94 protein-coding genes (2 of these 94 cut by a window edge) are annotated in these 115343 nt (G+C 68.7%); 43 read left to right on the top strand and 51 right to left on the bottom strand.

The window, feature by feature from the left end; all coding sequences use genetic code 11:
• The 12 genes from IPG50_23645 to mraZ all read right to left on the bottom strand — a co-directional run.
• Positions 1–1085, bottom strand: the 5' portion of a protein-coding gene (locus IPG50_23645; protein MBK6695179.1) for a UDP-N-acetylmuramate--L-alanine ligase. It extends 328 nt beyond the left edge of the window; only the first 1085 of its 1413 coding nucleotides appear in the window; the start codon lies at positions 1083–1085; its stop codon lies beyond the left edge, outside the window.
• Entirely contained in the window at positions 1067–1645 is a 579-nt protein-coding gene (locus tag IPG50_23640; protein MBK6695178.1) for a hypothetical protein, read from the bottom strand. The genes IPG50_23645 and IPG50_23640 overlap by 19 nt, the downstream gene beginning before the upstream one ends.
• A complete protein-coding gene (locus tag IPG50_23635) occupies positions 1573–2337 on the bottom strand; it encodes a UDP-N-acetylglucosamine--N-acetylmuramyl-(pentapeptide) pyrophosphoryl-undecaprenol N-acetylglucosamine transferase (GenBank protein ID MBK6695177.1) in 765 nt (254 codons plus the stop codon). Before IPG50_23635 ends, IPG50_23640 begins: the two co-directional genes overlap by 73 nt.
• On the bottom strand, positions 2334–3665 hold the full coding sequence (gene ftsW / locus IPG50_23630) for a putative lipid II flippase FtsW (protein ID MBK6695176.1): 1332 nt from the start codon (positions 3663–3665) through the stop codon (positions 2334–2336). The genes IPG50_23635 and ftsW overlap by 4 nt, the downstream gene beginning before the upstream one ends.
• Positions 3665–4993 (bottom strand): UDP-N-acetylmuramoyl-L-alanine--D-glutamate ligase, encoded by a 1329-nt coding sequence (gene murD / locus IPG50_23625; protein ID MBK6695175.1) that lies wholly within the window; start codon positions 4991–4993, stop codon positions 3665–3667. The genes ftsW and murD overlap by 1 nt, the downstream gene beginning before the upstream one ends.
• A gap of 51 nt (positions 4994–5044) precedes the next feature.
• On the bottom strand, positions 5045–6193 hold the full coding sequence (locus tag IPG50_23620) for a phospho-N-acetylmuramoyl-pentapeptide-transferase (GenBank protein MBK6695174.1): 1149 nt from the start codon (positions 6191–6193) through the stop codon (positions 5045–5047).
• On the bottom strand, positions 6190–7653 hold the full coding sequence (locus tag IPG50_23615) for a UDP-N-acetylmuramoyl-tripeptide--D-alanyl-D-alanine ligase (GenBank protein MBK6695173.1): 1464 nt from the start codon (positions 7651–7653) through the stop codon (positions 6190–6192). Before IPG50_23615 ends, IPG50_23620 begins: the two co-directional genes overlap by 4 nt.
• On the bottom strand, positions 7653–9179 hold the full coding sequence (locus IPG50_23610; protein MBK6695172.1) for a UDP-N-acetylmuramoyl-L-alanyl-D-glutamate--2,6-diaminopimelate ligase: 1527 nt from the start codon (positions 9177–9179) through the stop codon (positions 7653–7655). Before IPG50_23610 ends, IPG50_23615 begins: the two co-directional genes overlap by 1 nt.
• The gene (locus IPG50_23605) at positions 9176–11236 is read right to left on the bottom strand and encodes a PASTA domain-containing protein (protein MBK6695171.1); all 2061 of its coding nucleotides are present in this window, start codon (positions 11234–11236) and stop codon (positions 9176–9178) included. Before IPG50_23605 ends, IPG50_23610 begins: the two co-directional genes overlap by 4 nt.
• A complete protein-coding gene (locus tag IPG50_23600; GenBank protein ID MBK6695170.1) occupies positions 11233–11604 on the bottom strand; it encodes a cell division protein FtsL in 372 nt (123 codons plus the stop codon). The genes IPG50_23605 and IPG50_23600 overlap by 4 nt, the downstream gene beginning before the upstream one ends.
• Positions 11601–12536, bottom strand: coding sequence for a 16S rRNA (cytosine(1402)-N(4))-methyltransferase RsmH (gene rsmH / locus IPG50_23595; protein ID MBK6695169.1), 936 nt, complete (start codon positions 12534–12536; stop codon positions 11601–11603). The genes IPG50_23600 and rsmH overlap by 4 nt, the downstream gene beginning before the upstream one ends.
• A gap of 122 nt (positions 12537–12658) precedes the next feature.
• Complete coding sequence (gene mraZ, locus IPG50_23590; protein ID MBK6695168.1) at positions 12659–13102, bottom strand: division/cell wall cluster transcriptional repressor MraZ; 444 nt, start codon at positions 13100–13102, stop codon at positions 12659–12661.
• A 580-nt stretch (positions 13103–13682) separates the two neighbouring features.
• Here mraZ and IPG50_23585 point away from each other — a divergent pair.
• Positions 13683–13871 carry a hypothetical protein gene (locus tag IPG50_23585; protein ID MBK6695167.1) on the top strand — a complete coding sequence of 63 codons (189 nt, stop codon included), beginning with the start codon at positions 13683–13685 and terminating at the stop codon, positions 13869–13871.
• A 34-nt stretch (positions 13872–13905) separates the two neighbouring features.
• On the opposite strand, the gene IPG50_23580 is transcribed toward IPG50_23585, so the two are convergent.
• Positions 13906–15384, bottom strand: a complete 1479-nt coding sequence (locus IPG50_23580) for an NAD(P)/FAD-dependent oxidoreductase (protein ID MBK6695166.1) — start codon at positions 15382–15384, stop codon at positions 13906–13908.
• A 339-nt stretch (positions 15385–15723) separates the two neighbouring features.
• Here IPG50_23580 and IPG50_23575 point away from each other — a divergent pair, with 339 nt between their 5' ends.
• Positions 15724–16203 carry a CBS domain-containing protein gene (locus IPG50_23575; protein ID MBK6695165.1) on the top strand — a complete coding sequence of 160 codons (480 nt, stop codon included), beginning with the start codon at positions 15724–15726 and terminating at the stop codon, positions 16201–16203.
• 44 nt (positions 16204–16247) lie between these two features.
• Here the strand turns inward: IPG50_23575 and IPG50_23570 are convergent, their stop codons facing one another.
• From IPG50_23570 to IPG50_23540, 7 genes are all read right to left on the bottom strand, one after another.
• Complete coding sequence (locus tag IPG50_23570) at positions 16248–16973, bottom strand: M15 family metallopeptidase (GenBank protein MBK6695164.1); 726 nt, start codon at positions 16971–16973, stop codon at positions 16248–16250.
• 67 nt (positions 16974–17040) lie between these two features.
• The gene (locus IPG50_23565) at positions 17041–20160 is read right to left on the bottom strand and encodes an efflux RND transporter permease subunit (protein MBK6695163.1); all 3120 of its coding nucleotides are present in this window, start codon (positions 20158–20160) and stop codon (positions 17041–17043) included.
• 55 nt (positions 20161–20215) lie between these two features.
• On the bottom strand, positions 20216–21373 hold the full coding sequence (locus IPG50_23560) for an acyl-CoA dehydrogenase family protein (protein MBK6695162.1): 1158 nt from the start codon (positions 21371–21373) through the stop codon (positions 20216–20218).
• A 73-nt stretch (positions 21374–21446) separates the two neighbouring features.
• Complete coding sequence (locus IPG50_23555; protein MBK6695161.1) at positions 21447–22430, bottom strand: hypothetical protein; 984 nt, start codon at positions 22428–22430, stop codon at positions 21447–21449.
• A 158-nt stretch (positions 22431–22588) separates the two neighbouring features.
• Positions 22589–23971, bottom strand: coding sequence for a tryptophanase (locus IPG50_23550; GenBank protein ID MBK6695160.1), 1383 nt, complete (start codon positions 23969–23971; stop codon positions 22589–22591).
• Between the two features lie 49 nt (positions 23972–24020).
• A complete protein-coding gene (locus IPG50_23545) occupies positions 24021–24620 on the bottom strand; it encodes a universal stress protein (protein MBK6695159.1) in 600 nt (199 codons plus the stop codon).
• 100 nt (positions 24621–24720) lie between these two features.
• Positions 24721–25893 (bottom strand): HAMP domain-containing protein, encoded by a 1173-nt coding sequence (locus tag IPG50_23540; GenBank protein ID MBK6695158.1) that lies wholly within the window; start codon positions 25891–25893, stop codon positions 24721–24723.
• A 236-nt stretch (positions 25894–26129) separates the two neighbouring features.
• Here IPG50_23540 and IPG50_23535 point away from each other — a divergent pair, with 236 nt between their 5' ends.
• Entirely contained in the window at positions 26130–26897 is a 768-nt protein-coding gene (locus tag IPG50_23535; protein MBK6695157.1) for a hypothetical protein, read from the top strand.
• A 17-nt stretch (positions 26898–26914) separates the two neighbouring features.
• Here the strand turns inward: IPG50_23535 and IPG50_23530 are convergent, their stop codons facing one another.
• On the bottom strand, positions 26915–27445 hold the full coding sequence (locus IPG50_23530; GenBank protein ID MBK6695156.1) for an AgmX/PglI C-terminal domain-containing protein: 531 nt from the start codon (positions 27443–27445) through the stop codon (positions 26915–26917).
• A gap of 136 nt (positions 27446–27581) precedes the next feature.
• The gene (locus IPG50_23525) at positions 27582–27986 is read right to left on the bottom strand and encodes a cobalamin B12-binding domain-containing protein (GenBank protein ID MBK6695155.1); all 405 of its coding nucleotides are present in this window, start codon (positions 27984–27986) and stop codon (positions 27582–27584) included.
• A 175-nt stretch (positions 27987–28161) separates the two neighbouring features.
• Between IPG50_23525 and IPG50_23520 the strand changes: the two genes are divergently transcribed.
• The 3 genes from IPG50_23520 to IPG50_23510 are packed head-to-tail and all read left to right on the top strand — an operon-like array spanning position 28162 to position 32117.
• Positions 28162–29781, top strand: a complete 1620-nt coding sequence (locus tag IPG50_23520; protein ID MBK6695154.1) for a DUF58 domain-containing protein — start codon at positions 28162–28164, stop codon at positions 29779–29781.
• A complete protein-coding gene (rsmA, locus tag IPG50_23515) occupies positions 29778–30611 on the top strand; it encodes a ribosomal RNA small subunit methyltransferase A (protein ID MBK6695153.1) in 834 nt (277 codons plus the stop codon). Before IPG50_23520 ends, rsmA begins: the two co-directional genes overlap by 4 nt.
• A gap of 30 nt (positions 30612–30641) precedes the next feature.
• Positions 30642–32117, top strand: coding sequence for a sensor domain-containing diguanylate cyclase (locus IPG50_23510; protein MBK6695152.1), 1476 nt, complete (start codon positions 30642–30644; stop codon positions 32115–32117).
• A gap of 64 nt (positions 32118–32181) precedes the next feature.
• Here the strand turns inward: IPG50_23510 and IPG50_23505 are convergent, their stop codons facing one another.
• The gene (locus IPG50_23505) at positions 32182–36162 is read right to left on the bottom strand and encodes a zinc-ribbon domain-containing protein (GenBank protein ID MBK6695151.1); all 3981 of its coding nucleotides are present in this window, start codon (positions 36160–36162) and stop codon (positions 32182–32184) included.
• A 271-nt stretch (positions 36163–36433) separates the two neighbouring features.
• Here IPG50_23505 and IPG50_23500 point away from each other — a divergent pair, with 271 nt between their 5' ends.
• From IPG50_23500 to uvrA, 3 genes are all read left to right on the top strand, one after another.
• Entirely contained in the window at positions 36434–37630 is a 1197-nt protein-coding gene (locus IPG50_23500; GenBank protein MBK6695150.1) for a VWA domain-containing protein, read from the top strand.
• Positions 37631–37967: 337 nt separating this feature from the next.
• Positions 37968–38561 (top strand): hypothetical protein, encoded by a 594-nt coding sequence (locus IPG50_23495; GenBank protein MBK6695149.1) that lies wholly within the window; start codon positions 37968–37970, stop codon positions 38559–38561.
• A gap of 127 nt (positions 38562–38688) precedes the next feature.
• Positions 38689–41622, top strand: a complete 2934-nt coding sequence (uvrA, locus tag IPG50_23490) for an excinuclease ABC subunit UvrA (protein MBK6695148.1) — start codon at positions 38689–38691, stop codon at positions 41620–41622.
• A 9-nt stretch (positions 41623–41631) separates the two neighbouring features.
• Here the strand turns inward: uvrA and IPG50_23485 are convergent, their stop codons facing one another.
• The gene (locus IPG50_23485) at positions 41632–42219 is read right to left on the bottom strand and encodes a hemerythrin domain-containing protein (GenBank protein MBK6695147.1); all 588 of its coding nucleotides are present in this window, start codon (positions 42217–42219) and stop codon (positions 41632–41634) included.
• A gap of 183 nt (positions 42220–42402) precedes the next feature.
• Here IPG50_23485 and IPG50_23480 point away from each other — a divergent pair, with 183 nt between their 5' ends.
• On the top strand, positions 42403–43299 hold the full coding sequence (locus tag IPG50_23480) for a bile acid:sodium symporter family protein (GenBank protein MBK6695146.1): 897 nt from the start codon (positions 42403–42405) through the stop codon (positions 43297–43299).
• Between the two features lie 77 nt (positions 43300–43376).
• The gene (locus IPG50_23475; GenBank protein ID MBK6695145.1) at positions 43377–43883 is read left to right on the top strand and encodes an SET domain-containing protein-lysine N-methyltransferase; all 507 of its coding nucleotides are present in this window, start codon (positions 43377–43379) and stop codon (positions 43881–43883) included.
• 11 nt (positions 43884–43894) lie between these two features.
• On the opposite strand, the gene IPG50_23470 is transcribed toward IPG50_23475, so the two are convergent.
• The 3 genes from IPG50_23470 to IPG50_23460 form a co-directional block, all read right to left on the bottom strand.
• The gene (locus tag IPG50_23470; protein MBK6695144.1) at positions 43895–44512 is read right to left on the bottom strand and encodes a hypothetical protein; all 618 of its coding nucleotides are present in this window, start codon (positions 44510–44512) and stop codon (positions 43895–43897) included.
• A 25-nt stretch (positions 44513–44537) separates the two neighbouring features.
• Positions 44538–45170 carry a tRNA (pseudouridine(54)-N(1))-methyltransferase TrmY gene (locus tag IPG50_23465; GenBank protein MBK6695143.1) on the bottom strand — a complete coding sequence of 211 codons (633 nt, stop codon included), beginning with the start codon at positions 45168–45170 and terminating at the stop codon, positions 44538–44540.
• A 74-nt stretch (positions 45171–45244) separates the two neighbouring features.
• Positions 45245–45607, bottom strand: a complete 363-nt coding sequence (locus tag IPG50_23460; GenBank protein MBK6695142.1) for a TraR/DksA C4-type zinc finger protein — start codon at positions 45605–45607, stop codon at positions 45245–45247.
• Positions 45608–45902: 295 nt separating this feature from the next.
• Between IPG50_23460 and IPG50_23455 the strand changes: the two genes are divergently transcribed.
• Positions 45903–46931 (top strand): hypothetical protein, encoded by a 1029-nt coding sequence (locus tag IPG50_23455; protein MBK6695141.1) that lies wholly within the window; start codon positions 45903–45905, stop codon positions 46929–46931.
• A gap of 61 nt (positions 46932–46992) precedes the next feature.
• Here IPG50_23455 and IPG50_23450 read toward each other — a convergent pair whose 3' ends face one another.
• Together IPG50_23450 and IPG50_23445 are read right to left on the bottom strand one after the other, a co-directional pair.
• Positions 46993–47724 (bottom strand): hypothetical protein, encoded by a 732-nt coding sequence (locus IPG50_23450; protein ID MBK6695140.1) that lies wholly within the window; start codon positions 47722–47724, stop codon positions 46993–46995.
• Between the two features lie 95 nt (positions 47725–47819).
• A complete protein-coding gene (locus tag IPG50_23445; protein ID MBK6695139.1) occupies positions 47820–48923 on the bottom strand; it encodes a hypothetical protein in 1104 nt (367 codons plus the stop codon).
• Between IPG50_23445 and IPG50_23440 the strand changes: the two genes are divergently transcribed.
• From IPG50_23440 to IPG50_23415, 6 genes are all read left to right on the top strand, one after another.
• Positions 48916–49914, top strand: coding sequence for a type II secretion system protein (locus IPG50_23440; protein MBK6695138.1), 999 nt, complete (start codon positions 48916–48918; stop codon positions 49912–49914). The two genes, IPG50_23445 and IPG50_23440, sit on opposite strands and share 8 nt — an antisense overlap.
• On the top strand, positions 49911–50561 hold the full coding sequence (locus IPG50_23435; GenBank protein ID MBK6695137.1) for a hypothetical protein: 651 nt from the start codon (positions 49911–49913) through the stop codon (positions 50559–50561). Before IPG50_23440 ends, IPG50_23435 begins: the two co-directional genes overlap by 4 nt.
• Entirely contained in the window at positions 50558–51859 is a 1302-nt protein-coding gene (locus IPG50_23430; GenBank protein MBK6695136.1) for a prepilin-type N-terminal cleavage/methylation domain-containing protein, read from the top strand. Before IPG50_23435 ends, IPG50_23430 begins: the two co-directional genes overlap by 4 nt.
• 53 nt (positions 51860–51912) lie before the next feature.
• Positions 51913–52560, top strand: coding sequence for a hypothetical protein (locus IPG50_23425; protein ID MBK6695135.1), 648 nt, complete (start codon positions 51913–51915; stop codon positions 52558–52560).
• A 79-nt stretch (positions 52561–52639) separates the two neighbouring features.
• Positions 52640–56431: a hypothetical protein gene (locus IPG50_23420; GenBank protein ID MBK6695134.1), complete on the top strand. Its 3792-nt coding sequence runs from the start codon at positions 52640–52642 to the stop codon at positions 56429–56431.
• Entirely contained in the window at positions 56428–56964 is a 537-nt protein-coding gene (locus IPG50_23415; GenBank protein MBK6695133.1) for a hypothetical protein, read from the top strand. The genes IPG50_23420 and IPG50_23415 overlap by 4 nt, the downstream gene beginning before the upstream one ends.
• On the opposite strand, the gene bioD is transcribed toward IPG50_23415, so the two are convergent.
• Positions 56957–57661 carry a dethiobiotin synthase gene (gene bioD, locus IPG50_23410; GenBank protein MBK6695132.1) on the bottom strand — a complete coding sequence of 235 codons (705 nt, stop codon included), beginning with the start codon at positions 57659–57661 and terminating at the stop codon, positions 56957–56959. The genes IPG50_23415 and bioD overlap by 8 nt on opposite strands.
• Before the next feature lie 88 nt (positions 57662–57749).
• Between bioD and IPG50_23405 the strand changes: the two genes are divergently transcribed.
• The 6 genes from IPG50_23405 (at position 57750) to IPG50_23380 (ending at position 65516) form a co-directional block, all read left to right on the top strand.
• Positions 57750–58940 carry a hypothetical protein gene (locus tag IPG50_23405; protein MBK6695131.1) on the top strand — a complete coding sequence of 397 codons (1191 nt, stop codon included), beginning with the start codon at positions 57750–57752 and terminating at the stop codon, positions 58938–58940.
• Complete coding sequence (locus tag IPG50_23400; GenBank protein MBK6695130.1) at positions 58871–60451, top strand: hypothetical protein; 1581 nt, start codon at positions 58871–58873, stop codon at positions 60449–60451. The genes IPG50_23405 and IPG50_23400 overlap by 70 nt, the downstream gene beginning before the upstream one ends.
• Positions 60452–60487: 36 nt before the next feature.
• Positions 60488–61666 (top strand): hypothetical protein, encoded by a 1179-nt coding sequence (locus IPG50_23395; protein ID MBK6695129.1) that lies wholly within the window; start codon positions 60488–60490, stop codon positions 61664–61666.
• Entirely contained in the window at positions 61663–63243 is a 1581-nt protein-coding gene (locus tag IPG50_23390; protein MBK6695128.1) for a lipopolysaccharide biosynthesis protein, read from the top strand. Before IPG50_23395 ends, IPG50_23390 begins: the two co-directional genes overlap by 4 nt.
• A 141-nt stretch (positions 63244–63384) precedes the next feature.
• Positions 63385–64506, top strand: coding sequence for a hypothetical protein (locus IPG50_23385; GenBank protein MBK6695127.1), 1122 nt, complete (start codon positions 63385–63387; stop codon positions 64504–64506).
• A gap of 425 nt (positions 64507–64931) precedes the next feature.
• Complete coding sequence (locus IPG50_23380; protein MBK6695126.1) at positions 64932–65516, top strand: hypothetical protein; 585 nt, start codon at positions 64932–64934, stop codon at positions 65514–65516.
• A 12-nt stretch (positions 65517–65528) separates the two neighbouring features.
• Here the strand turns inward: IPG50_23380 and IPG50_23375 are convergent, their stop codons facing one another.
• The gene (locus IPG50_23375) at positions 65529–66758 is read right to left on the bottom strand and encodes an ABC transporter substrate-binding protein (GenBank protein ID MBK6695125.1); all 1230 of its coding nucleotides are present in this window, start codon (positions 66756–66758) and stop codon (positions 65529–65531) included.
• 379 nt (positions 66759–67137) lie between these two features.
• On the opposite strand from IPG50_23375, the gene IPG50_23370 reads away from it, so the two are divergent.
• Positions 67138–67908: a hypothetical protein gene (locus tag IPG50_23370; GenBank protein MBK6695124.1), complete on the top strand. Its 771-nt coding sequence runs from the start codon at positions 67138–67140 to the stop codon at positions 67906–67908.
• Positions 67909–67925: 17 nt separating this feature from the next.
• Here IPG50_23370 and IPG50_23365 read toward each other — a convergent pair whose 3' ends face one another.
• On the bottom strand, positions 67926–68735 hold the full coding sequence (locus tag IPG50_23365; GenBank protein MBK6695123.1) for a hypothetical protein: 810 nt from the start codon (positions 68733–68735) through the stop codon (positions 67926–67928).
• A 268-nt stretch (positions 68736–69003) separates the two neighbouring features.
• On the opposite strand from IPG50_23365, the gene IPG50_23360 reads away from it, so the two are divergent.
• Positions 69004–69777 carry a hypothetical protein gene (locus IPG50_23360; GenBank protein MBK6695122.1) on the top strand — a complete coding sequence of 258 codons (774 nt, stop codon included), beginning with the start codon at positions 69004–69006 and terminating at the stop codon, positions 69775–69777.
• A gap of 54 nt (positions 69778–69831) precedes the next feature.
• On the opposite strand, the gene IPG50_23355 is transcribed toward IPG50_23360, so the two are convergent.
• Entirely contained in the window at positions 69832–70800 is a 969-nt protein-coding gene (locus IPG50_23355) for a hypothetical protein (GenBank protein MBK6695121.1), read from the bottom strand.
• Between the two features lie 710 nt (positions 70801–71510).
• Here IPG50_23355 and IPG50_23350 point away from each other — a divergent pair.
• On the top strand, positions 71511–72302 hold the full coding sequence (locus tag IPG50_23350) for a trypsin-like serine protease (protein MBK6695120.1): 792 nt from the start codon (positions 71511–71513) through the stop codon (positions 72300–72302).
• Positions 72303–72351: 49 nt separating this feature from the next.
• Here the strand turns inward: IPG50_23350 and IPG50_23345 are convergent, their stop codons facing one another.
• On the bottom strand, positions 72352–74712 hold the full coding sequence (locus IPG50_23345) for a CxxxxCH/CxxCH domain-containing protein (protein ID MBK6695119.1): 2361 nt from the start codon (positions 74710–74712) through the stop codon (positions 72352–72354).
• A gap of 1111 nt (positions 74713–75823) precedes the next feature.
• On the bottom strand, positions 75824–76480 hold the full coding sequence (locus IPG50_23340; GenBank protein MBK6695118.1) for a hypothetical protein: 657 nt from the start codon (positions 76478–76480) through the stop codon (positions 75824–75826).
• 153 nt (positions 76481–76633) lie between these two features.
• On the opposite strand from IPG50_23340, the gene IPG50_23335 reads away from it, so the two are divergent.
• Positions 76634–77785, top strand: a complete 1152-nt coding sequence (locus IPG50_23335; GenBank protein ID MBK6695117.1) for a hypothetical protein — start codon at positions 76634–76636, stop codon at positions 77783–77785.
• A gap of 18 nt (positions 77786–77803) precedes the next feature.
• On the opposite strand, the gene IPG50_23330 is transcribed toward IPG50_23335, so the two are convergent.
• Entirely contained in the window at positions 77804–78799 is a 996-nt protein-coding gene (locus IPG50_23330; protein MBK6695116.1) for an AraC family transcriptional regulator, read from the bottom strand.
• 1027 nt (positions 78800–79826) lie between these two features.
• Here IPG50_23330 and IPG50_23325 point away from each other — a divergent pair.
• Positions 79827–81098 (top strand): fatty acid desaturase, encoded by a 1272-nt coding sequence (locus tag IPG50_23325; GenBank protein ID MBK6695115.1) that lies wholly within the window; start codon positions 79827–79829, stop codon positions 81096–81098.
• 18 nt (positions 81099–81116) lie between these two features.
• Here IPG50_23325 and IPG50_23320 read toward each other — a convergent pair whose 3' ends face one another.
• Entirely contained in the window at positions 81117–82373 is a 1257-nt protein-coding gene (locus tag IPG50_23320; protein MBK6695114.1) for a DEAD/DEAH box helicase, read from the bottom strand.
• A 183-nt stretch (positions 82374–82556) separates the two neighbouring features.
• Here IPG50_23320 and IPG50_23315 point away from each other — a divergent pair, with 183 nt between their 5' ends.
• On the top strand, positions 82557–83048 hold the full coding sequence (locus tag IPG50_23315; protein MBK6695113.1) for a hypothetical protein: 492 nt from the start codon (positions 82557–82559) through the stop codon (positions 83046–83048).
• A 172-nt stretch (positions 83049–83220) separates the two neighbouring features.
• The gene (locus IPG50_23310) at positions 83221–84351 is read left to right on the top strand and encodes a hypothetical protein (GenBank protein MBK6695112.1); all 1131 of its coding nucleotides are present in this window, start codon (positions 83221–83223) and stop codon (positions 84349–84351) included.
• Positions 84352–84459: 108 nt separating this feature from the next.
• On the opposite strand, the gene IPG50_23305 is transcribed toward IPG50_23310, so the two are convergent.
• Both IPG50_23305 and IPG50_23300 read right to left on the bottom strand, forming a co-directional pair.
• Positions 84460–85332, bottom strand: coding sequence for a hypothetical protein (locus tag IPG50_23305; GenBank protein MBK6695111.1), 873 nt, complete (start codon positions 85330–85332; stop codon positions 84460–84462).
• Positions 85333–85474: 142 nt separating this feature from the next.
• Positions 85475–86023, bottom strand: coding sequence for a PilZ domain-containing protein (locus IPG50_23300; protein MBK6695110.1), 549 nt, complete (start codon positions 86021–86023; stop codon positions 85475–85477).
• 469 nt (positions 86024–86492) lie between these two features.
• Here IPG50_23300 and IPG50_23295 point away from each other — a divergent pair, with 469 nt between their 5' ends.
• From IPG50_23295 to IPG50_23285, 3 genes are all read left to right on the top strand, one after another.
• Positions 86493–86648 carry a hypothetical protein gene (locus tag IPG50_23295; protein ID MBK6695109.1) on the top strand — a complete coding sequence of 52 codons (156 nt, stop codon included), beginning with the start codon at positions 86493–86495 and terminating at the stop codon, positions 86646–86648.
• Positions 86649–86715: 67 nt separating this feature from the next.
• Entirely contained in the window at positions 86716–86883 is a 168-nt protein-coding gene (locus IPG50_23290) for a hypothetical protein (protein MBK6695108.1), read from the top strand.
• A 211-nt stretch (positions 86884–87094) separates the two neighbouring features.
• A complete protein-coding gene (locus IPG50_23285) occupies positions 87095–87820 on the top strand; it encodes a hypothetical protein (protein ID MBK6695107.1) in 726 nt (241 codons plus the stop codon).
• A gap of 93 nt (positions 87821–87913) precedes the next feature.
• Here IPG50_23285 and recA read toward each other — a convergent pair whose 3' ends face one another.
• From recA to IPG50_23270, 3 genes are all read right to left on the bottom strand, one after another.
• On the bottom strand, positions 87914–88936 hold the full coding sequence (recA, locus tag IPG50_23280; GenBank protein MBK6695106.1) for a recombinase RecA: 1023 nt from the start codon (positions 88934–88936) through the stop codon (positions 87914–87916).
• Positions 88937–89055: 119 nt separating this feature from the next.
• On the bottom strand, positions 89056–90606 hold the full coding sequence (locus tag IPG50_23275; protein ID MBK6695105.1) for a YifB family Mg chelatase-like AAA ATPase: 1551 nt from the start codon (positions 90604–90606) through the stop codon (positions 89056–89058).
• A 218-nt stretch (positions 90607–90824) separates the two neighbouring features.
• On the bottom strand, positions 90825–91952 hold the full coding sequence (locus IPG50_23270; GenBank protein MBK6695104.1) for a hypothetical protein: 1128 nt from the start codon (positions 91950–91952) through the stop codon (positions 90825–90827).
• 224 nt (positions 91953–92176) lie between these two features.
• Between IPG50_23270 and IPG50_23265 the strand changes: the two genes are divergently transcribed.
• A complete protein-coding gene (locus IPG50_23265; GenBank protein MBK6695103.1) occupies positions 92177–94447 on the top strand; it encodes an ATP-binding cassette domain-containing protein in 2271 nt (756 codons plus the stop codon).
• A 47-nt stretch (positions 94448–94494) separates the two neighbouring features.
• Here the strand turns inward: IPG50_23265 and IPG50_23260 are convergent, their stop codons facing one another.
• On the bottom strand, positions 94495–96321 hold the full coding sequence (locus IPG50_23260; protein MBK6695102.1) for a hypothetical protein: 1827 nt from the start codon (positions 96319–96321) through the stop codon (positions 94495–94497).
• A gap of 93 nt (positions 96322–96414) precedes the next feature.
• Between IPG50_23260 and IPG50_23255 the strand changes: the two genes are divergently transcribed.
• Positions 96415–97569: a hypothetical protein gene (locus IPG50_23255; protein MBK6695101.1), complete on the top strand. Its 1155-nt coding sequence runs from the start codon at positions 96415–96417 to the stop codon at positions 97567–97569.
• Between the two features lie 59 nt (positions 97570–97628).
• On the top strand, positions 97629–98414 hold the full coding sequence (locus IPG50_23250; GenBank protein ID MBK6695100.1) for a hypothetical protein: 786 nt from the start codon (positions 97629–97631) through the stop codon (positions 98412–98414).
• A 20-nt stretch (positions 98415–98434) separates the two neighbouring features.
• On the opposite strand, the gene IPG50_23245 is transcribed toward IPG50_23250, so the two are convergent.
• Positions 98435–98950, bottom strand: a complete 516-nt coding sequence (locus IPG50_23245; GenBank protein MBK6695099.1) for a TerB family tellurite resistance protein — start codon at positions 98948–98950, stop codon at positions 98435–98437.
• A gap of 76 nt (positions 98951–99026) precedes the next feature.
• Positions 99027–99986 carry a sigma-70 family RNA polymerase sigma factor gene (locus tag IPG50_23240; protein MBK6695098.1) on the bottom strand — a complete coding sequence of 320 codons (960 nt, stop codon included), beginning with the start codon at positions 99984–99986 and terminating at the stop codon, positions 99027–99029.
• Positions 99987–100071: 85 nt separating this feature from the next.
• On the opposite strand from IPG50_23240, the gene IPG50_23235 reads away from it, so the two are divergent.
• Together IPG50_23235 and purL are read left to right on the top strand one after the other, a co-directional pair.
• Positions 100072–100809 carry a hypothetical protein gene (locus IPG50_23235; protein ID MBK6695097.1) on the top strand — a complete coding sequence of 246 codons (738 nt, stop codon included), beginning with the start codon at positions 100072–100074 and terminating at the stop codon, positions 100807–100809.
• A gap of 45 nt (positions 100810–100854) precedes the next feature.
• The gene (gene purL / locus IPG50_23230) at positions 100855–104727 is read left to right on the top strand and encodes a phosphoribosylformylglycinamidine synthase (protein MBK6695096.1); all 3873 of its coding nucleotides are present in this window, start codon (positions 100855–100857) and stop codon (positions 104725–104727) included.
• Between the two features lie 27 nt (positions 104728–104754).
• On the opposite strand, the gene IPG50_23225 is transcribed toward purL, so the two are convergent.
• Entirely contained in the window at positions 104755–105753 is a 999-nt protein-coding gene (locus IPG50_23225) for a hypothetical protein (protein ID MBK6695095.1), read from the bottom strand.
• Between the two features lie 236 nt (positions 105754–105989).
• Between IPG50_23225 and IPG50_23220 the strand changes: the two genes are divergently transcribed.
• Complete coding sequence (locus IPG50_23220) at positions 105990–106412, top strand: nuclear transport factor 2 family protein (protein MBK6695094.1); 423 nt, start codon at positions 105990–105992, stop codon at positions 106410–106412.
• Between the two features lie 82 nt (positions 106413–106494).
• A complete protein-coding gene (locus IPG50_23215) occupies positions 106495–108072 on the top strand; it encodes an NAD-binding protein (GenBank protein MBK6695093.1) in 1578 nt (525 codons plus the stop codon).
• A 4-nt stretch (positions 108073–108076) separates the two neighbouring features.
• Here the strand turns inward: IPG50_23215 and IPG50_23210 are convergent, their stop codons facing one another.
• Genes IPG50_23210 through IPG50_23195 form a run of 4 tightly spaced genes read right to left on the bottom strand, consistent with a single transcriptional unit; the run spans position 108077 to position 110705 of the window.
• Positions 108077–108709, bottom strand: a complete 633-nt coding sequence (locus IPG50_23210) for a hypothetical protein (protein ID MBK6695092.1) — start codon at positions 108707–108709, stop codon at positions 108077–108079.
• A 55-nt stretch (positions 108710–108764) separates the two neighbouring features.
• Positions 108765–109430 carry a lysoplasmalogenase gene (locus IPG50_23205; GenBank protein MBK6695091.1) on the bottom strand — a complete coding sequence of 222 codons (666 nt, stop codon included), beginning with the start codon at positions 109428–109430 and terminating at the stop codon, positions 108765–108767.
• 13 nt (positions 109431–109443) lie between these two features.
• Positions 109444–110049: a hypothetical protein gene (locus IPG50_23200; GenBank protein MBK6695090.1), complete on the bottom strand. Its 606-nt coding sequence runs from the start codon at positions 110047–110049 to the stop codon at positions 109444–109446.
• 50 nt (positions 110050–110099) lie between these two features.
• Positions 110100–110705: a TetR family transcriptional regulator C-terminal domain-containing protein gene (locus IPG50_23195; GenBank protein ID MBK6695089.1), complete on the bottom strand. Its 606-nt coding sequence runs from the start codon at positions 110703–110705 to the stop codon at positions 110100–110102.
• 100 nt (positions 110706–110805) lie between these two features.
• On the opposite strand from IPG50_23195, the gene IPG50_23190 reads away from it, so the two are divergent.
• Together IPG50_23190 and IPG50_23185 are read left to right on the top strand one after the other, a co-directional pair.
• Positions 110806–112245, top strand: coding sequence for a 2OG-Fe(II) oxygenase (locus tag IPG50_23190; protein ID MBK6695088.1), 1440 nt, complete (start codon positions 110806–110808; stop codon positions 112243–112245).
• 109 nt (positions 112246–112354) lie between these two features.
• Positions 112355–113812, top strand: coding sequence for a hypothetical protein (locus tag IPG50_23185; GenBank protein MBK6695087.1), 1458 nt, complete (start codon positions 112355–112357; stop codon positions 113810–113812).
• On the opposite strand, the gene IPG50_23180 is transcribed toward IPG50_23185, so the two are convergent.
• Positions 113809–115343 carry the 3' portion of a hypothetical protein gene (locus IPG50_23180; protein MBK6695086.1) on the bottom strand. Its footprint extends 247 nt past the window's final position, so the window shows 1535 of its 1782 coding nt (coding positions 248–1782); the start codon falls outside the window, past its right edge; it ends in the stop codon at positions 113809–113811. The two genes, IPG50_23185 and IPG50_23180, sit on opposite strands and share 4 nt — an antisense overlap.

The following is a 115343-nucleotide window of genomic DNA, read 5'->3' as shown; positions in this document are numbered from 1 at the left end:
GCGACGACGACGCGGCGGTCGAAGCCGGACTGGGCCGCCGCCAAGGTGGCCGCCACCTCCGCCGGATGGTGCCCGTAGTCGTCAACGATCATCACGTCGCCGCGCTTGCCGTCACGCGCGATGGGCACGGTTCCGAGCACCGTAAAGCGCCGCTGGACGCCGTGGAACGACGCGATGGCCTCCCGTGTCACGTTGAGCGGCACCTCCAGCTCGTCGGCGACGGCGATGACGGCGAGGGCGTTCTGAACGTTGTGCGCGCCCGGCATCCGCACAGTGAACTCTCCGAGCGACTCGCCGCGGCGCGTGACCGTGAAGCGCGTCGAGAGGCCTTCGAAGGCGAGATCGCGGGCGCGGTAGTCGGCCTGTCGCGCCATGCCGTAGGTGACGTGACGCCGGTTGATCCGCGGCAGGAGCTCCTGAACGTGAGGGTGATCGTGGCAGAGGACGCAGAGGCCGTAGAACGGGGTCTTGTTGGCGAACTGCACGAACGCTTCTTTTACGGCCTCGTGGGTTCCGTAGTGGTCGAGGTGCTCGGCGTCGATGTTTGTGACAACGGCGATGGTGGGCGTGAGGCGCAAGAACGAGCCGTCGCTCTCGTCGGCTTCGGCCACAAAGAGATCACCGGCGCCGAGGCGCGCGTTGGAGCCGAGGGCGTTGACCTTGCCGCCGACCACGACCGTTGGGTCGAGCCCCGCGGCGCGGAGGACTGTGGACACGAGCGATGTCGTCGTTGTCTTGCCGTGCGAGCCGGCGATGGTCACGCAGTACTTGACCCGCATGAGCTCGGCGAGCATCTCGCCGCGGGAGATGGCGGGGATGTCGAGGGCGCGCGCCTCCACGAGCTCAGGATTGTCGGACTTGATGGCCGTCGAGTAGACGATGACGTCGGCGCCGCGGACGTTCGCGGCGGCGTGGCCCGACTGGAAGGTCACGCCCATGGTCACGAGGCGCCGCGTGATGTCGTTCTCTTTCAGATCGGAGCCAGACACGTCGAAGTCCATCGTGCGAAGGATCTCCGCGAGACCGCTCATGCCGATGCCGCCGATGCCGACGAAGTGAACGTGCCTTACCCGACCTCGAAACATTCCTGACCGCGCCCTTCTATACGGCCATACGAAACAACGCGCCCATCCGGCAAGTCTTCGGCCTCTTCCGCCACGGTTCGGCTTCCGACGCCGGCCTTGCCGGGGCCGGGCCCAAGCGGCCGCGGGACGATACCCGCGAGGCCAAGCAAGTCGGCGGCCACCTGGGCCGCCGCCTGGGGCCGTCCGACGCTTCGGGCCGCCTCTGCCATCGCCGCGCGCCGCTCCGGCTCTTGAAACAAGAGCACCAGCTCGCGTGCCAATCGGACGCCGTCGGCGGCCTCTTGCCGAATGGCGAGCGCACCGCCCGCCGAAACGAGCGCCGCCGCGTTTTTCGCTTGGTGATCGTCGGCGGCAAACGGAAACGGGATGAGGATCGAGGCGCGGCCGACGGCGCTAATCTCCGCGACGGTGCTGGCACCGGCGCGGCCCACGACGACGTCGGCGTCGCGCATGGCGCCGGCCACGTCGTCGAGAAAGGCGGCCACGGTTACGTTCTTCGCGCCCTCGCGCTCGTAAGCGGCTCGAACGTCGGCCTCGCGCTCGCGGCCCGTTTGATGCACGACGCTGAGAGCGGGGTGGACCCGCTGCGCGCGCGGATGGCGTCGGGGAGTCGCTCGTTGATGGCCTGCGCGCCCTGGCTGCCGCCGAGCACCAGCACCCGCACCGAGGCGCCGGCTTGCCCCCGAACCTCGTAGGGCGACGCCTCGAAGCCCTCGCGCAGGGGCACACCAAAGGCGCGCACCGCGCCGCGCGGCGTGGATGCGCCCGCCGCCGAGAGCCAGGCCACGTATGCCCGCCGACAGGCGGGAGCGAGGACGCGGTTCGCAAATCCCATGACCGCGTTCGGCTCGAGCAGCGTGACGGGGATGCGCATCGCGGCGGCGGCCAAGGACACGGGGCCCGCGGCGTAGCCGCCCACGCTGAGGACCACGCGGGGCCGGACCCGGCGCAAGAGGCCCGCCGCGCGCACGGCGGCAGCGCCTGCGACGGCGCCGCCACGAAGAAAGCGGAACGCGCCGCCACCCTTCATGGGCTCCACGTGCAGCGTCTCGAGGGCGTAGCCGCGCTCGGGGATCACGCGGGCTTCGAGGCCGCGCTCGGTGCCGACGAAGACGACGCGAACGTCGGCGATGCGCGTCAGCGCGTCGGCCACGGCGAGGGCTGGAAAGACGTGACCGCCGGTGCCGCCGCCGGCGATAAGGACCGTGGGCCGCTCACTGTCAGCGGCGCGCTCTTTCGCGGCGCCGCTCACAGCGCCTCCAACGTCGGCGTGAGCGACTCGTCGGCGTTCGCTTGGCCCCGCTCGTCGAGCCCGCTGCCGGACTCGGGCTGACGAAGCGCCTCGACGGGGCCCTGCCGCGAGATGTTGAGCAACACGGCGGCCGCCGCCGCGTTCACCAAGAGAGAGGACCCACCGTAGCTCAAGAACGGCAAGGTCAGTCCCTTCGTCGGCAGAACGGCCAACGCGACCGACAGGTTCACGAGGGCCTGCACCGCGAACATCGTGGCGATGCCAAACCCAAGGTACGCGCCGTAGTCGTCCGGTGCGCGAAGCGCGGCGCGCACGCCGCGCACCACGAGCAGCAGGTAGGCGCCGGCGAGGAGCAAGATCCCGATGAAGCCAAGTTCCTCTCCCACGATGGCGGCGACGAAGTCAGTGTGCGCCTCCGGCAAGTACAACGTCTGGAGCCCTTTTCCGATTCCGAGGCCCGTCGTGCCACCGGAGCCGAACGACATCACCGATTGGAACGGCTGGTAGGCGAGGTCGTGCTTGTACTGATCCATGTTCATCCACGCGAGGTACCGGACGTAGCGGTACTGGCTGAATCGAATGGCCGCGACCGCGAACGCGCTCCCGAGGATCGACGCGCCCAAGATGTAGCCGAGCTTGGCGCCTGCCACGAAGAGCATGGTGAACGTCAAGAGGAGGAGCACGACAGCGCTCCCGAAGTCCGGCTGCTTCATGCAAAGGAACATGAAGAGCCCGGCGACCAAGAGGTGCGGCAAGAAGCCGACGGCGAACGTCTTGACGCGTTCGGCCTTCTTCGCGAGCGAATACGCCAGCCACGTCACCAGCGCGAGCTTCGCCATCTCCGCCGGCTGCACGTGGATGGGACCGAGCGCGAGCCAGCGGGTGGCGCCGCCACCGCTCTTACCGAAGCCCACGACGCAGAGCGTGAGCAGCGTGCCGACGCCTACGAGGACCGGGTAGGTCAGCTTGTAGAGCCGGTGGTAGTCGATGCGGCTCACGCCGTACATCATGAGCAGCGACATGGTCGCGTAGACGACCTGCTTCTTGAGGAAGAACTGCGGATCCCGGTGGGTCACCGTCGCGTGGACCGCCGACGCGCTGTAGACCATCACCACGCCGAAGCCGACGAGCGCGATGACAACGGCGGCCATGATGGGGTCGACGGGCCCGGCCGCGCGCCGCTCATTCGGGCGCGCGTCGAGGGGGGCCGCAAGCTCGATGGCGATGCGACGGTTGCCGGCGGCTCTTTCGTCGCGCGACTCGCGCTTCGCGGGCGCCCGCGAGGTTCCCCGCGTTGGCGCTTGCGATTCGCGACGAGTCCAAAACATCATCCACCGAGGCCCTTCACCGCGCGAACAAAGGCGTCGCCGCGGTCCTTGTAGTCACGGAACATGTCGAAACTGGAGCAGGCAGGAGAAAGAAGCACACAATCGCCGGGCTGGGCCAACTCCTGAGCCTTCTTCACCGCGTCGTTCATCGACGCGACCTGGTGGACGGGCACTCGCTGGCCGATGGCCGCCGCCAGAAGCGGCGCCGCCTGCCCCATGAGGACCACCGCCCTGCCCTTCTGCGAGAGCGCCTCGGCGAGGGGCGCGTAACTCCCGCCCTTGTCGACGCCGCCGGCGATGAGGACGGCCTTCGGCTCCGGGACGCCCAAGAGCGCCGTGACCGACGCGCCGACGTTGGTGCCCTTCGAGTCGTCGTAGTAGCGGACGCCGCCGACGGCGCGCACGAAGGCCATGCGGTGCGCGAGCCCTGAAAAAGACGCGAGCACCTGGCGCGCGGCCTTTGAAGAGACGCCCATGTCGAAGGCGACGGCGAGGGCCGCGGCGACGTTCTGCGCGTTGTGCGCGCCCGTCAGGGCAATCTCGTCGGGCGCGAAGGTCTCTGCCGTCGCCCTGACGACGATGGCCTCCGCCGTGACGTCGATGTCGCCGCCGGCTCCGAAGGTGGTGAGACGGGCGCCCCCGCGGCGCGCCTGATGGAGGCATATTTCATCGCCGAAGGGAACGACGGCGAGGTCGGCGGGCCCTTGTCGGCGAAAGGCGTTCCCCTTCGCCGCCGCGTAGCTGTGAAAGCTGTCGTACCGGTCGAGATGATCGGGCGTGACGTTGAGCAAGATCGCCGCGCGCGCGTGGAACGTGTCGACGCGCTCCATCTGGAAGCTCGAGACCTCCAGCACGACCACGTCCCACAGTTCGTCGACGTGGAGCGAGAGCGGCTCACCAAGGTTGCCGCCCACGAAGGTCTTCATTCCGGCAGCGATGAAGAGCTCGCCCAGGAGGCTCGTCGTCGTGCTCTTTCCATTGGTCCCACCGACAGCCACGATGGGAGCAGGCCTCGCGAGCTCGCGCGTGGCCAGCTCGACCTCGCTCCAAATGGCGGCGCCGCGGCGCTCGGCATCACTCAACGCCGCGAACGGCGGAACCCCCGGCGACACGATGACGACGTCGGCCTCATCGACGAGCCGGTCGCGCTCCGAGTCCGCCGCGACTTCGCCCCCGTCGGCCACAAACTGGGCGGCGGCAGCGCCGAGCTCGGCGAGGGCCTTCCGATCGACGCCAACGACGCGGGCGCCGCGCTTCAGGCAGAGACGCCCTGCCGCTACCCCGCTTAGTCCCAAGCCGACGACAACGACACGTTTTCCCTTCAGCACGGCTCGTCGCTCCTCGTTCTCTTTGACTTGGTGTCTTGGGGGCTCTTCTCGTCAGCGAAGCTTCAGGCTGGAGAGCGTCACGAGCGCCAGAAGCACCGACACGATCCAGAAGCGGACGATGATCTTTGGCTCCGGCCACCCCTTCTTCTCGTAGTGGTGATGAATCGGCGCCATCAGGAAGATGCGCTTGCCCGTAAGCTTGAACGATGTGACCTGAACGATGACGCTCACGGCCTCGAGGAAGAAGACGCCACCGAGGATGATCGACAAGAGCTCGTTCTTGGTGAAGACGGCGACCATCCCCAGGCCCCCGCCGAGCGCTAGCGAGCCGACGTCACCCATGAAGACCTGCGCCGGGTACGTGTTGTACCAAAGGAAGCCGATGCCGGCGCCGACGATGGCGCCGCAGTAGATCGACAGCTCACCGACGCCACCGAAGCCGGCGATGTCGAGGTACCGCGCCACCACGAACTTCTGCGCGACGTTCGCGATGCCAAAGGTGGCGCCGGCGAGGTACGCCCAAACGAGGTAGGTGACGCCGTTGATGATCACCGGGCCGATGGCGAGACCGTCTAGCCCATCGGTGAGGTTGACGGCGTTCGACATGGCCATCACCACCAAGATCGCGAACGGCAGGTAGACCCCGATGGGAAGCTCGATGGGGTGCTTGTTGAACGACAAGAAGGGGATGGAGAGGCGCGTGCGGATCTCCCAAAAATCCGCCGGGACGTGCTCCTTCGACAGCAAGACGTACGCGAGGACGCCGCCGGCGATCACGAACTGGCCGAGCAGCTTGTAGCGGCCGGGCACGCCCTTCGAGTTGCGAAAGCGAATCTTCAGGTAGTCGTCGAGGTAGCCGATGACGCCATAGCCAGCGGTCACCGCCGTCGTCGCCCACACGAAGACGTTCTTGATGTCGCACCAGAGGACCGTCGGCAAGAGCACCGACAAGAGGATGAGCGCGCCGCCCATCGTGGGGGTCCCCTGCTTGACCTTGTGCGTCTCGGGGCCGTCGGCGCGCACAACCTGCCCGATCTGCTTCTTCTGTAGCTCGCGTATGAACCAGGGCGACAGAATGAACGAGAGCAACATGGCCGTGATGGTGGCGGCGATGATGCGAAAGGGTACGTAGCGCAGAACGTTGAGCCAGCCGAGCCAGCTCGCAGAGTTGCGCAGCGGATAGAAGAGTTCGGGGATCAACGTGCGTCTCCCATGAGCGCACGAACGACGCGCTCCGTGCCGATGGAGCGAGAGCCCTTGACGAGAACGACGTCGCGCGGCGTCACCTCGCGGAGCGCGAGGGCCGCCGCGGCCTCCACGCTCCCGGCAGCCACGGCGGGGACGCCCTTCTCCTTCGCCCGTGCGACGGCGCGGTCCATGAGCCCGCCGCAGCCGATGAAGAGACCGACGCTGGCGCGCGCAACGGCGTCACCGAGCTCGTCGTGGGCTTCCGCTGCTTGGGGCCCAAGCTCGCGCATCTCACCGAGGACGCAGACGGCGCGCCGACCGTCGGCGCGCGCGGTCTCCGACAAGGAAGCGAGGGCGTTGTCCATACTCTGAGGGCTGGCATTGTACGTGTCATCGACGACAATGGCCCCATCGGTTCGTACGGCCACGGCGGCGCGGCCCGGTATGCTAGAGACCGCCGCGGCGGCAGCGCTCAGCTCTTCGTCCGTGACGGGACGCCCAAGGGCGGCCTCAACCGCGAGCGCGGCGCACGCGAAGTCGACAGCGGCGCCTTCGCCGACGAGCGGAAACGCGACGGAAACGCACCGGCCGCCGCGCCATTCGAGCCGCAGCCGCGCGCCGCGGAAGCCGAGGCTCTCTCGCTCGACGACGGCGAGATCGGACGGAGCGTGCCGGGAGAAGACGCGGAGTGCGCGGCCCGCTTCCAACTGAGCGGCCGCTTGGGCTTCCGCCACCGACAGCGCATCATCGGCGCTCACGATGAGCGTCGCGCCTGTCGCAGCGCCGCGGAGGAGGGCGCCCTTCTCTCGGGCCACGTCCTCCCGGGTACCCCCCAGGTTCTCGGCGTGTGCGAGCCCGATAAGCGTGACGGCGGCCACGTCGGGGCGGACGATCCTCGCGAGCTCGCTCATCTCGCCCGGCAAGCTCATGCCGCATTCGAGCACCGCGAAGCGATGCGCCTCGGTCAGCGTGAAGATCATGGCCGGCACGCCGATGCGGTTGTTGAGGTTGCCGGCGGTAGCCACAACGGCGCTCTCGCCGGCGGCGGCCCGGAGCAGCGCCGCGCACAGCTCCTTCGTGGTCGTCTTGCCCACGCTGCCGGTGACGGCAACGACGCGAACCGCCCTATCGCATTCGCGCCACCGCCGAAGATGAAACGCGGCGAGGTCGCCCCAGGCGCACAGCGTGTCGTCGACCTCGAGGACATCGACGCGGAGCTCATCAAGCTTGGCAGCGCCCCGCTCGACGACGAGGAGCGTCGCACCGGCGCCCTCCGCCGCAGCGAGGAACTGGTGACCGTCGTGGACCTCGCCGCGAAGGGCCACGAAGATCGAGCCGGGGACCACGGCGCGGCTGTCGGTGGTGAGGCCGTGATGCTGCGCGTTCGCGTCGCCGCGCAGTCGACCGGCAGTTGCGAGCGTCGCTTCGCGGCTCGAGATGGGCGCGCGATTCTGCGGGATCGGCGTCGCCACTAGCGCCCCCGCCGGCGCCCAAGCGCGGCTCGCGCGACGACGCGATCGTCGAAGGGAAGTTTCTGGTGCCCGACCACTTGGTAGTCTTCGTGCCCTTTGCCCGCGATCAAGATCGCATCGCCCGGCGCCGCCGCTAGGACGGCGAGGTCGATGGCACGCTCTCGATCGACCTCGACGAGGAGGCCACGCGCGGCCACGCCGAGCTCGCTCGCCGCGAGGTCGGACAGCCCCTCCGCGCGCGCGCCCGCGGCGGCCGCCGCCGCGATGAGCGCCGGATCTTCGGTGCGCGGGTTGTCGCTCGTGACCACAACGATGTCGGCGCCGAGCGCCGCGGCGCGTCCCATCGGCTCGCGCTTCGAGGCATCGCGATCTCCGCCGCAGCCGAACACGCAGAAGAGGCGCCCTTCGCTCGCGGTGCGTGTCGCGGCGAGGGCCCGCACGAGCGCGTCGGGCGTGTGCGCGTAGTCGACGAGCACGGTGACGTCGTCACCGGGCGCGTCGCAGCGCTCGAGCCGCCCGGGGACGCCGGCGTACGCGGAGAGGCCCATCGCGGCGCGCTCGACGTCGAGCTCGAGGGCGCAGACGATGCCGAGGGCCGTCGCGATGTTCTCGAGGTTGTGGCCGCCGACGAGCCGCGACTCGATGTCGACCTTGCCAGAAGGCGTACGGAAGCGTGCCTTGAGCGCGTGCCGGTCGAGGCTCGTGAAGGTTGGGACGACCTCCGCGTCGAAGTCGTCGCGCGCGCTCGTCCGGATCGGGCGCTGGAGACGCTCCGCCAGCGCTCGCCCGAAGGGGTCGTCGACGTTGACGACCGCCCCGCCGGGACCGAAGTCGAGAAACAACCTCGCCTTCGCAGCGCCGTACGCGTCCATCGACTTGTGAAAGTCGAGGTGATCTTGCGTGAGGTTGGTAAAGGCGGCGACGCGAAAGCGGATGGCTTCCACGCGCTTCAACTCAAGGGCGATGCTCGACACCTCCATGACCACGTGCGCCGCTTTGCGCTCGCGCATCGCGAGGAGGACGCGAGAGAGCTCGTCGGCCTCCGGCGTCGTGTGCGCGGCGGGCACGGACCAATCGCCGAAGCTGTGCCCGAGCGTGCCGACGATGCCGCAAGAAGGCTCACCGACGGCGGCGTCGATGGCCGCGCGCACGAGGTGACTCGTGGTGGTCTTTCCGTTGGTGCCGGTGATGCCGACGATCTCGAGGGAGAAAGCGGGGTGCCCGTAGACCGCTTCCGCCGCGAAGGCCATGGCGGTCCGCTCGTCGCCCACGATGATCTGGGGAACGGAGAGGCCCGCGAGCGGCGCCCTCTCCGCGAGGACGGCCACGGCGCCGCGTCGCAGCGCGTCGTCCACGAACTTGGTGCCGTCCTGGCTCCCGCCACGACGCGCGACGAAGAGGTCACCGGCGCTCACGCGGCGCGAATCGTGGTGGACTCCGGTGACGCGCACGCGCGCGTCGCCCACGATGTCGACGCTCCCTCTGAGTTCGCGGCCCAGCTCCGCGAGCGACAGTCCCGTCGTCATGAGGCGGGCTCGAAGAGAAGGCGCACCGGACTCCCCTTCTGAGCCGGAGCCCCGCCCGCCGGAGTCTGCTTGATGAGGCGTCCGAAGCCCTCGACCTGTGGCACGAAGCCGGCCGCCGTGAGGGCGCGAACGGCCTCTCGCGCGGGCATGCCGGCAAGATCCGGCACGCGGACCGCGCCGTCGGTCATGGTCACCGGAGGCACCTCGGCTTCCACGGGGCGCGCCTTCGCGAAGATCGCGCGCGCTTGATCGGCGGGGTCGCCTTCGCGTGAGACCGCGAGCGTGCGCGAAGGCGCCGGCGCGTGAACCCCCAGGGTGCGGAGCGCTGCCTCGGCCACGCGACGAAAGACCGGGCCCGCCAAGTCGCCGCCGTAGTGGCCGATGATGGGCTCGTCGAGGACCACCGCTACCACGACGCGCGGTCGCTCCGCGGGAACGAAGCCCACGAACGACGAGGTGTACTTCTCGTTGGAGTACTTCCCCGTGAGCGGATCGATCTTCTGGGCCGTCGCGGTCTTGCCCGCCACGCGGAAGCCAGGCACGGCCGCCTCAACGCCCGTACCACCGGGCTCGGTGACAGCCGTCAGCATGTCCGCGACGGTGCGCGCCACGCCCGGCGGCACGACCTCACGGCGGACCCGTGGCAGGCCGTCACGAACAACCTCACCGCGCGCGTTGGTGATCTTCTTCACCAAGATGGGCTCGAGCAAGCGACCGCCGTTGGCGAGCGCCGCGAAGGCCGTGGCCAACTGCAGCGTCGTGACGCTGACGCCCTGACCGAACGAAGCGTTGGCCGTCTCGACCTCAAACCATGGGCGGCCGCGGGGCCTGAGGACGCCGGCGGCCTCTCCTGGCAGGGGAACGCCCGTCGGCTCGGCGAAGCCGAACTTGCGGAACGTCCCGTAGAGACCCGCTTCGCCGAGACTGAGGCCGATCTTGAGCGTGCCGATGTTCGAGCTCTTGGCGAGGATCTGGGTGGGCGTCATCCAGCCGTTCTGGTGCGTGTCGTGGATAACGACGGGGCCCAGCTTGTAGTTCCCGTTCTCGCAGAAGATCTGCTCGGTGGCCTTGAGCGTGCCTGACGCGAGAGCGCCGGCGAGCGTGAAGGCTTTCATGACGGAGCCGGGCTCGAAGCGATCGGCGATGGCGCGGTCGCGACGCGCCTCCGTCTCCGACTGACCGTAGTCGTTGGGGTTGTAGCCGGGCACCGACGCCATCGCGAGGATCTCGCCGCTGTTCGGCTCCATGACGACGAGCGAGGCGCTCCGAAGCTCGTAGGTGCCGAAGGCCCCGTCGAGCTCCTTCTCGGCGAAGCGCTGGAGCCCCGCGTCGATGGCGAGCTGCACATCGTGGCCCGCGAAGGCCTCCGGCTGCGCCGAGCCGTTCGAGAAGATGAGCCGACCGCTCCGGTCACGCAAGCCGTTAACCTCTTCGACGCGACCGCGAAGGTCCTCGTCGAGCGAGAGCTCGAGCCCGTCTTTGCCGAGGCCGTCGGGTGCGACGAATCCGAGGAGCGGCCCGGCGAGCTCGCGGCCCGGGTAGTAACGCTGCCCTTCCCCCTCGATGGCGATGCCGCGGAGCGGCCGCTTCTCGCGCCGAACGTCGCCGAGCGCCTTGAGCGCCGCCGTCTCCTCGCCGGTGATGCGACGCTTGAGCCACGCGAAGCGGCGCTTCGCGTTGAGCTTGGTCCGCACGTCGTCGATGGGCAGCGAGAGGATCTGCGAGAGACGCTGCGACGCGTCCCGGAGGAGCTCGTCTTGCGCCTCCGGTTTCTCGACACCGCGGAGCAGCTCCACCACGTCGATGCTGGCGCTGGGGACTTCCACGCTCACGGCGAGCGTGGTGCCGTTGCGATCGAGCAGCGTGCCGCGCTTCGGCTCGATGTGAAGGCGCCGCTGTCGCTGGCGTTCGGCGACCTCGCGCCAAGCGCTTCCGTCTTCGACCTGAACGCGAAAGGCGGTCGCCACGAGCGCGCCCAGGCCGAGGCCCATGAGCCCCAGGAGAGCGCCCATGCGCATGCGGATCCAGCGCGCGCGCTTCGGGTCGAGGTTCCTCACGGCGCGGCCCCGCGCTGTTCTGCCCCCTCCGTCGCTGCCAGCGGCACGCGTCGCGGCTCCGGCGCTCCGGGCATCTGCACGATGCGGTCGGCGGGTGGCGCCTCCATCCCCAAGAGGGACCGGGCGACGATCTCGACGCGCTCGGGGGTCTTGTAGCTCGCCGCTTCCACCTCGAGGACCCGCTTCACTTCGCGGAGCCTCGCCTGCTCGGCGCGAGAGCGCCCCAGCTCGTAGCCCAAGGACACCGTCTTGCCGCGGAGCGCGAGGTGCACGATGAACGCGCAGACGGTGGCCGTGACGACGAGCGTCCAGACGAGGACGAAGGAGCTTCGTGAGCGCCGAGGGAGGCCCGACGAAACGGCGCTCACGTGTGCGCTCCGGGCAGATCGCTCGGCGTGACACGGACGGCGGCGCGCAGCTTCGCGCTTCGCGCACGAGGGTTCATGTTCTGCTCTTCGTCGGCGGCGACGAGGGGCTTCTTCCAGATGGGAGACCAGCTCTCGCGCACCTGGAACGCGTGCTTGACGAGGCGGTCTTCGAGCGAATGAAACGAGAGCACCGCGCCGACGCCGCCGGCCGCGAGGAGCCCGCCCATGGCCTCGAGGAGCCGTGAGAGTTCGTCGAGCTCGCCGTTGACGGCGATGCGAATGGCCTGAAACGTCCGCGTCGCGGGGTCGACGCCGCCGGTACGGACGGGGCCTGTCGCGCGCACGATGGCGCGGCGAAGATCGAGCGTCGTCACGAGGTCGCCATCCTGGATCGCGCGCTTGATGCTGTGGGCGATGCGGCGTGAGCGTCGTTCGTCGCCGAAGCGGTAGATGACGTCGGCGAGATCTTCTTCGCGCATGTTGCGCATCATCTCGAGGGCCGTCTCGCCGCTGGTGGGGTCCATGCGCATGTCGACGGGGCCTTCGCGGCGAAAGCTCATGCCGCGACTGGCGTCGTCGAGCTGCGGCGAGCTCACGCCGAGGTCGGCGCAGAGGCCATCGACGCGCGTGACCCCGAGCTGCGCGAGCTCTTCGCGAATGGAGCCGAAGGGGGCGCGCACGAGCTCGAAGCGTCCTTCAAAGCGCGCGAGGCGCCGCTCCGCGGCGGCGATGGCAGAGGGATCGCGGTCGAAGCCGATGACCCGACAGTTGGGGTTGGCGAGGAGGAGGCCCTCGGTGTGACCGCCACCGCCGAGCGTCGCGTCGACGTAGAGGCCGCCGTCTTTCGGCGCGAGGGCGCTCACCATCTCGCGAAGCATGACGGTCGTGTGCTGGTAGCTCTCCACCACTTCGACCTGCCCTTCTTCTTCCATCCAGACCCATTCGATGGCGCCGCCGTCGAGGCCCGGCAGCGCCAGCTGCGAGCCGACGGGGGCTGCGAGCGCGACGTCGCTGGAGGAGGGCGCATCGGGGACGACGCGCGCTGCTTGTCCGCTCATAGACCCAGCTCCGCGAGGCGCGAGGAGATGTCGCGGCGCTCGTCATCGGTCGTTTCGAAGTGGGTCTTCCAGATCTCTTTGTCCCAAAGCTCGGCGTAGCGACCGCTTCCGGCCCAGAGAACGTCCTTCTTGAGCGACGCGTGTTCGCGCAGCGTGGCGGGCAAGAGGATGCGGCCCGAGTCGTCGACCTCGCACTCGACGGCCCCGGACACGTAGATGCGGCGGAGCTTCTGCACGGCGCGGTCGAACTGGGGGAGCTTCGCGAGGCGCTCTTCGAAGCCGGTCCATTCGGGGAGCGAATAGGCCACGAGGCAGGGATCGAGGCCGCTCGTGATCACGATGTGGCGCTGGCCCAAGGCCGCGAGCGTGTCGCGATAACGCGCCGGCAGGCTGGTCCTGCCTTTCGCGTCAATCGTGTGCTCGTAGCGACCGCGGAACACGAAGGGGGGACCTCACCGCCGGGGGAAGGGCCTTGGGGAGGGGTCGCGTCGGAGCGGAACATCATGCCCCGAGCCGCCGCTACCTGTCACTCCTTGGCACTTCTTCCCACGTGCTGTTCGCACGGTATGGAGGCGACGGATCGGTGTCAATAAATAGGTGGCAACTTAACGAAGCGTGATCGCGCACTTAGGGTGGCAGGACGGCTGTCCATGTGTGCGGGGATGGACGGGTGGTCAGGTGGGGGTGGGAGGGGCGAAGGTTGAGGGGAAAAGGGGCTGAGGGCAAAGATCGGGGGGTCGGGGGGAAAGACGACGGCGAGTCCGCCGCACGGCGCCCCGTTCTCCCCTACCGGCACCGCTAAGCCCGCGGCCGCAATCACTCGCCCGCGGCGCGGCCGTCTCGGGTCGTCGTCCTGGTGGCGATCGCGAAGGCCGACGGGCGAAGGCCCGCCAATCAGTGCCCGTCTGGGTCACCGTGCACGCCGAGTTGTACGGCGCGGTACAAGATGTCCCGCTTCGTAGCTCCATCGACCGGGAGACACGCGCTTAGCTACGGCACGCTCCCTGCTCCGTCCTAGGCATGAACGCCAACCCCTTCGCGATGGTCGAACTCTCCGAAATCGAGCTCACGCAAGTGAGTGGGGGCGACTACGACGACAACTCCAGTTACCGGTCTGGTGAGATTGTTGAGGGCACGGACGGCGAGCTGTGGATGGCGGTAGAAGGCCTGGACGGCAGCTGGTCGATGGAGCGCGTCAACGATTTCTGATCGCTCGATCGGCCGTTCAACCGGAACTCGCCGGTCACCCCTCAGGCACGGTGCGCACGAACGCCTTACCCTCGTCGTGACACAGGAGCTGCACCGCGTGCCTTCCCGAATAGAGCACGGCGAGCACGCCGGCCCCGGCGACGGCCCACTGACCGGCGAGATACAAGCGCTCCACCCCCGGCACGCGGCGTGGGCTCTGCGCCATGAGCGCCTTGGGGGTGGGAAGCCACGCGCTGGTGACGCCGTCGGGGGCCGCGACCGCCTGCTCGTGCACCCTCGGCATCACGACCTCCGTGATGCGTACGGCATCGAGCGCTCGCGGCGCGTGACGCCCCAAGAGCCTTCGGGCGCCCGCGACGAGCGCTGCCTCGTTGAGGTCGCGCTCCTTCACGTCGACGGAGATCTGCACGACCGTTTCATCGGGCCCGGCGCCAGACGTGCCGCGATCAAAGAAGCGCAACGAGGCGAACGTCCCTGTTCCCTGCGCGAGCGGCTCGGTGAGCGCGATCTGTTGAAGCCACGCCTCTTTGGTGAAGTCTCCAGCGACGACGAAGTGAACGAACGCTGCCGGCGACGTGAGCGGCCATCGGTCCATCCGCTCTTGCGTGTGCGCGTCGGCGTGTCCTCCGCCGAGCAATCTTTCATGCAGCTGCCGCGTATCGACGGTGGCCACGACGGCGCTCGCCGCGAGCCGAGAGCCGTCCGCCAGCTCGACACCGGTCGCGCGGCCCTCCTCGACGAGGATCCGCGTGACCTGCGCGCCGAAGCGGAATTGCGCGCCGAGCGACAGCGCTCGCTTCTCGAGACGGCCCACGAAGGCGTCGGCGCCGCTCGTCACGCGCCCGACCTGCCCGCGCGCCAGGAGGCCGAGCAGCATCATGACGAACCAGGGCGCGACGGTGGGGTGCGGAAACACGTTGCCGAGAACGGCGCGGAGCGCCGGGCTCTTTGCGTGCGAGAGCCATTCCGCCATGGTTTGCTCAAGCAGCCGCTTGTTCGAGAAGATCGAGAGCGCGTTGCGCGCGTGCCAACCGAGCGAGAGCTTGTCGATGAAGCCCTGGAGCTCGGGCGGCTTCTCGAACCCTACCTTCACGGGATCGGTTTGCTCGAAGGCGTGCGCTCCCTTGACGAGCTCGTCGATGAGCCTCTCGTCTTCGGGGCCGAGAGCGAGGAGGTCGCGTCGGAGCGCCCCCAGATCACGCGTGACGGACAGCGCAGCGCCGGTGGCCTCGTCGACGATGCGCGCGTAGAGCTCGACGGTCCTCACGTCGTCGGCCGGCAGAACGCCCAGCGCCGAGTAGAGCTCGTAGGCTGCCAGCCCGGGGCCATGCTCGATGAAGAAGTAGACGCCCCCTTCGACGGTGTGACTTGGGTTCCAGCGGGTGAGCGCCACGCCGCCGGCGCGGGGAGCGCCGTCGAGGACCGTGACGGCGTACCCGTTCATTCGCAGAAAGCTCGCCGTCGCGAGCCCCGCGAGCCCTGCCCCAATGACGATGACGTTGCCGCTGTCCACGCTGCTCCTCATCTCCTCATGCCCCCTCCGCGCGCCACGAGACGCGCCGTCAGACCGCTCGGCGAAAGGCGCCGCTCTTCACGCGTTTCGCTCCGGGACGCTGCGAGCATAGTGGGCTGCGCCTGGCGTGTGGACCGATTCGGCGCGCCGGTCCAGGGGTGCGGGAGCCACCGATGCGCCGCGCGTTCCACGCCGACTCGGCCCTTCCCCTCCCCTGCTCGCGTGGTCTAACCTTCCCGCGGTTCAGTCGCTCTCCCCGCTTGCAGTGGGCTTGCGAAGTGGGCCATCGACACCGAAACCGCTGCCGCGCCACCCCTCGGGGCGCGCCACAGGCAAACCATGACGACCACGCTCAACGTCTCCGAAGTCATGACCCGCAACGTCCTCACCGCGGACGCCGAGTGGAGCGTCGATGAGCTCCGCGACTTCCTGCTCGAATACTCGATCAGCGGCGCCCCCGTGACGGACCGGCAAGGAAAGCTCCTCGGCGTCGTGTCGACGACCGATCTCCTCCGCTCAGCGTCGGAGGGGGCCGCCACCACCCTGGACCAGACGCTCTACGCCTACAGCCTCGACCGGCCGCTCCCGCACGAGGATCTGCGCGGACTCGACGTGCGCGCCCTGTCCGCCATGAAGGTTCGCGAGATCATGACCCCCATGGTCTTCGAGGTGCGCGCAAGCGCGCCCGTCCGAGAGGCCGCAGAGACCATGACCCGGGGTCGCATCCATCGCGTCTTCGTCACCGACGGCGGCAAGGTCGTGGGTGTCGTCTCGGCGCTCGATCTCGTGCGCGTGCTCCGCGACATGCTCGAGGGCTGAGCGCCGACGACGAGCGGCCGCGCGGACGGCAGCCGCGACTCTCGCTACTCCGCGAAGACTTTGTCTGGGTCTCCCAAGAACTCGAAGTGCATCGTGTCTTCGAGCACGTCGCGTCCGAGCCAGTGGAAGCCGTAGCGCTCGAAGGTGTCGACCCACTCCTTGGGGATCTTCGCCTTCTGAAAGACCGAAGCGACAGGCTTCTTGCACTGCGGGTGCTCGCGGAGCTTCCCTGCGCAGCCGCAACAAGGGTTTTGGTCCGCGTCGATGTCGAGCGCGATGCCGTAGACGTGGTTCGAGACCTCGCCACCGTGAAAGGTGTTCTTTGTGCGCAAGCCGTTGAGCAGCCTCGGCTTGTAACGAGCCGCCGCGCCGCTCTCCTCGAGGGCGCGCTCCACGCATCGCAGCGCCGGCGCCACCTTCGCGTGCAGCGTCAGCGGCAGCCCGAAGAAGGTCGTCTCCGTCGCGAAGTCCCGCGGGGTCTTCGTGTTCCACTCTCGCTTGCCGAAGCCGTGAAAGTACCCGTACTTCTCCGTGCGGTAGCGGATCGCTTCCTCGTGAAGCTTCGCCCCCTGCGCCTTGTCCTCCGGTGACGTGCCCCGAAACCAGTGGCTACGGATGAGGAACGTTTGCGCCACTTGTTCGGCGCACTTGCGCGCGTCGCGACGCGGGCCGACGCCCGGAGCCGTCGACGCGCGAGGCTTCTCATCGGCCGACGCCGTCGTCGCAAGGAGCGCGAGGGCGCCGATCAAGGCAAAGGGTTTCGTCGCCAACGCGCAAGGATAGCCCGGGTCGTGATCCGCGTCGCGGTCGGGGGCGCGGTGAGGTGGGGGGTCCCCTCTACGGCTGCTCCGGCGCTCGTCGCAAGCTGGGCATCAGCTCCTTCGCCCGGAGCATCCACTGCACACCAATGCGGTATGCGATGGGCAGCACGATGAGCGTCAACAGCGCGGCCGAGATGGTCCCCCCCACGATCACGACGGCCATCGGCCTCTGCATCTCCGCCCCCATGGCGCGGGAGAACGCGGCGGGCACGAGCCCGAGCGCCGCGAGCGCCGCCGTCATGAGCACGGGACGAAGGCGCTCGCTCGCGCCAAGCAAGATCGCTTGGTCGATGGGCAGGCCGTTGATGCGGTGCACCTCGATGGCCGAGAGCACGAGGACGCCGTTGAGGGACGCCTGGCCAATGAGCGCGATGAAGCCAACGGCGGCGGCGATGGAGACGGGCATGTGGAAGATCCACAGCCCCACAGCGCCGCCCACCAGCGCGAAGGGAACGTTCAGAAGAACGAGCACCGCCAGTGCCGCGGACCGGAAGGCGTTGAAGAGCAGGAGGAAGGTGACCACCAGCGAAATGGGGACGACGACGGCGAGACGCTTCAAGGCGCGCTCTTTCGACTCAAACTCCCCGCCCCACGTCACCGTCATGCCTTGCTCGGCGGCGAGCGCTTCGCGCACTGAACGGCGCGCCTCGTCTACGAACGAGCCGAGGTCGCGCCCTCGAACGTTCATGCGAAGACCCACATAGCGCTGCCCGTTCTCGCGGTTGATGGCGGCGCGCCCGTACTCGACCGAGATGTCCGCCACGGAGCTGAGCGGCACGAGCGCGCCGCTCTTCGACGGAAGGCGAAGCGCCGCGAGCTGCTCCGTCGTCTCTCGCGCCCCGCCGGCGAGGCGAACGGTGATCGGAAATACGCGATCCCCTTCCCAAAGCTCACCGACGTCGCGCCCCCCGAGCGCCGTCGCGAGGAAGCTCTGGATGTCCTGCATCGAGAGATCGAAGCGGCCGAGCATCTCGCGCTTGGGGCGCACCAAGAGCTGCGGCGCCTCGCCTGTCTTGACGATGGCGAGGTCAGCCACGCCCCGCACCTTCGCGAGGGCCGTCTGCGCCTTCCCCGCCGCGCTCTGGAGTTGCTCGAGATCGGCCGAGAAGATCTTTAGCGCCACCTGACCGAACTGGCCTGCGATGCTCTCGTTCACGTTGTCGCGAATGGGCTGGGAGAAGTTCACGTCGGTCCCCGGTACGGCCGACAGCGTGTGCTCCATCGACTCCATGAGCATGCCTAGGTTCTTGAACTCGGGACGCCACTGATCTTCGGGCTTCAGCCTGACGAAGAACTCGAGGTTGTTCGGCAACACAGGATCGGTCCCGTCTTCGGGGCGCCCGAGTTGACTGAGCGAAGACTCGACCTCCGGGTATGTGCTGATGACGGCGCTGAGCACGGGCTCAAGGCGCCTCCCTTCGTTGAGCGATGAGTTCCCCGGGAGCGTGAAGGTCAAGTACATCGCGCCTTCGTTCAGCTCCGGCAGAAACTCCGTGCCGAGGCGCGCGAGGAGTCCAAGCGCCAAGGACAGCGAGAGGACGGCCGCCGACAGGACGATCCAGGGCCGTCGCAGCGCGCCACGCAACGTGGGCACGTAGGCGTAAAGCGCGGCGCGGAGCAGCGGCGACTCGCGGTGCTTCTTCGGCTTCCGGTACACGTACGTCGCGAGGACCGGCACGAGCGTGACCGAGAGGAGCAGCGACCCTACGAGCGCCGCCACCACCGTGTGCGCCATGGGCGCGAAGATGCGGCCCTCGACGCGCTCCAAGAGGAAGATCGGCAGGTACGCCGCGATGATGATGAGCAGCGAGAAGACCGTTGGGCGGGCGACCTCGTTGACCGCCGCTGCGACGCGGTCTTGCACGCGGCCCGCGGGCTGTCGGCCCGCCGCGTCGCTCGCCATCTTGAACGCGATGGACTCGATGATGACGACGGCGCCGTCGACGATGATGCCGAAGTCGAGCGAGCCCATCGACAGGAGGTTCGCGCTCATGCCGCGCGCGTAGAGGTAGCCAAAGGCTGCCGCGAGCGAGAGGGGGATGAGCGCCGCGACGACCATGGCGGCGCCGAAATCCATCAAGAAGGCGACGAGCACGAGCACCACCAGCACAGCGCCCTCGACGAGGTTTCGCGTGACGGTGCTGAGCGTCTTGTCGACGAGCTCGGTGCGGTCGTAAAAGACGTTGATCTTGGTCCCCTTGGGGAGGATCTGCCCGTTCAGCTCGGCCACCTTGCTGCGCACCGCCGCGAGGACGCGCGACGGGTTCTCGCCGCGGCGCATGAGGACGATGCCCTCGACGGCGTCGCGGTTCTCGGCGCGGGCCACGATGCCCTCGCGCGGCTGCCATGCGACGCGCACGGAAGCGACGTCGCTCACGTAAATGGGTGTGCCGCCGCGCGTCGCCACGGCCACGCGGCCGATGTCGCCGCGATCGTTGAAGAGACCCTGGCTGCGAATGACGAGCTGCTCCGTGCCTCGCTCGATGACGCCACCCGACGCGTTGACGCTCGAGCCTTCGAGCGCCTGCGCCAAATCGGCCATGGTGAGGCGCTTGGCGGCCATGGCCACGGGGTCGGGGTGAACGGCGATTTCGCGCACGAGGCCGCCCATGACGACGACGTCGGCGACGCCCTCGACCTGCAAGAGGCGGGGCCTAACGAGCCAATCCTGGAGCGTGCGAAGCTCCAAGGGGTCGTCCGTCTCGGACGTGAGCGTGTAGCGGAAGATTTCGCCGATGGGCGTCGACACCGACCCCAGCTCTGGCTTCACCGACTCAGGGAGATTGGCGAGCCGCAGCCGCTCGGTCGTCTGGGCCCGTGCGAAGTAGATGTCGATGCCGTCTTTGAAGGTGAGCGTGACGTACGACAAGCCGAAGATGTTGATGCTTCGAACGCGGGCCAGACCGGGCATGCCGTTCACGACCCGCTCGATGGGGATCGACACCTGACGCTCCATCTCCTCGGCCGGCTGACCCGGGTGGCGCGTGATGACTTGAACCTGCGTGTCGGTGGGGTCGGGAAACGCTTCGATCGTCAGCGCGCTCAGCGCGAAGGTGCCCCACACAAGGAGGCCCAGCGAAACGACGAGCACCGCTAGCCGGCTCTCGACGGCAAAGTCGACGATCTTCTTGACCACGCAGGCGGCAGGCTAGCAGAGCCGTAGCGAGACCAAAAAAATGCGCCGGCGCCCGTCAACCGCGCAGGACGTGTTTCGCGATGACCATGCGCTGAACCTCGCTGGTTCCCTCGCCGATCTCGCAGATCTTCGCGTCGCGCAGGTGGCGCTCGACGTTGAACTCGCGCGTGTAGCCGTAACCGCCGTGCACTTGAAGCGACCGGTTGCAGGCGCGCGTCGACGCCTCGCTGGCGTAGAGCTTCGCCATGGAGGCCTCGCGCGAGTAGGGCAAGCCTTGGTCGGCGAGCCACGCGGCGCGGTACGTGAGCAAGCTCGCGGCGTCGAGCTCGGTCTTGCTGTCGGCGAACATCCACTTGATGGCCTGAAAGTCCGCGATGGGCTTGCCGAACTGCTTTCGTTCCTTCGCGTATGCGACGGCCATGTCGAGGGCGCCGTAGCCGAGGCCGAGCGCCATCGCGGCGATGGAAATGCGGCCGCGGTCGAGGATCTTCATGGTGTCGGTAAAGCCGTGGTCCACCTCGCCGATGCGCGCCGTGTCGGGGACGAACACGTCTTCAAAGGTGAGCTCCACCGTGTCGCTGGAGCGACAACCGAGCTTCTCCAAGTGCTTCGACGCGGAGAAACCCGACGTGCCGCGATCGACGACGAAGGCCGTGATGCCCTTCTGTTTCGGGGCATCGGGGTTGGTGCGCGCGAGGACCACGCAGAACCCACCGACGCTGCCCTGCGTGATGAACATCTTGGTGCCGTTGATGAGCCATCCGTCACCTCGGCCATCGGCGTGGCGGCGCGCGGTGGTCATGAGGCCCGCCGAGTCGCTGCCGCTGCCCGGCTCCGTGAGGGCCCACGCCGCGAGCCACTCGCCGGCGGCGGCCTTCGGCAGGTACTTCTGCTTCTGCGCCTCGTTGCCAAACGCGAGGATGTGCCCGGTGCCGAGCCCGTTGTGCGAAGCGACCGTGAGCGCCAACGAGCCGTCGACCCTGGCAATCTCTTCGACGCAGATGGCGTAGCTCGTCGTGTCCATGCCGGAGCCGCCGTATTCCTCGGGAATGCGGATGCCCAACAGCCCCAACGCCGCGAGCTTGGGCATCACCTCGTGCGGGAAACGCTCTTCGCGGTCCCACGTCTGCGCGTACGGAAGCACCTCGGACTTGGCGAAATCCGAGACGGTCTTTTTGAGGAGCGCGTGGTGCTCAGAGAGGGTGAAGTCCATCGCCTCTTGGCATAGCGCAACGCTCAGCCGTCATGAACCGAGAACGACGCCGGAGGCCCACGGCAGCCTCGCTTCAACGAACGGCGACGCAGGCGCTGAGGGATTCGGCGGGAGGGTGTTGGCAGCGGTAGCCCGCCGGGCACCGATCGCCTCCACCGCAGGGACGGGAGCAGTAGCCAGCCGCGCCTTCGAGGACGCAGACCCCGGCGGCGCACTGCAGGCCCTCGCTGCAATCGCCATGGAGGTCGGTGATGGGTTTCTGGGCCTTGCCGCGGCGCGAGGGACCGCCGGGTCCGACTCCGCCATCGGCGTCCTTCGCCGCAAGGACACCGTGAGCCACGGCGAGATCGCGCAGCGACCTCCAGGCGTCGAGCTGCAAGAAGGCGAACGACGCGCACGTCACGACGGGCGCCGACAGGCCAACGAGCTCGCCGGACCCCTCGTCGATGGCGACGGCGCCGGGAAGCGCGCCGCAGCCTTCGGCGTCGAGCGTCGCGACGGCTCGCTCCGCCTCGCGAAAGGTGACGTGATCGCGGAGCAGTCGGAGATGCGGACGCTCCGCGGTGAACGACACGACGCGCACGTGTTCGCCGGCCTCCGCCGGATGCCCGCGCGGCGCGAACGGCGCCAGGCCGTCGGCTTGGCCGTCCAGTACGATGGCCGCGAGGGCGTCGCGCTCGCAGGGATCGGCGGCGATGATCTCGCGAGCGCCAGGGAGCACCTCCCGCGACGTGTCGCCGCTGCGCAAGACGAGGGCCTCTGGCGCGACGGCGCGACACGCGCTTCGCAGCACGCACGAGGCCGGTACCAAGGCGACATTCGAGGCGATGAGCGCGGCGCCACATGGAGCGGAGCCGCGCACCTCAAGAAGGACGAGCCCCGAGGTCTTCCCGTCATCGGGGACGCCCGGCGGCGGTCTCGCGACGTCAAAGCGCGGCGATGCGCTCTCACCCGCGTCCGGGTCGCGGGCTCGCGGGGCGGGCAACGGCGGCGAGGCGACGGGATCGCCGCACGCGGCCAGCACCACGAGGAGCATCAAGAGGCCGTAAGCCATCATGGCTCTCGCGCATGCGCGCGTCGTGCCGCCTTCGTCTCGGCGAGATCGCTACGTTTTCCTCGTTCGCTCCCCGTCCATGGCCAGAAGCGGACGGCCACGGACAGGGGCAAGCCGCGGCGAGCCACCTCGCGGCGTCGCCCGAATCGCCGCGCCCTCACTCAGAGCGGCGCGAAGCGCGCGGAGAAGTGGCGCAGCGCCGGCGGCTCGTAGGCGATGCGCATCCCCTTGAGTGACGATGCGCGGGCCTTCACGCGCGCCGCCACCTCGATGACGTAGTCGATGTGCGCCTGCGTGTAGGTCCGCCGCGGCAGCGCGAGGCGGACGAGATCCATCGCGCCGGCCTTCTCCGTCCCGTCGGGCGCGCGACCGAACATCACGGTTCCGATCTCGCAGCCGCGGACGCCGCCCTCTAAGTAGAGCGACGCGGCGAGCGCTTGCCCCGGGTATTCGAGCGGCGGGATGTGCGGCAGGAGCCCGCGCGCGTCGAGGTAGACGGCGTGCCCGCCGACGGGGACGACGATGGGGATGCCGGCCCGCTCGAGGCCCAAGCCCAGGTATTCGGTGGAGCGAATCCGGTAGCGAAGGTAGTCCTCGCGAACGACCTCACGGAGCCCTTGCGCGATGGCCTCGAGATCGCGGCCCGCGAGGCCGCCATAGGTGGGAAAGCCCTCCGTAAGAATGAGCACGTTGCGGCACTTTCGCGCGAGCTCGTCGTCGTTCATGGCGAGCCAGCCGCCAATGTTCGCGAGGCCGTCCTTCTTGGCCGACATGGTCATGCCGTCGAAACACGAGGCCATCTCGCGGACGATGGCGACGATGTCCCTGCCCTCTTGCCCAGCCTCTCGTTCGCGAATGAAAAACGCGTTCTCGGCGAAGCGGCATCCGTCGAGGAAGAGCGGTACGCCAAAGCGCTCGGTCACGGCGCGCACCGCGTGAATGTTCGCGAGGCTCACCGGCTGGCCACCTCCCGAGTTGTTCGTCACGGTGAGCATGACGACAGGGACGCTACGACGCTCCGCCTCGACCTCAAGCAGTCGCTCGAGGGCCTCCACGTCCATGTTGCCCTTGAAGGGATGCCGCGACGACGGCACGCGCCCCTCCGCGATGACGAGATCGACGGCGCGGGCGCCGCTCCACTCCACGTTGGCGCGCGTCGTGTCGAAGTGCGTGTTGCTGGGAATGACCTTCCCGGCGCCGCCGACCGTCGAGAAGAGGATCTTCTCGGCGGCGCGCCCTTGATGCGTCGGGATGACATGACGGAAAGGAAAGAGCTCCTTCACGGCTGCATCGAAGCGGTAGAAAGACGGCGATCCGGCGTAGCTCTCGTCGCCGCGCTGGATGGCCGCCCACTGCTCCGCAGACATGGCGCCCGTGCCCGAGTCGGTGAGCAAGTCGATGAGGACGTCGTCGGAATGGAGCGCGAAGAGGTTGTAGCCAGCCTCCGCGAGGCGAGCCGCGCGCTCTTCGCGCGTCGTCATGCGAATGGGCTCAACCGATTTGATGCGGAAGGGTTCGATGACGGTCCTGAAGTCGGCGTCCATAGGCTCGATCTCGTGGACAGCTCTGAGTCGGGCCCCCCGTTGGCCGCCGTCAAGAGCGCTGAAACTGCTGCGAGCCGCCCCCGAAGCCCTTCGGGTACTCGTAGTGGAGACGCCCCCGCGGGTGCGCGTGACTGTGCCGCTCGCACCAGAGCGTCGCGCCCTTGGTCTCGGCCTGGACGGCGACGCACGCCACGCAAGGCGGCTCGATCTCGGGCGCGCCCGAGTAGTCCTTCCGGCGGGCGACGTAGACGGGGCAGCTCGCCTTCTTGACGACCTGCTCGGCGACGGAGCCGAGCACCATGCGCTCGAGCGCGCCGCGATCGTGGGTACCGACGACCACGAGATCGGCGTGCAGATCGGCGGCGAGCTGGATGATCTCGCGCCAGGCGACGCCGACGGCCACGTGAAGGGTGGCGCCGCCGGCGATGCCCGCCGCCGCGGCCGCCTGCCCCAAGAGGGCCTGCGCATCGGCCTTCGCCGACTCGCGTTGCGCCGCCTCGCGAGGGTCGAGAACGTGAACCAAGTGCAGCTCGCTGCCGGGCATGCTCGCAAAGCGCGAAGCGGCGCTCATCGCCTCCTTCGAGGCCTCCGAGCCATCGGTGGCGGCAAGGATGACGACGCGCTGCGCGGGAAAGGTCGAGGTGTTCATGCGGCGCGACCAAGCAACACGCGTGCCGCTCGCGGCGCACGCGGTTTGTCAGCGCTCGGTGGTTGGGTGGCGCAAACGCTGCGCCGGGACGGGGCTCCTCCTAGGAGGCTTTCGCGCCAGACCCCAGGCGAGGCACCACGCTCGAGTTCATCGGCGGACGCGAGGAGCGGTTCGCGGCGGCCCCATCTCGGAGGGACTCAATTTTGGCCATGGCGAGGCGGAGGCTCACGGCCATGCGTTCGATAGCGCGGGCGACATCTCCTAGCTCATCGGTCCGCGTCGACTCGGGAATGGCGATGGACATCTCGCCGAGGCTCATGCGCTCGGCCGCATGGGTCAAACGGCGGATGGGACTGGTGAAGCCACGGGAGAACGCAAACGCCAAGAGGAGTGCAACGACGGCAGAGCCGCCCAGCACGAAGGCCGCATCGGCGTTCGCCTGGCGGCTTGGCTCGTAGGCCTCGTCGACGTCCTGCTGCGCGATGAGCGTCATACCCTCCCGCGTGGTGGTGGCCACCGAAACGACTCTCCGGCCGCCGTCATCCAGGAGAAAAGGCGGCTTCTGGTCGCTGCGAGCCGCAACGATGGCCGCGTGCTGGCTCAGATCCTTCTGGACGCGAGCGAACTCCTTCTCGGGGTGGGCGACGACCCTGCCCTTCGCATCGAGGAGGAAAGCAAAGCCGGTTCGACCGATGCTCGAGTCCACGATCTGCTTGGAGATGTCTTCGATCAAGAGCGCCGCGGAGAGCGCGCCAACGGCCTGCCCGTCCCGGTAGATAGGCACCGCGAGGATGAACGCGGGAAGGCCGCTCGTCTTCCCGACGGCAGCCTCGAGGCCGTAGCCTTTGGCAGGATTGAGCGCGTCCTTGAAGTATTGGCGGTCCCCGTAATAGAGCGAGGACTTGCCGTCGCTCCGCCCCTCGTTCGTCCCATCGGTCGCTCGAATGGTGTGCGCGAGATAGATGTACGGATACTCCTGGTTGATCGCGCGAAGCGTCGGCGCTTGTCGCGCGCCATCCATCGATATGATGTCAGGGTCGAGCGCGGCGAGGCGCAACATGCGGAGGTGCGCGTCGAGCCACTGATCGGTGTAGGTCGAGAGTCGGTCCGCCGTCGCGGACAGGCGAGTGTGGATCGCCGACTCCAGTTGCTTCGACTGAACCCGATAGCTGACATACCAGATGAGGCCGGTCGGCAGCAGTGCCGCAGCCAGCATGATGACGAGCATCTTGCCGAAGATTCCGAGGCCGTTGGTCTTCTTGTCGGTCGTCATGGGAGCGCCTTTCGACGCGCACCCTACTGAGGCGGGACAAGATTTTCGACCCCGTGTGGCGTCACCTCGGAAGATTGCCGCCACTGAAAAAGCACCCCTGCTGAGGGGACTCACCGGTGTCTGGTCCGATACCCCGGCCAACCGACGCCATCGCTGCTCTTCGCGCGGGGATTCGGGCAACACGGCCAGGTGCGCCACCGAAACGACCCGGGCATCGTTCTTGCGAACGGCAGCCCATGCGCTCCTCGGCTCGCTTCGCCCTTGTCCTCCTCACGCTCGCCGCCTGCGCGCCGGCCAACGACGACTCGACCGCCGAATCGGAGGGCGCCCTCGGCGCCACGGGGACCTCCGGCGGCGCGGCGACGCTGCCGAACGCGATCCACTGGGTCCGCAACTCTGCCGAGTACCGCGCCGCCGTGCGCCAAGCGTACCGGCTCGCCGCCGCCAACGTCGCGAGCGAGCTTGCGCGAACGAAGCTCGCGCCAGGCACATGGGGCGTCGTGCTCGACGCCGACGAGACCGTCGTCGACAACTCGGCCTACAACATGGAACGCGCGTTCTCCCCTGAGGGCTCGACCAGCTCGAGCTGGGACACGTACGTCAAGAGCGGCACCGGCAAAGCGATCCCGGCAGCGATGCCCTTCCTCGAAGAGGTCAAGCGCGCCGGCGGCCGCGTGTTCATCGTCACGAACCGCAGTGAAGCCCACTGCGCGGCGACGCAAGACAACCTCCGGCGCATCGGCGTGAGCTTCGACGCCATCTTGTGCAAGGGCACGTTCGAGAGCGACAAGAACGGACGCTTCCGCGCCATCGAAGAGGGCAAGGCGCCGAGCCCGCTGCCGGCGACGAAGGTCCTCGTCTACGTCGGCGACAACGTGATGGACTTCCCGGGGCTCGACCAAGCGGCGCGGGACCGGGAGGAGAGCCTCAAAGAGTTCGGCGGTCGCTTCATCCTCATCCCGAACCCAATGTACGGCTCTTGGGAGAAGAACGAGCGCCGGTAGAGCGTGGTGTCCGGCCGTTACGCGTCCTCGCCAGCAGCGACGCGACGAAGGCTGAAGGGCACGTGAATTCGCAACGTCCCTCCGCCGTGCGGCGGCGCGAAGGTCGACCCCTTCAATCGCTCGGTGATGCATGAGAGGGTCTGAGGCCCGAGGATCGCTCCGCCGGTCGTCTCGACCTTGAGGACGTGGCCGTCGGGTCCGACGATCACATCGACGGTGATGAAGCCGTGGGCGTTCGGTTGCACGGCAACGCGGGCCTTGTAGCAAGCGAGGAGCTCGGGTCGAACGCGCTCGAGGACGCGGTTGGCATCCTCGGTGGCCTTCGCGTGATAGTCGGGATCGTCGTCGGCGCGCTTGACGACACGAGCTTGCTCGCAGACGAGATCACACACCTGCGACTTGCCGCTCTCGTCGGCCGACCCGACGGCCCCCGCGGTGGTGGACGAAGGCGCCGACGGCGGCCCCGCCACAGCGGGAGGGGTCGCGGCGCAGGCGGCGAAGAGAGGCGAGGTTAGCGCGGCGAAGAGCCATCGAGGGATGGTGTGCATGGGCGCCGGCCGGTGCATGCCCCATACCGACCGGGGCCACGCCCGGGCGCCGCCATTTGCTGGCCTTTGCGGCGCGGCGACCGCAGGCCTTGCTCTCCGCGCGCAAGGACTGCGCTGCGCGGGTCTTGCGCGCGGCTCAGGCGCGCGAGCGGACGTTGTCCTTCACCCACTGCACGATCGCCTCGAGCGACGTGCCGGGCGTGAAGACACCTTTGACGCCCGCGTCGAGGAGGCGCTGCATGTCGGCCTCGGGAATGATGCCGCCGCCGAAGAGGACCACGTCGGTGGCACCCTGCTTCTTGAGCGCGTCCATCACGGCCGGGAAGAGCGTGTTGTGAGCCCCGCTCATGATGGAGAGCCCCACGGCGTCGACGTCTTCTTGCACCGCGGCTGCGGCGATCATCTCGGGCGTCTGGTGGAGCCCCGTGTAGACGACCTCGAAGCCCGCGTCGCGGAGGGCCCGGGCTACGACCTTAGCGCCCCGATCGTGGCCATCGAGCCCCGGTTTGGCGACGAGAATGCGGAGCTTGCCTTCGGTCATGGTCCAGCCTCGCGGTTTCTTAGCCAAATCGGACGGGCGATTCAACCAGTTCCGCGAAGCCGCGCATGGGCTGAGCGGCCGGCGCCCCCTCCCCTTGGGCTCGCTCGCGAGCGTCGCCTGGCGCGATTTCGGCGGTCGCGTAGTTGCGAAATACCCTCTAGTGTTCGAGCCCAACGTGCGACTTCACCCAACGCGCGCCACCTTCCACGTCGCCCTCGCGGGCGCCCTGCTCCTGGCGCTGTCCGTAGCCACCCGGTCGCCGTCGGTGGCGGCCTTTGGCGGCGCGATGATCCTCGCCGTCGCCCTCGGGCGAGCCACCGCCATGACGTCCGTGACGCGCCTTCGCGCGGCCGGCTTCGAGATGGTGTGGACCTCCTCCCGGCGGGTCCTTCGGGCGGCGCGCGGCGAGGTCGTCACCCTGGAAGCGGAGCTACGCAACCGGAGCGACGAGCCGATGCGCGGCGTCAGCCTGCGCGCCGTCGCGTCGAGCTACCTGCCAACGGAAGTCCAGCCACCGACGGTCGACCTGCCGGCGCACTCGCGTGTCCGCGTCAACGTCGAGATCACGCCGCATCGGGTGGGTCGGTGGGGTGTCCACGGCATGGCCCTCGAAGTGCGCGGGACGCCCGTCGGCGGCGAGGGCCTCTACGAAGTCCCCCTGATGTTCGCCAACCCGTTCGGCATCGAGGTCTTCCCTCGGTCGCTCCACGTGATGCTGCAGTCGCCCCGCGGCGGCCGCTCTCGGCGAAGCGCCGACGCGGGCCGCAGCGCGCCGGTAGCCGGTGACGGCGAAGAGCTGCGCGAGCTCCGCGATCACCAGCACGGCGACGCCTTCAAGCGCATCGCGTGGAAGGCGAGCGCCAAGCGCGGTCGCCTCATCGTGCGCGAGATGGAGCGCGAAGAGCGCGAGGTGCTCTGGCTCGTGCTCGACGCGTCGGTGGAGCTGTGGGCGGGCGCCGTTGGCAAGGCGCCACTCGACGACGCCGTCGACGAGGTGGCGGCACTCGCCACAAGGCACTTGGCCCGCGGCGACCGCGTGGGCCTCGTCGTCTTCGCCTCGCGCATGCGCTCGTGGCTCGTGCCGGCCGCGGGGCCGCCGCACGCGAGCAAGATCGCGGCCGCCCTCGCCAGCGCCGCCAGCACCGTCGACGCCGACCGCTGCGAGCTTGAAGAACACGAGCTCGCGGCCCGCGTCGCCGAGCACGCGAGGCCGCTCGACGCCAAGGGCCTCGCCGACTTGCCCCGCGGCAACCTCGATCTCTTGGCCGCGCGGGCCGAGATGTTACGCGGTCGCGCGCCCTTCGCGCCGCGCGTACCGCTCTCGCGCGACAAGCGCGAGCAGGCCTTCCGGCACTACCTCGCGGCCTTCGGCATTGAGCTACCTCCGCGCACAGAGGGCGAGCGCGACCGCGCCCACGCGACGCTGGCCACAGCCCTCGACAAGATTCACCGCGACAAGATCCGGCCGTCGGTCGTGCATATCTTCTCGCCCGCGCCGCCGCCCACGAGCGAGGTCTTCGCGTCGCTGAGGCGCCTCAAGGCCCGCCGCGTCGAGGTGCGCTGGTCTGTGCCGGCCTTCGAACAGGGAACTTCGCCCTCCGGCGCGGACCTCCGCGGCGTCGTCGAGGAGGCAGTTCGTATTCGAGCGCGCGCTTCGCGCGAGCGCGCCGAGCGGATCTTGCGGCGCCTCGGCGTACGCGCGCGTTCCTTCGAGAGGCACACGCTGAGCGGCGCGAGCCAAGAACTGCCGCTCGACAAGACCATCGTCGACGCGCCTCCCATCGAGGAAGCGTGAGCGATCCGCGCGCCCTCCTCGCCGCTCGAGGTCTCTCCGCAAAGAAGAGCTTCGGGCAAAACTTCCTGCTCGATCAGGAGGTCCTCGCCTCCATCGCGGTGGCGTGCGTCCCCGACGACGAGCGGGGCCGCGCCGACGTCGTCGAGCTGGGCGCCGGCACCGGCGCGCTCACGAGGCTGCTCGCGGCGCGCGCGAAGCGCGTGTCGGCTGTCGAACGCGATCGCGATCTGGTGCCGCTCTTGGAAGAAGACCTGCGGGGGGACATCCTCGAGGGCCGGCTCGCCGTCGTCGAGGCCGACGCGAAGACCGTGGATCTCGCGATGCTCTTTGAGCCGCGCGACGCGACCGTGCCTCGCGTCCTCTGCGGCAACCTGCCCTACCAGCTGACGGGGCCGCTCTTGACGCGCGCCACGGCGGAGGCCGACCTCATCGACCGCGCAGTCTTCCTGATCCAACGCGAAGTGGCCGACCGGCTCACCGCGTCGCCGGGCAGCAAGACCTACGGCGCGCTGACCGTCTTCACGCAGGCCGCGTTCACGGCGAAGCGCCTCAGGCTCGTCGGCCCCCACGCGTTTCATCCCGCGCCATCGGTCACGAGCGCCGTCGTCGTGCTAACGCCTCGCCGGCCGCGCGTCGCCGACGAGAGTCCGCTCTTTCGTGACCTCGTAAAGGCGGCCTTCGGCGCGCGGCGCAAGACGCTGAAGAATGCCTGGGGCCGCCTCGGCCCGCACGTGCTGGCGGCGGCCACGGCCTCGGGAATCTCCCTCGACGCGCGCGGCGAGACGCTCTCCGTCGATGACTTCGCCCGCCTCGAACGCGCGCTCCGATAGGCGCCGCGGAATCGGCTATCCTCCGGGCCCGTGTCGCAGGACTCCGAAGGCCCCAGCCCGCCGCCCAGCAGCGTCGAGGACATGCTCCGGCCGCAGCGCAAAGCGCTCGCGGCGTTGGCGCGTTCGTCGGCGATCTCCGAAGGCGATGTCGCGACGGCGCTGGCCCAGCTCACGGAGGTCGCGGCGAGCGTCTTGGGCGTCGAGCGCGCGAGCGTCTGGCGGTTCGACCAAGAGCACAGCCGCATCGAGTGCGTGAACCTCTTCGAACGCAGCAAGCGCCGCCACTCGCGCGGTCTCGTCATCGAGCGAAGCGCGGCTCCGCGCTATTTTGCCGCCCTCGATTCGGAAAGGAACATCTCCGCTGCGAACGCACTCACCGACGCCCGCACGAGCGAGTTCGCCGACGGCTACCTCGCGCCGCTCGGCATCGGCGCGATGCTCGACGCGCCGGTCTTCGAAGGCGCGGCGCTCGTGGGGGTTGTGTGCCACGAACACGTAGGCGCCCCTCGCGCCTGGAGGCTCTGGGAAGAGCTCGTGGCCGCGACCATGGCCGACCTCGTGGCCATCGCGCTCCTCACAGCGGAGCGGCTCGCCGCGGGCCGCGCCCTCGCCGCCCATCAGCGCGCCTTGGAACGCCTCGTCGAAGAGCGCACCTTGAAGCTGCAACAGACGGAGCGCGACTTGGGGCGACTCTTCGAAGCGTCGCCGGTGCCACTCTTCCTCGTCCGCGCAGCAGACCTGCGCGTCCTCTTGTCGAACCAGCGCGCCGCCGAGCTGCTGGGCGCAGCGCAGTCCTTGGGCGCCATCTGCGCCCGCGAGGGTGACGCGGCGCGACTCGTCGACGCGGCCATGGGTCCGGCGCCGCACGAGCCCATCAAGGCCGAGCTCGTGGGCACCAACGGGCCGCTCTTCGCCGAGCTCGCCGTCGAGCGCATCACTCACGACGGCGACGACGCGCTCCTTGTGGGCGTTCACGACGTGACGCGGCAGCGAGCGGCGGAGGCCGCGCTGCTCGAGCTCGCCGTCCGCGACGGCCTCACCGGCGTCTTCAACCGGCGCCACTTCTACAGCCTCGCCCGCGAGGAGTGCGAGCGCGCCGACCGTTACAAGCGCCCCGTCAGCTTCGCCTTGCTCGACGTCGACCACTTCAAGCGCATCAACGACGAGCACGGCCACGCGACGGGCGACTCCGTGCTCCGCATCCTTGCGTCGCGACTCTTGGCGAGCATGCGCAAGGCCGACATCGTCGCACGCTTCGGCGGCGAAGAGTTCGTCATGATGCTCCCCGAGACGAACCTCTCAGCCGCCGAGCAGGTGACGCGGCGAATCCACGCGGCCGCCCACGAACGATCCTACGAGTCGCCGGCGGGACCGCGCACCTTCACGGTGAGCATCGGCGTCGTGGAGCGCGCCCCGGGCGAGGCGCTCGAGGCTGCGGTGGAGCGCGCCGACCGAGCCATGTACGCGGCAAAAGAGGCGGGCCGCGACCGCGTCGTCGTCGCCTGAGTGAGCCGGGTCCGTCGAGGAGCCGATCGTCGCGGCAGCGGCACCGCGCGACGCCTCCAGCGGCTCAGCGCTTCGGCGGAACCCCGAGCTCCGTGAGCGCTTGCGTGGCTTCCTTGCGCTCCGGCGAGTTGGTCGGCGCGATCTCCATGAACTTCTTGTAGCGCTCGATGGCCTCGGCCTTCTTGCCGGACTTCTTGAGCACCTCGCCGGCGAGGAACTCCGCCGAGGCGAGCCAGCCGGGCCGCGGCTCCGCCTTTTCGCCTTCGTCGGCCGCAAAGAGCAGGTGCTTCGAGGCCTCGCCCATGTTGTTTCGTTCGAAGAGGAGCTTGCCGAAGCGGTAACGCCACGCGGGCTTGGTAGCGTCGGCGGCAATGGCCTTCTGCCAGTTCGCGAAGGCTTGCGCGGTGTCGTTCTTGTCTTCGTAACACTCGGCGAGCGCCGCGTAAGCGTCGATGCGCGAGGGCTTTAGCTCGATGGCGCGTTTGAGATCGGCGATGGCGTCGTCGAGAACACCTTGCTTGCGACCGACGACGCCCCGTTGCCAGTAGGCGTCGGCGAGGAGCTTGTCGATGGCGAGGGCCTTCTCGACCGACTCGCGCGCCACGTCGAGCTTGGCGGGGATGGCGTTGTTCGCGGCCCAACCCACGTAGAGGTGATATTCGGCGCGGTTGCCGTCGAGCTCGACGGCGCGCTTCAAGAAGCGCATCGCCTCGACCTGCGCAGGGCCCGACGGCTGAAGGAAGAGGGCTCGGCCGAGGTAGTGGTTCGCCTCCGCCGAGAGACCGCGCTTCTCGAGCACCTTGCGCAGGATCGGCACAGCATCGCCGGGCCGGCCGATGGCCGCGTAGGTGGCGCCCACGCGAAGCATGAGGTCGAGATCGTCGGGGGCTTTGGCGAGCGCTCCTTGAAACTGCTCGAGAGCCTTATCCATGTCGCCCGACTCTTCGTACAGAAGGCCGCGCTCGAGCGCGAGGCCCGGGTAGTCCTTGTCGACAGCGACGATCTTGTCGAACTCGGCGCTGGCGTCGGCCATCTTGCGCATGCGGCGCAACGTGACCGCCAACCGGAAGCGCGTGCTGAGGTCGGCCCCATCTTTTTCCAGCGCGGCGCGGAAGTGCGCGACGGCGCCGTCGTAGTCGCCCTGTTGCGCCGCCATGTCGCCGAGGGCGCGGCGCAGCGTCGCCGTGTCGGGCAGCTTGCTCTTGGCCTCGGCGAGCCGCAGGTTGGCTTCCTTCGCCTTGCCCTGCCCGCCGTAGAGCATCGCCAAGCTCACGTACGGCTGCACGGCGTCCGCGTCTTCCCGGTCCACGAGATCGACTGCGCTGATGAACTCCTTCTCGGCGACGGCCTTGTTGCCGAGGGCCAGCTCGGCGCGACCGAGCCAATAGGCCACGCGCCAATCCTTTGGGAACTTGGCGCGCGCCGCGGCGACCTGCGTCTTTGCATCCTGCAAGCGTTCCAGCGGAAGCTTCGCCTTGGCGGCGCTCACGATGGCGAGCACGCTGTTCGGATCGGTCTGCACCGCGGTCTCGAAGCGCGTAAGCGCCTCGGTGTAGCGACCGTCGCTGTAGAGCACTTCGCCTTGCCCCACCAGCGCCGAGACGTTGCGGCTATCGAGCTTCAGCGCCGCCTCGAAGGACGCGCGCGCTTCCGCCGAGCGACCACGCCCGACGTGGATCCATCCGCGGAGGGCGTGAGCCGACGCGTTCGCGCGAGGCGACCCGGCGTCCTTGGCCTCTCCCTCAAGCACCGCGGCGAGATCCGCCAAGGCCGGCGCTTCGTTCTTCTGCGCCCACGCCAACGAGGCCCGCAAGATGCGCGCGTCGGCGTGTTTCGGCGAAAGCTTCAGCGTCTCTTCGATGGACTTCTTGGCCGCATCAAGCTCGCGTGACACCGCGAAGGCGCGCGCGCGCCCGAACTCCACGCGAGCGGTCTTCGAGAACGTCTGCGCCTTGTTGAAGGCCTCGAGGGCGGCCTTTCCGTCGCTCGCCAAGAGCGCGAGCTCGCCGCGCAAGACGGCGATGTCCTCTTGCACCGGATCGGTGGCCTCGCGCTTGCTGACGGCTTCGAGGGCCTTGCTCGCCTTGTCGATGTCTGCGCCGAGGGCCTGCTGCGCCGCCAAGGCAGCGGGGAGGTATTTCGTATCGGGCGTGGCCGCGAGCTCCGCGAGCCACTGCTTTACGCGAGGCACGCGGTCGGCGGATGCGCCGAAGCGGAGCTGGTACTCGCACTCCACGATGGCGGCGTAGGCGGTGAGCGCGCGAGCGCGAGGCATCTCTTGATGCGCGGCGGCGGCGCGGTCGGCGGCGCTGCGCGCGTCGGCGTAGAGGTCGCTGCCGAGGCCACGACGCGAAGCGACGCCGACCTCCTGCACGCGACGCTCGTAGTCGCCAGCCTTCAGCGTGTCGGTGATGACGTTGCGGCCAAAGGCACCGAAGTTCGTGAGCTCCAGGGCCCCACCGCCTGCGACCGCGAGCGCAAAGAGTCCGAGGGCGATCTTTCGGCCGGGGCCGCGCTTGACCGGTTGCGGCCGCTCCTTTGGCGGCGCAACGGCCGCCGCCGTCGGAATGACCTGTTCGTCTGACGACGCGCCCGGTAGCGCCTCCTCGCCGGCTTCAGCACCGTCCCCTGCAACGCCAAACGCAGCCTCCTCCGTTTCGATGGGCTCGGCGCTTGGCGCCGTCGCGAGCTCGACCTCGCCGAAGCCGAGCCCGCCACCGTCGTCGGGCGGGAGCGAGCCCATGCGCGGCGGCGGAGCGGCGGCGGGCGGGACGCTGATCATTTCGAGCGGCGGAGGCGGAGGCAGGTCGAGATCGCCGAAAGAGAGATCCCCGAACGCGGGGGCTTTCCCGTCATCGCCCTTGGCCGGCGGAAGGTCGAGCTCGCCGAAGTCTTCTTCCGGCGGCGCGTCCATGGGGTCCGGCGGAACGGAGATGAACTCTTCCTTCTCGGCGGGCGCGGGAGGCTTCGGGGCGGCGCTCTGCGCGGCCGCGGCGGCCATCGGAGCCGGCGTCTTCTTCGAAGTGGGGAGGCTCTGCGCGGGCGATGGCAGCGCGTTTGCGGCCGAGGGAAGCTCAATGGCGGCAGCCGGGAGCGCGTCGGCGACGGTAGGCAAGGTCGCAGCGACCGCGGGCAGGTTCGCGGCCACTTGAGGGAGGTTTCCCGCGGGCGCGGTCGGCGCGGGAAGATCGCCCCCGAGCGAGGGCAGATCGATCTCGCCAAAGTCGGCCTCGTTCGCCTTGGGCGGCGGAAGGTCTTTGACCTGGCGGACCGGCAGTTCGGTCGGCTTCTTGATGGCGGGGAGCTGGCTGCCTGGCTTCGCGGCGGGAAGATCGTTGGCGACCTTCGGAGCGGGCAGGTCGTTGGCCTTGACCGCCGGAAGGTCGGCCTTGGGCTTCGCGGTCGCCGGCAGATCGTCCTTTGGCTTCGCCGCCGGAAGGTCGAGCGCGAGGCCGACGGGCGTGATCTTCGGAACGGGAAAGTCGAGGCCGAGCTCGCCGAATGAAACGGGCGCCTCGGCAGACGCGGGCGCTTTGGCGGCCGACCGCGGCAACGCCGGCGCGGTCACCTTTGGCGCGGGCGGCGGCCCGACACGTGGCGACGGCAAGGGCGGCGCGGCCTTCTTCGCGGCAGGAAGGCTGGCCGATTCCGGCTCGCGCGTGGCAGGGAGGCCAACGTCGTCGGACGCCTTGGCACCGAGGCCCTTTGCGATAGGCAGACCGATCTCCGAGTCGCGCGGGGCATCGCCGCGTGGCGGCGGCTCAGCCTTCTTCGCGGGCGGCGGCTTCGAGATGCCACTGCCGACGCCGAGCATCGTCGCCTGCATCTTGCGATTCTGAGCCGCGGCGGCCGCTGGTGCGGGGACGGGACTGTTGGGCGAAGGCCGGGCATGCGGATCGGGCGGCGGCACGGGCTCGCCGGAGCCAGCCATCACCACGAACGTGTGGGTACACTTCGGGCAGCGCATCTTGAGGCCTGTCGCCGGAATACGGCGCTCGTCCACTTGATACGGCGCCTTGCACGACTCGCACTCGACCCTAAGCATCAGCCTCCGAAAGCGTGCCTGAGGTGGGCGCGGAAGGCCAAACCCTCGACCTTTCCAAAGGCCTTGGCGAAAGGCCTCCGGGAACGTCCGAACCACGGAACGCAGCCATCTGGCGGCGAGGCTACCACACGTCCCACGTTCGCCCGCGGCCATGGATCGGGGAGTCACCAGTCCCGCAAACGGAGCAAATTCGCAGGGCAAAAAGGCGGGAAAAACTCCTGGTTCGGTCGCGTCCCCGTGGGTCGGGTTCTTGCACGGCAGGTGGCACCCCATGTTTTCCGCCCTTCGGAGTGCCCGCTTCGGGTTCTGTGCGCTCGCGGCGTCGCTGGTGTTCGCGACGGCCGCCTGCAGCGAGTCCATCGCCAAGAACGCCCGCGACGACCGCACGAACAGCGCGGGCCCCGCGGGCTCGTCGGAGACGGCGGGCACGCCGACCGGCACGGGCGGCCCGGCGCGCTGCACCGAGGCGGCCGCCACGACGCAGCTCGAGCCCGTCTACATCATGTTCGTCGTCGACGGGTCGGCGACCATGAACGAGTACGGCAAGTGGAGCGCCGTCACCGACAGCGTGAAGCTCATCGTCGATCAGGTAGCGGGGAACCAGGACGCATCGGTGGGCATCGGCATGATCGGCTTCGCCGACTCCATCGACCCGACAGAGGCGCCGACGAACCAAGGCATGTACGGCCCGTACCCAACAAGTTCCGACGTTCCCATCCGCTACGTCGATGCGACGCAGGCGGAAGCGCTACGAGCGCGCCTCGGGGGAACGCCCAAGGGTCTCACGCCGACCTTCAACGCGCTCGACGGCGCCTACAAGGCGCTTCGTAGCTTCACGCCGCCGGCGCCGCTTCAAGGAGGCGGTCGCAAGATCGTCGTGCTTATCACCGACGGCCTGCCCTACTCGGCGAGCGCGCCCGGCGTACCGTTCACCGCGGAAGAGCAAATGGCCTATTCGGTCAAAGCTGCGGAGGACAACGCGCGAGCCGCCGATCCGATCCTGACCTTCGCCGTCGGCGTGGGCTCGTTCCCCGGAGACTCCGACACCTACGATCCGCGCTTCCTCGGACGTATCGCGGCGGCCGGCGGAACGCGGCGCGCCGCCACGTGCGACCCCTTCGAGAACACGACGGCGACGAACGTCTGCCACTTCCAGGTCACCCCCGGCGTCGGCTCGCTCCAAGACCTGCGCGAGGCGGCCATCGACGCCATCAACTCGATTCGGCAGCAAACGGTGTCGTGCAACCTGAAGGTGAACCCACCGCCGGCAGGCTTCGAGCTCGATTCGCACACGATCTCGGTGCGGACGAAGAGCGCCGGCAAGACGTCCACGATCCTCCCAAGCGCCACGAACGGCTGGTCCGTCGACAACGCGGAGAAGCCGACCGTGGTGACGCTGAACGGCGAGGCCTGCCAAAATTTCCGGAAGGCCGGAGGGCAGATCGAGGTCCTCCTCGCTTGCAAGTAGCCGCGAAACGCCGCCCGCGAGCCCTCGGCGACGGGCGGGGGGCGCGGGCCGCCGAGACCGACCGTTAGCATGCGAAGTGTCGACCCCGGCGGGCACCATCCCGCCGGTGCCGTCGGAGGCGGTTGCTGCTGGATGCCACTCCCTTCCGCGAGCGATTGAGACCCGATCGTCTCACCGCACTTGAGGACAAAAGGGCTCAACGTGGGGGTTTACGCCCCCGTGGTAAGGGCCTCCGAGCGGTCTCGCGAAGCCCGTTCTTGGGTATTTTTTCGAGGATATTGGAATGAATGGGTAGGAAGAGGAGCGGCGGCGCGTTCCATGCACCAAGGTGCCACCCATGACCGCCCGAGACCGCCTGAAGAGCCGCAAGCCCGAGCCGCCGCAGCGTCCGTTGTCCCAGCTCCGCGTGCGCGCTCAAGGCTCCGGGGCCCGCATCTCGACGTTGCCGCCCCCGCCCTTCGAGCGTGAGATCGACGTGGCGGGCCTCGAGTGGTGGCTTGAAGCTCACATGAGCCTGGCGGGAAGCCTGCTCTGCGTGGAGCAGATCTTGGAGCCTGCGAGCGACAATTTCGAGCGCGCGCTCGCGGCCAGCCTGGAGCGGATTCGCGACGCCCTCTACGAACTGTATTGCGACGCGGCCGACCCGCGCCTTCACAACGTTGCCACGACGGGTGGCGCGCTCGCCGAGCAACTTCGCCCCATCTACCGAGCCTGCGAGGAGCTGGCGGCGCTGACGCTCGATCGCGACGCTGCGGTCGCGCGCGAACGTGTCGCGGGCCTCGAAGGCGCCTCCGTCACGGACGACTGGCTCAGCGCCCTCGCTATCGACGAGGCGAACCCGCTGGAGCCGCTGCGACGCCTTCGACGCGACCTCGCGGCGTTGCGCTCCGCGCTGGACTTGTGCGTGCGAATTTTGCGCCTCACGCCGTAGAAGAAAGCGCCGCGGCGCGACAGCCGCCTTTCGCGGCAGGCGGCGCGAACCGTTTTCGAGCCCGCTTGTGCCCGTGCTAGGACGCAAGGCGACCTTGCGCGCCTCGCCTCCCAACGCCAACACGTCCATGAAACGGGGCACCGTCACCGCGGCCTCCGCCGACCGCTTGGTCGTCGTGGGCGCGCGGCAGCACAACCTGAAGAACGTGTCCTTGTCGCTTCCCCGCGGCAAGCTCGTCGTGTTCACCGGCGCGAGCGGGTCGGGCAAGTCGTCGTTGGCCTTCGACACGATCTACGCCGAGGGGCAAAGGCGGTACGTCGAGTCGCTGAGCGCCTACGCGCGGCAGTTCCTCGAGCAGCTCGCCAAGCCCGACGTCGACCGCATCGAAGGCCTCTCGCCGGCCATCGCCATCGAGCAGCGCCCACTGTCCAAGTCGCCGCGCTCCACCGTCGGCACCGTCACCGAGATCGCCGACTACCTGCGGCTCCTGTTTGCGCGCGTCGGCGTGCCGCACTGCCCCAACTGCGGCAAGCGCATCGAGGCGCAGACGGTGCCTGAGATCGTCGATCGCATCACGCTGCTCGCGCCGGGCTCGCGCATTTCGCTCTTGGCGCCCATCGCGCAAGGCCGCAAGGGCGAGCTGAAGCTTGAGCTCGAGAAGCTGCGGCGCGACGGCTTCGTCCGCGCCCGCGTCGACGGTCAACTCGTCGACCTCGGCGACGACATCGAGCTCGATCGCACCCGCGCCCACGATCTGGACGTGGTCGTCGACCGCATCGTCATGAAGGACGGCGTCCGCGGGCGCCTCAGCGACAGCGTCGAGCTTGCGCTCAAGCTCGGCGAAGGCCGCGTGCTCGTCTTGAGCGAGGGAGAAGAGCCCTTGTGGCTCTCGGAACGTTTCGCGTGCGTCGACTGCGGCATCTCGCTCCCGCCCATCGAGCCGCGCATGTTCTCGTTCAACGGGCCGCACGGCGCGTGCCCCGCGTGTGACGGACTCGGTGCGCGGGTCGTCGTCGACGCCGAACGCATCGTGCCAGACCCGACGAAGACGCTGCGCGAAGGGGCCGTCGCCGCGTGGGGGCGCCGCGGCACCGTCGCGCTCGCGACCGAGGTGGCGCGCGCCGTCGACGCGCTGCGCATCAGCCCCGACGTCGCGTGGTCGAAGCTACCGGCCGACGCGCGACGACTCGTGCTCTTCGGTACGCGCGAAGGCGAAGGCGATGGCGCGGACGCCAAAGCCGCTCGAGGCTCACCGAAGAACCCGAAAAAGAAGGCTGCGCGGAAGAAGCCCACCTACTTGGGCATCGTGCACCGGCTCGAAGCGCGCGTTGCAAGCGCCGACGAGGACTCGGCCGACGGCGACGATCCCGACGCGAGCGAAGGCGCCCTCGCCGACGACGAGCTCGGACGCTTTCTCGTGTCGCGGGAGTGCAACGCGTGCGGCGGCCGGCGCCTGCGGCCCGAGGCCCTCGCCGTCAAGATCGACGGCCGCGACATCGCCGAGCTCGGGAAGACGGCGCTCCGCACGCTGCGAGGCTTCGTCGACGAGCTCAGCGGCGCGCCGTCGCGTTTCTCGCCTCGCGATCGGGCCATCGCCGAGCCGCTGCTCAAGGCCGTGGCGTCGCGCCTCGGGTTTCTCATCGACGTTGGCCTCGACTACCTGACGCTCGACCGAAGCGCACAGACGCTCTCCAGCGGCGAGGGCCAGCGCATTCGCCTCGCGACGCAGATCGGCGCGGCCCTCGTCGGCGTCCTCTATGTACTCGACGAACCGTCGGTGGGCTTGCACGCCCGCGACAACGCGCGGCTCATCGAGGCGCAGCTCCGGCTGCGAGATCTCGGAAACACGGTCATCGTCGTCGAGCACGATCGGGAGGCGATCCTCGCCGCCGACCACGTCGTCGACATGGGGCCCGGCGCCGGCGCGCACGGCGGGACCATCGTGGCCGAGGGCACGCCGCAAGAGATCCTGGAGAACCCAAACTCCATCACCGGGCCGTGGCTCTCGGGGGCGCGGCGCCTCGCCATCCCAAAGACGCGGAAGGCGCCGACCAAGGAGCGCGTCGCTGTGGTCAACGCGCGCGCGCACAACCTACGGGGCGTCCGTGGCGAGTTTCCCGTGGGCCTCCTGACCTGCGTCACCGGCGTCTCCGGCAGCGGCAAGTCCAGCCTCGTCGTCGATACGTTGCTGCCCGCCGCGAGGAGCCAGCTCTACTTTGCGTCGACCCCCGTCGGCGACTGCGACGCCGTCACGGGCCTCGACTTCATCGACAAGGTCGTCTCCATCGATCAGGCGCCCATCGGCCGAACGCCTCGCTCAAACCCCGCCACGTACACGGGCGTCTTCGCGCTCCTTCGCGACCTGTACGCGAGCCTGCCGGAGGCCCGCGCCCGCGGGTACAAGCCGGGCCGCTTCTCCTTCAACGTCAAAGGCGGGCGCTGCGAGTCGTGCAAGGGCGACGGCGTCCTTCGCGTCGAGATGCACTTTCTCCCCGACGTTTTTGTCGCCTGCGACGCCTGCGGCGGCCGGCGCTACAGCCGCGAGACGCTCGAAATCAAGTACCGCGGACTCTCCATCGCCGACGCGCTCGACCTCACCGTCGAGCAAGCGTCGGAGATCTTCCAGCCGATCCCGGGCATCCGTGAGCGCCTTCATGCCCTGGCGAGCGTCGGCCTCGACTACGTGACCTTGGGACAACCGGCGACGACGTTGTCAGGCGGCGAAGCGCAGCGCGTGAAGCTCGCCCGCGAGCTCGCACGACGAGCCACTGGGCGAACCCTCTACGTGCTCGACGAACCGACCACCGGGCTCCACTTCGCGGACATCGAGGTGCTCCTCCGCGCCATCATGGATCTTCGCGATCAGGGCAACACGGTGGTGGTCATCGAGCACAACCTCGACGTGGTGGCTTGCGCCGATTGGGTCATTGATTTGGGACCCGAGGGCGGCGACGGCGGCGGCGAAATCGTCGCCGTCGGCACCCCCGAGCAGGTGGCCGAGAGCGAGCGCTCGCACACTGCGCGGTACCTCCGAGAGGTGCTCGCCCGGGCGCAGCGCTGACGACGACGATCAGGATTTGGCGGTGGGCGCCGCCGGCTCCGGTGACGCACCGTAGATCGTCACGAGCTCGCCGACCAAGCGCTCGAGCCACGCACGGCGACCGTACGCGTCCTGCTCCGCGTCGAAGCGCGTGTCTTCGGCGAGGAGCAGGCCCTTCTCATCCTTAAGCTGCGTCTTCGCCGCCGGATAAAGGTACTGCGCCTCCTTCGACACGTGGCCGCGCTGGAACGCGATGAAGGCGCGGGCGAGCCGCTGAAGCTCTTCGTCGTCGGGAGAGCATCCACCCTGGCGGAAGCCGTGACGCCACAGCTCATGGAGCAGCTGTCGCTCGTGCTCGTGTTGCTCCTTGATGTGAGCCAAGGGGCCCGTGCCGGCGGCGAAGCCGTGCCGAGTGAGCGCTGGCAGGAGGACGCGCTCTTCTCGCTCGTGGTGCACCAGGTCGACGTATTCGCGAAAGAACACCAAGAACCGCGGCAGGTCGGCCGCCGGCGCTTTCGCGACGTCCCCCTTGGCTAGATCCAGGTAGCGCGCGAAGGCGTCCATCACATCGACGATGGTCCGATGCTCGTGCTCAAGGTGGGCGAAGAGTGCGTCCATTCGGCAAGCCTACCCAAAATCCCCTCGTTCACGATAGCGAGGACAAATCCGTCTTAACGCCCCTTCGCCTTGCACGGCCCCCCCCCGCGCGATAGCCGTCACGCCGAAGGGGGAGGCATCGGCGCGCGTTCGGCGTGCACTCGGGCGCGCGTCGGGCGCCCTGGCCGCCCCGAGGAGAATCCTGTGCAAGCAAACGTCCTCACCGCCGTCTTCCTCCCCTTGGCGCTCGGCATCATCATGCTGGGGCTCGGCCTCAGCCTGACGTTGGCGGACTTCAAGCGCGTCGCGCAGGTGCCACGCGCGGTGCTCGTGGGCTTGGTCTGCCAGATGGTGATCCTCCCCGTCGTCTGTTTCGGCATCGCCCGCGCCTTCGCGCTGCCGCCGGAGCTCGCCGTGGGCCTCATGCTCCTCTCGGCGTCGCCCGGCGGCGCTACGGCCAACCTCTTCAGTCACCTCGCCAAGGGCGACGTCGCGCTAAACATCACGCTTACGGCGGTCAACTCGGTCCTGAGCCTCTTCACGCTCCCGTTTATCGTCAATTTCGCGCTCCAGCAGTTCATGGGGGAGGGCAAGGTCCTCCCGCTGCAGTTCGACAAGGTCATCCAGGTCTTCGCCATCGTCCTCGTGCCCGTCACCATCGGCATGGCCGTTCGCGCGTGGCGCAGCGACTTCGCGAAGCGCCTCGACCGCCCCGTGCGCACCCTCTCGGCGCTCTTTCTCTTCCTCATCATCACCCTCACCATCGCGAAGGAGCGGGCCAACCTCGGCGACTTCTTCCGGCAGGTCGGCCTTGCCGCGTTGGTCTTCAACCTCGCCAGCATGGCCGTTGGGTTCTTCGTGCCCCGCGCCGTCCGCCTCTCGGGGCGCCAGTCGATCGCCATCGCCATGGAGATCGGCATCCACAACGGCACGCTCGCCATCGCCATCGCGTCGAGCCCGCTGCTCCTCGGAAACTCCAAGATGGCCATTCCCGCGGCCATCTACAGCCTGATCATGTTCTTCACGGCGGCGGCCTTCGGCTACGTGGTGCAGAAGCGCCGCGTGGCTGCCGAGCCGGAGGCCGTGGTCGCGGAGGCCTGAGTCCGCACCGGAGACGCAGCCTCCCACGAAGAAGCGACTTCCCTTCCGTTGGCCGGCCACGGTAAACGGGGTGTCGCGTGAAAACTGCTCAACTTCGAAACCCCTGTTTCCGTCTCCGAAAATCTCGCATCCAGGGTCGCGGCGCCTTCGCGACGCGGCTCATCCGTGAGGGCACGTGCATCGTCGAATACACCGGCGAGCGCATCAGTGACGACGAGGCCGAACGCCGCTACGACGACGACGCCTCAGACCGGCACCACACGTTCCTCTTCGCGCTGGAGAGCAACGTCAACATCGATGGTGCTGTCGGTGGCAACGAGGCGGCCTTCATCAACCACTCCTGCGACCCAAACTGCGAAGCCGTCGCCACGGACAAGCGCATCTACATCCACGCGCTCCGCACGATTCAGCCCGGCACCGAGCTGACATACGACTACCGATACGCTCGCCAGGGAACGACGGAGGCGGAAGCGCGGCGCATCTACCCGTGCCGTTGCGGGACGGCCGCGTGCCGCGGGACCATCTTGGCGCCGCTGAAGAAGAAGAAGAAGTCGGCGAAAAAGGCGCGCCGCGCCGCCCGCTGACGGTGTGGCCCTCAGCGTGAGGCGGAGCGCTTGTTCTTCTTCCTCTTCGCGAAGGAGAGCCAACGGGCCGACGGCAGCTCCGGCGCCCGGGCCTTGGCAAAGAGCGAATCGGTCGCGACGAGGTCGGCCTCGACGCCAGGGACCAAGAGCGCTGCGACCTCCATCCAGTCGCCTGCGACGTTCTCGAGATCTTCGCGGACTGGCAAGAGGTGAAAGCCCGGGTCGAAGTGGTGCTTCTTCTTGATGGTCTCCGCGTGGTAGCGACGACTGGCTGTTGCCGCCTCGCCACCGGAGACGCAAACGCGTCCCGTCTTCGAGGCCTCGACAAGCGTCATGCTGTCGCCGTCGAAGACGGAGACTTGGAAAGCATGGCGCGCCAGCACCACGGCGAGCTCCGAGATGCGCGGGCGGTCCTGCCCCGCTCGGCGTCGGACCATGAACTCGGAGTCGCTGAACTTCACGGCGGTCCACCCGCCGCGCGCGCCGAGGATGACGGCACGGAGCGACGGCGCGTCGTCTTTGTCTTTCACGCGTCCATACCCCTCGCGCTCGACCAACCTCGCGACCGTCTCTTCGAGGTGATCACGACGACACGTGTGCACGTACGTAACGCTTCCCCAATCACCCATGCGCGTCACCCATGCGTGCAGGCTATCAATCAGGGGCCCGCACTTCACCGTCGATGTTGACGCGATCGCGCTCGTTGTGGACGAGCGCAACCACGTCCTCGGCGTGAAGGCTCTCCGGCCCCACACTGAGGGGCGTTGCGCCACACGAGGCCAGGCGCTCGCGTGAAGCGTCGTCGACGCCGAGGTGGTCGCCGATGAAGAACGCGCGCTCGCACGAGGCGTCGAGCCGCTCGGCGCGAATGTCTTGTGCGCCTTGCTCGAGCACGTAGAGGCGCGGCGAAGAGGCCGCGAGATCCTCGAGCACGCACTCGAGGCCGCCGTTGGCAACCGCGACGCCGAGGTACTCGGAGGTGGCGAAGGTGCCGTCGACCACGGGCCAGTCGAGCGACTTCCGCAACCGCACCACCGCGCTTCGCTCGTCGGGGCGTAGGTACTTGGCGGACCGACCGTCGATGCGCACGGTGCGAGGCCCAACGGGCCCGCCGCCACCGAGCACGAGGTAGAGCATCACGTCACGTCGCACGCCGTGGGACGTCAGCATCGCCGCGCGAATGCAGCGCGCGAGGACGTCAAGGCGACCGCTCGTGCCGGGCACGTCGTCGAGGCCGAAGGCGCTCGAAGCGACGGCCGTGCGACCGAGGATGATGAAGCGATGCACGACCCGCGAGGCTCAACGTGGACGGTGCGTGAGCGAGCGCGGGGGGACCGAGCGCGGTCAGGCTCAGCCGAATCTCAGCCGTACTCTTTTTCGCGGTGCTCTTGGTCTTCTTTGCAACGGATGCAGAGCGTTGCCTCGGGCCGCGCTTCGAGGCGCTTGACCGAGATCTCTTCTCCGCACTCTTCGCAGGTGCCGAAGGTGCCCTCCTCGATCTTCTGGAGGGCCTTCGAGATCTTGTCGAGGAACGTCTTTTCGCGGCCTCGGAGCCGGAACGTGAAGGACTGGAGGTATTCGCTGGAGGCGAGGTCCATTTCGTCGGGCAAGTCGTTCGAATCGAGGGTCATGTCCTCTTCGAGCGTCTGCTTCGCCTTCTTGACGATCTCGTCACGCTTCTCGGTGAGCAGCGTCTTGAACTTCTTCATCTGCAGTTTGTTCACGGGATCGCTCCGGGCTTTTCGGGGCTGAGGGCTCTCGCGGCGGACCGCGAAAGGGCGATGGTACCTGAAGTGGATCTCATTTCCACGGACTCCTTAGAGGCAGAAGCATTGAGAATGAGACCGGTTTCCGCGGATGCGGCGACGGCACCCTCGCGAGGCACGCCTCGATGAGGGCCAAAGACGGTATGCATCCGAACTCGATCCGTCAACGGGGGTGTGCGCGCAGGCGTGGCTGACGCGGCTTGCATGCGCCGGTGCAAGGTGCGCCGGCTCTCTCGGGCGGGAGGTCGCGGCGATGGGGTATCGTCGCCTCATGACCTTGGTCATCGGTGTGGACGAAAACGGCCTCGGACCACGCCTGGGCCCGCTCATCGTCACGGCGGTGGCCATCGAAGCCGACCCCGCTGTCGCCGGCTCCGCCAAGGCGGCGCTCTCGAAGCCGCCGAGCAGCCTTCGGGGCCGGCTCGCCGACTCGAAGGAGCTCGTGAGCTACGGCGAGTCATGGCTCGGTGAGGCGTGGGCTCGCGCCATCGCGGAGCGCGCCGGTCTCTCCGTCACCAGTCCCGAGGCGCTCTTGCGCGGGATTTCGCTCCGGAGCGACCGCGACCTTCGTGCCCCCTGCCCTCCCCAGCACGAGACGCAATGTTGGAACACCCACGCGGAAGCCTTCGCGGCCGACGACGCCGCCGTGGCGCGGGCAAAGAAGGACCTCGCTCGCCTTGAACGTCGCGGCCTCAACGTGCGCAAGGTGCGCACAGAGATCCTTTGCACGCGGCGCCTCAATGACGCGGCGCGAGCCGGCACCTCGCGTTTCGCCGTTGACCTCCACGCGATGGAACGGCTCGTCCTGTCGCTTCGCGAAGAGCTGGGCCGCGACGTCACGGCGGTCTGCGGCAAGGTCGGCGGCTACGATCGCTACGGCGACGCTTTTGGGCCGCTCGCCGGCCGCCTCCACGTGGCCCTCGAGGAAGGTCGCGCGCGCAGCGAGTATCGGTTTCCCGGGCTTGGAACCATGGCCTTCGAGCGTGACGCCGACGAGAGTCACCTCTCCGTGTCGCTCGCTTCGCTCGTGGGCAAGTGGGCTCGCGATCTCTTGATGGGACGCATCGTGCGCCACTACCAGGGCCTCGCGGAGGGGGTGCCCGACGCCAGCGGCTACCACGATCCGGTGACGGCGCGATTCGTCCTCAGCACCGCGCTCGTTCGCAAGGACCGCGGCATCGATGGCGCATGTTTCGAACGAGAGGCTCGTGCCGGCGCGCCGCCGGCGGGCGCGAAACGAAAGGCCGCATCGCGTCGCGCCGAGAAGGCGTCGCCGTCGTAGCGCGCGCGACGCAAGGCCTCGCGAAGGAGCGACGCGCCCTCCGCGTCGACGTCGACGCGGCTTATCGAAAGTCCTGGATCGCCCACCAGGAGCCGTCGGCGGCGACGGCGAAGCCGCACGCCACGTAGCGGTACGACGGCGAGGACATCGTGTCGTAGTGGCCGCCGCCGGGACCCTCGCGCCACATCGCGTCGAGACAACCAGGGAGCGCTTGCGAGAGCGCGCCGGGCCAGCCGGGACACTCGTTCTGCGCGCCTTCGTTGCACTGGCCGAAGGCGCCGTGCGCGGTCTTCGACTGGCCGTCGCTAGCGGCTTGCTGGTCAACGCAGGCTTCCGCCGTGGGCGCGCGCATGAGCGCCGCGAGACCCAACGTGGCCCGGTACTGATTGATGCGCTGTACACAATAGTCGCGTGCCGCTGCGAGCGGGTCGTTGCTCACGGGTTGGCTGCCGGGAGCGCCCGGGCTCCCGGGCGCGCCGGGATAGTTGGGCGGATAGCTCGGATACGCCGGACCGCCAGGCACACCGGGCGGCGGCAGCGCGGAGCTGGGGGTGGTGGGGTAAACGATCCCGCCGTCGCTACCGAGCGACGCGAGGCCCGGCGACGGGACGCCGAAGGCGCCAGCGGCGGGCGCCGAACCGGCCCGCGCTTTGGGCGGCGTCGGCAACGGGGCCGACGCGATTTCACCTTCACTATCGGCCTCATGGCCGATGCTGGGGCTGCACGCCGCGAGGAGCACGCTGGCGGTGCTCGCGACGGCGACACCTGTCACTCGGCGGAAACGTGCGGCCATGCGGATCCATCGAGCAGGAAGCGTTCCCGCAAAGACTTCGCGTCGCACGCGCGCGCCGCGTCACGGCAGGAGCCGACGCGGACGCTCGGCGACCGCTATTTGAGCTGCGCCTTGAGGCGCGCGACCTTTTCGTCCTTCACGAGGCGCACGGTCTTCTGCGCGTCGAGGGGCTCGCCCGCGTTGATGGCGAACTCTTCGTCGCCGACGCCGAGAATGCGCGCGCCCTTGCGTCCGAAGAGCCACTCGATCTTCGGTGAGCCCTTCCCCTCTTGGATGACGACGTGGAGCGCCTCGTCACCGACGTCGGCGACGGGCAGCGCGCCGCCCTTGCCGCGGAGCGCCTTCATGCCCTCCTTCGCGGCGGCTTCGTCGGCCGGCGCGATGGCCACGAAGCGGTACCGCTTCTCGCCGTCCTTGTAGAAGCCCGTGGCCGACGGTCCCTTGACGCCGAAGGCCTCCTTTGGCGCGAAGCTCACGCCCAGCGGCAAGAGGTTCGCTTCCGGGAGGTTCTTCGCCGGCGCCGGCTTCTCAGGGCTACCGGGGAGCTTCTCGTTGATGGCCTTGAGCAGCGGCGGCAAGATCGCCTCGCTCGACTTGACCATCGCCGCCGGCGCCTCTTGCTCGTTCATGTAGACGAGCTCCACGAGGTGCGCGCCGCGCCACGACGACGCGCGCCCACCGCCGATGGCGGCGGCTCCGACCGTCGGCACGGCCTTCTGAGCTTCCGGCGACGCCGGATCGGCGTCGGCGACGACGCGCTTGGTGAACATGCCGTAGGCGCCGGCCTCGCTGTCGAATTGCGAGAGGACGACCTCGACGACGCCTCCCTTGCCGCTGCCATCAACGTAACGCAGCGTGACGACGCGCTTGAGGCCGTAGCGCTTGTAGACCTCGCACTCGCCGTCGAACGCGGTCGTGCAGACTGCATCCATCGTGAGCTTGGCTTGTGCACCGTAGGCCTTGGTGCTGCCGGGCGCCGTGTCGACACAGAAGTTGGGCGACGCGATCGACTTCGGGAAGAAGCCGGCGCTCACCGCGTCGTCGACGGCGCCGGGGCTCTGGCAGGCGCCGGCCTTGGCGACGAGCGCCGACGGCGGTGGCGGCGGAACGTCACCGCCTCGCGCGGGCTCTTCCTTCTTGGTGCACGATGCGAAAAGACCGGCCACGACGACGAGGGCGAGATTCGGAGCGATGCGCATGGGACTCCTCTATGGCGAGCCCCGAGGGGCCAACGTCCGGATATCACACCTGGACCGACGGGGGCGGCAACCGCCTACCCAACGCACGGAAACGGTCCGCACGTTTTTCACAGCGCCCGCAAATGGTTGCTTGGGAGGCGAGGTCGGGGGAGCGCGGGGCAGGGCAATTCGCGGCAAAGTCGGTTCCGTTGAAAAGAGGTACGGCGCTTGCTGCGGTGGCCCTTTGGTTTTCTCGCTCCGGCTTTGCTGCGAACTTGACCGCGTCCGAGGAGCCTACCGACCCACCATGGCACCCGAGAACAACGAGATCCCGCGGAGCGCCGCGCCGGCCGCCAAACGGCGACGAGCCTGGTCGTTGGCGTCGTTGCGATCGCGGGCGCGCGCGCGCGGGTTCACCCTCATCGAGCTCATGGTCGTCGTGATCCTCATCGGCATCTTGGCCTTCATGGCGGTGCCCACGATGAGCGCCGCCGGCCTCGACCGACGCGTGTACGAAGACGCGGCGAACATCCAAGACTTGATCCGCGAAGCGCGCGCGAGGGCCGTAGGCCGCGGAGGCGCGGTCATCGTGTCGTTCGACACCAAGGGCAAGCCGGGCCACTTCAAGACCTACGAGATCCGCTCCGACGTGGACGGAGGCCAGAACCTGCCGCTGACGAGCTGCCGCGCCCCAACCTCGTGGGCCGACGTGGCGTCGCTGAAGGAGGTCGGGCAAGCCGACCTCGGCACGTACGAGAAGTCGAACAACATCACGGCGACCATCTACGGCCCCGACGGCAAGGCCGTCGATGAGGCGAACCTCTGTTTTACGTCGTTCGGTCGGACGTATTACTCGAAGGACCGCGTCTTCGACGGCGAGGCGGTCATGCAGAGCGCGATTCGCGTCGAGATGAAGCGGCGCAACGCCGACGACACCGGCAATGTCGGCATCGTGCGCAACGTGCTCATCCCGCCCACCGGCGCGGCCCGCGTCGTTTCCGGTGCGCCATGAGCAGCAAGAAGCCTTCCGCCTCGAGCAGCCCTGCGCGCAATCCCGTGGTCGCGAAGACCAGGCGACGCGGCTACACGGCCACCGAGGTGCTCGTGTCGCTGTCGATCGTGCTCATCGGCGGCGCCGGCGTCATCAGCATGCAGCGCGCGACGATCCAGGGGAACATCGACGCGCGACGCATGGACATGGCCAACGCCATCGCGCGCCAATGGGTCGAGCGCCTGCGCGCCGACTCGATGTTGTGGACGACGCCGGCGGCGCGAAACCCGAACTCCAATTTTACGAACGCGACGCTCCTTCAGCGCGTGACGCTGAACGACGGCCTCTGGTACCAGCCTGATCAGCGGCTCGCCGCGGCGCCATTTTGGAGTCCGGGTCTTGACGCGCTCGGGGCGGACGTGGCCACCGGCGATCTCGCCGACGACAAGAACCGCTACGCGCTCTTCTGCACCAACGTCCGCCTCACGTGGCTCATCACCGATCAGATGATGCGCGCTGACGTGCGCGTGTATTGGCCGCGGGGCGTCGGGGCAGCACCCGACGAGCACTTCTGCGGTCAGGCGCCGCCGGCCGACCTCGAGACGCAAACAAGCAAGTACCACTTCGTCTACGCCGTCACGGCGCTCCGAAGGAACGCGCTCCAATGAACCGGTCGACTCGCTCCCGCTTGTCTGGGTCTGCGTCCGCTCGGCGCGCACGAGGCTTCACGCTTGTCGAGCTCCTCGTGGCGATGGTCGCGGGCTTGCTCGTGGCGATGGCGGTGGTGGCCCTCTCCAAAGAAGCGACCTTCTCGTTCCACGAGGAGATGCGCACGGCGACCGCCGAGATGTCGGTGCGCACGGCGCTCGATCGCCTGAAGAGCGACGTCCAGCGCGCGGGCTACATGGCCACGGGCAACGTTCTCCGCGACACGCGAGCGCCGCTCGACCCGAAGAGCGCCGACAAGGTCCCGGCCGGTGCGCCGGCAGGGCTCCTGGCGCTCGCGGGCGTGAACTACCACCCGAAAGGGTCGAAAGCCGAAACGCCGCTCTCCAGCGCCGGCGCCAACGCCTTCGAGCCAGATTCGATCGATCTGTCGGGCAACTTCACGTCGTCGGAGCAATACGTCGTGTCACGTCTCGGCGTGGGCGGCTGCGCCGGCCCCCGGCTCTTTCTCTCGCTGGACTCGGCGGCGACGTACCGCGTCCTCGCCTCCACCAACCCCGACGCGACGCTCAAGGAGATGTTTCAGCCGGTCGCCGGTCAGGCCTTCCTGGTGCGTATCGCCGACGACTTGGGCCGCCAGCAGTTCGTCTACGGCTGCGGAACGCAGACCGCGGGCTGGAGCGCCGGGACTGGTGCGTGGGTCGACCTCCAGGACTCGTTCCCCTACCTGGACACGGCTTACGGCTTCGTTGACGGCCGCATCACGGTGAACCCGGTGCAGACGATTCGTTGGGAGATTCGGCCGCTCAAGAGCACCGACACGACCTACAACGCCATCGCAACCGATCCAGCCGCCGGCGATGGCGGTGTATCCAAGAAGTACAACCTCATTCGCTCGTACGTCGACAGCGACGGCAAGGCGCTGCTCCCGGGCGAGGTCGTTGCCGAATACGCCGTCGACCTCAAGTTCGCGTTCACGGTCGACATCGGCGACTACACGGGCGGCACGCCCGTGGCCGACTTCAAGTCCTACGCGTTTGGCGTGGACGAGAACGCGACGATCGCCGACGGCAACGGCGCCGGCCGCTCACCGCAGCGCATTCGTGCCGTGCGGATCCGCCTCGCGACGCGGGGGGCTGTACCCGATCGCACCACCGATCAGCGGCTCGAGAAGAACAACTACACCATTCGCTATTGCTTGGAAGAAACCGGCTGCACCAGCGGGAGCCGCCAGTGGGCGCGCGTTCGCACCGTGACCACCGAGGTCGCTCTCCCCAACCAGGCGAGGCTCTTCTATTGATGCGGCCCACCCCGTCTTCAACCGTTTTGTCGACGCCTACGCACCGAGGGTCTGTGCGCCGTCGCGGGCGCCGCGAACAAGGCGCGATCATCTTCATCGTCGCGATGACGCTCGCGGTGTTGGCCGCCATGGGCATCTATGCGCTCCGGTCGGCGTCCCTCGAGATCCGCGCCAGCGGCTACAACCGCCAGGCTGCGCAGGCCCACTACCTCTCCGAATACGGCGTCATCGCGGCCGCCGAGACCATCAACGCGGAGACGGCGGATCTGCACCTCGGGCTCATGCTCAACACGAGCCGCCGCGACACGAACTGCATCTCGCTGCCCAACGTGAACCTCAGCGATCCGAACATCGCCGTGACCTCGAAGGCGTGTCGGCGCATGGGCTCGGGCGAGATCGCGAAGCAATTCCTCGCGTCGAGCCAAGCGGCGTTCTCTGCGAATCCCTTTGGTCCCTTTCCTTTGAACGGTGACTTCTTCATCGAGGTCACGGACCCCTTCCAGGCCCAGCCGCCGGAGGGCTACGGCCTCGACCTTGGGATGTGCTTCACGTCGCTCACCGTTGGCGCCTACGGCATCGCTCAACCGCAGGCGCCCCCCGGCGGTGACGCCGGCCCGCCCGGCGCCGCTTATTACTCGAACGTTGGCCTCGAGGTGGCGCGCTCGCGCATCACCGCGGGCCCCATCCGTCGTTGTCGCTGAATCGGAGACGAACATGACGAGTCAGCCAAGGCATCCACACTCTGCGTCCCCAGGAGCCCCGGCGCGCGCGTTGAACCGCGTGGGAAGGCGCTGTCGCGCGTACACCGTCCTCGGCGGCGCGCTCCTCACGCTCTTGGGCGTCGCGGCCCCTCGGGGAGTCTCGGCTCAACAGATCGACGTCGCGCCGCCGCTGCCCAACGTCATGCTGCTGCTCGACAACTCCGGCTCTATGGAGAAGATGATCGACGGCTCGGCGGCCAAGTGCGAAGCGCTCGGCACCGCGTCTTCGCCGAACCGCTGGGGTCAGGCCGTCCAATCGCTGACGGGCGGCATCGCGCCGCACTACTCGTGCGTCAGCATGCCGCGCACGACCGGCAGCGCCTTCGAAGACGAGTACACGATCAACGGCTCGGCGCCCTACGACGTGGGCTACTACCTCCCCTACTCGCGTCCCGCGGCGCTCACGGCGACCAACGAAGCGTGTGTCGTGACGCCGCTCGGCTTGCCGGGCGTGACGGCGCCGCAGGGCGTCGGCAAGCTCTCGCCCAAGGCGCTCGGAGGCTCCGTGTTGGACTTCGATGGCGCGCTCGGCGCGCGCGTCCTCGGTGTTTCCGCCGGCGTTCCGACCGGCGTGACGGCCGCGTCGTGTCAGTTCACGCAGCTCAACAACGGCGCCCTCGACGGCGCAAAAGATCTCGTCCGCTTCGGCCTCATGACGTTCGACTCCGACGTGACGCCGCCGACGGGGGTCTCGCCGGGCAGCCCGCCAACGATCACCGCCGGTAACCCGTTCAACGGGATGTGGAGCTATTTTGCCGACTGGAACCTCGCGAGCGGCGCGAGCTCGGCCTTCGGTCGGCCCGTCAACTGCGCGACGCCGCAGCTCTTCGAGGTCGGAGCCAGAAACCCCGCCGCGCCGCCGTGGGAAGGGCGCCTCATCGGCGTGCCCGCGAGCTCCAACGCCACCATCGACGACATTCGGCTGCACAACGACCGCATCCAGCTCGCCATCAACGCGATGCGACCCTACGGCGCCACGCCCATCGCCGGCCTCTTGGACGACGTGAAGTATTACTACTGGGGCGATCCCGTTGGCCCGCAGAAGACCGACGTCTACGTGCAAGGCGGCTGTCGCGAGAACTTCGTCATCCTCGTGTCCGACGGCGCGCCTAACCTCGACGCGCGGCCTCAGTGCCTGCCGGAAGGCCCCGCCGCGCCCGACGGCAAGTGCCCGTTCAAGTTGCCGGAAGAGATCGCCGACCAGATGCTCAAGGGAACCGACGGCACCTTGAGCGGCAACAAGGTCACGACCTATGTCATCGGCTTCGCCGTGAGCAAGATCGAGGACGACACCCCGATCGAGTGCGAAGACCTTGCCCGCGACCCGGTGGCCTTCAACAACGTCTGCAGCGATCCCACCAAGAAGGCGCTCTACGGCGCGTGCTGCACGCTCGAGAAGATCGCCATCTCCGGCGGCACCGAGAAGGCCTACTTCGTCAAGACGCAGCAAGACCTGAGCGCCGCCCTCGCCGACATCATCGGCCGCATCGGACGCCGCATGACGACCCGCACGGTCCCGGCCTACTCGCCCCAGGTGGCCGAGGTCTCGAACGATCCTGCGAATCCCATCACGAACGCGTCGATCTTCCTCTCCGCCTTCAAGCCGTCGCCGGGCGAGGCGTGGCGCGGGACCGTGCAACGCACGCGCTACGTTTGCGGTTCGAACTTCCAACTTCAGACGCCTACCCTCGACCTCACCAAGGGCGACGATTTCGCCGAGAATCTCAACAACGGCAGCGGCGGAAAGAATGCCGAGCGTCGCTTCGTGGTCGTGGAACCGGCCGCCAAGATCGACGGAAGCAAGGACCCGAGCGGCACCATCCGGCCGTACATCTCCGTGACCGCCGACGGCCTGCCGCTCTACTCGGCGACCATGACGGGCCCCTCTGTGGCCGCCGACGCCATCGCGGCGCTGTCCGACAAGGCGCTCAAAATTCAGACGAGCGACTGCCCCAACCTGCTCAACAACCAGTTTCTCTCGACCGACGACTGCAAGAAGGTCGCGCTCGATTTCGCCATGGGCTCGGCCAGCAGCGTAACGATGCCCAGCGGCTACGCGGCGTTCCGCTCGCGCGAGAAGAACGCCTTTGGCGACATCTTCCACGCGACACCGATGGTCGTTGGGCCGCCCAACGCGCTCATTCGCGACGAGACGTACCAGAAGTTCCGTGCAATCTACAAAGATCGTCCGACGGTGCTCTACGCGGCCACCAACGACGGCCTGCTCCACGCCTTCGACACGAGCGTCTCAGCGCTGGAGCGAAACGAGCTTTGGGCGCTCTTGCCGCCGGCGGTGCTCCCGAAGCTCATCGGCGTCTATCCGAGCGGCCACACGTTGATGCTCGACGGCACGCCGGTCGTGAAGGACACCGTCTGGGACCGCAAGTCGTCGGAGCTGACCGACGAGACCAAGTGGCACACCACGCTCGTCGCCGGCTTCGGCGGCGCCGGGCGAGGCTACTTCGGTGTCGACATCACCGACCCGCGGCGCCCCGACGCAGAGCCTCCGGGCCTCGGACCGAAGTTCCGCTGGCAGCTAACCGACATGCCGCCCGACCCCCTCAGCGGCGTCACGAAGCACATCTTCGGCGCGCGCTCCGGGACGCCCGCCATCACGACGGTCTTTGCCGATCTCGGCGGCGGCCAAGGCGCCCGCGAGATTGGCGTCGCCATCCTTCCCGGCGGCATCGAGACGGGCCCCTTTGGCGTGGCGGCCTGCGATCGTGCGAACACGGACCGCTCCAAAGACGGCGGGCCGCAGCTCGACGTGGGCTACGCGCCGCGCGCTCAGGTGCGCTGCTGGGCGGCGCCGGGCCAACACGTGGTGGGTCGCTCGCTGTCCGTGGTTCGCCTCGACACCGGCGAGATCCTCCGCACCTTCATGCGCGCCGCCGACGCGCCGAAGGTCCTTACGGACCAGTCACGGGTCACCGACACGCCGCTCGATTCGCCCATGACGGGCCTGCCCGTCGTCTACCCGCCCCAAGTGGGCGCCGTCGCCCAGAAGGTCTTCATCGGCGACGCCGACGGCACGGTCTGGCGCTTCGACTTCACCTCCAAGGACCCGGCGCAGTGGAAGGGTGAGCTCTTCTTCGACACGGTGAACGGCAAGGTCGACTCGTCCCCGACGGCCTGGAACAAGGGCCAGCCGATCGTGGTGCCGCCGGTCGTCTCGCTCGACCGTTTCGGACAGCTCGTGGTGCACGTGGCGACCGGCGACCAGGACGTCTACACGGCCACGGGAAACAACTACCTCTACTCGCTCTCCGAGAAGCTCTCGACGGACGGCTCGCCGAAGCTCCGATCGTTTCCCAACTGGTACCTCTCGTACGTCAACGGCGAGCGCGTGTCGGGGCCCATGGCCGTTTACGACGGCATCCTCTACTTCGCGACGTTCGCCGCGGCGGAGCAGACCTCCATCTGCACCGGCGGCATTCCCAAGGTGTGGGGCCGCGACTTCATCACGCCCGAGGATCTGTCGGACCTCTCCAAGGGCGGCCTCAAGCGCCTCAACCCCGCCGCCGCAAGCCCCGTTCCTGACTACATCGACCCTGGCTTCACGGGGAAGATCATCCCCGGTGTCTCCATCAACGTGACGCCGACATGCGCCGACACGTCCGTGTCGACGCAAGACCCGTACGTGCCCGGGGCCTCGCACTACGCCGTCTCGAACGTCAACTCGGGCAGCCCGTCGTTGCTCGCGCAAGTCGGCGGCCAAGACGCCAACGGTCGTCCTCTCAAGCTCGAGGTCTCGTTGCCGAAGCCGCGCACGCCGACCTCCGTCGACTCGTGGGCCGCGGTCGTCGAGTGACGCGGCTCTACCGGCATCGCGGCCCGGCGCTGGCGCTGGCCATCGCCGCCCTCGGAGGCTGCGCCCGCAAGGAGGTGCCTCCGCCCGTGGCCGTGGCGGTCGACGCGGGACCGCCGCTAGCCAAGAAGCCCGCCGATCACCTCGCTCCCGGTGAGCTAGTGGAGGGGACCGAGAAGGTCTTCGGGCTCACGATTCCCAAGCTGATGCACGTGGATCGGCGCTTCGACGACCTCGTGTTCGTGTCGGGCCCCGTCGATCCGAACCTCGTCACGAAGTACGTCGAGGCGCGCGTGCGCAACGGTTCCGTCAAGCAAGTCGGCAACGACCAGGTCTTCGAGAAGGTCAACGCCATCGGCGAGACGAGGCCCCTCAAGATCACCGTGGCGAAGGGCACCACGGGCACGGGGACGAGCATGCAGCTTCGCGACGTCACGCCGCCGCCGCAGGTGGCCCTGCCCGACGAAGAGGCGCGCTGGCGGGCTGTCGGTCTCAAGCCCAACGGCGAGCCGCTCGACAAGACGAAGCTTAGGTAGGGGCCGCGAGGCAGCGCGCGAGGAGCGCCTCGGCAACTGCGTCCGTCGCGTCGCCATCGGCGAGGCTCGGACATGTGAGCGCTACGTCAACGATGCCGAGCCCGAGGAGCTCGTCCGCGTTCCGCCCCGTTGACGCGTCGGCGACGGCCGCGCTTGGCGCGAACAGCACCACGATAGGCGGGGGCAACCCCATGGCGGCGGCCGCGCGCGTCGCGCTCACGACGTCGTGCAAGACACCGAGACGGTCCGAGCCGACGAGCAGCCAAACGCTCGGCTCGAGCGAGCGCACGAGATCCGCGTTGCAAAGGCCGGGCGCGAGCGGCGTGAAGAGACCGCCCGCACCTTCCACCACCAGAAGGTCCTCGCCGCGCGCCAGTTCGCCGGCCCGCTGCGCGATGGCCGCCCCCTCGATGAGCACGCCGGCGCGCGCCGCGGCGAGGTGCGGAGACACGGGCGGCTCAAAGCAATACGGCGTCGGCGTGGGTCCGCGTCCGCAAGCGCGCGCGTGACGCCGCGCATCTTCATTGATCTCGCCGCGCGCTACCCCCGTGGCGACCGGCTTCCACCCGACGGCGCGGAGCCCGCGCCGCCGCGCCGCTGCCAGCAGCAAGCAGCTTATGTACGTCTTCCCGACGTCGGTGCCGGTGCCCATCACGACGACGGTTCGCGCGCGGGACGAATCGCTGCGTGGCTCCACCGGTCTCCGCTACCAACGCGAGGCGTCGGCCACAAGTGCCGGCACGGATTCTCGAAGGACCGCTCGTCGCCGTTGATAAGCTTCCGTCGTGACCGCTCCCCTCGTCGGCCGTGACGGCGAACTCGCGCTCTTTCGACGCGCCATCGAAGAGCGCGTCCGCACCGTCTCAGTGTCGGGCCCCGCCGGCGTGGGCAAGAGCGTCCTGGTTCGAGCGGGACTCATCGGCACAAGCCATGCCCTCTGCGTCATCGAGGACGCGTCGCTCGCGCTCTTGGAGCACGTGGCCATCGCCCTCGACGTGCCGCTGCTCGTCGAAGACGAAGCTCGCCGTGAGGCCCGCGTCCTTTCGGCGCTCGCGGCGCGGGCTCCCTTCGCCCTTGTGCTCGATGGCGTCTCCCTCGAGGGCTCCGCGCTCTTGCCTGTGCTCGAGCGATGGGCCTCTGCGACGGGCGACGACGTGACGTTCGTCGTCACGTCGCAGCGGCGGCTCCCTCTCGCGCGCGAGCTCGCGCTCGCGCCGCTCGCCACGGCGCCGACGGGAGCGTCGCTGGCCGACGCGCAGGCACGGCCCGCCGTAGCGCTCTTCGTCGAGCACGCTCGTCGACGGAGCGGCTTCGCCCTCGACGAGGAGAACGTCTCCGACGTCGTCGCCATCGTGCAGGCCCTCGACGGTCTGCCGCTCGCGCTCCTGTTGGCGGCGGCGCGGGTCGGGATCCTTGGCGCGAGGCGGACCCGGGAGCTCCTTGAGCAGCGCTTCGAGCTCCTTGTCTCCCGCGAAGAAACGCTCCCCCGTCACAGGTCGCTCGAGGCGGCCCTCGCGTGGTCGTGGGATCTGCTCACCGAGACGGAGCAGCACGACCTGACGGCGCTCGTGACGTTTCGCGAGGGCTTCACGCTTGCCGCCGCCGACGCGGTCCTGGGCGCCGGCGGCGAGCTCTCGGCGTTGGCCCGCGTCGAAGCCTTGCTCGACACGTCCATGGTGCAACTCGTCGTCACCGCGACAAGTTCGGTCGCGGCCCGGTTTGCGCTCTACGAATCGGTTCGAGCTACGCGAGCGTGCGCCACGACGGCGCCGCTCTGCGCGAGGCGACGGCGCGCCACGCCGCGTATTTCGTGGACGCCGCGGAGGCGCAAGCGGAGCGCGTGGCCAAGAGCGGGGACCTCGCCGCGCGCAGGTGGTTGTCAGCGGAAGCCGCCAACGTTCGTGCCGTGGCGCAAGGAGCCGCGTCCGCGGCGGACCGGCTGCGCGCAGCGCTCGCTCTCGAGTCGATCTTTCTAGCGCGAGGGCCCCTCGAAGAGCACACGAAGCTCGTCGAGGCGAGCCTCAAGGAGCTCGGCAACGCGGACTCGCACGACAGACTTCGCCTTCGCGCTCGCTTTTCGCTAGGGCTCACGGACATTTTTCGCGGGCGGCGCGTCGAGGCCGGTCATGCGCTCCGAGCCGTGCACGCCGAGGCGCAGACGCTCGGGCACTTTGACCTCGCGGCTCGCGCGGCCTCGAAGGCGGGCCTCGTGCTTGGACTCATGGGCGACGCCGCTGCCGAACCACTCTTCGCGGCGGCCGCTGCGCATCTCACGCGGCATCGCTCCGCCTCCACCGAACCGTGCGACTCGCTGGTGGGCATGCTGGCGAAGGATCGGGGGATGGTGCTCTCCGAGCAGGGCGAGAACGCCGAGGCCATCGCCGCCTTTGGCGAGGCCCTCGAAGCCTTTCGCGCGGCCGGCGACCTCCGCGAACAGGGCTTCGTTCTCGCGGCCATCGCCGCGCGCCACCTCGACGCCGGCTCGCTCGCCACGGCACGGAACGTCGCCGCCCGCGCCCTGCACGACCTTGAAGAGGCTGGCGACCGGCGCACGCTCGCCTGGACGCGGCACTTGCTCGCCATCGTGGCCCTCGAGGAAGGCGAGCACGCCACCGCAACGGAGCACGCGGCTGCGGCGCGCGCCCTCGCTCGCGGCGTTGGTGACGCGTGGACGGAGGGCATGATCACGGGCGTCTTGGGCCACATCGCGCTCGACACCGGCGAGTCCGCCGCCGCCGACGCGCGGTACCGCGAGGCGGAGCCGCTGTTGCTCCGTGCGGAAGACGGCCGCTCGCTCGGCATCGTGAAGGCAGCCTGGGCCGTGGCGCTCGATCGCCTTGGCGAAACGCTCGAGGCGACGCGCCGCCTCGCCGAGGCGCGCGAACTCACGAGCGCGCGCGGCCGTCCCGGCGACCAGGAGGCTGTTGCTCTCTTTGGCGCCGTCTTGGAGCTCGCGCGAGCCGGACACCTCCACGCTCGAGGCGACGCGCAGGCAGCGCGAGCGATGCTCGACGATGTCCAACGTCTCGTTCTCCGCATCGCCGATCCGGCCGGTGGCGTCTTCCGCTCCGACGAGGTGCGCTTTGCGGAGCGCCTCGCGAAGCGTCAGCTCGACGCGACCCTCGGTCGCCTCGGTCCCGCGGCGGCCGGTCCCTCGGAGCTCGTCGTGGCGCCCGATGGTCATTGGTTCCGACTGCCCAGCGGCGAGAAGACCACGATTCGAGGACGGCCCGTCGCGGGCCGCCTCCTCTTGCTCCTCGCCAAACACGCCGTCACCGAGCCGGGAAAGCCGGTCCTAGCGGCGGAGCTCATCGCCGCCGGGTGGCCCGGAGAGAAGATCATGCCGGCGGCGGCACAAAACCGCCTCTACGTCGCCATGGCACGCCTTCGGCAACTCGGCTTGAACGAGCTCATTCGAAACGAGGGCGACGGCTATTTCGTCGCCGCGACGACGCGCGTGCGCTGGGCGGAGCTCGGCGAGACATAGCTTGAGCCTTCGTCGGCCCGCGGCTAAGAACACGACATGTTGCGCCTAGCGACGCTCGCTCGGCGGCTCTTGCCGCCCACCGCGGCCGCGCTGGTTCTTTCCTGCGAGGGTAGCCCCAGCGGCGACGAGAATCGGTGCCGGAGCGCGAGCGCCTGCGGCGCCACCGACGCGCTCGTCGTGATGAGCGATCAATCCTCGGGGGGGGTGTCGGCCATCTCCGCGGCAGCAGGCTCGGCGACGACGGGCTTCTTCGGCGTTGATCTTGGCGCCGACCCGCAGCTCTCGGTCTCGCGGGGCCGAAGTTTCTACGTGGCGCGCGACCTCGATGCCATCTTCGAGCTTTCGCCGCGATGCGGCGAGCCCCTCTGTCGCTTCAGCACCAAGCAAGACGGTCTCTCCGGCAGCTCCAACCCGCAAGGCGTCGGCGCCGCCCCCGACGGCTCGCTCTGGGTGCCGCGCTTCGCGTCGGCCACGCTCGCGCTCCTCGAAGGGGGCGGCGTTCGACAGACGCTGCCGCTCCCCGACCTCGACGGTGACGGGAACCCGAACGCGAGCGGCATCGCGATCGTCGACGTGGACGGTGTGAGCAAGGCCATCGTCACGCTGGGCCTCCTAGACGACAAGAACGCGACGCCCTTCCGGGCGGTGAGGCCTGGCGCGCTCGCCATCTTCGACGTCGCCACGCGAACGCTCGAGCGCACGACGCCGCTCGCGGGAAGAAACCCCTTCAACGCCGTCGTGTTTCACGGAGGGGCACTCTTCGTCACCGACGCGGGGAACTTTGACGCCGACGACGAAAGGGACGCGGGCATAGAGCGGGTGGATCCGCACCATCCGGAAGACGCACGCCTGCTCATCACGGAGGCGACGCTCGGCGGAAGCGCCTCAGCGGTGGCGATCGCCGATGGATGCGGCGCCGCCATCATCGCGGACCGGTCGAAGACGAACGCGACGAGCGTCGTCACCTTCGATCCGGAAACGGGAGCACCGCTGCGAACGGCCACCCAGGGCGGCGTGCTCTTCGGCCCATCCCTCGACTATCACTTCTGGGCCATCGCCTTCGTGGGCGACAAGCTGCTCGTTGGCGATCGCAGGCGCAGCGCCAGTGGCTATCCGATCCACGTCTGGAACAAAACGGGCCGCTGCGAGCTCGCGCCGCGCGAAAGCCCCATCTACGTGGCGCAGAAGCCCGTGGCGCTGAGGGCGATGCCTTGAGCCAGGGCGCCGAAGGAGAAGCGCGTAACGCGGGCCGCGGCGGCGTCCTGGTGCTCGGCGCCAAGGTCTTCTTCATCGTCATCGGCTTCATTCAGCAGGCGCTGCTCAAGCACGCCCTCGGGCTTTCCGAGTACGGCGCTCTCTCGCGCGTGTTGGCGCACGCCAACATCTTGAACAACGTCGTCGTGCAGGGCTCCATTCAAGGCGTCAGCCGGCGCGTGGCGCCGGTGCGCGAGCACTTCGAAGGAGAGCTGCGCGCTTGCCTTCGCGTGCACGTTCCCTTGGCCTTCGCGCTCGCGGCGGCGTTTTTTCTCCTGGCCGAGCCCATCGCCGCCTTTCAGAAGGCGGCGCACATCGCGTCGCCGCTGCGCGTGATGGCCCTCGTCATCCTCGCATACGGCATCTACGCGCCGCTCGTGGGCGCCCTCAACGGGCGCGCCCGTTTCGACCGGCAGGCAGCCCTCGACGTCATTTTCGCAACGCTCCGCACGATCGGCCTCGTGGGCCTCGGCTGGCTCTTCGTGCGCCGGGACCTCGGCGGCGCCGTCGGAGCCTCCGTCGGCTTCGCGAGCGCGGCGCTCCTCGTCGTGCCCCTGGCCGCGAGGTGGGCGCAGCAGCGGGACCGTGCGAGCGCGGGACGAGCCGATGCGGAGGCCCATCCAACGAAGCTCTCCGCGGGCACTTACCTCGCGGCGCTCTCGCAGGTGGCCATCGCGCAGCTCTTGGTCAACGCGCTCATGCAGATCGACATCACGCTGGCCGGACGTTTCTTGTCGGAGGCGGCGCTTCTGGCCAACAGCGACGCAGGCGTCGCAGCCAAGCGCGCCGACGAATGGGTGGGCGTGTATCGAGCGTGCCAGCTCTTCGCGTTCTTGCCGTATCAGCTCGTATTGAGCGTCGCGCAGGTGCTGTTCCCGATGGTCGCGCGCGCTCACGCACAGGGAAACGACAAGCTCGTCGCCGAGACGGTCGAGCGCGGCCTTCGCATCGCGACGTTGCTCGCGGGGGCCATCGTCGCCATCGTGGCGGCCAATCCCGGCACGTTGCTACGTTTCGCGTACGGCCAAGAGGTCGCCGACCGCGGCGCCGACACGTTGCGCATCCTGGCCCTTGGACAAGGCGCCTTCGCGCTCTTCGGCGTGGCTTCCACCGTCCTCGTGAGCTTGGGACGCGAGCGCACGAGCGCCATCTTGAGCGGCGCCGCCCTGTCGGTGGTAGCCGCGACCTGCTGGGCGTTCGTCTCGGGCGCCACCTTTGGTGAAGAGCAGTTGCGGCGAACGGCGCTCGCGACCTCTCTTGGTTTGGCCATTGCCGTGGTCCTCGCGGGCGTCGCCGTCAAGCGAGCGGCCGGCGCGTTCGCGCCGCTCTTGACGCTGCTGCGTGTCGCGCTGGCGATCGCGACCGCTGCGGCGTCGGGCCTCGCCATGGCGAGCCTCCCGAAGCTGCCTTCACTCGTGGTAGCCGCGCTCGGCGCGACGACGGCGGTCCTGGCGTACGGCGCCGTCCTTTGGCTAACGCGCGAGCTCACCTCGGACGACGGTCGGAGCGTGGTCCGGCTCGTTCGCAAACCGCGCTGACAGGCTTACCCGCCAGACCTGGGCCGACGGCCTGTTCAGGCGCGGCCGCACGACGCTGGCACAGGGTGACACTTGCTGGGCTGGCGAAGGCCGCGGGGATCGACCCCGCCGCTCTGGCATGACACGTGCTCGATGCCGCCCATGCGTTCGCGTCAGCTTCACCAGCTCTTCCGTCGAATCATTCCCCTCGCGCTCGCGCCCTCCGCGGCGATCGCGGCTTGCGGGGGCACGATCGAGTCTTCCGGCAGCGGTCCGGAGGCAACGGCGACCCCGGAGCCCGTCCCCACGGCGGCGCGCGGTACGGCGCCGGCCTCCGAGTCCTCCGAAGCCGGTGCCGCCCCCGACGCCGGACGACGCGATGCAAGCCTCGACGCGCACGTCGCCGACGCTCCGTGCACGACGCCGGTGCCAAGCCCGTCGCCGTCGCCACTGGATGGCAGCGTCAACTCGTGCGCGTGGAGCGTTCCGCTCCCTTGCGACTACGATCTCGACGCGGCAGCGCCGTCACCAGAGGACTGCTCGACATTGTGCGGCGCCATCGCATTCGGGTGCTACGTAGGCTCCGCATCGACCGGCGGAGGAGAGCCGACGCCGGTGCTCAACTGCTACTCGTGCGTGGCGGGCCGCCGGCCCGAGGGGTTCCTTGCCTCGCCGTGCGCCGGCGCGGACGTCGGCGCGTACCTCGCCGCGAGCGCCGAGCTCGAGGCGGCTAGCGTGTTCGCGTTTCAACGCCTCGCCGACGAGCTGGCGCATCACGGCGCCCCAAGTGCGCTCGCTCGCCGCGCGCATCGCGCGGCCCGCGACGAGGTGCGGCACACGAAGACGACGCTCGCGCTGGCGGCTCGGCACGGGCGCACACCGCAATTGCCATCGAGCGCGCCCATGGTCCTGCGCGGGCGCCTTGAGGTCGCCGTCGAGAACGCCGTCGAAGGCTGTGTGCGCGAGACCTACGGCGCCCTCGTGGCGCATGTTCAGGCGGAGCGCGCGGCCGACGAGACGGTGCGCGCGGCGATGCGCGCAATCGCCAATGACGAGACGGACCACGCGGCGCTCTCGTGGGCCATCGCGAGTTGGCTCGAGGCGCAGCTCGACGCCGATGCGCGCGCCCAGGTGAGAAGCGCCTTCGAGGCCGCCATCGACGCACTGGCCACGGCGGCCGCCGTCGACCCGCCGCGAGAGCTCCAAGAGGAGCTGGGGCTGCCCTCCGCTCCCGAGGCCGCGGCGCTCGTTGATGGGCTGCGCGAACTCTTGTGGGCCGCGTGACGGGCGCCCGCGACGAGCCCCTCGCGAGGGCCGGGAGCGAACGCTCCGGCTCACCCGCGTGATAGAGTGCGGCCCATGCGCCAGATCGGGAGACGCGGCCTCGCCGCTTTCACGCTCGTGTGCGTTCTCTTCAGCTGCGTCACCGCACCGGCCCGCGCCAACGACGCGGCGGCGGGCCATTTTGCACGAGCCGTCGAGCTCTACGACGAAGGGGACTCTGCAACGGCGCTCGTTGAGTTTCGGCGCGCCTATCAGATGCAGCCGCACCACCGCGTCCTTTACAGCATCGGCCAGACCGAGTTTCAGCTCCAGAACTACACGGGCGCGCTGCAAGCCCTTCGCCGCTACCTCACGGAGGGCCGCGACGGATCGCACCGAACCGGCGCATCGAGGTGGAGCGCGACATCGTTCGGCTGCAAGCCCGCGTGGGGACCGTTCACGTGCGGGCCAACGAAGCGAACGTGGACCTCTTCGTCGACGACCGAAAGGTGGGCGTGTTGCCCATCGCCGACGGCGTCGCGCTCAACGCCGGGCGCCGGCGCCTGCGGGCGCAGAAGGCTGGCTTTTCGCCTGACACGCGCGAGATCGAGCTCGCCGGCGGCGACGACGTGGCCGTCCAGTTTCAGCTGCGGGGCGCCCCCTCCTCCGAGGCGCCGCGCGACGCTAGCGCGGAACGCAAGGCGCCCGGCCAACTCGCGAGGACGCTCGGCTATGTCGGCGTTGGTGTGGGCGGCGCCGCGCTCGTCACGGGCCTCGTGATCGATCTGGGCCCCCTCGGGAGCACCGTGGACGAGTTCAAGAAGGCGTCAGACACGGGCGACGACCGGGCGGGAGCGCTCAAGTCGCGCGCCGAGCGCGAGCGGACGCTGGCCCTGGTCGGCTACATCGGCGGAGGCGTCCTCTTGGCCGGCGGCGTCACGCTACTCGTCTTGGCTCCGCCGTCGCAGCCTGTGACCGCGACGGTTCGAGCGGACCTGACGGGACGCCTCGTCCTCGATGGCCGGTTCTGAGCGAATGCGGACTCAGTCGCACGTGCCGGTGAGCGGCACCTCGGCGGTCTTCGCCATGGTCGCCTCGTCGTAGCGCGTCTGAGTGACGAAGGCGCCCTTGTCGACCTTCCACATGAGGGTCCCGTTGGTGACGACGCCTCGCGTATCGAACTGAATGCGGCTTGAGGCGCCTTGATAGTTGACGCGCTCGCCGCGGCGAATCGCGTCGCGCATGAGGCGAAACTCCGTGGGCCCGTAGGTCGTCTTTCCTGCGTCGTCGTTGGCGATCTCGAAGAGGCCGTCGCGGATCTTCGCGCGGCTCGCAGTCCCGCCGGCGCGCTCGATGGCGAGCGCCGAAAGCATGATCGCGTCGAACGCGTTGGGCACCGCCACCGGCACGGGCGCGTCCACGTCCACCTGGCGAAATCGATTGTAGACCTCACGAAACTTCTTGAACTCGGGCGTCGCCGGCTCGTAGTCCACGTCGGCGCCTAGGACGCCCTCCGCCGGGTTCGTCGCGTAGAGCTTCGATTCGGTGAGGAAGGCCGGCGTCCGGAGCGAACTCGTCCCCACCCAAACGAAAGAGGCCCACTCGGCCTTCTTGGCTGTTGTCCGCCGGAACTCGTCGAGGAAACGCGCCGCCGTCGTCGGCAGGGACACGAGCACGCCGCAGTTAGGTCGCGGCGAAGAGGTGAGGATGGCGTCGATCTCGACCGCGTACTCCTCCTTGGGTGCCGGCGGGATCGACACGCGCTGTCGCACGCATCCCTTGCCGTGCGTGGGCAAGAGGTCGGAGACGGCGTCAGCGTAGTCCTGTCCCGTGGTGTCGCTCGAGTGAACGATGACCATGTTCTTGCACACCGTCGCGCTCCCCTCGCCGGCCCACATGGCGATGGTCTGCGCCGATCCGCGCCGGATCGAGGTGATGGTCTGGAACAAGTACCGATCCCTCTCCGGTTGCGACGCAGCCAGCGACGAGGCACCGGCGTAGGGCGTGATCTGCAGGAGGCCAGCCGCGAACGACACGGGAGCGGCGGCCAAGACTTGCGCGCTTCTTAGCGGACCGATGACCACGGCGACTCGGTCGTCGACGAAGCGGCGGACTAGCGAAAGAGCGACTTGCTCGCTGCTTTGATCGTCTTCCGTTCGCAGCTCGATGCGGCGTCCGGCGACGCCGCCCTCGGCGTTGATGGCGTCGACGGCGAACTGCATCCCGTCAACCACCGGCTGACCGATGGTGAGCGCGCCGGAGAGGGGCATCATCGCGCCCAGCTTGATGGGTCCACGGTCAACTTCGCAATAGCCCCGCTCGGAATTGCAGCGCAGGCCCAGCGCGCAATCGCGGTCTGCAGAGCAGTTCTCCAGGGAGGTAAAGACGTGACACGAAGGAAGCACCAAGGCGGCTCCCGTGGCGACGGCGAACGCAGCGAGTCCGTGCTTGCGCCAGCGTCCACCTCGATTCGTCACGCCTAGCCTCATGTGCCGACGATTATTCACTAGGACGGGAGCCTCGCGGCGGACAATCGCCGCCGGAGCTTGGCGCCTCGCCGCGTGCCCGCGACGCTTCGCGCGGGGAACCTCGCGAGCCAGACCGAGCGTGATTTCTGTTGCGGCGTGGCCTCCGGCCCCGTCTTCTTCTCGCATGAACCGCGCCGCCATTGCTCTCACGTTCGGTCTCTCGTTTGCGCTGTGTGCGTGCGCGGCGGCGGCGCCGACGTCTACCGCCGAAGCCGTCGCAGCCCCAAGCGCGAACGCTAGCGGCGCCGCACCGACAGCGACCCCGAGCGAGGCTCCCGCACCCAAGCGCGGAGCCCCCGAGCCGCAGAAGGAGCCCGAATCGACGATGGCGTCGCAGCGCGCGCCCTTCGTCGCAAACTGCATGCAGCGCGCTCGCTCGAAAGCCTATTGCGAATGCGGCTGGGACCAGTTTCAGCAGATCTTCAAGGAGGCGGACCTCAAGGTCGTCCCGGGCCCCAACGATCCCAGGATCGCGGCACTCATGGAGCGAACAAAGGGCCAATGCGCCAGCAAGCTCACCGACGAGCAGATTCAGGAGAACTTCCAGGAAGGGTGCCTCGCGGGCGAGCCCAAGAAGGAGAAGTACTGCGGCTGCGCGTTTCGCTCGCTTCGCAAGCGGCTGCCGCGCGAGGAGTTCATCAGCGGCGCGCCCATGGCGTCACCGGCCTTCAGTGAAGCCCAGGGCGCCATGCTCAAAGAGTGCGGCCCGCTCCTGTCGGAGCCCCTCATCAAGGCCGATTTCATGATCGGCTGCGGTGCCACCGAGGACCCCAGCCGCGTGCGTTCGTGCGAGTGCCTCTGGAAGAAATTTCGGGCCAAGCTCTCGGCGCAAGCGCTGCTCTCGGCGAAACCGGAAGACCTCAAGAAGGTGCCAGGCCTCGAGGCGTGCAAGTAACGAGGGCTCGCTTCCGGTCAGCCCGCCTTGCGCGGCCATCGGTCCGTTGGCGCCGAGGGCTCGAACTTGCGCCGCGACCGCCGCACAAAGAACACGTCCGAGACGCTGGCAGGGATGGGCGACGGTTGGCTCTCGCTGGAAGCGTCGTGGAGCACGAGCATGGCCTCGCCCGTCGTGGCTTCCTCGAGCGCACCAGCGACGACGTACGATCGTGCGGGGTGAAGTCCATAGGCCGCTAGGGCTCGCGTCGCGCCCTCGCATGCGGAGACGAAGTCGCCCACCTTCCACGCGAAGCCCAGGGCATCACTCGGCGCGAGCGCCGCGTCGGCCAGTCCGAGTTGCGCCATCACAGCCCTCGGCAGGCCCGCGATAGGAACGCCCGCGTAGGGCTCGGTCGCATCCCCGTTGGCGACGCGAATCGCTCGTTCAACAATTCGCAGCGTCGGATGGCCTTGGGCGCCGCTCCCCTCTTGTGATTTGCGCGGCGGGTCGAGCAAAGGAAGGATGACCGCTACGCGAGAGCCATCGGGTTCCAGGAGCGCGACCTCGGCGAGCCCTTCGTCGAAGTTCGACACGAGCGCGCCGAGGCGGGCCAGCCCGCCGGGCGCCGCGGCGATGCCGTTGAGCGTCGCGACGACGTAGCAGTCTCCCACGTCGAGCCTGGCGTCCACCATCAAGGCGGCACCACGACACTGAATGTCGTTGTAGAGCGCGACGCGCTCCTCGGGCGTGGCGACAACGACGCACGCCGCCCGAACGAAGCCGCTCCGGAGAGGCGGTTCCGGAGGGCGGACACGATACGGCGCGCGGCCCGGTCGTGGGTTCATGCGACGGGTCACGCACTGCGCGTGCCAAAGGGAGGGGGGTGCAGGCGCCACGCAACCCCGCGAAAACCGCGGGCGCTCTTTGGCCGTCCGATGCAGGAGGGCTCTCGTGAGCCATGGCGATGCACTCGATGTGCACAGCGGCTCGCCCGACACTCGCCGACGCGCGCGACGGGACGGACCACGACCGGCAGAAGGTCCGTGACGCCTGCCGGCAAGCTCACTATGACCTCGCGTCGGCCGCCAAAGCATGCCGGTCGCAAGGGGCACCATGAAGAACTTCGGAACCGTCGCCATCTCGCTGGTAAGCCTCTCGCTCGGGCTCGCGGCCCACGCCGCGCCAACGGTTGCGCCGACGCCGACCGTCAGGCCGGGCGTCGCGCCTCAAGCTCGCTCCATCTTTCGCATCGAAGGCGAGGTCATCGCCGTAGCCAACAAGTGCGGCGAGCCGATCACGGCACGCGTCAAGTTGACGAACAAGACGACCAAGCCTTGGAGCGGTGTCGTGAACCTCAGCGCCATCACGATGAAGTCGGTGAGCGTGAGCCTTGCGAGCGAAGGAGCCGATGCGACGAAGACCGTCGACCTCTCCCTCACGACGACGCTCGACTGCAAGAAGCCGCTCGGCAATCACAACATCCGTGTCTGGGGAGCCGGCGGGCCTGCGGACGTGGTCTACAGCAAGGCGCTCCGAGCCACGAAGGTCACGGCCGAGCGTCCCTACACGGCGCCGTCGGGGGCGAACACGCAACCGTGGTTGCGTCGCGTCGTCTTGAATGGCGCCTGCGGCGGCGCCATTTCACCGACCGTCTACCTCCAAAGTTCGGGGAACCAGCCGCAGTCGGCCAACGTGAAGTTGACGTTCGGCGCCGCCACGACGGAAAAAGCGGTCAGCGTCCTTAATGCCACGCCCGTAACGCTCGACGTCCCGGGGACGCTCGACTGCCAAGCCGCGACGGGCATCCCGGCGTTCGAATACGCGCTCCTCACGGGCAACGCGGTCGCCGGCAAGCTCGACGCCGTCGAGATCATGTTCGAGCCGTGACGCGAAGCGCCGGCCTCGCGACCGGCGCTCTCCCTGCATCGTCTACTGCGTCGTCTAAAGGAACGACCCCTTGTAGCTCGGGGGCATCGCCTTCGGCTCTTTGGCATCGAACCTGACGAACGAGGTCGTGTTCGACGGCACGAGGTAGACGTAGCGCCCGTCAAACGCCGCGCCGGCGAAGCTCGTCGCGCTGACGCCGGCGCCGTTCAGGTCGAAGGTCGTCATGGAGCCCGAGCCCTGGCCGCCATCGGGCAAGTAGACGAGCGATGGATCGATGCGCGCCGCGAGGCTGCCGCCGCTGGGCGCAAAGAACAAATACTTGCCGTCGGTGACGCCGCCGAAGACGTTCACGGTGCCTAGGCCTGTTATGTATGACCGTGCCGTCGGGAAGACCGCGCCGTCGGGATCGAACTGGAAGCCGATGCCACCGCTGGCCGGTCCGCCCGTCCAAATGTGGCGGCCGTCGTAGACGCCGTAGGCGCCGGCGCCGGAGCCGTTGGTCTGCCATGCGGCGGCGCTCGTGAAGGTGCCGCCGGTCGGGAAGCGGAGCGACGCACCTCCGAAGTAGTTGACGTTCGTGCCATCGAAGACGAGGCCCGGGAAGTTCGAGCACGCAGCGTGAATCGTGGTTCCGTCGATGAAGCTCCACGACGCGGCGTTCGTGAAGGCGCCCTGCGTGTCGTAGCGGAGAAGGTGGGAGTTGAACGGGCCGTAATAGACGTACCGACCGTCGAAGGCCGTCGACTGCCAGAAGCTCGTGAGCGAGGCGTCGATGGTGGTCGGGTTCATGAACTCCCAGGAGCCCGCCGCGGTGAAGCTCGCCTGCGTGTCGTAGCGAGCCATTCGGCCGCCCGGATGACCTTGCGTCAGGTAGACGTAGCGACCGTCGAAGGCGCCGGTCCGGAAGCCGGTGGCTTGCGCGTTCACGGTGGCCAGGTCGAAGAGCACGTACGAGTTCGCGTCGGTGAAGGACGCGGTCGTGTCGAAGCGAACGACCTTGCCGTGGAAGGATCCCTTGGGCACGAGGTAGATGTAGCGGCCGTCGAAGACGGCGCCGAAGAAGTCCGAGATCGCCGACGGCTGGCCGGCGGGCTGGAGGACAAACCTTCTCCCAATTCGCCGCCGTCGTGAAGGTCTTGTAGGTCGCCGCTCCGTCGCTGCCCGCGTCCGAGCTGGCGTCGGTGCCGGCGTCGACGACGCTCGTCTCACCGACGTTGGAGTCCGAAGCGTTCGCATCCACCACGCTCCCATCGGTAGCACTGGAGTCCGACGTGCTCGCGTCGCTGGTCGCGTCCGGCGTGGTCGCATCGGAGGTGCTCGTGTCGGCAGAGCCGGTGTCGGTCGTCGCGCCGTCGGCAGCGACGGCGTCGGTCTGCGCGCCGGCGTCGGCCACCGCCGAATCGGTCGATGTGCCGTCGGCGCCGGCGTCTTCGGACGACGCGGCTTCGTCGGAAGAGCACCCAGGCCCCACGCCCACGCCCACAGAAGCGGTCAAGAGAGAGAGCGCCACGAGGCGCGCTTGGGTTCGGTTCATTGGCGCACGCTATCACCGCCGGGTTTGCCCGCGCATCGCATGCATGGGTCGTCGGTCTCGGGGGATCGACCAGACGGGGTGCTCCCGACGATCGCGGATCAGGAGCGCCGTGCTGGCGCCGGCGCGAAGCCACCGAACCGCCCGGAATCCTAGAGGAACGGGCCGACGACGTCGGCACGGGCCGTGCTCAACATGGGCTATGCGAAGGTGGCTGTTCCGAGTCCTGCTCTTGGCCGCGCTAAGCGCCGCATGCGCGCCCCCTCCCGAAGCGGAAGAGAGCGACGACGCCCTCGTTGGGGGCTCGCGCGAGGCGGGCTGGCTCGCGGCAGGGTATTTGGCCTCGAGCGACACGCCTTCACGTGTCGTGTGCGGCGCGACGCTCATCGCGCCCAAGGTAGTGGTGACCGCCGCCCATTGCGTGCACCGCCACCGAACGGCGCCGCTGGTTTTCGGCGTGGGCTCGGTGCGCGAGCGGCGCCACGTCGCCGTGCGCTCGATCCACTACCACGCGGAGGCTCACCCCGAAGGCGAAGGCGCTGTCGATGTGGCGCACACGCTGAGGCTGAACGACCTCGCATACCTGCAGCTCGTGCAACCCGTCACCGACGTGGCGCCCGCCGCGATCCCTACGGCGAGTCCCAAGTGGGCAGGCTGCGACGTCCAACTCGTGGCCTACGGCGGTCGCGCCGAGGGCGAGAGCGCCCGCGTGAGCGCGACCGGCTGCGTCGTGCTGAAGCCGGAGATCGCGGGCGACGCGATCCTCGAAATTCGGCCGCGCGGTGGCGCCGCCGTGTGCCACGTGGACGGAGACGAAGGGCACGCGGCGATGGCGCGCGATGAAGCGGGTCGCGAAGCGCTCGTCGGCATCTACGTCGGCAGCGTCACGCAATCGATGAGCGACTGCCGGGCGCACCTCCAGCTCCTCAATGGCTACGAAGACGTCGCCGGCCACGCGGACTTCTTCGCGGAGGCGCTCGCAAGCGTTCGGTAGGCGCAGCGACCGCGCGGGCGGCGGCCCTCACCGCAGGAGCCACCCTTGCTCACCACGTCTCGGCTCCGTGGCACGACGTGCTGCACCGCCTCGTCGCCTTGTCGTAGTTCGTGATCTTGCTCCCCGCGACGTCCTTCACACCGTTCATGTGCGTCACCTTGTTCACGGTCTTGCTGGCCGCGCTGAACACGTAGCCGCTGCCGTGGCAATCGGCGCAGGTGGCGCGGTTATTCGGGTGCCGGCCGTGGTCGCCGGTCTGCGGCGGCGTGCCGTGGCACGAGCCGCAGGTCACGGTGCCGCCGGCCCACGCCGGCTGGAAGAGCGTGGCACCGCCGGTGAAGGAGCCATGGCAGTAAACATTGGAACATGTCGTTCCGTTCCACGTGGGCGCGGCGCCCCCCGTCTTCGCGAGGGGTCCGAAGGCGACCTGCGCGGTACCGTCGCTGTGACCGTTGCTCGTCGGCACCGCGTGACACTCGTTGCAGGCGATCGGCGTGTCCGCGAAGGTCGCCTTGTTCAAGTGCGCCTGGTGCGCGCCGACGGCGCGGGTCGTCGTGGCTGTCTCGCCCTTCGAGCCGAGTGGGGGCGATGACGCGAGTCGCGAGTCCGCGCCCGCAATCCCGACCCGCGTCGTGTCGCCGTGGCACGAGTTGCAGTTCATCGCTGAGAGATCGACGTTCACGACGCCGTTGACGTGTGTCGCCTTGTTCACCGTTTGCGCAGTCGCCGAGTAGCCCGGCCCGTGGCAGCCGGAACAAGCGAGCGCGGGATTGCTGTGAGCCGGCGTCGCCGGCGGGAGACCATGGCACGCGTTGCATGCCATGACGCCGCCGGTCCAGGATGGCGCCGCCGTCGTGGTTCCTCCGGGGAAGTTGCCGTGGCAATAACTACTCGCGCAGGTCGCGCCGTTCCATGCCGGCACGGCGTTCTTGCTCTTGGCCAAGGTCCCGAAGGCGATCTGGACCACCCCGTCGCTGTGGGCGCCGCTGATGGGAACCACGTGGCACTCGTTGCACGCGATCGGATCCGCGAGGACGCCCTTGTTGACGTGGCCCTGATGCGCGCCGACGGCGCGCGTCGACGCCGCGGTCTCGCCCTTGCTGCCAAGCGGCGGAGCAGACTTCACCTGCAGATCGGCGCCCGAAACGCCCACCCTGCCACTATCGCCGTGGCACGAGCTGCACGAGAGAGAGGACTCGTTCACGTTCACGACACCGTCGACGTGGGTCGCTTTGACGACCGTCTTGGCGGTGGCCGAATAGCCAGCGCCGTGGCAGGTCGAGCACTCGAGCAGAGGATTGCTGTGCGCGGGCGTGGTCGGCGGCAGGCCGTGGCAGGAGTTGCACGCCATCGCGCCACCGGTCCACAGAGGCGCGGCGGTCGTGGTCCCTCCGGGGAAATTGCCGTGGCAATAGCTGCTCGCGCAGGTCGTTCCGTTCCAGGCGGGGGCCACATTCCCGGTCTTCGCCAGCGCCCCGAAGGCCACTTGAACGACGTTGTCGCTGTGGCTGTTGCTGATGGGTACGACGTGGCATTCGTTGCACGCCACTGGGTCGGCGAGGACGCCCTTGTTGACGTGCGCCACGTGGGCGCCCACGGCGCGCGTGGAGATCGCCGTTTCGCCCTTCGTGCCGAGCGGCGGCGCCGACTTTGCTTGCGGATCGGCTCCCGCGACCGCCACACGGGCCCCGTCACCGTGACACGAGCTGCACGTAAGCGAGCTCGAGCTCACGTTCACGACGCCGTCGATGTGCGTCGCCTTGGCCACCGTCTTCGCAGTCGCGGAGTAGCCGGCGCCATGGCAGGTGGAGCACTCGAGCGAAGGATTGCTATGCGCTGGCGTTGCCGGCGGCGTGCCGTGACACGAGTTGCACGCCATCGCCCCGCCGGTCCACGCCGGCGCGGCCGTTGTGGCTCCGCCGGGGAAGTTGCCGTGGCAGTAGCTGCTCGCGCACGTCGTGCCGTTCCACGACGGGGCCGCGCCCATGCTCTTCGCCATGGCACCGAAGGTCACCCCGACGACGCCGTCGCTGTGTGCCATCGACGTCGGCACGACGTGGCAATCCTTGCACGCGAGCGGAGCGCCCGTGATGTCGGACTTGTTGACGTGCGCCTGGTGGGCACCGACCGCGCGCGCCGTCGTCGCCGTTTCGCCCTTGGTGCTAAGCGGCGGTGAAGACTTGAGCTGCGCGTCGGCCTTTGCGATGCCAGCGCGCGCGACGTCGCCGTGGCACGACGTGCACGTGAGCCCGCCCTGATCCGTGTTGACGACACCGTTAATGTGCAGTGCCTTGTTGACGGTCTTCGCCGCCGCCGAGTAGCCCGGGCCGTGGCAGGTGGAACATTCGAGCGCAGGATTGCTGTGCGCCGGCGTCGCTGGCGGCGCGCCGTGACAGGAGCCACACGTCATCGCGCCGCCGGTCCACGCAGGCGCGAAGGCGGTCCTGCCGCCGGGAGTTGCCGTGGCAATAGGTGCTCGCGCAGGTCGCGCCGTTCCAGGCGGGCACGGCCCCGGCGTTCTTCGCCATGGCGCCAAACACCATCTCGACGGTGCCGTTGCTGTGCGTCATCGAGGCGGGCACCACGTGACAGTCCTTGCACGCGAGCGGACCGCTCATGAGGTTGGCCTTGTTGACGTGCGCTTGGTGAGCGCCCACAGCACGCGTTGTCGTCGCCGTTTCGCCTTTGGTGCCGATAGGCGGTGACGAGAGGACTTGCACGTCAGCCTTCGCGATGCCGACGCGCGTCTTGTCGCCGTGGCAGGTGGTGCAGGTCGCCACGGGCGGAGTCGACCCGCCGCAGGTGCCTTGGTAGTTGCCGTCGACCCACGCCTGGAACGCCGCGATCTCGGAAGCGGTCGCCGGGTTGTTGAAGAACGCCGGCGGCATCGGCGCGATCGCGTCCTGAATCTTCTGCAAGACCGACTCGGCGACCAGCTTCGACGGGTCCAGCTTCGACCACTCGAAGAGCTGAGCCACCGTCATGAGCGACACTTGCGCTCCACCTTGCGGAGGGTCCGCGTGACAGCCCTGACACTTCGTCGCGAGGAAGGCCTGCACCTGGCAGGTGAACCCTGCCCCGAGCGGCGGCTCCTGCGGCGGTTTGGAGCCGCCGTCGGCACGCCCGCCGTCGGCAACGCTCGCGGGGGACACAACGCCCGGCGTCTCCGGCGAGGAGGGCGCCATGGCATCCACGGTCCCAACGTCGGTCGCCTCGGAAGCAGCGTTGTCGCAAGCGAGGAGCGCAGCAGCTCCGATGACCACGGCCCCAAGGACCGTTGCCGGGCTCCTGCGCTCTGTTCGCTGCGTTCGCATCGGAACTTTCTCCCAGACGTTGGCCCCGCGTTCGACTCGAGACGGCGCCTGCTTGGGTCCCGTGCCCTTGCCCTCGTCGCAGCAGGCAACACGGCCGCGCACGTCCACCCGCGCGCGGGCCTCGCTGTCATGTTTCCGCCGACTTCGCGGTCTTCACGCGCGCGTCTCGACAGCGCCACGGGCGTCGCGGCGCCATTCGATCGTCGTTCAACTGCCGAAGGGGCGTTGGATCTTTCCCGTGAGAACAAAGTTTCCACTCACGTCCTGGGCGCGCTGGCCCTGCGCCGTCTTCTCGATGCTGCACTCGAGCCCGTAGCGGTCGAAGACGAGGGTCGCGTCGCTGAAGCGGACACGAAAACCTTTGGGCTCCACGACGTAGGTCACCTTCGCCGCGGCGATGCCGTCGACGAAGTCGCTCTGCACGCCGCCGTTTCCCTGCGGCGTGTACGTCACGAGTGGAGCGTTCTCCGTGCCAAGGAGGACGGAGCACGCCCACGAGTACACCGACGGCGGCGGAGGCCAGGCCCCGAAGAACGCGACGCGCACCCATGGCTCGCCGTTGTCGAAGAAGAGCTGCGAGCCGGCGATATCAAGCGCGGGGTCGCCTTCGGCGGCGAGGTCCATCGGATCGGGGTTGAGAGTCGGATCGACTAGGTCCGCGTCGGCCCCGCTCTCAGCGCTCACCGCCGCGTTCGCCGCGGCGTCGGCGAGCACCGCCGCGGCGGGCGGCGACGACGAACCAACCGATGATGGCGGGTCCTCGGCGTCGTTGCAGCCGGTCTGGGTCAACGTCGCTCCCACCAACCAAGGAAAGGCTACGACGGCGAGCGCAAAGGGAGCGGAGCGCGAGCGCGTTGTCTGCATGGGGTCGACCTCTCGGTCGTGATCGTGTCCGAACGGGACGAAAACCAGGCAGTCTTTGCCCAACGAGCGACGTCAACCTCCGACCGTTGTTTTGACGAGCCGCCTGATCCCGACGCCCAAGGGGTACGGATGCTTCGGCGAGCGCTTGGCGACATGCACCAATCCACCACGACCCTCCTTGGACGCGTGTACGTGGGTCTCATCACGGCCCTTTGCGTGGCTGCGCTCGCTTCGGCTTCCGCTTGTGGCCGCGGCGCGACGAACGTTCACGAGACCGAGGCGGTCAAGGGGAGCGCGTGCATCTCGTGCCACTCGGGCGCCTATCAATCGGCGTCCAATCCGCTGCATGCCAATAAGATCCAGGACACGTGCCAGGAGTGCCACACGACGAAGCAGTGGAGTCCCGCCCAGGTTCAGAACCACAAGTGGTGGCCGATCCAGAACAAGCACGTCGATGTGAAGTGCGCGGCCTGCCACACGACCGGCTTTCGCGAGGGTGAAACGTCCAAAGAGTGCCAGAGCTGCCACCGCCAGAACTACGACGACGCCAAGAACCCAAAACACACCGGCCTGCCCCTCGACTGCGCGATGTGTCACGCCGACGTGGGCTTCCGTCCTTCCTCGTTCGCGCATCCGTGGCCACTCGAAGGCGCGCACGCGGCGACGCCGTGCGCCCCGTGCCACGCGGGCGAGCCGCCGGCGTACAAGGGGACACCGAAGGGCTGCCAAGACTGCCACCGGAAGGACTACGACAGCGCGAAGAACCCGCTTCACGCTGGGCTCTCAACGGCCTGCACGGATTGTCACACGACGAGGGCGTGGAAGCCGACGTCGTACGTTCACGTGTGGCCCCTTCAAGGCAAACACGTCGTGGTGCCGTGCAACAGCTGCCACACGGGCAATCCGCCGAAGTACAAGGGCACGACGACCGACTGCTACGGCTGCCATCAAGCGGCCTCCGATGCGAGCACGTTCCCGAACCACAAGGCATTCCCGCACACGTGCCTCGACTGCCACGCGATGTCGGGCTGGAAGCCTGCCCTCGCAGGGCTCCACCCGGAGGCCAAGTTTCCGCTCGCCACCGGCGCTCACGCGGACGCGCGCATTCGGTGCCAGGACTGTCACATCCTCGCCAAGGGCGCGTCGACGGCCGGCCAGAACACGGACTGCATCAACTGCCATATGGGCTCGCACTTGGGGGCGCCCATGGACGTCAAGCACGCGGACCTCAAGGTACCGGCCTACCCGCTCGCCCCCACGACGACGAACTACTGCCTCGCGTGTCACCTGACGGGGAAGAAATAGCGGCAGTTCGCTCCGCGATCACGGCCCCCTTCTTCGGTTGGCGTGCCTCTCGCGATACCTCGTCGGCGGCATCGACTCCCAACGCTTGAACGCTCTCCGAAAGTTTGCGAAGTCCGTATACCCGAGGGTGAACGCTATTTCCTCGAGGCGGAGCCCGTCGACCTTGAGGTGCTCGAGCGCCAAACGATGCCGGACGTCGTCGAGGATCTCGCGAAAGGAGGTCTCTTCTTCGACGAGACGGCGGTGCAGCGTTCGAGGTGTGAGGCGCATCAGGCGCGCGGCGACCTCAAGCGACGGGAACCCGTGCCGACGCTCCAGGAGCAGACGTCTAACGCGTCCCGCAAAGGTTGCGTTGGCCGAGAGTCGTTCGAGTTCTCGCTCGCAAATTTTGACGGCCTCCTGAAAGGCCAGCGGATCGGCCTCGCGCAAGGGCGTATCGAGGACGTCTCGTGGCAGGGTGAGGCCAGACCAGGTCGCGCCGTAGCGAACGGTGCAGCCGAACAGCTGACTCGCCAAGGCCGCGTAGGTCGGCGGAGCGAAGGCGAACGCGACGGTGTCGATGCGGGCCGCGCCCATCGAAATGGCGTCGAGGATGTTCTTCGTGGCCATGACCACGGCTTCGAGCACCGGTCGTTGGGCCGCGCCTAGGTCCACGATCTCGGCGAATCTCACGCGCACGCGTTCGCGCTCCTCCGTGACGCTCAAGCCGATCAGCGCGAAGCGCGTTTGCATGAAGGTCTCGAAGAGACCCAGCGCTTGGCGAACAGAGCCGCTGCTCTGCGCCGCGTACCCGAGGACGCCGTGTGTCTGAACCTCAAGACGCTGGCCCACGAAGAGTCCAAGGGCTGGCTCGCGCGCCATGGCGTCCGCGATCAGCTTCTCGAACGTAGCGAACGGGACCTCGGCAGCGGCGTCGTCAAGCGCGGCCGCCGTGAGCCCATGTCGCGCGAGCCAGAGCGCGACGTCGCCTCCCATCGCCCGAACTTGTTCCCCGATCTGGCGCAGGTACGGCATCGGAACCGCCACGGGCGCTTGTTCGCGTCGACGCACGGCCCATCCTGTCAATCAATGACCTCCGCTTGTCAACAAATGACCTGTCGCCCCCGCTTCCCGTTCGTATCCTCGAACGGTCAGAGGACCGATGGCCCCGAAGACCGCGCGCATCAACGACGAGCTCATCACGCTCCTGCCGAAGGAGACGCTGCTCCACGCGGCGTTGCGAAACGGCATCGCCTTTCCCAACAGCTGCCGCGTGGGTGGGTGCGGGACGTGCAAGTGCCGCCTCCTCGAGGGTGACGTAAAGGAATTGACCGAGACTGGCTACCTGCTCTCGGCGGAAGAGCTCCAGGAGGGGACCATCCTCGCGTGTCAGAGCGTCCCGAAGTCGAACGTCACGATCGAGGTGAAGCTCGCGGCGAGCCGCGGCATCGGTACGCGGGGCCACGTCGTCGGGCAGGAGAAGGTCACGCACGACATCACACGGCTCCGGGTGCAGCTCGATGAGAGGTTGAACTATCGCCCGGGCCAGTTTGCTGACGTCACGTTCGCCGACCTTACGGGCGTTGTCAGGTCGTACTCCTTTGGCACTCCGCCAACAGACAGCGGCCAGGTGACCTTCTACATCCGCAGGGTCCCTGACGGACGGCTCTCTTCCTTCGTCGATGAGAACGCGCTTGAGAGCAAGTCCGTGGTCGTTGGCGATCCATCGGGAGACTTCTGGCTACGCGAGGGCCGTGCGCCGCTCCTGATGGTTGCGGGCGGGAGCGGGCTTCCGCCCATCCTCGCGATGTTGCAGCGCGCCGCAGCGCTTGGCAGCACTCGGCCCGTGACGTTGCTCTTCGGGGCGCGCGAGGAGCGCGACCTCTATGCCCTCGCCGAGATCGAAGCGCTGCGGCGAACCTACCCGGGAGACTTTCGATTCATTCCCGTGCTCTCTCTGGCCCAAGACACCGATTGGCAGGGAGAGCGCGGGCTCGTCACCGACAAGCTCCCCGCGCTGCTCGAGCACGGCGCGCACGCCTACCTTTGTGGGCCGCCGGCGATGGTCGACCGCGCGACGCTCGTGCTTGAGGCGCACGGCGTTGCGCGAGAACACATCCACTCCGACCGCTTCACCACCCGAGCCGACGTGGATTCGCCGCAGCTCGCTGGCACTGCCTCTCCCGTCGCAGGCGCCTTCCACTACCTGAAGTTCGCGCTCTTCTACGCCATCGGGCTGTTCTCCGCCGCATCGTTGCTCGCCGGCGGCGGTCTCATCACGGCGGGACTGCTCCTTGTGCTCGTCCTCTACATCGTGGGCGACGCCATCGGCGGCGACGACACGTCCACGCCAACGTATTCTTATCCGCGCGTCTTGACGGCGCAGCTCTGGCTCGCGCTGCCGCTCCTGACGCTCATCGTCTTTGTCTCCGTATGGAGCGTGTGCGCCGGCGACCCGTTGGGCTTCGGTGGATGGGTCGGCCGATGGGCCGGCTACGACGTGCTCGCCGCACGGGCCACCACAAGCACGGGCCATCATGTCTCGGCGTGGCTCTTGACCGGGCTCATGATCGGAATGATCGGCACCATACCGGCCCACGAACTCACGCATCGCACGTGGGATCGAACGTCGATGTTCATCGGCCGGTGGCTACTGGCGTTCAGCCTCGACACGACCTTCGCCATTGAGCACGTCTACGGCCACCATCGGTACGTCTCCACGGCGGAGGATCCCGCGACGGCACCGCGCGGACGCAACGTGTACATGCACATCCTCGCTTCGACCCTCAAGGGCAACGTGAGCGCATGGACGATCGAGGCGCAGCGCCTCGATAAGAAGCAACGCAGGCATTGGTCCTTCGCCAACGCGCTACTCCGAGGCCAGTTGATGAGCGTCGCGCTCGTCGCGTTGGCGTACGCGATGGGCGGAGTTCGAGCAGCAGGCTTCTTTGTCGCCTGCGCCCTTTGGGGCAAGGCGCTGCTCGAGATCGTGAACTACATGGAGCACTACGGGATGGTCAGAAGTCCCGAGGCTCCGGTAGAGCCACGCCACTCGTGGAACACGAATAGGCGCGTCAGCTCGTGGGCACTCTTCAACTTGACGCGGCATTCGCATCACCACGCCCACGGTGAGGTCCCGTTCCAAGACCTCCGCCCCTACCCTGACGCTCCGGTCATGATCAGCGGCTATTTGACCACGATCGTCGTCGCTCTGATTCCCCCACTTTGGCACCGACTGATGACCCCTCGCGTCGTCGCGTGGGACACGCGCCATGCGAGCCCCGAGGAGCGCATCTTGACGGCCCGAGCTAACGCGAACTGGCACGACAGGTGATCACGCAGCGAGTCGCGATTACGCCAGCTCGCGGCGCTTGTCCTTCTTGCTCTTGCGCTTGCCCTTCACGCCGCCGTGCGCGTCGCGCGTCGGTGCGGCAGCCACGAGGCGCTCGAAGCCGCTGATCTTCTCGCGAGGCACGGTGACGCGGTGGCGCCGCTCGATGAGGCGAAAGTGCGGTTCCGCGTCGGCCGTCACGAAGCTGATCGCCACGCCCACGTCTCCGGCGCGACCCGTGCGCCCGATGCGATGCACGTAGTCGGTGGGCGACCGAGGCAGGTCGTAGTTTACGACGGCAGGAAGGTGCGCGATGTCGAGGCCGCGCGCGGCGACGTCGGTCGCGACGAGCACCCGCACTCGCTGAGCCTTGAACTCGGCCAGCGCCCCTGTCCGCGCGCCCTGGCTAAGGTCGCCGTGGAGTGCCGCCGCCGCGACGCCGGCGCGCTTGAGCTTCATGACGACGTGATCCGCGCGATGGCGACTCTCCACGAAGACCAGAACGTGCGACCAGCCGTGCGCATCGAGGAGGTGACGCAGCAGCGTCGTGCGCTTTCCCGCATCGACCTCGATGGCCCGCTGCGCGATGGTCGTGAGATCGGGCGCCTTGCCGCCGTCGATGTTGATGCGCGTCGGCTTGTTCAGGTGCTCATCAGCTAGCGCACGCACGGCGTGAGGAAAGGTCGCGGAGAAGAGGAGCGTCTGCCTTCGCTCCGGCAACTTCGCGACGATGCCCGCGAGCTCGTCGGCAAAACCCAGCGACAACATGCGATCGGCTTCGTCGAGCACCAGCGTAGCGACGGCGTCGAGCGTCAACGCGTTGTGCGCCACCAGGTCCAGCAGGCGACCCGGCGTGGCGACGACCACGTCGGCACCGCCACGGAGGGCCATCATCTGCGGGTTGATCGACACGCCGCCCACAGCGACGCAGGCCTTTGGTGGCGTCGGCAGGAACGCGCCGAAGGCGCGTATCGCGTCGGCGACCTGGAGGGCGAGCTCGCGCGTCGGGACCAGGACGACCACGGGCACGGCGCGCGAACCGCGAGGCGAGCCATCGCTGAGTCGTTGGAGGAGGGGCAAGACGAAGGCGGCCGTCTTTCCCGAGCCCGTTTGCGACGAGGCCCAGACGTCTTCGCCGCGTAGGATGGCGGGGATGGCCGCCGCCTGCACGGGCGTCGGCGCCTCGAATTCGGCCGTCGCCCGAAGCAGCGGTCCGGCGAGACCTAGCGCAGCGAAAGTCGTCGCGAGGGGCCTTTGGTCTGCGTCCCTCTCTGTCATTCGTCGTTCATTCGCGGCGGCGGATGATACCGCAGAACGACGAGCGCCGGCGCGTCCCTCGCAGGCGCAGTGGCGAGCGGACCTCCGCGCGGTTGGGCTTCAGCCTCGAAGGACTCCGCGGCGCGAGTCGGCCCCAGTCACCTTCGCGCCGCCCGTCGCCTGCGGACGCGCTAGACTCGCCCGGTGAGCTTCGACCTCGTTGTCCAGCCGTGCCGCTACGACGGCACGATGGAGCGGCGCGTTAACCCGTTCACCAAGGCGCCCGTCGAGGTCCCGCGCAACGCGCCCCTCTCCGCGACCGAGGCGAAGGCGGTGCGAGCGATCCTCGATGAGGCCGCCGGCGCCGGGCCCGACGAGCACGGCCGCTACGTGATCCGCTTGGTCGACGGCACCCGCGTGGACGCGTTCGCGCGAGAGCTTGCCGCTGGGTGCACGTTTATGGTGCGGGCCGCTGGCGTCTCGGCGCCTCTCGCCGCGCTGCTTCATGCCGTGCTCGTGGCGGGCAACTGGGTCCTGCTCGACGAAGACCACGTGGTCGCTCCTCATCCGCGGTGCGTGGAGACGGTCTTGCCCCAGATGGGCGAGGTGGTGGTCGTCCGCTCGTCGGCGGAGCTTGAAGCCGTGCTCACCGGCGGCACGCCCGCCCACCGAAAGCTCGCGGCCCGCGCGTCGTAAGCCCCGCGGGCATTTCCGTGCGCCGGAGATTCAGCCCGGTCGGCGGCTCGCAACGCCTGCCCACGCCCCTCGCCCATGCATGCGATCCCGCCCAGACGACTGGCGTGGTAGTCGTGCGAGATACTGGACACGAGTGTCCGCCGCGTTCTTGCGGGGAGGAGATGATTTGAGCATGAGATCGACCATTCGCTTTGGCATGTTGGCATCGTTGGCCTGCGCGGCGGCGGGCGCGCTTTTCGTGGAGGCCTGCGACGACTCCGTGGAGGCCGACAAGGTGGCGGCCGACAGCGGCGCCGCCGATTCCACGGCGGACACGGCCACGACGCCGACCGCCGATACCGGCTCGCCGGCCTCCGATGCGGGCGCCGATGCGCCGGCCGTCGGAGCCATCAACTTTACGGTTCCCGCTGGCGGCGGAAACGTGGACGTGAACGCGGGAGGCGTGAAGCTCACGTTCACCTTCCCGGCGAGCGCCGCAGGCAAGAACATCGTCCTCACGCCCACCGACGCGGCAGGCGTCGGTTGGACCGGCGCGCCGTTCTTGGGGGTCGTGAAGCTCGAACCCGCCGGTGAACGTTTCGCGAACCCCATCGTGATCAAGCCTGGCACCAAGGGTGCTGTGGGCACCATGCTCGCGTTCCCCAACAGCACCGCGCAGGGCCCAGCGTCGCCGCTCAAGATCACGTCAACGGGTGACGGCTTCGAGCTCACGCACTTCACGGCGCTGGCGCTCCTTCCGCCGGACAAGGTCTGCGACTCGCAGGGCCACCAAGACACGCCCTGCTCGTCGCGATGCTCCAGCGATACCCTCGCGCTCGACGACGCGGGCGTCTGCCGCGGCAGCGACGGTGGCGTCGCGGCCGCTGGCTCGACGACGTTCCGGCAAGTGACCTGCAAGGGCTACACGTATTGCGTCATCGTCAACGGCAGCTGCTGCGTCGACCCGAGCGTCGACAGCGGAACCGCTTGCACGCTCGAGAACCAGAAGTACGGAATCTCGTACACGCCCAGCGGCAACAACGGCAGCATCAACTACTGCGAAGGCAGCGTCACCAGCCTGTGGGACGGCGGCGATGCGGGCTGCGGGCAGGCCAAGCCCAACTACTCGTTCGGCGCGAACGGCGCGTGCAGCGCAATTCTGGACTGCGGGCCTATCTATCGGCTCGACTGCGACGGAGCGAACTGCACTTGCAAGTGGCAGAACGCGGACGGCGGCACGACGACGTTCCAACAGGCTGACACGTGCGACACCACGGCGACCATGAAGAAGGCGTACGCGGAGAAGTGCGCGTACCCGCTCTGAGGCGCTGAACGGGGAACGCGTCCGACGCTGTCGCCCAGCGCCGGGCGCGTTCGCTCGTTGACCGAAGCCACGACGCCTCGCACACGACGCGGTGAGCGCCGCTCCGCTTCAGTGAAGGCAAAATGGCTGATCCCGTGGTCCTTCGACGCAGCGAGCCGTACTCAGCACGCGCGAGACGATCTCCGAAGGCGAGGCGAACGCGTTGGGTGCGCCCTCGACGATGATCTTGTCGGCGTGCGCGCTGTAAGCGTTCGCGAACACGACGGCCTGCGTGGCGCGTTCGGCAAAGTTCGGATGCGCCGCGATGCGCGTCACCTCGTGCTCCTCGATCTGGCGGGTTCGAAACGCTGAGATCGTGGCCTTCTTCGTGAGTACCTCGCGCAGAGCCGGCAACAGAGCCTCCGTGAATGCGATGGCATCCGCAAAAGGGTCGGTGGCATGACGCGCTTCCGTGAGGAGGATGCCGCCCTTGCGAGCGCGGTTGCTTTCGGCCGGGGCCGCTTCGCCGGAGAGGATCGCGTAGGTCTTCTGCATGGAGGCGACCATCGCGTTTGGGTTGCTGGAGTTGTCGCACGAGGCATCCATCTCGAAGGTGTTCGCGCCCTTTCGTTCGACCGTCACCTCGCACCAGTCGTAGCCAGCGCGGAGATCCTCGGTGCACGTGATGCCGACCTGCTCGGGCGTGAAGTCGCGCTCCTCAAGGTTGATGAAGCTGGAGCACTTGAGCGTTCGACTCTTGCCGGCCCGCACGACTTTGGCGATGGGCGTCTTGTCGGCGGCGACGCCGAACGACACCTCGACCTTGGCGGCCGGGTCGTCGCTCACGAGGAGTGTCCCTTCGAGGCTTCCCGTTGCGAGGGCGCCTTCGTCGGCGCCATTGGCGAGCCCATCACCGCGATCTCCGGGTGCCCCAGCGCAGGCCACGAGGGGCAAGAAGGCCAAGGGGCGGAGCGACCGTAAAGCGCCGGGGACGGGAGGCATGCGGACGCGAACTGCACCGCCCGTGCCGCCGGTCGCGCGAGCCAAGCGTCGGGAAACACCGATCGGCTTCCTGGGTCGCCCCACGCCGATGGATCGCTCGGGTCACCTCAATCCGTTTTGCGCTGGCGCCGCGGCGTGCGCCTCACGAGTAGCGGTCGACCCTCGCGTCGCAGAACGCGGTCAGGTAGGCCTCCTGGATCGCCGTCAGGCCCGAGAAGCGGAAGCCGATGCCCGCCTCCACGTCCTCGTGAGGCGCGCGCGAGTGGATCGCGACAGCGTCGACCTCCATGAGCCCGCAGGGCAGCGGGAAGCTTAGCGCGACGATAGCGCCAGCCTCGAGCAGCCACGGGGTCCGCAGGAAGATGCCCCGAGCCGACAGGTCTTCCGATGAACACGTGACCGTGTCGGCACCGCGACGAAGCTGGACGAGAACCTCGAATCGGAGGCGTTGCGCGCGCCGACGCTCTTGGGACGCAGGAGGCTCGGTTGGAAACTCCGCTTCGTGGGCGCCGGCGAATGGATGGGTCTCGCGGCCCGCGCTTGCGTCACGTCGACCCCCATTCCAAATCGTCGCACTCTCGAAGACCTCGCCGAGATCGCAGCCGCCCGTTGCCTCGACACGGCTGGCTTTACGCATGCGCCCCGACTCGGCGCTCGCCTTCGGCGGCTTCGTGCTGTTGTGAGGGGTCACCGTGATTTCCACCTTTCGTGAGTGAGCGGCCGCAGGCGTCTCGTGCGCGATCGGCCAGTCTCCATCGATACGCGGGGTCGATCATCCCGTCTTGTCAGGAAAATTCCCTACGTTCCTCGCGGCTCCAGCAGGTGACGTCGACTCGTGTGCGATGGCGTAGCGCGGACGCCCACGCACGCCGGCCCAGCGTGCGCCTTCCGCGCCCCGTTCGGCGTCGGGTCCGTCATCGGTCGCCACGAGCCGGCGCGCCCTTCCCTGCTATTCAACGCGAAGTCGTCAAATCGTCGCGTCGAGCAATAATTCCCAAGCGATCGCGGCAAGTTGGACCGGCACGGCCGAATCGGCCCCCAACGTCCATCGAGTCATCGCGCTGACGAGCGCGCGGCCACCTTCGAACGCGCCTCCCGCGTGGTCTCGCGCAAAACCTTGAAAAGGCGCCGCGGGCACAGGGGTTGCTCTGCAGGCTCCCATGACGACGACCAACGAGACGCTCACGCTCCTTTGCGATGAATCGCTTACCGCCGTGGTGGGAGGAACGTCCGCGGATGACGGCCCCGGCTGTGGCGGCTTCGGCGACGGCACGCCGTACCCCACCGAGCCACCGACCGTCGACGCGGCGTTCTGAGCTCGGTCTCGGCCCCCGCAAACCAATCGCTTGAAACACCTTGAACCCTCGACGAAAGCACCACGCCATGAACAGCACCCCCTCGAATCAGGTCGCGCAGCTCGAAGTTCTTGATGAAGAGACGCTCGAATCGATCGCCGGCGGCGACCGTTGGGGCGGCAACCCCGGCGGTGTCCAGTGCGTCGACAAGCTCAACGCCGATGGCTCCTTCACAGAGATCTGCAGCGTCACGTGAGCACCTGATCGATCGGCGGCCCGTTGCGCACGACCGGCCACGTGGCCGAAACGGCCGGGTGAAGCTGGCCGTGCTCGAATGGCAGAGGCACCGGGAGGTCAATCTCGACGACGGCCCCCGCCGGGCCTAGCGAAAGGAAGGCCGGCGCCGTGGCAGCGTATCACCGCGAGTGAGTCGCACCGCCCGTCTCCGTTCGCTTCTCGGTGCGACCGTGCTGCTCTCCGCGTGTAGCGCGTCGCCATCGATCTTCGTCGTCACGGCCGACGGTGGCGCACCGCCTTCATCGGAGTCGTCGTCATCGTCGTCGACCGGCGGGAGGTCGTCGTCCGACGCTTCCGTCGATGCGCGAGGGAACGATGGCACCGCGACCGCCAACGTTGAGTGCCACGACATCACGAGCAGCTGTCCTGCGACGGGTGGCGTGGCCGAGGTTTGCACAACGCTCGGCGCGTCGGGTCAGTGCATCAGCCGCCTTTGGCGCATCGGCGCGCAGACTTGGCCCTGCCCCAGTTGCGACAGCTGCGAGGACTCCGCCAACAAGGCCCTTGGCACCTGTTCCAACGGATCCGGTGGCGGCGGCGGTGGCGGTGGCGGCGGAACCGAGACGTGCACCGTCGCGACCGCGGGCTGCACCGTCGGCGGCGAAGTGAAGCTCTGCACAAGACCAGGAGCATCCTGCGCGCAGCGTTACGTGCACGCGGGCGTATCGTTCCCGTGCCCCGCCTGCGGAGTGTGCCAGGCGCAATACGACGAGGCCCTCGTGGCTTGCATGGGTGCCGAAGGAAGCTGCGACGCGCTCCTCGCCTGTTGTGGGGCGCTCGCGCCCCCGAAGGATGCACAATGCACCTCTAGCGTCGCCACCTACCGAGCCAGTCGCGCCAGTGACGTGCAGTGCCAGCGAGCGATCGCGGGCATGCCCGCCGGCACGTGCCCGTAGCAGCCACGCGACACGCTGCGGCCGCGTGCGGGCGCGCACGGCGAGTCCAAGTTCCAGCTCGGGCCCGCCGTGCTCGCGTTGCCGACGCCAGCGCTACGCCTCCGCTCGCCGCCCCGGCTTCGGCGGGCCCGCCGCCACGATGGCCTGCTTCAACGTCGCCTGAAGCTCTGGCTGCTCGAGCAGCGCCTCGCGCGTGCGCTCGCGGCCGTTGCCGAGCGCCGTGCCGCAGAAGCCGAGGTGGTTGCCGCTCTTGTCGAGCAGGCCGCGCGCGAGGCCCAGGTCGATGAGTTCGGCGACGGGGTCGACGCCCGCGCCCCAGCGAATGTCGAACTCCGCCTCCGTGAACGGCGGCGCGCACTTGTTCTTCGCGAGCTTCACCCGCGTGCGGCCGCCGACCTTGTCTTCGCCGACCTTCACGGACCCGATGCGGCGCACATCGAGGCGCATCGAGGCGTAGAACTTCAACGCGTTGCCGCCGGTCGTGGTCTCCCCCGAGCCGAACGTGACCCCGATCTTCTGGCGCAATTGGTTGATGAACAGCAGCGTCGTTCCAGAGCGGTGCGCCACCGCCGTGAGCTTGCGGAGCGCTTGGCTCATGAGGCGCGCCTGAAGCCCCATGTGCGAATCGCCCATGTCGCCCTCGAGCTCGGCCCGAGGCACCAGCGCCGCGACCGAGTCGACGACGACAAGGTCGACGACGCCGGAGCGGACGAGCATCTCGGTGATCTCGAGCGCCTGCTCGCCGCTGTCGGGCTGCGAGACGAGCAAGTGCTCGGTGTCCACGCCGAGGTTCTTCGCGTAGACGACGTCGAGCGCGTGCTCGGCGTCGATGAACGCACAGACGCCGCCGGCCTTCTGCGCCTCCGCGATCGCGTGAAGAGCGAGCGTGGTTTTGCCGCTGGACTCGGGGCCGTAGACCTCCACGACGCGACCGCGGGGATAGCCTCCGATGCCGGTCGCCAAATCGAGGGCCAGTGAGCCAGTGCCGATGGTGGCCACGGGCTCCGCGTCCGACTGATCGCCAAGCGCCATGATGGCTCCCTTGCCGAACTGCTTCTCGACGGACACGAGGACGCCTTTGAGTGACTTCATCTTTTCTGCAATTTCGCTGAGCATGATCGCTTCTCCTCGGGAGCCGAAAGAAGTGAGCGAGCGCGCGCGGCTCCCAACGCGCGACCGCCTTCGGCGAGGACGCTCGCCAAACTCTGATGACCACCCCGCCGGTGACGGCGGAGCTATGGCGTCGCTTCGAGCGTCGGTGGTCCCGCCGTCCGATCGAGGACGCGCAGTGCGATGGCCTCGGCCAGGTGGTGCGTGCGCACGGCCGCGTCGCCATCGAGATCCGCGATGGTTCGCGCGACCCGAATGACCTTGACGTAGGCGCGCGCCGACAGCGACAGGCGCGTCGCCGCCGTGGCGAGGAGGCGCTCCCCTTCACCGCCGAGCGGCGCCGCGACCTCCAGATCTCGCCCCGTGAGGCGCGCGTTGAGCTCGCCCCCAACGAGGCCTGACGCGAAGCGCTCCGCCTGCCGCGCCCGAGCGGCGATGACGCGCGCGCGCACATAGGCGGAAGACTCTCCGGCGGCCCCCGACGAGATGCTCGAGAGCTGAACCGGCGGCAGCGTCACGTGGACGTCGAGGCGATCGAGCAGCGGACCGCTGAGCCGTGCCCGATAGCTGCGAACGCGTTCGAGGCCGCATTGGCACCGGGCATCGCCGGCGAAGCCGCAGGGACACGGGTTCATCGCCGCGACCACGACCGCGCGCGCAGGGTACGTCGCCTTGGCGAGCGCCCGCGAGATCGTGACGACGCCGTCTTCGAGCGGTTGGCGCAGCGACTCGAGGCACCCTCGCCGGAACTCAGGGAGCTCATCGAGAAACAGAACGCCGTGGTGCGCGAGGCTCACCTCACCGGGTCGCGCACCGTCGCCTCCGCCCACGAGGCCCGCATCACTGACGGTGTGGTGCGGCGCTCGAAATGGCCGCTCTGCGATCACCGACTCGCCGCGCGCCAAGAGCCCCGCGACGCTATGAATGGCCGTGACGGATACCGCTTCGTCGAGCGACATTGGGGGCAGAATCCCGGGAAGGCGACGCGCGAGCATGGTCTTACCGGCGCCCGGCGGTCCCACCATGAGGAGGTTGTGCCCGCCGGCGGCTGCGATCTCGAGCGCGCGGCGCGCGGCGTGTTGACCTCGAACGTCGGCGAGATCATCCTGCGCATGAGCGCGCGGGGAAGCGACCGGGAGTGAGACGGTCCGAGCCTCGCGCTTTCCCGAGAGGACGGCCGTCAGCTCAGCGAGCGTCGCGACAGCGCCGACGGTGATGCGTTCGTTTTGCAAGAGCGCAGCCTCCCCGGCGTTGTCGAACGGGACGATGGCCCGCGCGACGCCTCGCTCGCGGGCGCCGAGCAATCGCGGCAACACCCCGCGAACGCCGTGGACATGGCCCGCGAGGGAGAGCTCGCCGACGAAGAGCGTGCCCGCGAGCGAATCCTTCGGCGCGACGCCCAACGCGACGAGCGTCGCGGCGGCGATGGCCAAGTCGAAGCCGCTGCCGGCCTTTCGAAAGTCCGCCGGCGCGAGGTTGACGATGGTCCGATGTTCGGAGAGGTCGACCCCGACATGCGCGAGCGCGCTCTTCACGCGCACGCGGCTCTCGCGCACGGCCGCCTCGGCGAGGCCCACGAGATCGAAGCTTGGGACGCCCCGCGAGATCTCGACCTCCACGCGGACGAGCTGGAGATCGAGGCCTACGAGGGCGGCGGCGAGCGCGGTGGCGAGCATGACCCGTAGGTAGCGAGCCGCGTGCCGAGGAGCGGGGCGCGAAACGATTCGCTTTTCGAAGGCCCAACCCCGTCCATGGCCGTTTTCCCCTGGCCACGGACAGTCGTCGCAGCCTGCGTGACCACAACCTTCTGCGTGTCGCTGAGCCCTTCGAGCCTGTGCTCGCGTCCGGGGCGCGCGGCAGCGACGTGCTCACTCGAGGCGGGGTCCGCCGTCGCTCACGCCGTCTCCTCGCCGCTCTCAGCAACCGGTGCATCGACCTGGGTCTCGCCCTCGTCGACGCTTGCGGCGGTCACACCGGACGTCGACGCGCTCGCGCCGTCGTCGAAGGAAAGGTTATCCGGGTTGTCGTAGGCGGCGTCATTCGCGGGGCCCGGGTCCGTCGTCGGCGCGACCGTATCGGGCGCGTCGAACGGCGCCCCCGGACCACCTTCCGGCGAGACGAACGGTATTTGCGCTGGCACCTCCGGCTCCGGCTTGATGGTGATGGGCGGGGGGGAGGGCGTCACCGCTTCATCGACGCGCGGCACCTCGCCGGCGAAGTTCAGACGCAGCGACTCGTCGGCCACGCGCATCGGCACCGCCAGGGTGCCCTCGTTTCCGTGGGGGTTCGCCAGGTAGAGCATGGGCTCCCCCGTGATCCCATCGGTACCTTTGCCGACGACCGCGTATTGATGATTCTGAATCAGCCCGTAGCCCACGTCGCGGTCGGCTGGCGTGGCGGCTACGGCAACGACCCCATCGGGCGGTGCGTCGCCACGAAAGCCAAAGTCGCTTTGCCGCGAGACGTTCGTGAGCCCCAAGTTGACCATGATCCGGCCGCTGTTGCCGCCGTTGGCGATGGGTCCGTAGGCGTCGGTCTCCAGCGCCGTCGCGTTCACCGTCCCAATCGCCTTTTCGAGCGCCTGGTAGCGCGGCTCACCGCTCGCGCCTTCACCCGGCAACGAGACTTGCACCGTCCGCTCGCTCCGATCGTCGAAGTCCCGGAGCTTCACCTCGTACTGATTCGGCCCCACCTCGCGCACCAGCGAGTCCGCGTACGCTCGCCCCGAAGGCGTGGCGAGCAGCGCGTTGAGCGGCGCCACGACGAAGCAGTCTCCGATGCGCCCCTGCGCAAGGCGGCCATCGAAGGCGGGCACGGCGTGCGTGCGCAAGTCACCGTCTACAACTGCCGTGGTCAAGCTGCTGCCATCGTCGTACCGATAGGTCGTTCCGATCGCGCGCTCCGTCGTCGACAAGCCGCCGCCGCTGACCGCCTCGAGCGCGCCCCCGGAGAGCGCAGCGAAGGCGCGCGGCGCCGACGGGCCGGGTGCGGCGACGGTTGAAGATCGAACGGTTCGTGCCATGGCTCCGGGGAAGCAATGTGGATGCCCGCGAGGCGCCTCAAATTCGGTTCACAAAACCGGCTGCCGCGGCCAAGGTGGCCTCCGAGGCCACAGTGCCGAGCGCGGGGCGCGAGAGCGTCCGATCCGGCGTTGATGTCGCACAGGGCGAGCAGCTCGAAGGCGCTCTCGCGCGGCCAGACGTTCCACGCGCGACGGAAGCGCGCCCCGGCTACTCTGCCGCCGGCATGAGCTCGCCGCCTCCCACCCCACCGTCGCCGGAGCTAGCTGGCGCGCCGTCGGGCCACACGCCGATGGGCATGTTGGGGTTCTTGCGGGCCGTCGCGCCCTATTTTGCTCCGCACAAGCCGACCGCCGTCTTGATCGTGCTGACCATGCTGGTCGACCTCGCCTACGCGACCGTCGTGCCGCTCTTGTTTCAAGCGATCATCGACGATGCCATCGTGCCGCACAGCGTGGAGCGGCTCACGACGTTGCTCGGGGCGCTCGCCGGCGGCGCCGTCGTCGCGACGACCTCCGGCTTCGTACAAGACGTGGCGTACGCGCGCGCCGGGGTCGCGGTCATGAACGCCATGCGACTACGGCTCTTTTCGCACCTCCAAGACCTCTCCGCCGAGTACCACGCGCGCACGCAGATCGGCGACATCATGTCGCGCTTCTCATCGGACATCGCCGCCGTCGAAAACGCCCTCGTTTGGTACCTGCCCGCGGTCCTGCTCGGCGCCGGAGGCATCGCCATCAGCTGCCTCTTGCTCTTTCGCATCGAGTGGCGCCTCGCCGTTCTGTCCATCGTCGGGCTCTTCGTCGCCTTTGCCATCAGTCACGGCATCGAGCCGCGCGCCAACAAGCTCACCTACCAGCTCAAAGAGGAGCTCGGCTCACTCTCGGTGGTCGTCGAGGAAAACTTGCACGCCCACGCCGTTGTGCGCGGCTTCGGCTTGCAGGCGCAGCAGCGCGGCCACTTCCAGGAGCGCCTCGACACCCTCCTTCACCTGTCGCGGCGCGCGAGCTTCATTGGATTCTTCATGGCCCGGATCCCCAACGTGGGCGCGCTCCTCGTTGGCTTTGCGACCCTTGGCATCGGCGCCTACCTCGTCTTCGCGGGCACCATGAAGCTCGGCGAGCTCGTTGCTTTCTACACGTTGTTCAACCACGTCTCGCTCTCGGTCACGCAGCTCACCTACTCGATGCCGTCACTCATCGAGGGGGCCGCTGGCATGGAGCGCGTCGAAGAGCTCCTCCGCGAGAGGCCCACCGTGAAAGACGGCCCCGACGCAAAGCCCCTCTCGCCCCTGGCCCACGCCATCGAGCTCGACGCCGTGACCTTCGGCTACACGGAGGGCGCCCGCAACCTCGACGGCGTCTCGCTCGCTATCAAGAAGGGTCACTCGGTCGCCTTTGTTGGCGCGAGCGGCTCGGGCAAGAGCACCGTCTTGAACCTGGTGCAGCGCTCGTACGATCCGCAGCAAGGTGCGGTCCGCTACGACGGCCGCGACATCCGCGAGATCACCCTGGGCGCGCTCCGGAGCCAGCTTGGGATCGTGTTTCAAGACTGCATCCTCTTCGACACGACCGTTCGCGAGAACATCGCCCTCGGTCGGCCCGGCGGCGCGAGCGACCAAGAGGTCATCGCGGCGGCCAAACAGGCCGAGATCCACGACTTCATCGAGAGCTTGCCCGACGGCTACGACACCGCCGTCGGCGACGGCGGCAGCCGGTTGTCGGGTGGGCAACGGCAACGCGTCGCCATCGCGCGGGCCCTTGTCCGGTCGCCGTCGGTCCTCGTCCTCGACGAGGCTACCTCGGCGCTCGACGCCCACACCGAGTCGCTCGTCGACCGGACCATCCAGAAGCTCGCAGGCCAGCTCACGGTCCTCGCCGTGACCCATCGGCTCGCCTCCGTCATTCACTACGATCGCATCTTTGTCATGGAGCACGGCAAGCTCGTCGAGGAGGGCAAACACGATGAGCTCTTGGCGCGAGGCGGCGTTTACGCGCGGCTCTTCGCGAAGCAACAGGGGTTCGCCATCGACGATGGCGACCGCGCCAGCGTCTCCGCGGAGCGGCTCGCCAAGGTGCCGCTCTTCGCGAAGCTCGACGGGGCGACGCTCGGGCGCATCGCCGCGCAGATGGCCTCGGCGAGCGCCGCCGCTGGCTCGGTGCTCGTGCGCGAGGGCGACAAGGGGAGCGAATTTTTCATCGTGGCGCGAGGTCGCCTCGAGGTCACCAAGCGTGGCCCCGAAGGGCGCGAGGAGCGCGTCGACATCTTCGAGGAGGGAGACACCTTCGGTGAAATCTCCCTGCTTCGAGACGTCCCGCGCACCGCGACCGTCAAGACGCTCACGCCGACCACGTACCTCACCATGCAGCGAGAGCACTTCTTGCACCTCGTCGATGGCGCTGGCGCGCAGGAGATGCGCGAGGCGCTCGACCTCGAGATCGAGGCGCGCCTCCGCGAAAACGCGAGCGTCGCCGCCGGCGGGCGCGGGGTTGTCTAGCGGGGCTTGTCTAGGTCGGCTTGTCTAGCGCTTGTCGGCGTCTGCGCTCAAAGGTCGAGTGCGGGCACGACGATCGGGCCCTCGCCCAACCGCGTCACGTTGTCCGTGAACCGCACGCCGGGGGCAATCTGCACGTCCAGGGGGCCACCGGAGACGCGCTTGGGATCTTCCTCGACGAGCCGCGAGCCTTCTTGCACCGCGACGGCCACGCCGTTTCGCGAGAGCGCTCCCGAGACGAAGGAGACACCGCCCCCCGCGACAAGGAGGCCCACGGCCGACGCGCGGTCGAGCGTCGTTCCTTCGAGGCGCGCGCGCGCACCGTCTTGAACGAAGAGCGAGGCGCCGAGCAAGCCGGCCTCCGCGTCGATGCGGCGGACCAGCGCCCCGTCGAGCACCACGTTCGTTCCAGCGCGCGACGCAACGACGGCCATCACGCGACTGTCGTCGACGGTGGATGTTGTGAGCTTGAGCGTCCCGCCGCGTGTCGCGCCGAGGGCGAAGAGGCTCGTCGCAAAGGGCCGAGACGCCGAGACAAGGGAGCGAGACAGCTCGAGCCTCGAACCCTCGCCCGCCACGAGGCCTGCGAGGCCGCTCACCCCGACAATGACCGACTCCGACAGCTCCGCGACGCCACCTTCGCCGACGGCGATGCCTCGCGTGGGGCTACCGTCCTGACGCATCGCCACGAAGGCCGAGCGAAGCAAGGTTGCTCGACTGCCTGGCGTCTCGACGGACAAGCCGACACCGGCCGAATCGGCGAGGGTGAAGTCCTCCCCGTTGAGGGAGGACTTGTCGAGGGAGAGCGCGTAACCCGGATCGTTCGCGCCGCCGTGAACCACGCCGGCGAGCGTGGAGCGCGTCAACGACACGGTCGCGTTCTTCTCGAGCAAGACGCCGTGACGGAGCGGTCCCAAGATGGCGCTCTCGATCACCTCGAGGCGCGCGCCGTCTTCGATGCCGAAGCCGTCGTGCACCACGCCGTGCGGACGCGTGTCGCGTACGAGGGTCCGCCTTAGCCGCACGACGGTCTTTGGCTCGTGCGCCACGACGGCTACGCCAAGGACGGAAGCGATCTCGGCCTCGTCGAGCTCGACGGTAGCTCCCGTCACCGCGAAGAGACCGAACGCGGGTGCGGCTTTCGAGTCCTTGACGTTGCGAATGACGCTCCGCGAAAGGCGCACGTGCCCCTTCGAGGCGCCAAGCGCGTATTCGCGGGCGTCCGTCACGAGGACGTCTTCGGCGATGAGCACGCTCTCGGCGCCAGCGCTCGTCAGCCCAAGCCCTCCACGAAGCGTGAGGCCGCGCACCGTGAGATCACCCCCGTTCGCTAGCACGAAGGTTGTGGATGACGCGGCCTCGAGCGTCGCTTTCTCCGCGCATCGTCCCACCACCGTCACCTTCACGGCGCGGTCAAAGACGACGTTCTCTCGGTAAGTGCCGTCGGCTAGCGCAATGACGGCGCCGCTCGGGGCGGCGTCGAGCGCGGCTTGCAGGGTGCCGAAGCGGCCGGGCCCCGACGCGCCCGCTTCGACGAAGAGCGTGGCATCGGGTGGCGGGAATGCCGCGTTGCAGTCCCCAAGCGGGACGCAGCCGGTCTCACCGAGCGCGTCGCGAGTCGCGCCTTTGCACGCGACGCCGGAGTGGAGCGGCACACACCCGTGACCGGACGCGTGACGCTCGAAGCCCGCCGCGCATCGCGGACCAATGGGGGTACACCGGTCCGAGTCGGGAAGCGGCGCCTCGCCGGCGGGGCACGAGTCCGGCACCGCGCCGCTCCCGACGGACGGACCGCCGTCGCCCGCACCGCCGCCGCCGGCTGGCGACGATGCGTCGCAAGCCACGGCCATCATCAGGAGGAGCCCTAGCCGCCGCATCGCTCGGCAGCATAGTGGACCTCGGCCGGTGCGCTACGGCACGAGGTGGAATCACCCCGAGCCCCTGGGCGTTCCGTGGTGGAATTGTCGGCCATGAATCGCGCTGTCTATTGGGGCGCCGGCGGCGCGGCCCTTTTTACGGGCCTGGTCGTCCTGCTTTTGCGACGCGAGGCCCCGGCGCCCACGGCGGTCACAAGTCCCAGGGCGGAGGCGACCGATGCCGCCTCCCGAGACGCGGGGCCCCTCGGAAACGCTGGCGACGCGCTCGCCGCAGCCGACGGCAACACCGACGGCCCCGACGTGCGTGGTGACGCCGGCGACGAGATCCCACCGTCGGCCTGGTGCGCGTCGCTTCGTGCCGCAAACGCCAAGACGGTCGCCGGGCTCGTCAAGCGCACGCCCACCTGCGCCCAGACGCTCGCGCCTTTGGCGCTCGAGTGCACCGACGCGCCGGGCGGCGGTTGGGGACTGCGAATCGATACCGTGTCGACCGACGCGCCCTACGACAGCGCGAACGACGGCGGGTGCGAGCCCATCGGGTTCCACGTGACGCTTGTCCACCGAGACAAGGCCAACGCTGAGCTTACTCACTTCGCTGGCGTCGTTGAGCGTTGGAGCGATGGTGGCGTCGCGGTCAACGTCTCGTACCTCAACTTTTGGGGCGCCCTCTCGCTGCGCCTCCGCGTCTACGACCTCGACGGTGACGGCGATCCGGAGGCGTGGCTCACCGGCGACGGCGCCGACGAAGGACCGAACCGCAGCTCATCGGAGATCGTCTCCGTACGGGCGGGAGCCATCGCCACCTTCGCGCCCCTCGCGAAGGTCGACGTGCACGAGATCGTGGACGAAGACGCTGACGGTGCCTGGGACGTGCGCACCAGCGGCGTCTACGCGGGCTTGGAGGCGGAGTCGGCAATCGGCGGCAGCTACCCTGTCTCGCCGCCTCTCTTCTTGCTCCACGCAAAAGGCGATGGCGGATACCTCGGCGATGACGCCGTTGCGCTAGCGGCCGCGCGAAAGAGTTGCCCGACCAACATGCCAGCCTTGGCCGATGACGTTTCAAACATCGAGGCCACCGTCGCGCGCGTCGCGTGTGCGCGGGTTCGTGGGGCCGCGGAAGCCGCCGTCGTCGAGGCGCTTCGCAAAGGCGGCTGCAAAGAGTTCACCGACGACTACCGCGTCAGCGGTGGTTGCAGCCCCGTCTACCTGAGGGCCGCCGCGGTCACGCCTCCGTTCGTGCTTCGCTGAAGCGCCCATCACCGGCTGCCCCTCGTCCTTCGCCCAAGAGCTGAGTATCTTCGGGAGCCGTGGCTCGCCGCATCCCGCGCATCGTCACGGCTGCGCTCTGCGCAACGGCAACGCTCGCGGCGCCCGACGCGGCGACGGAACCGCGCTTCGCCGCCGGTGAGTGGCTCGTTTACGTGGCGCCCCGAGCCGCGCGCGTCACGGTCTTCGTGGCCTCGCGACCGCCGCGTGAAGGCGAAGAGCTTCCCCCCGTTGGCAAGCCCAGCGAGCGGCGATGCGCGGCCGGCTGGCAAATCAAGAAGCCGGAACGTTCGGCGGTGACGGCGCGCGGCGGCTGGGCTCCGAGCCCGAGTGGCGACGGCCGCTGGGCGTTTTTCCCCAACAAGCCACCGAAAGGCAAATCCAAGGTGGAGGGCTTCCCCGATCGGGACGTCGACTACGGAAGCGAGATCTTCTTCTGCGCGAAGGAGCGGGGCGAAGCGCCCTGGGTGAAACCGCCCACGGGCAAGACGTTGCCCGGCAGTTGGGTCACGCTCGCGGACGGAAAGAAGGCGACGCTGCTGTTCGTAGCGAACACGTCGGCCGCCGACGGAGACATCGTTCCTGACATCCCAGAGAAGGTGCGGCGAGTTCGTTGCGACGCCGCCAGCCATCCCAAAGGGCCCCCACGCCACCGAAACGCAGCGGCGCGACCCTCCGTTGGCCGCTGGGTCCCCGATCCCTTTGGCTCGAAGAGGTGGGCGTGGCTTCCCTACGACACGTCGCCGCTTTCGATGCGACCGCCGGCGAGCCCCGCCGACGAGCCGCGGCTGGCGAAGAAGTCATGCAGTTGGTTTGCCGACGAGTGATCGAGCGCGGGAGCGAGCCTTCAGACAGCGCCTGACAGGAGCGCCGTCTTCTTGAGATCGAGCTCATCCAAGAGCCCCTCGTAGGCCTTCGCGTCCATCGAACCGCTCTTCGACAAGTTCTGGACGGCTCGCAAGAACTCCGCCTGCGCCTCGGCGAGCTTGACCGTCAAGAGGCCCATGCGAGCGCGATGCACCGCCGCGACGAGACCGCTCTCTGGCTCACCGACGAGGCCAAGCGCCGCGTGAATCTGCGCGAGCAGAGCCGTCTCGTGCGGCGAGCGCTCCTCGTCGACGTCGGCGATGACCATGGCCGCCGAAAACGTCAGCCGCTTGGCGCGGTCGCTCACAAGGCGCTTGCATTCGAGCTCCACGTCGACGTCGCGTTCGATGTCGGCGGACTCACCGCCGAACGCGCTCTCCGCAAGGACCCGCAGCGCGTCGCCTTCGCGAGGGTGCACGTGCCCGTCGGCCTTCACCATCGCACAGAGAATTCGCAGGCTCGCTCGGCACTCTTCGTTGGTCATGGGATCGGCCACGACGGAAGGGTAACGCCAAGCGCCGGCGCGAAACCATCGCTTCCGCACGACCGCATTTCACGTTGCGAAATGCGCTCTACAGCGAACCCGAGACCGGTCCTGGCTTCGAGAGAGGCTTGGTGTGCGAGCCCTTGCTTGGAGCGAAGTCAGGCGCTTTTGATGTTTTGGGCGCGCTCGTGGGCACAGCCGGTGGCGGACGGCGTTCGGACGCTGGCGGCGCCGGGGAAAGCTCCGGGTTTGGCACATCCACCACCGGCGGTGGCCGCGAGCGTTCGCGACCGGAGGCGATATCGGCGCGGAGCTTCTGGGCCAAAGGCCCGCGCTCCCCGGCCCCGTCGAGCTCCATCGCGCGGTCGAGTTCGCGCTCGCATTGCGCCCAGTCGGCGGACGCGCACGCGCGCTCGGCGGCGCTTCGAAGGACGCGCCCCCTTGCGACGTGTTCGGGCACGGGGTCGAACGCTGCTGGCTCGCGCGACGGGCGCGTGACCCAAATGGCTCCGATCAGGGAGAGCAGCGCCGCCACCACGAGCTCCTCTCGCCAGCGCGCCCGAAAGAAGGCGCGGAGACGATGCACGCGCTTTCGAACGCGGGTCGCCGGGACGCGTTCGCGTTCGGCGATGTGCTCGAGCTTCTCGCCATCGGCTTCGTCGAGCATCCACCCGAGAGTCCGCGTCGCGTCGACTGCGCCATCGGGCAACTGGCGAGTTGCCCAGCGGAGGAGATCACGCTCCTCGTGATTCGGCACATGCCCCACGTCGGGAGCCGAGTCGAGCGCCTCCTCGCGGTGCCTGCGCCGATGAAAGTCGGCGACCTTGTGCCTGACGATGCCGGCGAGCCACCGGCGAAACGCGGTCTCGTCTTCGGGCGCTTCTTTGGAAGCCACCGCGTCGACGAAAGCCGACTGAACGATGTCATCGACCTCCGAGGAGGGAACGCGCCGTCGCACGCTGCGGCGAATCGCGCCTTCGAGGTCGCGAAAGGTGTCGCCCACGGAAGCGTCACGAAGTCCCATCTCCTCTTCGTCGGCGAGCCCCACCGGAGTGTGACGAGCGACGCGTCGATTTCTTTGAACGGTCACGATCGGGGCCCTCGCCGCGACAAGCCTTCCGGAGGGAATCCCCATGAAGATCAAGGCTTGCGGCGTCGCCGCGGCGACGGCACTCTTTTGTCTCACGCTCGGCGGCGGGGCCGATGCGGGCGGTAAGGAGGACGCGCTCCGCGCTACCCGAGGGGCCCAACTGAGACCGCTACCGGCGCGACTCGGACTGCAACTCGCCCGGCACGGCGAGAGCCCACCTCCGGTGTCGGCATCCGCAACAAAGATGGTGCTCTTGCACGGCATCTGCGGCGAACCGTCAAACTCGTGCGCGGTCTTCGCGCCGCTTACGAGCGGAAGCCTCGTTTGCGCTCGCGCCGACCTCGAATGCCCAGCCGGCGGTGCCATGTGGTCCGGCGGCAGGGGTGCCCTCGAGCGGATCGAGCGGGCCATGGAAAACGCAGAGGGCGACGGTGCCGGGCCGCGCATGCTCATCGGCTTTTCGCAGGGGGCCTACGTCGCGCTGCGCGCCGCCAAGGCTTCCCCCCAGCGATTCGTCTCGCTCCTCCTCATCGGCGCCTTCGTGGCGCCCACGCGCGCCGAGCTCGAGACCGCCGGTGTGGTGCGCTTGGGCCTCGCTGCCGGCGACCACGACGCCGCCGCCGCGACCATGCGGGAGACCGCAAAGACACTCCAAGCGGCCGGCTACGCCGCGACCTTCACGTCGCTCGGTCGCGTGGGTCACAGCTACGTGGGCGACGACCCTCAAAAGCTCGCGCGCGCCGTTCGCTGGACTCGGGACGGCACGCTCGAAGGGAGCTGACGGTCCCCCTTTTTTCCCCACCGCAATAGGGGCATGCTCGCGCCCATGCCCGTTCTGGTTCACGACGGCTCCGCCGCGCTCTCGAAGACGCGCCTCGCCAAACGTCTCGAGCGGGTGCGCAGCTCGCACCAAGACGTCGTGAGCCTCTCGGCGCGGTTCGTGCACATCGTCGACATTGCAGGCGAGCTGACGCCGCTGGAGCGACGGGTCCTCGAGAAGTTGCTCACCTACGGACCGCGTCAACCCTTCGAGGCCGCCCAGGGAAACACGTTCTGGGTCGTTCCGCGCAAAGGCACGCTCTCGCCGTGGTCATCGAAGGCGACGGACATCGTTCACACGTCGGGTCTCGCCTCGATCCGCCGCATCGAGCGGGGCATCGAGTGGACGGTCGTTGGGGGAGCTCCCGCCGACGCACAAAGGGTCGCGGCGCTGCTGCACGATCGGATGACCGAGAGCGTGGTCTCCGAGCGCGATGAGCTCATGCGCCTGTTCGAGGAGCACGCGCCCGAGCCGTTGCGTACGGTGCCGCTCGTCGCGGAGGGCCGGGCGGCCCTCGAAGCGGCCAACTCGAGCTTGGGCCTCGCCCTCGCCGAAGACGAGATCGACTACCTTTTGGCGGCCTTCCAGAAGCTCGAGCGCGATCCCACAGACGTGGAGCTCATGATGTTCGCCCAGGCCAACAGCGAACATTGCCGACACAAAATCTTCAACGCCGACTTTATCGTCGACGGCGACCGGCAGCCGGGGTCGCTCTTCGGGATGATCCGCAACACCACCGACAAGAGCCCGAAGGGCGTTCTCTCCGCGTACAAGGACAACGCAGCGGTGATGTCGGGCCCCACCGGCGCTCGGTTCTTCGCGACGGACAAGACGGGCGTCTACGCGCCGCACCGGGAGCCGGTGCACGTGCTCATGAAGGTCGAGACGCACAACCACCCGATAGCCATCTCGCCCTTCGCGGGCGCGTCGACGGGCTCGGGCGGCGAGATCCGCGACGAAGGCGCGACGGGACGTGGCGCGCGACCGAAGGCGGGGCTCGTGGGCTTTGCGACATCGAACCTGCACATTCCCGGTGCCGAGCGCCCGTGGGAGCGCGCCTATGGCAAGCCCGAGCGCATCGCCTCGGCTCTCGACATCATGACCGATGGCCCACTCGGTGCCGCGGCCTTCAACAACGAGTTCGGCCGGCCCGCCATCCTTGGCTACTTCCGCACGCTGGAGCTCGAAGTCACAACGCCGCGCGGTCCCGAGGTGCGCGGCTATCACAAGCCCATCATGCTCGCGGGCGGTCTTGGCAACGTCCGCGAAGCGCACGTCACCAAGGGCGAGATCCCGCCCGGCGCAGCCATCGTCGTGCTCGGCGGTCCCGCCATGCGCATCGGCCTCGGCGGCGGCGCCGCCAGCTCCATGACGCAGGGCGCGTCGACGGCGGACTTGGATTTCGCCAGCGTGCAGCGCGACAACGCGGAGATGCAGCGCCGCTGCCAGGAGGTCTTGGACCGCGCCTGGGCCAAGGACGACACGCCCATCATCAGCGTTCATGACGTTGGCGCCGGCGGATTGTCGAACGCGCTCCCGGAGCTCGTCCACGAGAGTCGACGTGGTGCCACGTTCGACCTCCGCGCCATCCCCAGCGCCGAGCGGGGCATGTCGCCGCTCGAGATCTGGTGCAACGAAGCCCAGGAGCGCTACGTGCTCGCCGTCTTCGCCGACCGGGTTGCCGAGCTCCAAGCGATCTGCGAACGCGAGCGAGCGCCGATGGCCGTCGTTGGCCACGCCACCGCCGATGGGCAACTGCGTCTCGTCGACGCGTCCGCGAGCCGCGCGCCGATCGACATCCCCTTGTCGGTCATCCTGGGCAAGGCGCCCAAGATGACCCGCGACGTTCGGCGCGAGGTGCCGGCCAGCGCTCCGCTCGTGCAGTCGCCCACCATCGCCGAAGCCCTCGACCGTGTGCTCCTCCTGCCCGCCGTGGCCGACAAGTCGTTTCTCGTCACCATCGGCGACCGCACCGTGACGGGCCTCGTGGCGCGCGATCCGATGGTGGGACCGTTTCAGGTGCCCGTCGCCGATTGCGGCGTGACGCTCACGGACTACGAAGGCTACACCGGCGAGGCGATGGCTATCGGCGAGCGCCCGACACTGGCGCTGCTCGACGCCGCCGCGTCGGTCCGCATGGCCGTCGGCGAGGCCGTCACGAACATCGCTGCGGCGCGCATCGACGCTCTGACGAGCGTTCGGCTCTCCGCCAACTGGATGGCCGCAGCCGGGCACCCGGGCGAAGACGCGCGACTATGGGACGCGGTCCGCGCCGTCGGCCTCGAGCTTTGCCCGGCCCTCGGCATCGCCGTCCCCGTCGGCAAAGACTCCATGTCGATGCGCAGCGTCTGGAAGGACGACGGCGGCGCCGCGCGCAGCGTAACGGCACCGGTGTCGCTGGTGGTGACGGCCTTCGCGCCGGTCGTCGACGCGAGGCGGACACTTACGCCGGAGCTCCAAACGGAAGTCGGTATGAGCACGCAGCTCGTCCTCGTCGATCTTGGCGGGAGCAAGCATCGCCTCGGCGGAAGCGCGCTGATGCAGGTGCATGCTGCCCTCGGCGGCGCCCCGCCAGACCTCGACACCCCAGCTCAATTGGTCGCGCTCTTCAGTGCCGTGCAGGAGCTGAACGACCGCGCGCTGGTCCTCGCGTACCACGATCGCTCCGACGGAGGTCTGATCGTCACGCTGCTCGAGATGGCCTTCGCCGGTGGCACCGGCCTCGACATCGACCTTCCCGCCTCCCTCGGCGATGACGAGCTCGCGCTTATGTTCTCGGAAGAACTGGGCGCGGTCCTGCAGATTCGCGAAGACGCTCGCGGAGAGGTCTCCGAAGTCCTGGAGCGGCACGGCCTCGGCGCGTGCGCTCACGTCCTGGGGAGCCCCAAAGTCGGCGACCGCGTCACGATTCGTCGTGGCGAGCGCGTCGTCTTTGAAGACTCGCGGACGCGTCTCCGCAACCAGTGGTCGGACACGACGTGGCGCATGCAGCGCCAGCGCGATGACGCGAGCGCCGCCGACGAGGAGCACGCCGCTCGCTCCGACGCGAAGGGACTTTCGGCGAAGCTCACCTTCGACAAGGCTGCCGCCGCGAGTTTCGCGGCGAGGCCGCGCGTCGCGATCCTGCGCGAGGAGGGCGTCAATGGGCACGTCGAGATGGCGGCGGCGATGCACTATGCGGGCTTCGAAGCCGTCGACGTGCACATGACCGACCTCCTCGCTGAGCGCGTGGACCTCGGCACCTTCCGGGGCCTCGTCGCCTGCGGCGGGTTTAGCTACGGCGATGTCCTTGGTGCCGGCGAAGGCTGGGCGAAGTCGATCCTCTTCCACGAAAGGGTACGGGCAAGTCTCACGCAGTTCTTCGCGCGCCCCGATACCTTCACGCTCGGCGTCTGCAACGGGTGCCAAGCCCTGTCCAACTTGCGCGACCTCATCCCAGGTGCGGCCCGCTGGCCGCGCTTCGTGAGGAACCGTTCGGAGCAATTCGAGGCGCGCCTGTCGATGGTCCGCATCGAACCGTCGCCGTCGGTGTTCTTCAAGGGCATGGCCGGCTCCGTGTTGCCCATCGCCGTCGCCCACGGCGAGGGTCGCGTCGAACCGCTCGCCGCTGGTGACCTCGAGCGCCTCGCGAAAGACGGCCTCGTCGCGGCGCGCTTCGTAGACGCGGACCTTCGCCCGACGGAGCGTTACCCGGCCAATCCGAACGGCTCGGCCGACGGGTTGACGGCCCTGACGACACCTGACGGGCGGGCCACGATCCTCATGCCCCACCCGGAGCGGGTCTTCAGGACCGTTCAGCTCTCGTGGAGGCCTCGCGACTGGGAAGGCGAGAGCCCCTGGATGACGATGTTCCGAAACGCGCGCGCGTGGGTTGGCTAGCGGCTATCCCTCGCCGCCGGCGGGCGGCTACTGCGTGCCCGCGTCGACGGGGCACGCGCCGCAGTTGAGGATGCAGCCGCAGCCGTTGGCGATCATGCCGCACTGGCTGCCACACACCATCGGCGTGCAGGCGTCAGCGTCCGCATCGACATCGGCGTCTGCATCGGCGTCCGCCGCGTCGCCGTCCGCATCCGCGCTGGCGTCTAGATCACCGGCGTCGACGGGGCAGGCACCGCAATCGATGGATACCCCGCAGCCGTCGGAGCGCGGTCCGCAAGTACCGGGGCCGTACGACCCACACGTGAGGGCAACGCAGGCGTCCATCGATCCGTCGACGACGCCCGCATCACCGTCGGCGCCCGCGTCCGCCGCACCGCCGTCGGTGAAGCAAGGGCCGCAGTCCAGCTTGCCGCCACACTTGTCGTCTTGTTCGCCGCACGCGGGCGCAAGCGAGGCGCAGGAAGTCGGGAAGCACACCCCCGGTGGCGGGATAACTGGAACGAGCACGCTGAAGTGAATCGTCTGGGCGCTCACGTGCGTCGCATCCACGACCGTGGTTGGCAGCGGCTCGAAGTTCGTCGTGCCATCGGGCGCCGTGAAGACGACGATCCGACTGGCGTCGATCCCGGGAGGCAGCTTCGCGGGATCGAACGTCAAGACTACCGTCACCGGCTTCGCGAACTGGAGCCCCGACGGCCCAAAGGTGGTCGGCGTCCCAACGGCGTCGGCCTTCGGCGGAGGCAGCGCGTCGGGCGTCGACGTGACGGTGAGCGTCACGTCTTCGGGCAACGCACCGGGCGGCACCGTGACGCCCACGCCTTCCGCATTGAGAACGCTCCCGCCCTGGTTCCCCACGGTGGCCATAACGGGCGCTGTCGTCTTGGCGACGGGGCCTGGTGTGGCCGAGGACGCTGGCTCCCCAAGGGGGATGGAGACCTCTTCGGCATCGCCGCCGCAAGCGCCAATGGTCAGCGCCAGCGTCAGCGCGGTGCAACCGGAAAACGCGCCCAAGCGACTGCTCTTCATCGGCGGACGACTCCTCTGCGCGCCGGTGTTCCCGTAAGAACCGTGCGCGCGACGCTCCAGCATGCGTCGAATCTCCTATGAAGATCCATGGGGGATCGGGCGTCGTCGTCGCTTTGGTGAGCGACCGCCCTCCCCTCGCGCACATCGACTCGCACGCCGCTGTGGCGAGGCGGCGACGGCGCCCTACACCGTTCAAAGGCTGGCGGCGCGGCGCCCTTTGCCCTACCGAAGAAGGCATGGCGACGCTCGACGAAATGATTCCGTGGTTCGAGTCTTTGTCGAAGGAGAAGGTCGACCGCGTTCGTGAGTTCTACGCGGACGACGCCTCCTTTCGCGATCCCTTCAACGACGTGCGCGGTCGAGACGCCATCACCCGCGTCTTCGCGCACATGTTCGAGCAAGCGAGCGACATTCGCATCGAGGTGCACGAACGCTTCGAGAAGCCCGACGCGGCCGTCATCACGTGGACCTTCTGGCTCCGCCCCCGGGGCATGGCGCTCCTCCAGATACCAGGCGCGACACACCTTCGTTTCAACGAGCGCGGCCTCGTCATCGCGCATCGCGACTACTGGGATGTCGCCGAAGAGCTCTACGCCAGAGTCCCCGGCTTCGGCGCGGTGATGCGGTGGCTCCAGCGGCGCCTGCGAACGCCGCTGTAATCCAAAGCACGCCAGCGACCTGCCCTCCGCGCGTGTGCGAGAATGGAGCCGCCGAAGGCGCGGCCCGTCATAGGATGCCGCCATGGAGCCGGAAGCGCAGGGGCACATCGTGGTCTGCGGCTTTGGTCATCTGGGCCAGAGCGTGGTCCAGCTTCTCTCCAGGCTAGGCGAGCGCGTCGTCGTCATCAGCGATCAGACGCGCCGAGCCACCGGTGTGCGCCTCGACGACCCGAAGGTCCGTTTCATACGCGGCGACGCGCGCGACGCGTCGGTGCTCGAGAAGGCCGACCTCGCCGGAGCCCGCGCCGTCATCGCGGCGACGGATCACGATCTGACGAATGTCGAAATCGCCCTCGACGTTCGGCGGGCGAACGCCGACACGCCGGTCGTGGTCCGCCTCTTCGACCAGAACCTCGCACGGGTGCTCGAGCAGTCCTTCGACGTACGCCGAGCCTTCGCCATGTCGGCGCTGGCTGCGCCGATCTTTGCGTCGGCCGCCCTCGACGACCCGCTCCTCGCGCGCTTCGACTTTGGCGACGACGCCTTCGTCATCGCCGAGACCCGCGAGCTGGCCGAGAGCAATGGCTCCCCGCTCGCGGCGCATGGCCTCACGTTGGCGCCCGAGACCGCGTGGAAGACGCTTCTGGGCGAGCCCGAGGCCACCCCTATCAAGTCGGCGACCATCCTCGCGGCGGCGTTGCGATGGCCCGCCGCCGTGTGGCGCCACGCGCCGCTGTCGATGCGCATCACCTTCATGCTCCTCGTCGGCCTGACGATGATTAGCGTCTTCGTCTTCTCCGCGGGCATGCAGTTGGGCCTCGTCGACGCCTTCTACTTCATGATCACGACCATCACGACGACCGGTTATGGCGACATCACGCCAAAGGACTCGGCGACGGTCATCAAGCTCTACACGTGCTTCGTGATGCTCCTGGGTTCGGCCACAACGGCGCTCTTCTACTCGTTCTTCACCGACTTCATTGTCGCCGAGCGATTTCGTCGCGTCGCGCAGAACCCCGATGTGACGCTCGAAGGCCATGTCGTGGTCATTGGCCTCGGCAACGTCGGCTACCGCATCGTGGAGAACTTGCGCCGCTTCGGGGTCCCCGTCGTCGGCGTGGACGTGGACGCGGCGGCGCCTTTCGCCAGCGAGCTTCGCTCGCAGCTGCCGGTGCTTGCGGGCGACGGTCGCCTCTCGGGCACGCTCGATCGGGCCGGTGTTGCGAGGGCGCGCGCGCTTATCGCGGCCACCGGCAACGATGCCACGAACTTGGAGATCGCCCTCGCCGTCAAGCACAAGGCTCGAAACGTCCGCGTCGTATCGCGCCTCTTCGACCCCGCTTTCGCGACCAAAGTTCAGGGCGTCCTGCCCATCGAGCGCGCTCTCAGCGCCTCGCGCGTGGCGTCACCGTCGTTCGTGGCGGCCGCCCTCTTCACCGACGTCGTAGCGGCCTTAGTGCGCAACAGCACGTTCGTGGTCGTCACGCGTGAAGCGGCGCCAGCGACCTGGGCCGGCCGCACCGCCGCCGACCTCCAACGCGCCGAGGGCGTCGCGCTCGTGCTTCAGAGCGACGACGGCACACACACGCCGGTCAGTGCCGAGGCGCGCGTCGTCGCCGGCGCACGCTACGTGCTCGTTCGCCAAAGGCCGCTCGGCTGACCGATCAACCGCAGAAGCTCCCGTTGGCTCGCGCGTCGCAGCTCTTGCTGCAACAGTCGCTGCTTCGAGAGCACCGGCCACCGGAGGACACGCAGCTGCCGCCCCCGCCCCCGCCGCCGGTGCCCGGCGAAGAGCAGATCGACCCGCCGCCTGTCGGCGAGGAGAAACACACGCCGTTGCAACAGTCGGCCGACGCGCTGCAGGCGTTGCCGCCAGGAGCGCACGCCCCTCCGCCGTCGGGCCGCGAGGCGGCAGGAGCGGCGAGGCACTTCCCCGAGCTACAGCGCGAGCTGCAGCAGCTGTCGTCGCTCGCGCAGCTCCCGCCGTTGGGTTGGCACGAAGGAACGGCGCCTCCGCCCCCGAAACATCGATCGCCCTCGCACAGCCCGTCGCAACAGTGTCGGTTCTGCGTGCAGGCTTCGCCGGCCGTCGCGCAGGCGCTGGCCGCCACGCCTCGCTCACGGCAATAGGCGAGCCCGCCCGTGAGGGCGCAGTTTCCGGAGCAACACTCGCTGTCGCTACGGCAAGAGGTCGCATCGGCGGCGCAGGTCGCGCCAGCGTTGTCGGAGCTACAGGCGATCAGCGCGGCAAGGGCCAGGAGCGCCAGCCCAAGTGCGGTCGTGATTGGCTTCCCCATGCGGCGGTTATACCGCCTTTGCCGGTCCGTGCACCGCCGACCGGGGCGCGGGCTTTCATCGTGCGACCGTCGCAAAGGCGAGCTGCGCGGCGTAGTAGAGCGGCAGCCCCCACAGCCGATTCGAGAACGCTCGCTTGACGAACTGATCGCGCGCGACGGCCAAGTCCGACACGTAGAAGGCCAGCGCGGCGCACGAGAGCCACGCGTTGCCGTGCGCGAGGGTCGTCCCCACGGCCAAGGCCACCATCGCCGAAATCACTAGCGCGTAGGCCACGACGGCGCCACGCAAGGGCTTTGGCACGTGAGGCCAGAGCCACCCAAGAATCAGCGCGCCCGCCAGCAAGAGCGGCAGCGCGACGCCCTCCACCGCGAACACCGAGACGCCGCGGACCGCGAAGGCGCCGGCGTACGCCACATGTCCAAGGAGGAACGTGGCCAGGCCCGCGAGGAAGAAGCGTTGCCCCACAGCGTCCGGGCGCTGCGCGCGAATGAGCAGCACGTCGCCAAGCGCCGCCAAGACAAGACCGGCAAAAACGAGCCGCTCGAACGACGTGAGCCCGGCGTTGGGCGTGGCGAAGACCAGGGAGCGAGCCCCGGCGACGACGAAGAGCACCGAGGCCGCGGGCTTGGTGAGCCAGCGTCCGCGCATCGAATCACGCCGCTCGGACACGAGGAGCAACGCCACGAAGAGCGCAAGAAGGGCTACGAAGAAGGCGTCCACGAGGATCAGCCTCTCACGAAAGGGGTGCCGCCATTGTCCCGCCGAGCGCTTGCAACGCGCCCGCCAGGTTCTGCCGCGCCGCGCTGTCGAGTCGTTCGTGGAAGTAGGGCGAGAGGAAGATGCGCGGAGACCCGAGGACCTTCTCCAAGAAGGCGGCCCGGCCCTGTGCAAAGAGGGCGTCCGGCACGTGCGCATATTCGAGACGGATCGCGCGCTCGTAAGCGAGGAACGCCGTCGGCTCCGCGCCAAGAATCGCCATGTCGCAATCGAGAAAGAGCGCAGCGTCGGCGTCGACGGAGCCTGCTTCGACCGAGCCGTGACGGGCCGTCAGCTCGATGAGGTGGACGACGCGAGCGACGTCGATGGCGTGGGCCGGCGAGTGCCGCGCGATGCACTCGGCCGCGAGCTCAGCGCTCTTCCGCTCGTTGTCGCCGCGCCCGGCGACGTACACGGCGTCGTGGAAGAGCACTGCCAGAAAGGCCTCGCGCGGTGCGTGCCATAGTCCAGCGCGCGAGACCGCCGTGAAGTGACTCACCACGTCCGCGATGTGGTCGAGCGAGTGGTACGCGCGCGGCGGCGTCGCGTAGGCCGCCGCCAGCTCATCGTAGAGGCCATCGATGTCGAGGCCCGGCGGCGCCGCCTCCGTGAGCAACGCGCGCGCCGCGCGCGTCACGAGGGTGACTCCACGAGCGCGTCGACGACGCGGCGCAGGGCTTTGGCGGCGAATCCGTCGGGGAGCAAGCCCGGCGCCGTGGCCGACACCTGAAAGGCGCCTTCGAACGCCACGAGCAGCGCGGCCGCGATACCCTTGGCGCGCCGCGGGCTCTTCCCTTCGCTGCGCAAGAGACTCGCGATCTCGGTCTCGAGCTGCGCGAACAACGCGGCGAGGGCCGCTGCGTACGGCGCACGGACCGCTGGCTCTCGGACGGCCTCGGCGCCAACGACGACCCACGCGGCCACGGCGCGCGGATCCGCGTCGTCGTCTTTCGCCACGAGGGCGTCGACGATGGCGTGCACACGGCGGCGTGGGTGGTCTCCCGCCGCAGCGAGGCGCGCCGCGACGCGCGACGATAGCCCTGCCGCAAGCTGCTCCACGAGCGCCACGAGGACCGCTTCCTTGTCTGCGAAGTGGTAGTGCACGAGGCCCGGGCTGAGGCCGGCGGCCCGCGCCGCCTTCAAGATGGTGGCGCGCTCGTAGCCCTCACGGGACATGACCGAGAGAAAGCCGTCGACAATCTCGGCGCGTCGCTCGGCGGTGTTCGACGGCCTCGGCACGCCTTCATCGTTTTGCCAACGGTCCGCCGCGTCAAGGACCTCGCGGCGGGAACTTCGCGCGCCACTTGACGCGGCGGGTCGCGCGGCTCATATTTTGGTCGTGCAACCAACATTCAACGGGCGCGAGCAGGCGACCGCCGGGCCGCCCTACGCGCTGCTTGACGGCGTCTTGACGAAGGCGGAGTGCGCGGCGCTGGTCGCGCGGGCCGAGGCGGCGGGCTTTTCGCCCATGGCCCTCGCCTACCCGCCCGGCTACCGCAACAACGACCGCCTCGTCTGGGACGACGAGGGCTTCTCGGCGCGCCTCTTCCGGCGCATCGCCGCACGCCTACCGCAAACGCTCGGTGGCGCTCGGGTCGTCGCATTGAATCCGCGATTTCGCGTCTGCCGCTACACGGCCGGCCAGTCCTTCACGCGTCACCAAGACGGCGCCTTCGAGCCCACCCCGGAGCGGCGGTCGCTCTTGACGTGCCAACTCTCCCTGTCGGAGCCACACGAGTTCGGTGGCGGCCACACGCGCTTCTTCTCCGGCCGAACGGGTGCGCTCTACGCCTCGGTGCGGCCTCGGCGCGGCGACGCCATCCTCTTCCGCCACGACACGTGGCACGACGGTGAACCGGTGAGCCACGGTACGAAGATCGTGCTCCGCACCGACGTCGTCTACGACGGTGTCCCGGGCCGCACGACGACCGACGCTCGGACCCTCGGTCATCACGCTGGCTACGTCTTCGCGGCGACGCCGCTCGCCAGCGGCCACGTGGCGACGGCGTCACGCGATCGAACGGTGCGCCTCTTCGACGCGCGCGAGCGGCGGCAAGTCGCCGTCGTTGGCGGTCACGAAGCCTCGGTCACGTGCCTCGCGGAGGCGCTGCCGGGCGTTCTCATTAGCGGCTCGCGCGACGGCACGACCCGCGTCTTGGACGCGCGGTGCGAGGCTCCCTCCGAGAGCCATCGGCACCTCGCTTTCGGCTCTGCGGTCCTCGCGCTGTGCCGCCTCGGCGGTGGGGCCTTCGCGGTGGGCGCGGCCGACGGCACGGTGCGGAGATGCCACGCGTCGAACGGCGACGCCACCCTGCTCGCCGCGCACGAAGGGTGGGTCTGGGCGCTCGCGCGGCTCCGAGGCCTCGTCGCCTCCGGCGCCGAGGACGGGTCTCTCTCCTTGGTGAGCGACCACGGCGACGTGCGCTGGCGATGGGCGGGCCCCTCGCCCATTCGCGCGCTCGCGGCGCTCGACGACGACCGTCTCGCCGTGGGCTTCGCCAACGGCGACGTCGCCCTCTTCCTAGTGACCCAAGGAGGCCCCGAACTCGCCGTGCGAACGCGCGTCGTGGGCAGCGGCTCCGTCGATGCGCTCGCGCCTGCTGAGGGCGGCCTCGTCTGCGGCGGCGAAGACGGCGTCGTACGCCGCCTCGACGGCCGCCTCAGGGAGCGGTCGTCGGTGAACCTCGGAAGCTTCGTGCGGGCCGTGGCGCCGCTCGGCGGCGACCGGTTCGTCACCGGCAGCTACGACGGCTACGCGCGCGTCGTCTCGTTGGCCTAGGACCCCCGACACCGTGGAGTCGGCAGGTTCGAGGTACGGGGCGCCCACGCGCTCCCCCCGCCGCCGAAAGACTTCGTGCTCCGATTCTGATACCAACCGGCCCCCTCCGATGCGCGCCGCACTCTCCACGAGGCACCTCGCTCTCGCGCTGCTCTTTGCCTGTTTTGTGCCGCTTTTCTGGCTCAATCAGAGCGTGGGCGGCGCCGACTGGGAGGCCTACCGCGATCGCGTGAAGGCGAACCTGTCCGCGAACGTCGTCGAGACGCTCCGGTACCCGACGTCCTTCTTGTACCGCCGCTCCGGTGACGAAGAGATCTACTTCGCGACGGCCAACGCGACGTTGGGCCGGCCCTACAACGCGAGGATCTTGGCGAGCCGCGGCAAGTCGTCGTTGCCGCCCGTCGAGACGCCCGCCGACGGCCGCTTCCACACCCCTTACACGGAAGTGCCGCTTGAGTACCTGCCGCTCAACTTTCCCTTCGTGGTCGCCCCCGCGCTGATCGCCCACGAGTTTCGTCACTATGCACGCTTGTTCGGCGCGCTCATGGGGCTCGTGCTCCTCGCCGCCGCGGCGTTGGCGATTCACGCGGCGCCGCGACCCGCCGCCGAGGCCCGCGCCCGTGACCTTTCGCTGCGCGCGGTGCTCTTCGGTCTCCTATTGCTGGCGCACGGCGCCATTTCCATTCAGCGGCTCGACGCTTTGGTCGCCCTGGGAATGACGACGATGCTCTTCGCGGCGGTACGTCGCCGGTGGGTTCTGCTGGACGTGTGCGCCGGCCTGGTCTTCGCCACGAAGCTCGTGCCGGCGTTGGTCGTCGTGCCGCTCTTCCTTGCAACCGGTGACGTGCACGCGCGCTCGCTCGGCCGGGTGGCACTGGGGGGCGTCTTGGGCACCGCCATCGGATTGCTACCCCTCTTCGCGACACCTTCCGCGCTCCCAATGCTCCTCGCCTATCACGGCGAGCGAGCGCTCCACGTCGAGTCGTGCCTCGGCGTGCTCTACGGCATCGGGCGCCTCATCGCAGGGCGCGGGGCCGAAGCCGCCATGGATTACGGGTCGTACAACTTTCATGGGGTCGTCGCCGACGCGCTCGCGAAGGCGAGCGTTCCGCTCACGCTCGCCCTCGTCGCCGCGGCGGCGCTCTCGGCGTGGACCGGCGCCAAGGCCCCTCGCGATGAGCCACGCCGGACGCTCGACCTCGTCGTCGCGACGCTCGCGGGCCTCGTGGCCTTATGGCTCGGCGGCAAGGTGTTCTCACCTCAATACCTGACGTGGGCGTTGCCCGCCGTCTTGGCCGCGCCCCACGTGTACGCGCCTCCGCCCCGCGCGAAGGGCCTCGGCGCGCTCGTGGCGCGGGTGCGCGCCTCGCCCCTCTCCGCGCTGACATTCCTCTTGGCGCTCGTCGTCGGGCTCAGCCAGCTTTACTTGCGCGCGTTCTACGATCACGTCTACCGGCAATGGCCCGTTGGCGTCGCGACGATGTCTGTGCGACTTGCGGTGCTCGTGTTCTTGTTTGCGTGGCTGTTGCGAAGGCCCGAAGGCGCCGCCAGCGAGGCGGCCTCCTAGCGGTCGCGCTCAAACACGTAGACCTGCATGCCGAGGCTCGCGTGCAGCTCGATGGTGGGAAAGACGCGCCCCTCACGGCGTGCATGGAGGACCTCTCGGTAGCCGGCTGTGCCGGCAAAGAGCGATTGAAAGAACGCGGTGGCATCGGTGTCCGTGAGGTTGCCCGAGTGACTCACCGGTTGCACACGCCCCGCGTCACCGTCCCATCGTCCAATGCGATAGCGCCACGCGAAGCCGGCTCCAACAACGACGAAACGCGGCTTCCGCTGCGCGATGGCTCCGTAGGGAGCCTCGACCTCGACGATGCCGGGCATGGGGTTGCGACGGCCGACTTCGTCGGGACCGACGCGCCACACGTGGGTGCCCGCCGCGAATCGTGGAAGATACACATTTCTCCCATAGACCTCGACACCGTCGCCGGATGCCAGCTTGGCTGCGAGAAAGTCTTCGACCTGATAGCGCGGGTCGTCCAGCATGACGGCGACCACCGCGGCGCTCTGCCGCAGCGCGAGGAGCAGCGCCACGGAGCAAAGCAGACCGAAGGCCACGCGCGCCGGACGGCTCCGCCCCCGCGCCCAGCGCTCGAGCGCCGCCAGGGCCACGGCGCCGTAGACGCTCATGAGAACCATCTGCGGCATCTCGAAGCGCTCTTCGACGCGACGCGCCCAGCAATTGAACCCCAGCGTGAACGACAACGCCCCGAGCGCCGGCAGCAGCGCCACGGCCGCGTCGCGGCGGCGCCCCTCTGCGTCGCGACGCGGCCAGATGGCGATGAGCACCCCCGCGGTGAAGAGGAGCGCGAAGACTGCCGGGTAGTGCACCGGAAACGAGCGCCACACGTCGGCGAAGGCGGCAGCGGCGCCGCGCAGAGTTTTGGCGTATTGCGCGAAGTCTTGGCTCGCTGGGCCTAGCAGGAACCTCAGCCGCGCGACGAAGCCGCGCGGATTGTAGAAGGCACCGTCGATGAGCAGGACGACGCCGAACGTCAGGAGCACCGCCACCGCGAGCTCTCGCACGAGCTCACGGGCGCGGGTGCGTCGCTGCCAAAGCCACGCCACCGCGAGCGGAGGTATCGAGAACATGAAGAGCGCGTAGGCTTGGTCCTTGGTCGCCACGGCGAAGGCCGCAAAGATCGCCGCTCGCCTGAGCCCCTTCGGCGCGTCGCCCTCTTTGGCGCGCGCGAAGGCGAGGAGCGCGAGCGTCGCCCAAAAGAGGTAAGGAACGTCGAGGTTGGTGGTGTGCGCGTAGTAGGTCAGCGTCACCTCGAGGCCGGCCAGCGCCATGCCGTAGACCCGCGCGCGACGGTCCTTCGCGATGAGCGCGGCGAGCTCGCCCATCACGAGGACGATGCCCATCGACTGAACGAACGACATCGCGCGCGCGGCGACCGTGAAAGCCGTCATGACGTGCGGGTCGAGAAACGAGCGAACCACGGCCTCCTGCGACAGAGAGCCGGCGCGCGCCAGCGCGAACAAGGTCACCGGCAGCGTGAGCAGCGCGAGCAAGAGCAGCTGCAGCGGCGGGTAGGTGT

This window comes from Myxococcales bacterium, from assembly GCA_016703425.1.
Lineage (GTDB): Bacteria > Myxococcota_A > Polyangia > Polyangiales > Polyangiaceae > JADJCA01.
Note: the sequence above shows the minus strand (reverse complement) of the source record. Positions and strands in the feature narration are given on the sequence as shown.

Excerpts from the sequence above, each read along its gene's own strand:
- IPG50_23345 (MBK6695119.1), bottom strand. The coding sequence starts at position 74,712 with ATGACGTGTGGCTCCTGTCACGGCGCGCCGCCAGCGACGCCGGCGCAC.
- IPG50_23540 (MBK6695158.1), bottom strand. The coding sequence starts at position 25,893 with ATGACGACCGACAAGAAGACCAACGGCCTCGGAATCTTCGGCAAGATG.
- IPG50_23320 (MBK6695114.1), bottom strand. The coding sequence starts at position 82,373 with ATGACAGAGAGGGACGCAGACCAAAGGCCCCTCGCGACGACTTTCGCT.
- IPG50_23455 (MBK6695141.1), top strand. The coding sequence starts at position 45,903 with ATGGGGTATCGTCGCCTCATGACCTTGGTCATCGGTGTGGACGAAAAC.
- IPG50_23225 (MBK6695095.1), bottom strand. The coding sequence starts at position 105,753 with ATGAAGAGCAGTCGCTTGGGCGCGTTTTCCGGTTGCACCGCGCTGACG.
- IPG50_23275 (MBK6695105.1), bottom strand. The coding sequence starts at position 90,606 with ATGCTCGCCACCGCGCTCGCCGCCGCCCTCGTAGGCCTCGATCTCCAG.
- IPG50_23305 (MBK6695111.1), bottom strand. The coding sequence starts at position 85,332 with ATGCCTCCCGTCCCCGGCGCTTTACGGTCGCTCCGCCCCTTGGCCTTC.
- IPG50_23370 (MBK6695124.1), top strand. The coding sequence starts at position 67,138 with ATGAACCGCGCCGCCATTGCTCTCACGTTCGGTCTCTCGTTTGCGCTG.
- IPG50_23210 (MBK6695092.1), bottom strand. The coding sequence starts at position 108,709 with ATGGGGAAGCCAATCACGACCGCACTTGGGCTGGCGCTCCTGGCCCTT.
- IPG50_23440 (MBK6695138.1), top strand. The coding sequence starts at position 48,916 with ATGCGCATGGGACTCCTCTATGGCGAGCCCCGAGGGGCCAACGTCCGG.
- IPG50_23325 (MBK6695115.1), top strand. The coding sequence starts at position 79,827 with ATGGTCGACCGCGCGACGCTCGTGCTTGAGGCGCACGGCGTTGCGCGA.
- IPG50_23450 (MBK6695140.1), bottom strand. The coding sequence starts at position 47,724 with ATGGCCGCACGTTTCCGCCGAGTGACAGGTGTCGCCGTCGCGAGCACC.
- uvrA (MBK6695148.1), top strand. The coding sequence starts at position 38,689 with ATGAAACGGGGCACCGTCACCGCGGCCTCCGCCGACCGCTTGGTCGTC.
- IPG50_23220 (MBK6695094.1), top strand. The coding sequence starts at position 105,990 with ATGGCGACGCTCGACGAAATGATTCCGTGGTTCGAGTCTTTGTCGAAG.
- IPG50_23290 (MBK6695108.1), top strand. The coding sequence starts at position 86,716 with ATGAACAGCACCCCCTCGAATCAGGTCGCGCAGCTCGAAGTTCTTGAT.
- IPG50_23260 (MBK6695102.1), bottom strand. The coding sequence starts at position 96,321 with ATGCGGCGGCTAGGGCTCCTCCTGATGATGGCCGTGGCTTGCGACGCA.
- IPG50_23360 (MBK6695122.1), top strand. The coding sequence starts at position 69,004 with ATGAAGAACTTCGGAACCGTCGCCATCTCGCTGGTAAGCCTCTCGCTC.
- IPG50_23295 (MBK6695109.1), top strand. The coding sequence starts at position 86,493 with ATGACGACGACCAACGAGACGCTCACGCTCCTTTGCGATGAATCGCTT.
- ftsW (MBK6695176.1), bottom strand. The coding sequence starts at position 3,665 with ATGTTTTGGACTCGTCGCGAATCGCAAGCGCCAACGCGGGGAACCTCG.
- IPG50_23270 (MBK6695104.1), bottom strand. The coding sequence starts at position 91,952 with ATGGCACGAACCGTTCGATCTTCAACCGTCGCCGCACCCGGCCCGTCG.
- IPG50_23585 (MBK6695167.1), top strand. The coding sequence starts at position 13,683 with ATGAACGCCAACCCCTTCGCGATGGTCGAACTCTCCGAAATCGAGCTC.
- IPG50_23495 (MBK6695149.1), top strand. The coding sequence starts at position 37,968 with ATGACCGCCCGAGACCGCCTGAAGAGCCGCAAGCCCGAGCCGCCGCAG.
- IPG50_23350 (MBK6695120.1), top strand. The coding sequence starts at position 71,511 with ATGCGAAGGTGGCTGTTCCGAGTCCTGCTCTTGGCCGCGCTAAGCGCC.
- IPG50_23500 (MBK6695150.1), top strand. The coding sequence starts at position 36,434 with ATGTTTTCCGCCCTTCGGAGTGCCCGCTTCGGGTTCTGTGCGCTCGCG.
- IPG50_23310 (MBK6695112.1), top strand. The coding sequence starts at position 83,221 with ATGAGATCGACCATTCGCTTTGGCATGTTGGCATCGTTGGCCTGCGCG.
- IPG50_23430 (MBK6695136.1), top strand. The coding sequence starts at position 50,558 with ATGAACCGGTCGACTCGCTCCCGCTTGTCTGGGTCTGCGTCCGCTCGG.
- IPG50_23185 (MBK6695087.1), top strand. The coding sequence starts at position 112,355 with ATGCGCGCCGCACTCTCCACGAGGCACCTCGCTCTCGCGCTGCTCTTT.
- IPG50_23555 (MBK6695161.1), bottom strand. The coding sequence starts at position 22,430 with ATGATGGCTTACGGCCTCTTGATGCTCCTCGTGGTGCTGGCCGCGTGC.
- IPG50_23365 (MBK6695123.1), bottom strand. The coding sequence starts at position 68,735 with ATGAACCCACGACCGGGCCGCGCGCCGTATCGTGTCCGCCCTCCGGAA.
- recA (MBK6695106.1), bottom strand. The coding sequence starts at position 88,936 with ATGCTCAGCGAAATTGCAGAAAAGATGAAGTCACTCAAAGGCGTCCTC.
- purL (MBK6695096.1), top strand. The coding sequence starts at position 100,855 with ATGCCCGTTCTGGTTCACGACGGCTCCGCCGCGCTCTCGAAGACGCGC.
- IPG50_23470 (MBK6695144.1), bottom strand. The coding sequence starts at position 44,512 with ATGGGTGATTGGGGAAGCGTTACGTACGTGCACACGTGTCGTCGTGAT.
- IPG50_23395 (MBK6695129.1), top strand. The coding sequence starts at position 60,488 with ATGTTGCGCCTAGCGACGCTCGCTCGGCGGCTCTTGCCGCCCACCGCG.
- IPG50_23610 (MBK6695172.1), bottom strand. The coding sequence starts at position 9,179 with ATGACGACGGGACTGTCGCTCGCGGAGCTGGGCCGCGAACTCAGAGGG.
- IPG50_23340 (MBK6695118.1), bottom strand. The coding sequence starts at position 76,480 with ATGCAGACAACGCGCTCGCGCTCCGCTCCCTTTGCGCTCGCCGTCGTA.
- IPG50_23385 (MBK6695127.1), top strand. The coding sequence starts at position 63,385 with ATGCGTTCGCGTCAGCTTCACCAGCTCTTCCGTCGAATCATTCCCCTC.
- IPG50_23505 (MBK6695151.1), bottom strand. The coding sequence starts at position 36,162 with ATGCTTAGGGTCGAGTGCGAGTCGTGCAAGGCGCCGTATCAAGTGGAC.
- IPG50_23335 (MBK6695117.1), top strand. The coding sequence starts at position 76,634 with ATGCACCAATCCACCACGACCCTCCTTGGACGCGTGTACGTGGGTCTC.
- IPG50_23525 (MBK6695155.1), bottom strand. The coding sequence starts at position 27,986 with ATGACCGAAGGCAAGCTCCGCATTCTCGTCGCCAAACCGGGGCTCGAT.
- IPG50_23215 (MBK6695093.1), top strand. The coding sequence starts at position 106,495 with ATGGAGCCGGAAGCGCAGGGGCACATCGTGGTCTGCGGCTTTGGTCAT.
- IPG50_23545 (MBK6695159.1), bottom strand. The coding sequence starts at position 24,620 with ATGAACACCTCGACCTTTCCCGCGCAGCGCGTCGTCATCCTTGCCGCC.
- IPG50_23535 (MBK6695157.1), top strand. The coding sequence starts at position 26,130 with ATGCGCTCCTCGGCTCGCTTCGCCCTTGTCCTCCTCACGCTCGCCGCC.
- IPG50_23235 (MBK6695097.1), top strand. The coding sequence starts at position 100,072 with ATGAAGATCAAGGCTTGCGGCGTCGCCGCGGCGACGGCACTCTTTTGT.
- IPG50_23530 (MBK6695156.1), bottom strand. The coding sequence starts at position 27,445 with ATGCACACCATCCCTCGATGGCTCTTCGCCGCGCTAACCTCGCCTCTC.
- rsmH (MBK6695169.1), bottom strand. The coding sequence starts at position 12,536 with ATGGAAGAAGAAGGGCAGGTCGAAGTGGTGGAGAGCTACCAGCACACG.
- IPG50_23330 (MBK6695116.1), bottom strand. The coding sequence starts at position 78,799 with ATGCCGTACCTGCGCCAGATCGGGGAACAAGTTCGGGCGATGGGAGGC.
- IPG50_23485 (MBK6695147.1), bottom strand. The coding sequence starts at position 42,219 with ATGGACGCACTCTTCGCCCACCTTGAGCACGAGCATCGGACCATCGTC.
- IPG50_23435 (MBK6695137.1), top strand. The coding sequence starts at position 49,911 with ATGAGCAGCAAGAAGCCTTCCGCCTCGAGCAGCCCTGCGCGCAATCCC.
- IPG50_23265 (MBK6695103.1), top strand. The coding sequence starts at position 92,177 with ATGAGCTCGCCGCCTCCCACCCCACCGTCGCCGGAGCTAGCTGGCGCG.
- IPG50_23445 (MBK6695139.1), bottom strand. The coding sequence starts at position 48,923 with ATGCGCATCGCTCCGAATCTCGCCCTCGTCGTCGTGGCCGGTCTTTTC.
- IPG50_23560 (MBK6695162.1), bottom strand. The coding sequence starts at position 21,373 with ATGGACTTCACCCTCTCTGAGCACCACGCGCTCCTCAAAAAGACCGTC.
- IPG50_23575 (MBK6695165.1), top strand. The coding sequence starts at position 15,724 with ATGACGACCACGCTCAACGTCTCCGAAGTCATGACCCGCAACGTCCTC.
- IPG50_23255 (MBK6695101.1), top strand. The coding sequence starts at position 96,415 with ATGAATCGCGCTGTCTATTGGGGCGCCGGCGGCGCGGCCCTTTTTACG.
- IPG50_23550 (MBK6695160.1), bottom strand. The coding sequence starts at position 23,971 with ATGGACGCCGACTTCAGGACCGTCATCGAACCCTTCCGCATCAAATCG.
- IPG50_23375 (MBK6695125.1), bottom strand. The coding sequence starts at position 66,758 with ATGATGCCCCTCTCCGGCGCGCTCACCATCGGTCAGCCGGTGGTTGAC.